Here is a 105,623-nt window from a genome sequence, read left to right as displayed (position 1 = left end):
CCCACCGCCTGAGCGCCGTGCGCCACGCCCACCGCATCATCGCCATGGAGCGCGGCCGCATCGTCGAGGCCGGCACGCACGACGACCTCGTCAAGCGACCCAAGGGGCTGTACGCCTACCTGTGGAGCATGCAGCAAGGCACCGACACCAACCCCACGGACGAGCCAGCATGAGCGCCACGACCTCTCCCTCCACGCCCGCCCCCGCGCCACCACAAGAACCCAGGCGCGAGCTGCTGGGCCGCTACAAGGCCGTGTTCTCCGAAGTCTGGCAACGCCGGCACGAGATGGCAGGCCCCGCGCGCCTGGCCGACGAGACCGCCTTCCTGCCCGCAGCACTGAGCCTGCAGGAAACGCCACCCCATCCCGCTCCGAGGCGCGTCATCTGGGCCGTCATCAGCCTGTTCTGCATCGCCCTGCTATGGGCCTGCTTCGGCCAGGTCGACATCGTGGCGGTGGCCCCGGGCCGCATCGAGGTCAGCGAAGGCACCAAGCTGGTCCAGCCGCTGGAGGCCAGCGTGGTCAAGGCCATCCACGTGAAGGATGGCGACAAGGTCAAGGCCGGCGATGTCCTGATCGAGCTGGACCCGACCATGGCCCAGGCCGACAGCAGCCGCGTGACGCAGGAGCGTGCCGGTGCCTTGTCAGAAACCTGGCGCACACAGGCCTTGCTGGCGGCCTTCACGGCCAAATCATCCACCGCGCCCACCTTGCCCCAGGCGTTCGAGCGCAGCGAAGTCCTGACGGGTGAGCAGCGCATCCAAGCCAAGGCACAGCTCGACGCCGAATGGCAGGACCTGCAGGCCCAGCGCGCCAAGCTGCAGGCCGACATCGTGGCCAAGCGCACCGAGATCGACACCGTGCGCGAGCAGATCACCAAGCTCAACACCACGCTGCCCCTGCTGCAAAAGCGCGAGGACGACTTCAACGAGCTGTCCAAGCAAGGCTTCGTGAGCCAGCACGCCGGCCAGGACCGCACGCGCGCGCGCATCGAGATGCAACAGGACCTGGCCACCTACCGCGCCCGCCATGAGGAGACCAAGGCGGCCTTGCAGCAGGCCGAACAGGCGCGCAGCGCCTGGGTGGCCGACACCATCAACAAGCTCAACGAGCGCCATGCCAAGGCCGACCTGCAGCAGCGCCAACTGGCGCAGGACGCCAGCAAGGCCACGCAGCGCGAGCGCCTGACGCGCTTGACGGCGCCGACCACCGGCACGGTGCAGCAACTGGCGGTGCACACCACGGGCGGCGTGGTCACGCCGGCGCAGGTGCTGATGGTGGTGGTGCCCGAGCAGGCCGAGGTCACCGCCGAGGTGACGCTGGAGAACAAGGACATCGGGTTTGTGAACGCGGGCCAGGCGGTCGAGGTCAAGCTGGAGACGTTCCCGTTCACGCGTTATGGGACGGTGCCGGCCACGGTCAGTTCGATCACGGCCGACGCTGTGGTGAGGGCGGCGGCGCCTCCCAAGAGCGCCACGGACGCGGAGTCCGCCGGTAGCACTACTGCGCCAGCCCCGGGTGGGGCGGTCTTCCCGGCCACGGTCAAGCTGCACGTCAACCACATCGACGTGGATGGCAAGTCCATCAAGCTCAGTCCGGGCATGAACGTGACAGCAGAGATCAAGACCGGGCGGCGCAGGGTCATCGAGTACTTGCTCAGCCCCGTCCAAACCTATGCGAGTGAGAGCTTGCGGGAGCGGTAGGCCGCGCCTCTCATCGACCAGGCATTGATTGGTGCTGGCGGCTTGCCTTCGTTCGGGCAAGGCCACGGCACTGGTCTGCAACAGGGCGCAGTGTTGTCGAACTGCGCAACTTCAATGAAGCAGTACCCATGCACCCTTAACGAAGAGAGATACGAAACCATGGCCAACATTTACATCGGCTCAGACACGCTCAACGACAAAATTGACCGCAGCGCTTTCGGCACCAGCGATGTGCTCCAAGGATTGGGCGGCAACGACACCTTGCTGGGTGGCACCGGCAATGACACGCTTGAGGGCGGCGCCGGCGATGACTCCCTGGTCGGCGGCAACGGCGATGACACCTACGAGGTGACATTTTCGTACGACGATGAGACCGGGGTCCTTCACATGGACAAGGTCATTGAGCTTGACACCCTCAACGCAGGCATCGACACCGTCATCACGGCCAGCACCAATTACGTCTTGGCCAAAAACGTCGAGAACCTCGTCATCCAATCCTCAGGCACGGGTCAGGCCACCAACCATGGCAACGTCCTGAACAACGTGATCACCGGCTCCGACGAAAACAACTACCTCTACGGACGCGCTGGCAACGACACCATCCTCGGCGGCAATGGCAACGATGGCTTGTATGGCGACGAGGGCGATGATTCCTTGGACGGTGGCGAAGGCAACGATGGCCTCTACGGCGGCGTGGGCACGGACACCCTCACCGGCGGAAACGGCAACGACACCTATTACGTGACCAACTACTGGGACGATGACGGCACGCTTCACCGAGATCAGGTGGTTGAATCCGACTCGGCCACTTCAGGCATCGACACGGTCGTCACGGCCGACAACGACTACAGCTTGGCCAAGAACGTGGAGAACTTGACCTTGGAAGCCGGTGTGCTGGCCCATGGCAATGCGCTGAACAACCGCATCACGGGCTCGGCATTCGCCGACTTTCTCGATGGATTGGGGGGCAACGACACCATCATTTCTGGCGCCGGCAACGACATCATCTGGGCCGGGGAAGGTGACGATTCGGTCGAAGGAGGTGACGGCGATGACCGAATTCTGGGAGATGCGCGCTATAGCCCCAATGGCTGGGCTTTGACCGGCAATGACACCTTGCTAGGTGGCGCAGGGAACGACTATATCGACGGAGGGGCTGGCAATGACAGCCTGCAAGGCGAGGCGGGCAACGATACCTTGATAGGGACTGGTATTGATACCTTAGACGGAGGGAATGGTGACGACACCTACTATGTCACTTCAGATGTTTATAGCGACACAGCTAGCAATGCCGAACATGTTACCGTCAGAGACACGGGCATTGGTGGCACCGATACCGTGATTTTGGTCAATGAGGGTCACTATCAAATAGGAGCGATCAACGTTGAAAATTTAATCTTGATGGCAGCAGGTCACGGTGTCGGGAACAGGAGCGCCAATGTGATTACCGGATCTAATGGCGTTGATCATATCGAAGGGAGAGAAGGCAACGACACCATCATCGCTGGGGATGGCGACGATAACGTTTGGTCTGGAGACGGTGATGACTCAATTGATGGCGGCAACGGCAACGACGTCCTCTCTGGGGACACACCCGGCTGGAGTTCAGATGGTACGCAACCCTGGACCGGCAACGATGTCATTCGAGGTGGTGTTGGCAATGACTTGATGGCCGGCAATGATGGCAACGATTCTCTGTTCGGTGACAGCGGCAACGATACATTGAAGGGGGACGAAGGCAACGACTCCATCACGGGAGGCATTGATGACGACACCCTATCCGACACATCAACCACCTCCAACGAGATCTACACCTGGGGCCGCACCCAAGGCGCCGACACCCTCACAGACTCCGGCGGCACCGATCGTCTCGACGTCCTCTCCGGTGTCACCACCAACCAACTCTGGTTCCGCCACATCGGCAACAACCTCGAGCTGTCCGTGATCGGCACCAACGACAAGTTCACCATCAACAACTGGTACGCATCCGCCGCCAACCAGGTCGAGAGCGTGAAACTGTCCGATGGCAAAACGCTGACAGCCAACAAGGTCGACAACCTGGTCAACGCCATGGCGGCCTTCACGCCACCGGCCGCAGGCCAGACCACCCTGCCCGCCAACTACCAGACGGCCCTCAACCCCGTGATCGCGGCCAACTGGGCTTAAGCCCATCGCCAGCACCCATGCGCATCCTCTTCATCCACCAGAATTTCCCTGGCCAGTTCCGCCGCATTGCCCAACGGTGGGCACAGCAACCCGGCTGGGAAGTGCTGGGCCTGGGCCGCAAAACGGCCCCAGGCATGGACGGGGTGCGCTGGGTGCCCTACGACCTGCACCGCGCCCCCGGCAAAGGCCAGCACCCTTACCTGCGCCAAATGGAAGGCGCGGTGCTCCATGGCCAAGCCGTGGCCCGCGTGCTGCTCAAGCTCAAAGCCCAAGGCTTTGTGCCCGACGTCATCCTGGCCCACCCCGGCTGGGGCGAAACGCTCTACGCCAAAGACATCTTCCCCGACGCCAAACTGGTCCATTTCTGCGAGTGGTACTACGGCACGCCGGATGGCGACGCCGGCTTCGACCCCGAGTTCCCCTTGAGCTTCGACGCCAAAGCTCGCATGAGCACGTGGAACGCGCTGCACGCCCTGAACCTCACCCACTGCGACGCGGGCATCAGCCCCACGCAATGGCAGCGCAGCCGCCACCCCGCCATCTTCCAGCCCAAGATCCACCTGGCCCATGAAGGCGTGGACACCCAAGCGCTGGGGCCTGACCCTCAAGCCACCGTCACCCTGCCCAATGGCCACACCCTGAAAGCCGGCGACCCCGTCGTCACCTACGTGGCCCGCAACCTCGAGCCCTACCGTGGCTTCCACCATTTCATGCGCGCCCTGCAGCGTGTTCAGCAATCCCACCGCCACTGCCACACCGTGATCGTGGGCGGCGACGAGGTCAGCTATGGCGGGCGCCCCAAGGACTTCGCCAACTGGCGCCTCAAGATGCTGGACGAGGTGCAACTCGACCCCGCCCGCACGCACTTCCTCGGCAAGCTGCCTTACGATGCCTACCGCAAGGTGCTTCAGGTTTCGGCGGCGCACGTCTACCTCACCTACCCCTTCGTGCTGTCGTGGTCCTGCCTGGAAGCCCTGGCCAGTGGCTGCCTGGTCATCGGATCACGCACTGCCCCCGTTGAAGAAGTGATCGAGCATGGGCGCAATGGCCTGCTGGTCGACTTTTTCGACCTCGCCGCGATGGCGCGCACCATCGTCGATGCGCTTGAAACGCCGCAGGCCATGGCACCGCTGCGCGCCCAGGCGCAGCGAGACATGCAAGCGCGCTACAGCTTCGACGCCGGAGAAAAAGCCTACCGCGCCTTGCTGGGTTGATTCAGCCTGCTTCGGCATCCAAAAAAAAAGCCGGGCAGTGCCCGGCTTTTTGAATCGCACAACGCGGAATCATTCCACCGCCTTGACCATGTCCTCAACCACCTTCTTGGCATCGCCAAACACCATCATGGTCTTGTCGCTGTAGAACAGTTCGTTGTCCAGGCCCGCGTAACCCGCGGCCATCGAGCGCTTGTTCACGATGATGGTCTTGGCCTTGTAGGCTTCCAAAATGGGCATGCCGTAGATCGGGCTGCCCTTGGTGTGCGCGGCGGGGTTCACCACGTCGTTGGCGCCCAGGATGATGGCCACGTCGGCCTGACCGAACTCGCCGTTGATGTCTTCCATCTCGAAGACCTGGTCGTAAGGCACTTCGGCCTCGGCCAGCAGCACGTTCATGTGGCCTGGCATGCGGCCCGCGACCGGGTGGATCGCGTACTTCACGGTGATGCCCTTCTCGGTCAGCTTGGCGGCCAGTTCCTTGACGGCATGCTGCGCACGCGCCACGGCCAGGCCGTAGCCCGGCACGATGATCACGGTCTCGGCATTGCCCAGCACGAAAGCGGCGTCGTCGGCCGAGCCGCTCTTGACGGGACGTGCCGCTTGCGCGCCACCCGCCACAGCCGCGGTGGCGTCACCACCAAAGCCGCCCAGGATCACGTTGAAGAAGGACCGGTTCATGGCCTTGCACATGATGTAGCTCAGGATCGCGCCCGACGAGCCCACCAGCGAACCGGCGATGATCAGCATGGAGTTGTTCAGCGAGAAGCCGATGCCCGCCGCCGCCCAGCCCGAATAGCTGTTCAGCATGGACACCACCACCGGCATGTCGGCGCCGCCGATCGGGATGATGATCAGCACGCCCAGCACGAAGCTGAGCACGATCAGCGCCACGAACAAGTCCATGCGCTGGGTGGCCATGAAGGCACCGATCAGGCCGATCAGGCCCAGGCCCAGCACCAGGTTCAGCAGGTGCTGGCCCTTGAAGCTCACCGGTGCGCCCTGGAACAGGCGGAACTTGTACTTGCCGCTCAGCTTGCCGAAGGCGATGACCGAGCCGCTGAAGGTGATGGCACCGATGGCGGCACCGAGCGACAGCTCAAGCCGGTTGCCCGTGGGAATGGGCGGCACCGTGCCGTCGGCCAGCTTCTGCACGATCTGGAAGGCGTAGGGCTCGGCCACCACGGCCACGGCGATGAACACCGCGGCCAGGCCGATCATGCTGTGCATGAAGGCGACCAGCTCAGGCATCTTGGTCATCTCGACGCGCTTGGCCATGATGGCCCCAGCGCCGCCGCCGATCACCAGCGCGCCCAGCACATAGCCCAGGCCTGCACCGAAATCAATGCCCAGCGACTGCGCCTGGCCATGGATGAGGCCAATGGTGGTCAGCACGGCGATGGTCATGCCGACCATGCCGAAGAAGTTGCCACGGATGGACGTGGTCGGGTGGCTCAAGCCCTTGAGCGCCTGGATGAAACACACCGAGGCGAACAGGTAGAGCAAAGCGATGAGGTTCATGCTCATTTACTTGGCTCCCGCTTTCTTGTCTTTCTTCTTGAACATTTCGAGCATGCGCCGGGTGACCAGGAAGCCACCGAACACATTGACCGCGGCCAGCGCCACGGCGAGCACGCCCATGGTCTTGCCCAGCGGCGTGACGGTCAGCGCGGCGGCCAGCATGGCGCCCACGATGACGATGGCCGACACCGCGTTGGTCACGGCCATGAGGGGGGTGTGCAATGCCGGCGTCACCGTCCACACCACGTGATAGCCCACATAAATGGCCAGCACGAAAATGGACAGGTTGATGACGACATGGTCGACTTGAGCGAGGGCTTCCATCGTGTCTCCAGAGGATTTGAAAAAATCAGTCGAACTTGCGGATCTCTTTGATGGCGTTGCCCTCGTCGAGCAAGACCACCTTGGGCTTGTAGCCGGCCACTTCGGCCTCGGTCATGGGCGCGTAGGTGCAGATGATGAGCAGGTCGCCCACGTGCGCCTTGCGCGCGGCCGCGCCGTTCAGCGAGATCACGCCCGAGCCGCGCGCGGCCTTGATGACGTAGGTCGAAAAGCGCTCGCCGTTGTTGATGTTGTAGAGCTCGATGTACTCGAACTCTTTCATGTCGGCCGCTTCGAGCAGGTTCTCGTCGATCCCGCAGGAACCTTCGTAGTTCAGGTCGGCCTCGGTCACGGTCGCGCGGTGCAGCTTGGCACGCAGCATTTGGCGTTGCATATCAGTCTCCTCGATCTCTCGTCAATCAGGCGCGCAGCAGTTGGCCGTCCCGGCACACCAGGCAAGCCTTGACGATGTCGTCTTCCAGGTCCACGTGGAACTGGGCGTCCTTGTTGAAGACCAGCTTCAGGAAGTCCAGCACATTGCGCGCATACAGGGCCGAGGCATCGGCGGCCACCAGGGCCGGCAGATTGGTCTCGCCCACCAGGGTCACGCCGTGCTTGACCACGGTCTGGTTGGCTTCGGTCAGCGGGCAGTTGCCACCCTGGGCGGCGGCCAGGTCCACGATCACCGAGCCGGGTTTCATGGCCTTGACCATGTCCTCGGTCACCAGCACGGGCGCGGCCCGGCCGGGGATCAGGGCGGTGGTGATGACGATGTCGGCGTTGGCCACGCGCTTGGCCACTTCGATCTTCTGGCGGTCCAGCCACGACTGCGGCATCGGGCGGGCATAGCCCCCCACGCCTTCGGCGGCTTCTTTTTCTTCGGCCGTTTCATACGGCACGTCGATGAACTTGGCGCCCAGCGATTCGACCTGCTCCTTCACCGAAGGACGCACGTCGGAGGCTTCGATCACCGCGCCCAGGCGCTTGGCCGTGGCGATGGCTTGCAGGCCGGCCACCCCCACACCCAGGATCACCACGCGGGCGGCCTTGACGGTGCCAGCGGCGGTCATCAGCATCGGGAAGATGCGCTGGTATTTGTCGGCGGCGATCATGACGGCCTTGTAGCCCGCCAGGTTGGCCTGCGAGGACAGCACGTCCATGCTCTGGGCACGGGTGGTGCGGGGCGCGGCTTCGAGCGCAAAGCCGGTGGCCTTGGCGTCTGTCAAAGCCTGCAAGCCAGCCTTGTCGAAAGGGTTGAGCATGCCCACCACGACGGCACCCTGCTTGAGCAGGGCCAGTTCGTTGGCGAAGGGTGCGCGCACCTTGAGCACCATGTCGGCACCGAAAGCGCCCGCGGCGTCGGTGATCTCGGCGCCCGCGGTGACGTAGGCTTCGTCAGTCACGCTGGCGGCGATGCCGGCACCGGACTGCACGCGCAAGGTGTGCCCTTGCGCTTTCAATTTCTTCACCGTCTCGGGGGTCACGGCCACGCGGCTTTCACCGACAGCGGTCTCCAGGGGTATGCCAATCAGCATACGGTCTCCTAAGCTAAGGGGGGCGGCTGGCGCCATTCGCGCCAAACCTGCCAGCATACACAACAATCCCACATTCTCCGTGTAACCTTGGCCCCAGCCCCTCAAATGTGAGGGCGAGCGTTGTCACATTGTGAAGAATCGCGACAACAACACGGCGACACACCATTGACGGATAATCCTGCGCTCATGAAGACCGCCAATATCCTGGAAGCGGAGGCCAAAGCCGGCTCCCCCCCCGTTCCCGCTCAACGCTGGAAGCCCAACGTCACCGTGGCGGCCGTGGTCGAGCGCGACGGCCGCTTCCTGCTGGTCGAAGAACAGACCAGCGATGGCTTGTTGCTGAACAACCCGGCCGGCCACCTGGACCCGGGCGAATCACCGCTCCAGGGCGTGATCCGTGAAACGCTGGAAGAAACCGCCTGCCAGTTCACGCCGCAGGGCTTCCTGGGCATGTTCATGTCGCGCTTCCGGCGCACCCGCACCGGCGAGGACATCACCTACCTGCGCCTGACGTTCTACGGCACCGTGTCCGAGCCCGACCCCACCCTGGAGCTGGACGAAGGCATCGTGCGCGCCGTGTGGATGACGGCCGACGAGATCCGCGCCTGTCCCGAGCGCCACCGCAGCCCGCTGGTGCTGGAATGCCTGGAGACCTACCTCTCCGGCGTGCGCTATCCGCTGTCCATCCTGACGATGCACGACAGCGTCTTCGCCCCCCCGGCCGCCATCATCCGCAAGGCATGAGCACCGCCCCGCCGCAACGGGTCGTCGTCGGCCTCAGCGGCGGCGTCGATTCCGCCGTCACCGCGCACCTGCTCAAGCAGCAGGGCCACGAGGTGATCGGCATCTTCATGAAAAACTGGGAAGACGACGACGACAGCGAGTACTGCTCGACCCGGCAGGACTTCCTGGACGCGGTCAGCGTGGCCGACGTGCTGGGCATCGAGATCGAGCACGTCAACTTCGCGGCCGATTACAAAGACCGCGTCTTCGCCGATTTCTTGCGCGAATACCAGGCCGGCCGCACGCCCAACCCCGACGTGCTGTGCAACGCCGAGATCAAGTTCAAGGCTTTCCTGGACCACGCCATGCGCCTGGGCGCCGAGAAGATCGCCACCGGCCACTACGCCCGGGTGCGCGAGCGCGGTGGCCGGTTTGAGCTGCTCAAGGGCCTGGACCCGCTGAAGGACCAGAGCTACTTCCTGCACCGCCTGAACCAGGCGCAACTGAGCAAGACGATGTTCCCCGTGGGCGAGCTGCCCAAGACCGAGGTGCGCCGCATCGCAGCCGAGATCGGCCTGCCCAACGCCAAGAAGAAGGACTCGACCGGCATCTGCTTCATCGGCGAACGGCCCTTCCGCGAGTTTTTGAACCAGTACCTGTCGAACCAGCCAGGCCTGATCAAGGACGACCGGGGCCGCACCCTGGGCGAGCACGTGGGCCTGAGCTTCTACACCCTGGGCCAGCGCAAGGGCATCGGCATCGGTGGCGTGAAGGAAAAAGGCGCGCCGCGTGGCGGTGGCGAACACGACGCCTGGTTCGTGGCCCGCAAGGACATGGCCGCCAATGTGCTGTACGTGGTGCAGGGGCACGACCACCCCTGGCTGCAATCGCACACCTTGAGCGCCGATGACCTGAGCTGGGTGGCGGGCGAAGCGCCGCCTTTAGGCGCCTCTGCGGCCAAGACGCGCTACCGCCAGGCCGATGCAGGCTGCGTCATCGAGGCGGCCGACAACGCCCAGCTTCGCGTGAATTTTGCCCAGCCGCAATGGGCCGTGACCCCCGGCCAGTCGGCCGTGCTGTACGACGGTGATGTCTGCCTGGGTGGTGGCGTGATCAGCGGCGCGGCATGAACACGACCACCCTCACGCCCACGGCGGGCGAGGCGCCCATCATCATCCTGGACACCAACGCCCTGCTCGACTGGCGGGTGTTCAAGGACCCGTCCGCCTCGCCGCTGGCCGCGGCCCTGCAAGCCGGCCGCCTGCGTTGGCTGGCCAGCCCCGCCATGCAGACCGAATGGGGTCACGTGTGGCCGCGCAGCGTGTTCGCCCGCTGGCAGCCAGATGAAGCCCTGACCACCACCGTGTTCGAGCACGCCCACATGGTGGACGAACCCCCACGCGGCCCGCTGAAATGCAAGGACCCGGATGACCAGGTCTTCATCGACCTGGCCCTGCACGTGGGGGCACGCTGGTTGCTGAGCAAGGACGCCGCCCTGCTGAAGCTGGCGCGGCGCGCGAAGTTGCAAGGCGTGAGCGTGATGACCTTGCAGCAATGGTCCACCTTGAGCCCCGCCCCATGACCTCATCCAAGCGGAACCGAAGAACCCTGCTCATCGCCAGCGCCCTGGCCATCGGCCTGGCCGGGTGCGCCAGCCTGATGGGCCCGCGCACCGTCGAGATCTCGCGCGAACAATTGCTGGCCAAGCTGTCCAAGCAGTTCCCCATGCGCAAGACGCTGGCCGAGATCTTCGAGATCGAAGCGCAAGCGCCACGCCTGCAGCTCAATCCCGACACCAACCGCGTGGCCGCCGAGTTCGACATCCAGGCCACCGACCGGCTCTTCCACCGCCGCTACCAGGGCACGGTGGGCGTGAGTTTCGGCATGCGCTATGAAGCGCTGGACCGCACGATTCGCCTGAACCAGGTCAGCATCGACAAGGTGGCCATCGCCGGCCTGTCGGAAGACACGCAGCGGCAGTGGACCAAGGTCGGCGCGATGCTGGCGCAAGAGAAGCTGCAGGACTACCCCATCCACCAGTTCAAGCCCGAAGACCTGCGCGAGGTCGACCGCCGCGGCTACCAGGTCGAGGAACTGCGCGTGACCGCCACGGGCCTGTCGGTCCAACTCGTGCCCAAACCCTGATCGATTCCCTTTTCCCTGATCCTATGAGCCTCTTCAACGACACCGACCGCCTGCAGTGGGTCCACGCCTTCATCGCCGGCATCCCTTACGCCCGCGCCTCGAACATGCACGTGACCGAGGCTTCGCAGAACCACGCGATCCTGGCCATGCCGGCCCATGGCAACTGGACCGGCGACTCCGAACGCCAGCTCACGCACCCTGGCGTGCTGACCGTGCTGGCCGACACCGCCTGTGGCGTGGCCGTGGGCACCGCCCTCGACGTGATGGAACCCTTCGCCACCCTGGACCTGCGCATGGACTACCTGCGCCCTGCGGTGGCCGACCGTGAACTGGTCTGCCATGCCGAATGCCACCGCCTGTCGCGCAGCGTGGCCTTCGTGCGCGGCGAGATCCGCCAGCCGGGGCAAGATGAGGTGCTGGCCACGGTCCATGCCACCTTCATGCGCGCCACCGCCAGCGCGCGCCGCGACCCTTCGGCCGCGCCCAACCCCGCCCGGCTCAGCCCCGACGCCCAGCCCCAGCCGGTTGCCCTGCCGCCCACGGTCACGCCGGCGTTGAAGCCCGGCGTGTCGCCTTACGTCGACTATTTGAACGTGCACCAGAGCGCGCGCCAGGATGACGACGCCCCCTTGTTCCGCCTGCCCTTCAAGCCCGAACTGATCGGCAACCCCGTGCTGCCCGCCTTGCATGGCGGCGTGCTGGCCGGCTTCGCCGAAACGGCCATGGTGCTGCACCTGGTGTCGACCATGGGCCTGAGCGATGGCACGCCACCGCGCGGCGTCGACTTCTCGATCGATTACCTGCGCTCGGCGCGCCCCGTGGACACCTTCGCCCAGGCCACCACCATCCGGCAAGGCAGCCGCGTGGCCCTGGTGCAGGTCACCGTGTGGCAGGAAGACCAGGCCAAGCCAGTCGCCACGGCACGCGGCCACTTCCTGCTGCCGCGCGACCAGGCCTGATCACAGGCCACGGGCCTGGATGTCCACCTGGATGGCGCGCAGGATCTGCGGGTAGTCCAGCACCGGGGCCCAGCCCAGTGAACGCGCCTTGTCGGTCGGGAAGCGGTTGTCCCAGGCGATCAGGTTGAGGGCCTCGCGGGTCACGGGCGGACGCCGGCCCGGCATGAATCGCCGGAACAAAGGCTCGGAGGCGCTCGCGCCCAGGTAGGCCAGCCCACGCGGAATCGAACGCGGCGGCTTCGCGCCCATCAAGCCGGCCAGGTCCATGAAATAGCGGTGCCAGGTGATGGGCAGGCCATCGTGGACATTGAAGGCCTGGCCCTGTGCGGCGGGCAGCCTGGACGCCAGCACCAGGAAGTCGGCCACGTTGTCGACGATGGCCAGGGCGGCGTTGCCGTGGCCACCGCCCACCAAGGCCGGCAGGCCCTGGCGCAAGGCCTGGGCCGCGTCCAGCAACCAGGGGCCCGAGCCCGGCCCGATGATGTTGGCCGGCCGCACCACGCACACCTGGCCGCCTTGGTCCCGGAAACGCCAGGCCAGTTTTTCCTGGCCTTGCTTGGCCTGGCCATAAGGGCCTTGCGGCTTGCCCAGGGGCGTGTCTTCCGAGCACAGGCCGCGCTGGATGGCATCGCCATAGGCGCAGACGCTGGTGGTCAGCACCACGGACGCGCCCTGCCCCAAGGCCACGTCGAACACATGGGCCGTGCCGCCCACGGTGACGCGCTCGTGTTGCGCGTGCGTGCCGCCATCGCCCACCAAGGCGGCCAGGTGGAAGATCCGATGGCAGCCTTGTGCCGCACGTTCGACGTCCTCGCGCCGCGTGATGTCGCCGCGCAGCACCGCGACGCGCTCAACGGGCCAATCGCTCGGCACGGCTTCGTGCGGCAAGGCCAGCACCCTGATGTCGTCGCTGGTCTGGCGCAGCAACTGGATCACCAAGGAGCGGCCCAGGAAGCCACAGCCCCCGGTGACCAGCACCGCACCTGGCGCTGCCGCGGCCATCACCGCTGCACCTGCCCGAAGTGCGCCTCGCCGAACAGGTGGCTGGCGACGTCACCGGGGAAGAGCCAGAAGGGCGTGCGCTCGCTCGACGTGGCGCAGTTGGGGTACTCGGGGTGGGCCGAGGGGCCGGCCAGCGTCTTTTCCAGCACCATGGAGATGTACTGGTCGTTGCTGTCTTCCAGCGTGTTGCCGTTCAGGATCACCTCGACGCCCGTGTTCAGCGCATGCCGGCGCACGGCGTTGATGCGCGAATGCCGAGGCTCGTAGGCATCGACGCCCACCCCGTTCTCGCTGGTCACGCGGAGGCCATCGGGCACGCGCGCGGCCATCGAGTGGTTGCCTTCGGTGTGGCCCGGCGTGTGGATGAGTGCCAGGCCTGGCCCCAGGCTCAGGCTGCCACCGAAGGCCAGCACGCGGTCGGCTTCGATGCCCTCGATGCCTTGCGGGCAGTACCAATCGGCCTGGAGGGGCAGCAGGTTCTGGGTGGACTGCCACTCCTGCCGGTGCACCAGCAGCTGCGCCTTGGGGAAATACCCCGGCTTGCTTTTTGACCCCAACCAGCGCCGCACGTCCTGTGTGTGCAGGTGGTCGTAGCTGATGTAGTCGACCCGTTCAGGCGCGATGCCGCATTCGGCCAGCGCACTTTGCACGGTGTGGTACTGAGGTGCGAAGACGCTGTCCAGGCTGCGCGGCACCTTTTGGGCCAGGCGCTTGAAGAAAGGCGTCTCGCGGTTGGCCTCGTGGTCGGTGGGCGAGAGCATGAGCGTGCGCACCACCCCATCATGGTCGCGGTACTGGACCACGAAGAGGCGGTTGAGCAAGTGCACCAAAGGGAACTTGAAGGCCGCCTGCGCGAACACGCCAGAAAAGGCGTAGTAGGTCGGGTAAGGCGCGCGGATCAGGTTGAAGCTGCGGTAGAACAGCACTTCGGGCTCGGCCATCATGCGTTCGCGCAAGGCCAGGGCGCAGCGGCGCACCTCCTTCAGCCGCGCCTGGGGGCTGCTGGATTGCCGGGCCTCGTCGAAGTCGGTGATGGCCTTCATGCCGGCAGGCAGGGGTGTGGTGTGGGTGTTCATGGGCATCGTGGATGAATAGGCGGTGTCAATGGCCGGCCATGCGGGCCGTGACGAAGCGGTTGAGGGCATCGGGCGTGTGCTTGGCCAGTTGGTAGAACAAGTGCGTCTGCCAGCCCACGGGCGAATGCAGGGGCAGGCGCGAGGGCCGGCCTTGCGACAGGCGCCACACGGTGCGGGCCACGTCCTCGGCACTCAGGCGCACGCCCAGGGTCTGCACGGTTTTCATCTTGCTGACGTCGTCGCGCACCATGGCCGTGTTGACGAACAGCGGCAGCACATCGACCACGCGGATGCCATGGCGTTGCCATTCGATGTCCAGCGCCTCGGTGAAGCCGCGCACCGCCGCCTTGGTGGCCGAATAGGTGCTGAGCATGGGCTGCCCGAACAAGGCAGACGCCGAGCACAGGTTGACCACGCGCGCGCCAGGCGTCTGCTTCAGGAAGGGCAAGGCGGTGTGGCAGCCGTTGACCACGCCTTTCAGGTTGATGTCGATGAGGCGGTGGTGGCGCGCCAGCTCGGCGTCTTCGAAATGGCTGGTCACGGCGATGCCGGCGTTGTTGAGCAGCAGGTCCAGCCGCTGGCCGGCCGCTTGCCAGAAGGCTTGCAACTGTGGTGCCCAGTCCTCGGCCCGCGACACATCGAGGCGGCCGGCGTGGCAGCGGTCCGGCCCCAGTTGTTGGCGCAAGGCCTGCACGGCGGCCTCGTCCACGTCGTACAGGCCGACGAACCAGCCTGCTTTGGCGAAACGCTCGGCCACGGCCCGCCCGATGCCAGCGCCCGCGCCGGTGATGAAAATGCTTTGCCCTTGCAAACCGCGCATGGATGAGCCGCCTGTTGAATGAGGTGAGATGAATCCATCGGCAGGATAGCCAGCCAGGGATGACCCGTCTTGACCTCATCGTCCTAAAATTTGACAATTTCGTCCATGCTGAAACTTCCCGCGCGCCTGTACGAGCGCGATGCCGTGCAAGGCATGGTGCCGCTGACCTTGGTGCGCGTGCTGCGCGATTACCTGCTGGCGCAAGGCCTGGCGCCCGCCGAGGTGCTGCCATCCAGGCTGAAACTGGACGACGCCGACCAGCTGGCGCGCTTCCCGGCCGAGGCCTATTGCCAATTGCTCATCAAGGCCGCCGAGCACCTGCACGATCCCCTGCTGGGCCTGCACCTGGGCCAGACCATCCAGCCCGCGCACCTGGGGGCCTTGGGCTATGTGCTGCTGGCCTGCGAGAACCTGGGCGCCAGCCTGATGCGCATCCAGCGTTACCACCGGCTGGTCCACGACATCAACCCCGTGCAGCACCGCTTCGAAGGCGGCAACCTGGAGCTGCAATGGGGCATCGCGCAGGGCAAGCCGGGCGCGCTGTTCGACGAGTCCGGCATCACCGGCATCGTGCAGTTCGGCCGCGATGTGTGCGGCCAGCGGCTGCCGCTGGCCCTGGTCGATTTCGTGAACCCACCGCCTGCCGACACACGCCCCTACCAGGCCTACTTCGGTTGCCCCGTGCGCTTCGGCCAGCCGATCACGCGGCTGGCCATCCCGGTGCAAGGCCTGCTGGCCCCTCTGCGGCAACCCGATCCCACTTTGCTGCGGCTGATGGAAGAACAGGTGGACGCGGCCATGGCGCAATTGCCCGATGCCGGCGATCTGGCCGAGATGACGCGCCGCGTGGTGGCCCACCTGGCCCCGCGCGGCACGCCGGAACTGGAGCAGGTGGCGCAAGAACTGAGGCTGTCGCCCCGCGTGTTTTACCGCCGGCTGGCCGAGCAGGGACTGAACTTCCGGGCATTGCGTGACACGGCATTGCGGCAAGTGGCCGAACTGCATTTGCGAGATCCGCGCCTGACCTTGGCCGAGGTCGGCGCGCTGGTCGGCTATTCGGAGCAGAGCGCGTTCTCGCGCGCTTTCAAACGGTGGTCGGGCGTGCCGCCCTTGCAATGGCGGCAGGCACTCAAGCACGTTTGAAGCCGGGTCAGCGGCTCATCCCACTGTGGTGGAACCCCAGCGTGCGCCCACTGTCGGCCTGCGCCTGCACCCAATCCACGACCGCCTGACGCTGCGCCGGTGTGTAGTGCAAGCCCAGCTTGCTGCGCCGCCACAGGATGTCGTCGGCCGTCTGCGCCCACTCGTGCCGCTTCAAGTAGAACAGCTCGACCTCGTACAGGTCGGGGGCCACCTCCGCGCCCAGGTCGGTCCGCGAGGTGACGCCATCCAGCATGCGCAACACCCGGCTGCCATAAGCGCGCGTCCAGCGCCGCATCAGGGCCAGGTCCAGCCAGGGATGCCGGCGGCGCAGGCGCGACTGGAACTCCGTCATGTCCAGCTCGGGATGCACGGCCTCGTCGATCAGGTCGGTCAACTGGCCGCCAGGCAACACCGCATCCGCCGTCCAGCGGTGGCGCAATTCGCCCAACTGCCGGCCCACCATGTCCGAGGCCTCTTCCGACAGCAAACGGAAGGTGGTGAGCTTGCCGCCCCACACCGTCAACCAGGGCGATGGGTGGGCGTGCGCCTCCAGCCGGTAATCGCGCGTCACGGCCGAGGCCTTGCCCTTGGCGTCGTCCAGCAAAGGCCGCACCCCCGCGAACTGCCAGACCACGTCGCCCGGCTGCACTGGCTGGCGGAAATAGCGGCTGGCGTGCTGGCACAGGTACATCACTTCTTCGGGGTCGATGCTCACGGCGCCAGGCGCCTGCTTGTGCTCGACATCGGTCGTGCCGATCAGGGTGAAGTTGCGCTCGTAGGGGATCGCGAAAATGATGCGCCGGTCTTCGCCCTGGAAGATGTAGGCGTGGTCGTGGTTGAAGATGCGCGGCACCACGATGTGGCTGCCCTTGACCAGGCGCAAGTGCGCCCCCGACGCCGCATCGCGCTGCTTGCCGCCCGCGGCCCTGGGCTGCACGTTCATGGTCTGGCGCAGCAGCTGTTCGGCCCACGGCCCCGCCGCGTTGACCACGGCCTTCGCCCTGACGCGGATGGTGTGGGTCGCCTCGCCCGTCAGGGCATCCTGGCGGACCAGCTCGGCCAGCCAGCCGCCCGGCATGGGCTGCAGCTTGTCGCAGCGCGTGCGCGGCAGGATCATGGCGCCGCGTTCAGCGGCATCCATGGCACACAGCGTCACCAGCCGGGCGTCGTCCACCCAGCCATCCGAATACACGAAGGCCTTGGTCCATTTGGCGTTCAAGGGCGCCCCCAGTGGGTCGCCCTTCAGATTGACCGTGCCGCTGCCCGGCAGGAACTCGCGCACCGCCAGGTTGTCGTACAGCCACAGGCCGATGCGGATCATCCAGGCTGGGCGCATGGAGGCATCGTGCGGCAACACGAAACGCAGCGGCCACATGATGTGGGGCGCGGACCGCAGCAGCAGTTCGCGCTCGGCCAGGGCCTTGCGCACCAGTGAGAACTCGCCATATTCCAGATACCGCAGCCCACCATGGATCAGCTTGGTAGACGCGGACGACGTGTGGCTGGCCAGGTCATCCTGCTCGCACAAGACCACGTTCCAGCCTCGCCCGGCCAGGTCGCGCGCGATGCCGACGCCATTGATGCCGCCGCCCACCACGAGGACATCGCAATGGTGATCCGCCGATGAAGCCTCGGCACTGGTCGTTGACAAACGAGGTCTCCTTTTCCGCTGACCGCAAATCATACTGGGGCAGCATCGACGCCGGAACCGGCCACCGCGGCCAGGCCATGAGGGTGAAGCCAAGCGCGGACGCAACCGTGTCGTCGCCACCACCGAAACGCCCGGCCAGATCATTCCCCACTAGGCAAGCTCGTTTTTTTTCATTATTGTCGCTTTTTTTCGTTTAGCTGACAGCCATGACGAGCACCTTGCCCTCGAAGGACGCCACGGCCACGCCCGTGGGCAGCGACTGGCGTCCCAACCCCCGCCAGATCGCGCTGCTTGAAGAAGTGCGCGCGCGCGGGGCGGTCTCGGTCGAACGCCTGGCCCTGCGCCTGAACGTGACCATGCAGACCGTGCGCCGCGATGTGCAGCGCCTGGCCGACGCGGGCCTGCTGCTGCGCTTCCATGGCGGCGTCAGCCTGCCGCGCACCGCGCCCTCGGTGGGCGCCTGGAAAGAACGCCAAGCCCTGCGCGCCGACGCCAAGGCGCGCATCGCGCGCTCGGTGGTCACCGCCATCCCCGATGGGGCCAGCATCATGCTGGGCAACGGCACCACGGTCGAGGCCATCGCGCGCGAACTGCTGCGCCGCCCCGGCCTGCGCATCATCACCCACAACCTGCACGCCGCCCAGGTCCTCAGCGAACACCCCGATTGCAAGCTGCACATCGCCGGTGGGGTCCTGCGCGGCCGCGACTGCGCGCTCGAAGGCGACAGCACCGTGGCCTTCCTGCAGCAATTCAAGGTCGACATCACCATCCAGTCGGCCATGGGCATCGACCCCGATGGCACCATGCGCGACATCGACCTGCGCGAACTGCCCGTGGCCCAGGCCATGATGAACCAGGCGCGCGAGTGCTGGCTGGCGACCGACGTCAGCAAGTTCAACCAGGCCGCGCTGGCCGAATCGGGCCGCCTGCACCACATCAAACGCGTGTTCACCGAAGCCTTGCCGCCCCCGCCCTTCCCGGCGCTGCTGCAGGAAGCCGGTGTCGCGCTCACCATCGCCCCCTGACATGGCCTTGATCCTCGCCCTGGACCAGGGCACCTCCAGTTCGCGCAGCATCGTGTTCGACGAGCACGGCCAGATCCTGGCGCAGGCCCAGCGCGAGATCCGCCAGATCTACCCGCGCCCCGGCTGGGTCGAGCACGACCCGATCGAGCTGTGGACCAGCCAACGCGACACGGCGCTGGCCGCCTTGCAGCAAGCCCAGGCGCAAGGCCATGCCCTGAGCGAGGTGCGCGCCATCGGCATCACCAACCAGCGCGAGACCACCGTGCTGTGGCGCCGCGACACGGGCGAGCCCGTGGCCCACGCCATCGTCTGGCAGGACCGCCGCACCGAAAGCCTGTGTGCCCAATGGCGCGAACGCGGCCTGGGCGACACCATCCGCGACAAGACCGGCCTGGTGATCGACCCCTACTTCTCGGGCACCAAGCTCAAGTGGCTGCTCGACCACGTCGAAGGCGCGCGCGCCGCCGCCGAACGCGGCGAACTGGCGTTCGGCACGGTGGACAGCTGGCTGCTCTGGCAATTGACCGGTGGCCGGGTGCACGCCACCGACATCACCAATGCCTCGCGCACCTTGCTGTTCAACATCCACACCCAGCAATGGGACGACGAGTTGCTGAGCCTGCTCGACATCCCGCGCAGCTTGTTGCCCAGCGTGCACCCGTCCAGCCACGAGTTCGGGGTGGCCGACGTGGGCACCTGGGGTGGGCAAGCCGAGGCCTTGCCTGGCTTGAAAGGCTTGCCGATCGGCGGCATCGCGGGCGATCAGCAGGCCGCGCTGTTCGGGCAAGCCGGTTTCGAGGCGGGCCTGGCCAAGAACACCTACGGCACCGGCTGCTTCATGCTGATGCACACCGGCGGCCTGGCCCAACCCTCGGCCAACGGCCTGCTGACCACCGCCGCCGCGCAAGTGGGCACCGCGCCCGCCCAGTACGCGCTGGAAGGCAGCGTCTTCATCGGCGGCGCCGTGGTGCAGTGGTTGCGCGACGGCCTGCAAGCCATCCGCGCCGCCAGCGAGGTGCAGTCCCTGGCCGAAAGCGTGCCCGACTCGGGTGGCGTCATCTTCGTGCCCGCCTTCACCGGCCTGGGCGCGCCCTACTGGGACAGCGACGCGCGCGGCGCCATCGTCGGCCTGACGCGCGGCAGCACCGTGGCGCACATCGCGCGCGCCGCGCTCGAATCCATCGCCTTCCAAAGCGCAGCCCTGCTGCTGGCCATGAGCCGAGACGCGGTCGCCGCCGGTGGCCACCCGGTGACCGAACTGAGGGTGGACGGCGGCGCCTGCGTGAACAACCTGCTGATGCAGTTCCAGGCCGACCTGCTGGGCATCCCGGTGGTGCGGCCCAAGGTGGTCGAAACCACCGCCCTGGGCGCGGCCTTCCTGGCCGGCCTGTCCTGCGGGGTCTACCAGGACACCGCGACCCTGGCGCGCCTGTGGCGAACCGAGCGCGTCTTCCACCCCACCCTGCCCCGCGAACGCGCGCAGGCGCTGATGGCGCACTGGGAGCGCGCCGTGAGACAGGCCTGCACCCACTGACAAAGGGAAAGACCCTGGGCCCGAATGTCGCCGGCACTTCCCTGGTGTCGCGATGCCCCCTAGGCACTGACCGGCGAGTCAGTAACATGCAGGCGGATGAACATGCCGCTGCCCACCACCTCTTTTGTCCAGTCACCCGGCGGCCGCCTGGCCGTCAAACGCTGGGGGGCCCCGGGCAAGCCCGTCATGGTGTTGGTGCATGGCTACCCCGACAACAGCAGCAAGTGGGACGCCGTGGCCCAGCACCTTCACCAGGACTTCGACCTGGTGGCCTACGACGTGCGCGGCGCGGGCGACTCCTTCAAGCCCAAGGCCGTGGCCGACTACAAGCTGGCCCGGCTGACCGAGGACTTCACCGCCGTGATCAACGCGGTCAGCCCCGACCAGCCCGTTCACCTGGTGGCCCACGACTGGGGTTCGGTGCAAAGCTGGGAGTTCGTCACCGAGCCAGCCTTGAAGGGCCGCATCGCGTCCTACACCTCGTGCTCAGGCCCGTCCTTGGACCACGTGGGCTTCTGGATGCGCGACCGCATGCGCCACCCCAGTGCTTCGGGCCTGGCCCAGTTGGGCATGCAATCGCTCAAGTCCTGGTACATCTATTTCTTCCAGCTGCCCTGGCTGCCCGAGGCCCTGTGGCGCGGGGTGCTGGGCCGCCATTGGCCCGGCCTGATGCGCTTTCTGGAAGGCACCCACATCGAGCCCAGGGCGTCGCAGGCTGAAGACGGTGCCCACGGCATCAACCTGTACCGCGCCAATGTGTTGGCCTGCATGCTGCATCCGCGCGAACGCTTCGCGCATGCCCCCGTGCAACTGCTGGTGGCCATGAAGGACCGCTTTGTCAGCCCGGCCCTGACCGCCGACCTGGCCCGCTGGGTGCCGCACCTGACACGCCGTGAACTGAACGCGGGACACTGGGTCACGCTGCAGCAACCGCAGGCTTTCGCGCAGGCCGTGCGCGAGTTCGTCGGCAACCTGGGTACACTCAAGCCATGAATGCCGCCGCCCTCCTGCCCCTGACCACCTGCGCCCCCGTCGGCGTGGCGGGGCCACGTGCGGTCGCGGCCTTCCTCAAATCCAAAAAACAGCAGCTCATCTGACCGGAGCCACGCTGTTCCGTCCCAGATGGGCGACGGAACAGCCGCTGAACGCCCAAGCCGGGCGCCATCACGACAACCTTCCCTCGCACTTCTGAACGGCCCCTTCATGCGGTCATGTTCTTCAGGAGTGTTGTCGATGTCTTCCGTCTTTTCAGGAATCTGGGTTCCGCTGGTCACGCCCTTTCACCAAGGGCCGGTCGATCACGCGGCCTTGCGGCGCTTGGTGGGCCATTGCGTGGCGCACGGTGTGCACGGCCTGGCCCCGCTGGGCACCACGGGCGAACCCGCCATGCTCGATGAGGACGAGCAGATCGCCGTGCTCGACACGGTGTTGGACAGCGCGCACGGCCTGCCCGTGGTGGCCGGCCTGGCGGGCGTGCATGGCGGCGACTTGCTGCAGCGGCTGCGGGGGCTGCGGGGGCTGAACCAGCGGCCCCTCGCCGGTGTCATGGTGCCCCCGCCTCCTTACGTGCGGCCATCGCAGCAAGGCATCGTGGACCACTTCACCCGCCTGGCCGACGCCTCGCGGGCCCCCATCGTGCTGTACGACATCCCCTACCGCACCGGCGTCACGCTCGAATTGGACACGCTGCTGACCCTGGCTGGCCACCCGAACATCCGCGCGATCAAGGACTGCGGCGGCTCGCCCGACAAGACCCAGGCCCTGATCGCCGATGGCCGGCTGGCCGTGCTGACCGGCGAGGACGCCGCCGTGTTCAGCCACCTGTGCATGGGCGGGCACGGCACGATCGCGGCCGCGGCGCAAGTCAGGCCCGACCTGTTCGTGGCCATGCACCAGGCCATCCAGGCCCAACGGCTGAACGAGGCACGCGCCATCTTCCACAGGCTGGCGCCCCTGGTGCGCACGCTGTTCGACGAGCCCAATCCCGCTGGCGTCAAGGCTGCGCTGCACCACCAGGGATGGCTGGGCAACGAACTGAGGTCACCCATGACCCCGGTCTCGGCCACCACCCAGGCCCGTGTGGCGAAACAACTGCAAGACCTGGCCGCGGCCATCCCTCCTGACAGCACGTTGTCAGGAGCCCCTCGGCACCATGAGGGCTCACTTCAACCGAACACCCAAGGAGCCCTCTCATGAGCACAGCCACCCCCACCCGCCACGCCATCCACTGGTTCGAACTGCCCGTGCGCAGCATCGACCGCACCCAGCCCTTCTACGAGCAGCTGCTGGGCGTCAAGCTCAAGCGCGAGAACTTCGGCGGCGCCGACATGGCGGTCTTCCCCTCCGACGACGGCGGCATCCACGGCTGCCTGCTGGCCGAACCCAATGTGCCGCTGGACAACCATGGCGCCGCCCTGGTCTACCTGAACGCCAACCCCAGTCTGGACGATGCCCTGCAGCGCGTCGAAGCCGCGGGCGGGCGGATCATCAAGCCACGCCAGGAACTGCCCCCAGGCATGGGCTGCTTCGCGCACGTGACCGACCCGGAAGGCCGGCGCGTGGGTTTGCACGCCCAAAGCTGAGGACAATACCGGCACCATGCGCCGCGCCGACCGACTCTTCCAACTGCTGCAACTGATGCGGGGCCGCCGCCTTTCGACGGCGGAATGGCTGGCGCAGCGCCTGGAGGTGTCGGTCCGGACGGTCTACCGCGACGTGGCGGCCTTGCAGGCGCAAGGCGTGCCCATCGACGGCGAGGCCGGCGTAGGCTACCGGGTGGCGCACGACTACAACCTGCCACCGCTCATGTTCACCGCCGAACAAGCCCAGGCCCTGGTCGCGTCGGTGCGCATTGCGCGCCATCGGCTCGACCCGGCGCTGGCCGCGCAGGCCGACAACGCCTTGAGCAAGATCCTGAGCGTGCTGCCCCTGGACAGCCGCGCCGCCGCGGACAGCCTGCAGCTGCACGCCATCGCGCGGCCGCACGAGGCCCTGCACCTGGACCGCCTCGGCCACCTGCGCCGCGCCATCGAGTCGAAATGCGTGGTCAACATCCAGTACCAGGACGTGAACGGCCAGCCCACGGGCCGCTGGCTGCGCCCGCTGGCCTGCCTCTACTGGGATGCGGTCTGGACGCTGTCGGCCTGGTGCGAGCTGCGCGAGGATTTCCGCCAGTTCCGCATCGACCGCATCCAGCAGATGGACGTCGGCCCGCGCACCTTCACCGACGAGCCCGGCAAGACGCTGGCCGATCTGTTCCGACAGATCAGCCAGCCCATGCCGCGCTAGCGTCCGGCTGAAAGGCTCACTCCACCGTGGTGGTGCAGGTCTTGCCGCCCAGGTCGGCCGTGAGGCCGCTCACTGTGGGGATCGTCTTGCCCTTCAGGCTTGTGAAGGTGAAGGCCGTGCTGCCCTTGGCCGCGATGGTCTGATTGGCCGTGACCGGCGTGGCCTTCACGGTGGTACCCACGACCTTGAGCTTGGCGTTGCTGCTGGCGATGATGAAAGGACTGGCGCTGTAGGTCCAGCCCACGTTCCAGCCCGTCAGCGGCGCATCGCCCAGGTTGGACACCGTCACCTTGACGGCGAAGCCAATGAGGTTGTTGGTGCTGGTGATCTTGTAGCTGGCCGTGCAGGCCACCACGGGCGCAACGTAAGGCGTCATCAGGAAACCGCCGGCTTCGATGATGTTGGGCCCGCCGGACGGGATCTTGACCAGGATCTGCCCGGCATCGTTGATGTCGTAGGCGGCGTCCAGGACCGTGCCGGCCGGCAGCGAACCCGGCACCAGCAAGGTGTTGAGGTCGATCGCCTTGCCGTCAACCCACATGGTGGCGCGCTGGACGCCATTCGCATCCTGGGCAGATCCGACCACCACACCCAACTTGTTGATGGCCCGCGCCGTGCTGTTCTGGCCACCGAGCGTGCCCAGGTCGACGATCGCGTTGCTGTAGGCATCCCACCGCGTGGCATGCCGGGCGGCGTCGCCAGCGGTCTGGGCCTGGCCCACGATCACGCCGTCGTCGTTGATGTCAAAAGCGTTGCTGCTGCTGCCCCCCAGCGTCCCCAGGTCCGAGCCGAACGAGCCGGACCACGCGGCCGCGTGCTGTGCGGACTGTCCGGACAGCTGGTAGGACCCCACCGCCATGCCGCCATTGCCCAGGGCCCTCAAGACATTGCCGCTGCCCAGCGTGTTGAAGTCGAGCAGCCACTCGCCGCTCAGCAGGTAGAGCCCGGTGGTGGTGGCCACCAGCCCATGGTCATTGACCGCCACGGCGTCCTTGATCGACACAACGGACTTGCCCGGCAGGTCCTGCAGGGTCCACGCAGGCGCCGGCTTGGGATAATCGGCACCGCTGTAGTCGTATCGGCCGATCAGCTGGCCCACGTTGTTCAGGCCGACCAGCGAATAGTTGGTGCGGGGCGCGATGGGGCTGGCCGACTTGAGTTCACCGCTCGCCGTCCAGAACAGCGCACCGCTGTACAGGCAGCAGGAAGGCGATGTGACCACCCCCACGATCTCGCCCAGGTTATTGATGGCGACGGGGGTCTGGTGGTTTTGCTGGTTGCCCAGTTCCTTGAGCACATACGCAGTGGACGCCGTGGCCGCATGGCCCACGCCGGCCAGCCAAAGACTGGTGGCCAGCAAGGTGGCCTTGAAGAATCGAGACTTCATGTTTCTCCCTTGTATAGATTTTCAGGACAAAGCGCATGCAGGCCCATCGGCCATTGCACGCTTTGCGTCAGCATAGTGGCCGGTGTCGACACAATCCATCCGCAAAACCACGCGGGTGCCACCCTTCCTATAATCCTGGATTCCCCTTTCCACAGGCTGGAAGCCCGCATGACGCAAGCTGGGCACCAGCCTGATCTTGTCTTTGCGGTGCACCCATGAGCGATTCAGCCGAAAACCAGCCCTACGACCCACGCGCCACCGAGGCGCGCGCCCAGCAGCACTGGAACGAGCGCGACGCCTACCGCGTCACCGAGGACAAGTCCAAGAAGCCCTTCTACGCCTGCTCCATGCTGCCCTACCCCAGCGGCAAGCTGCACATGGGCCACGTGCGCAACTACACGATCAACGACATGCTCACGCGCCACCTGCGCATGAACGGCCACAACGTGCTGATGCCCATGGGCTGGGACGCCTTCGGCCTGCCGGCGGAAAACGCCGCGCTCAAAAACAAGGTGCCGCCCGCGCAATGGACCTACGACAACATCGCCTACATGAAGAAGCAGATGAAGGCGATGGGCCTGGCGATCGACTGGTCGCGCGAGGTCGCCACCTGCCAGCCTTCTTATTACAAGTGGAACCAGTGGCTGTTTTTGAAGATGCTGGAGGCCGGCATCGCCGAGCGCCGCACGCAGACCGTGAACTGGGACCCGGTCGACCAGACCGTGCTGGCCAACGAGCAGGTGATCGACGGCAAGGGCTGGCGCTCGGGCGCGCCCGTTGAAAAGCGCGAGATTCCTGGCTACTACCTGAACATCGTCAAGTACGCGGATGAACTGCTGAGCGCCGTCGCCAACCCCGAGGACAAGAACTACCTGTCGGGCTGGCCCGAGCGCGTGCGCGTGATGCAGGAGAACTGGATCGGCAAAAGCGAAGGCGTGCGCTTCGCGTTCAAGCACGACATCAAGGGCGCCGATGGCGCACTGATCAACCACGGCCAACTGTGGGTCTTCACCACGCGCGCCGACACCATCATGGGTGTGACCTTCTGCGCCGTGGCGCCCGAGCATCCCCTGGCCACGCACGCGGCCGCATCCAACCCCAAGCTGCAGGCCTTCATCGAAGAGTGCCAGAGCGGCGGCACCACCGAAGCCGAGCTGGCCACGCAAGAGAAGAAGGGCCAGCCCACGGGCCTGTTCGTCAAGCACCCATTGACCGGTGACCAGGTCGAGGTCTGGGTCGGCAACTACGTGCTGATGTCCTATGGCGATGGCGCCGTGATGGGCGTGCCCGCGCACGACGAGCGCGACTTCGAGTTCGCCAAGAAGTACGGCATCGCGGTCAAGCAAGTCATCGCCGTGGAAGGCGAGGCCTTCGACACCGCCGCCTGGAAAGACAGCTACGGCGACAAGCAAAAGGGCGTGTGCGTCAACAGCGGCGTGCTCAACGGACTCACCCACAAAGAGGCCGTGAACAAGGTCGCCGAGCTGCTGGCCGCCCAAGGCATCGGCGAGAAGAAAACCACCTGGCGCCTGCGCGACTGGGGCATCAGCCGCCAGCGCTACTGGGGCACCCCCATCCCCATCATCCACTGCGGCGATTGCGGCCCCGTGCCCGTGCCCGAAAAAGACCTGCCCGTGGTCCTGCCCGAAGACGTGGTGCCCGATGGCAGCGGCAACCCGCTCAAGCTGCGCCCCGACTTCCTGAACGTGGGCTGCCCGAAGTGCGGCAAGCCCGCCCAGCGCGAAACCGACACCATGGACACCTTCGTGGATTCGTCCTGGTACTTCCTGCGCTACACCGCGGCGGACAACGCCACCAGCATGGTCGACGAGCGCACCGAGTACTGGATGGGTGCGGCCAACGCCCCTGGCGACCGGGGCATGGACCAGTACATCGGCGGCATCGAGCACGCCATCCTGCACCTGCTGTACGCGCGCTTCTGGACCAAGGTGATGCGCGACCTGGGCCTGACCCAGGTCGACGAACCCTTCAAGAAGCTGCTGACACAGGGCATGGTGCTCAACCACATCTACTCGCGCAAGACCGCGCAAGGCGGCGTCGAGTACTTCTGGCCGCACGAGGTCGAACACGTGATGGACGACAGCGGCAAGGTCGTCGTCGGCGCCAAGCTCAAGTCCGATGGCTCGGTGGTGGACTATGGCGGCATCGGCACCATGTCCAAGTCCAAGAACAACGGCGTGGACCCGCAGGAGCTGATCGAGCAGTACGGCGCCGACACGGCCCGCCTGTTCGTCATGTTCGCCTCGCCCCCCGAGCAGACGCTGGAGTGGAACGACTCCGGTGTGGAAGGCGCGCACCGCTTCATCAAGCGCGTGTGGAACTTCGTGACGCGCAACGCCGAGCTGATCAAGCCCGGCTTCGGCGTGGACCGCACACAGCCCGTGGCTTTTTCAGACGAGGCCAAGACCCTGCGCCGCGAGATCCACACCATCCTGCGCCAGGCCAATTACGACTACGAGCGCATGCAGTACAACACCGTGGTGTCGGCGCTCATGAAGATGCTGAACACGCTGGAAGCCGCCAAGCTGCCCGCCACACCCGAGAACAGCGCCGCCCTGGCCGAATGCACCAGCATCCTGCTGCGCCTGCTGGCCCCCGTGTGCCCGCACATCAGCCACGTGCTGTGGACCGACCTGGGCTACGCCGAATGCTGCGGCGAACTGCTCGACGTGATGTGGCCCGGCGTCGACGAAGCCGCCCTGGTGCAGGACGAGATCGAGCTGATGCTGCAGGTCAACGGCAAGCTGCGCGGCTCGATCAAGGTCAGCGCCACCGCCGACAAAGCCGCCATCGAGGCCACCGCGCTGGCCAGCGAAGATGTCGCCAAGTTCAGCGAAGGCAAGCCGCCCAAGAAGATCATCGTGGTGCCCGGCCGCCTGGTCAACGTGGTGGTGTAAGGTGCAAGGCATGAACCGGCGCACCTTCACCTTGTCCCTGCTGGCCTTGTCGGCCAGTGCCGCGGTCAGTGGCCTGGCCGGTTGCGGCTTCGAGCTGCGCCGCGCACCGCACATGTCCTTCAAGAGCGTGCAGTTGTCGGGCTTCGCCGCCAACTCGCCGCTGGCCGCCGAACTGGCCAAGGCCCTGGAAGACGCGGGCGTGTCCGTGGTCGAGAGCACGGCCGTGGCCGCCGCGCAGCAAAACCTGCCCGCGGCCGTGGCCGCGTCCAACCCGCGCATCCTCACCTCGCACGTGGTGCTCGAAGCCCTGTCCGACACCCGCGAGCAGGCCGTGGCCTCCATCACCGCCTTCAGCCAGGTGCGCGACATTTCGCTGCGCACCCGTTTCCGCTTCCGCCTGACGCGGGCCGATGGCAGCGACATCATCGTCCCGACCGAGCTGCTGCTGACCAGCGACCTGCCCTACAACGAAAAAGACGCGCTGGCCAAGATCGACGAATCGGCCGCCATGCACCGCGCCATGCAGACCGACATCGTCCAGCAGGTGATGCGCCGCCTGGCCGTGGTGCGGCCCGAGCAACTGGCCGCGCCCTGAGCCCTTCATGCAACTGCGCCTGGACCAACTGGCCGCCCACCTGAGCAAGGTCGGCCCCGCCGGACTCAAGCCCATCTACACCGTCCATGGCGACGAGCCCCTGCTGGCGCAGGAAGCATTGGACGCGATCCGCGCCGCGGGCCGCGTGGCGGGCTTCACCGAGCGCCAGGTGCACACCGTCTCGGGCGCTTATTTCGACTGGTCCAGCCTGCTGGGCGCGGGCAATGCCATGTCCCTGTTCGGCGACAAGCAGCTCATCGAGATCCGCATCCCTTCCGGCAAGCCCGGCAAGGACGGCTCGGTCGCCCTGCAAAGCTATTGCGAACACCACGCCCACGACGACAGCGTGCTGACCGTCATCACGCTGCCCCGGCTCGACAAAACCCAGACCACCAGCGCCTGGTTCACCGCGCTCGACAACGCCGGCGTGACCCTGCGCTGCGACCCCATCGAACGCAACGCCTTGCCCCTGTGGATCGCCCAGCGCCTGGCCGCCCAGGGCCAGCAGGTCGAGCCGGGCGAAGAAGGCCAGCGCGCCCTCGCCTTCTTCGCCGACCGCGTCGAAGGCAACCTGCTGGCCGCCCACCAGGAGGTCGCCAAGCTGGGCCTGCTCCACCCGCCCGGGGTCATCACCATCGCCCAGATCGAGGACGCCGTGGTCGACGTGGCCCGCTTCAACGTCTTCAAGCTGAGCGACGCCGTGCTGTCCGGCCAGGTTCAGCGCACCCTGCGCATGATCGATGGCCTGCAGGCCGAAGGCGAGGCCGCCGTGCTGGTGCACTGGGCCCTGTCCGAAGAGATCATGGCCCTGCACCGCAGCCGCGCCGGCCTCGACGCCGGCAAACCACTGCCGATGGTGCTCCGCGAACAGCGCGTCTGGGGCCCGCGCGAGCGCCTGTTCGAGCGCGTTCTGCCGCGCCTGAAAAGCCCGGCCCTGGCCCGCCTGGTCACCTCGGCCAGCACGGTCGATGGCATCGTCAAGGGCCTGCGCCACCCCCAGTGGCCCGAAGACCCCTGGGAGGCCCTGCGCCGGCTGGCGCTGATGCTCTGCCGCCAACTCGCGCCCCAACACTGAGGGTGGTGGTGCGGTGCACCATCGCTTGAATTGGGCCGGCTTGCTGTGGAAACTCCGCACGGGCACCCACCGGCCCACTTGTTATATTGGGGAACGACCGGCATTTGAGAAGAAAGCATCCCTTGAGCGACGCCACCCTGGTGCCCCTGAACCGTTCCGAGCACATGTACTGGGCCGGAGAAGGCTTCTTGGGGCCCATCAACATGCCCTTCATGATGCGCTTCGACCGGCCGGTGGACGAAGCCCTGCTGCGCCAAGCCCTGCGCGAACTGACCACGGCCGTCCCGCGCCTGCGGGGCGTGATCGTGCCCACTGCCCTCACCTACAAGCTGCGCATCCTGCCCGACGACGCCTGGCTGGACCAACTCTTCGACGACGCCTACCGCGTGCAACCCGGCATCGACGCCACCTCGCGGTCCGCGCTGGAGCACTTCCACAGCGCCTTCATCAACGAACCCATCTCGCTGGAACGCGGCCTGCCCTGGCGCGCGCGCTTCATCCCGCACGATCAAACACCCTTGCTGGTGTTCTCCGTGCACCACATCATCGGCGATGGCCGTTCGGTCGTGCAGATGCTGACCGCCTTGCTGGGCCGGCTCAGCGGCCAGCCCATCAAGTCCGTCCCGATCGAATCGTCCAGCATGGTGGCCGCCGTCACGCCGCACAAATGGACGCAATGGCCCGCCAGCATCCAGGGCTGGTGGCGCAACAAGCGGCGCGACGAGCAAAGCAGCCGCGGCCAGAAGATCATCACCCTGGCCAGCCGCCGCAGCGAGCGCTACACCACCACCAGCGTCCGGTACCACGAGCTGCCCTGCACCTCGGACCAGCTCAAGGTGCTTGCCAAGCAGACCGGCACCACGGTCAACAACCTGGTCGTGGCCGTGATGGCCAATGCCTTCCTGACCCTGGCGCCGAACGATCCCCAGGCGGTCTCGGCCATCCGCATTTCGGTCGACCTGAGGCGCTATTTCCCGGAAGGCCAACAACCTGAATTCGGCAACTTCGTGTCCTCGTTCACCGTGCGTTCCGGCCGCCAGGACACCCTGGCCGCGCAGGTGCAATCGGTCGAAAGCCAGGTCAAGGATCACCTGTCACGGTACGAGCGACGTGAGTACGCACTTCCACTCATGTTCTACGAGGCATTGCCCTTGATGGGCCGCACCCTCTACAGCCACTTCATCGTGCAATCCAAGGCCAAGGGCTCGTTGCCCATCCTCAGTTGCCACTTCACCAACCTGGGCAACGTCGAGGCCATCCACCCGAAAGACGCCCAGGCGCGCTTCACCGAGATCTGGCCGGCCACACTCAGCACCGCCCTGCTGCTGGCCCTGGTCAACCTGGGCGGCAAATTGTTTTTCACCGTGGCTTTTCAAAACGACGAAACTGACGAAAGCGCGGTGCTGGATTTCTTCCAGCGGCTGGACCGCCAGTTCCGGGACATCACCTCGACGCCACCGCCAAACCCGGTGGCGTGACGGGCATCACGATCTGAAGGGCCTCCGACCGCCATGAGCATCCGCCAGCCCATCAAGACCTTGCCGCCACTGCCGATATTCCATGGGTCAGACACAGGTCCATGGAACAAAGAGACTCGGCATGAAGCAGCGGTTCGATCAGGTCGATGCAAGCAGATCCCACGCGGGCACCCGTTCGGAAACGGGCGCCACGCCGGCCCTCCCCACCCAACACCCAACCCAGACCGTGGCCACGCCCGCGCCCACCAGTGGCGCCTGGCTGTCCGAAGCCCTGAAGCTCTGGTGCACTGACCCCCACGCCCCCCACTGAACCCATGCTGCCCGCGTTCATGAACCCACGCCGACTCCAGGCCCGCATCGTCGCGGTGTACCTGGGCTTGCTGATCGTGGTGCAGGCCGTGAGCTACTGGTTCATCCAGGACAGCATCGACCGCAACGCGCGCGCGTCCATCCACACCGAACTGCTGACGGGCGAGAAGGTGTTCCTGCGCCTGCTCAGCCAGAACGCCGACAACCTGGCCCAGGCCACGCGGGTGCTGGCCTCCGACTACGGCTTCCGCGCGGCGGTGGCCTCGGGCGACCAGGAAACCATGCAGTCCGCCCTGGGCAACCACGGAGAACGCATCAAGGCCAACGCCGCCGTGTTCACCGACGACCAGTTCCATGTGCGCGCCAGCACCCTCCAGGCGCCCGACCACTTCGTGGCCGCCGTGCAGCGCTATGCGCGCCAGTCGGTGGCGGCCGGCACCGACCAGCACCAGGTCGAGATCATCGACGGCCAGCCCTACCAGATCGTGGCCGTGCCCGTGCGCGCGCCGGCCATCATCGGCTGGGTGGGCATGGGCTTCCCCATTGGCGACAAGCTGCTGTCCGACATGAAGGGCCTGTCGGGCCTGGACGTGTCCTTGCTGTTGCGCAAGGCCGATGGCGACTGGAGCGTCAGCTTGGCCACGCTCGAGAACAAGGACTGGCCAGCCCTGGCCAACGCTTGGGCCCGCCCGTCCGGCGCCAGCACCGGCGGCCTGACCCTGCAGGTGGCCAACGCCGAGTACAGCGGCCACCAGTTGATCCTGCCCGGTTCGCCCGGCCAGCCACCCGTCACCGCGCTGCTGATGCGCTCGGTCGACCAGGCCCTGGCGCCCTACATGGAGCTCAAACTCACGCTGCTGGTGCTCAGCGCCATCGGCGTGGCCGTCTTCGGCTTTGGCAGTTACGTGACCGCGCGCCGCATCACCACGCCCTTGCGCGTGCTCTCCAACTCGGCCCGCAGGCTGGAGCGTGGCGACTACGGTGCGGAAGTGAAGATGGCCTCGCGCGACGAGATCGGCGAACTGGCGCAATCCTTCGAGACCATGCGCCAGGCCATCCAGACCCGCGAAAGCGAGATCCGCCGCCTGGCTTATCAAGACGCCCTGACCGACCTGCCCAACCGCGAGCAGTTCCGCCACGACCTGCGCCAGGCCATCGGCCGCGCCAAGGAAGAACAAACGCCCTGCACTGTGCTGCTGCTGGACATGGACCGCTTCAAGCACGTGAACGACGTGCTGGGCCACCGCTTCGGCGACCGCCTGCTGCGCTCGGTGGCCGAACGCCTGACGCAAGAAGTGCTGGGTGAGCGCGACGTGCTGGCCCGCCTGGGTGGCGATGAGTTCGCCATCCTGCTGCAGGGCACCAATTCGCAGAAGGCCTACCCGGTCTCGCAGCGCATCCTGCGCGCCTTCGAACGCCCCATCACGCTCGACGACCACACGGTCGACCTGAGCGCCGGCATCGGCATCGCCAGCGCGCCCGAACACGGCCTGGAAGCCGACACCCTGCTCAGCCGCGCCGAAGTGGCCATGTACGCCGCCAAGCAGCAGCAGGCCGGCACCGTCACCTACCACCCCGGCCTCGATTCGACCAGCGAAGAATCGTTGACGCTGCTCAGCGAACTGCGCTACGCGGTGGACAACCACCAGCTGCGCCTTTACCTGCAACCCAAGATCAGCCTGCACACCGGCCAGTGCATCGGCGCCGAAGCCCTGATGCGCTGGGAACACCCCACGCGCGGCATCGTGCCGCCCATGCGCTTCATCCCGTTTGCCGAGCAGACCGGCTTCGTGCGCGTGCTGACCGCCTGGATCATCGAGCAGGCCGCCATCGTCAGCAAGCAGCTGAGCGACGCGGGCATGCCCATGAAGATCGCCATCAACCTGTCGACCCGCGACCTGATGGACCAGGACCTGCCCGCCAAGCTCGACAAGCTGCTCACCCAGCACGCGGTCAATCCCGGCATGCTGGTGATGGAGATCACCGAAAGCGCCATCATGGACGACCCGCAGCGCGCGCTGGTCACCCTGAACAAGCTGCACGCCATGGGGCTCAAGTTGTCGATCGACGACTTCGGCACCGGCTATTCATCGCTGGCTTATCTGAAGCGCCTGCCGGTCGACGAGCTCAAGATCGACAAGTCCTTCGTGATGAACATGGAAAGCGATCTGCAAGATGCCAAGATCGTGCGCTCGACGGTCGACCTGGCCCACAACCTGGGCCTGACCGTGGTGGCCGAAGGCGTCGAGAACGCCAAGTCCTGGAAGCTGCTGGCTGGCCTGTCCTGCGACGAAGCGCAAGGCTTCCTGATCTCGCGCCCCATGCCCTGCGAGCTGTTCGAGACCTGGGTGCGCGAGTGGACGCCGCCCGACACCTCGCACGAGTGGCTGGGCACCGAATTCGCCGCGATGATCTGAAGGTCCGAAGGTCTGAAGGCGACGACGATGGGGGCGCTTGACAAGCGCTGCCCCAGCACGTAAACCAGGCGCCTGCGCAGCGCAGTCAGGCTACGCACTTCCAAACGAATACGGAGAGTGCGAATGAATACCCAACGTGTCTTGGCGGCGGCCATTTTGGCCGGCAGTGCGGTCCTGGCCCCCTCCGTGGCCCGGGCGGGTCCGTACACCCTCACCGACTTCAGCGCTCATGGCAGTCATTTGTCCCTGACGGACATCAACAACGCAGGCGATCTGGTCGGCCAAATGCTGATCACGCTGGCCGGGCCACCTGGGGATCCCGACCCCTATGTCGAATACCACGGCTTTGTCCTCAGTCATGGCCAACTCACTGAGCTCGCCCCTTTCGGACTCCCGCAACACCCTGAGGGGGGCGTGGATCCGTCTGATTCGGTGTGGAACTATTTTGCGTACAGCGGTGCGCACGGTCTCGATCAGCAAGGCCAAGTGGTAGGCCAGGCGGACGACTGGGGCACCGTGTACGGGAGGGCCGTCACCGGTCGCCAGGGCTTTGTGTACCAGAACGGCCAGTTCACCAAATTGGGCGATTTCAACCCTGCGGGCATCAATCGGCAAGGCAAGATCGCTGGCACCGTCGGTGTGAACATCTTCCACGGGGGCTTTTACGATACCCGAGTCGCCACCGTTTATTCGAACGGCCAGTTCACCTCACTGGGAAGCTTGGGGATCAGCAGCGTCGCCCACGGCATCAACGACCAAGGCCATGTGACGGGCTCCTCCGTGCTGTCCCATGGCATGGGCCCCGATGAGGTGGAGCATGCCTTCTTGCACGACGGCACCACCCTGACCGATCTTGGCACCCTGGGCGGTTTTTTCAGCGAGGGCCTCGCCATCAACAATGCAGCCCAAGTCACCGGGTCATCCACCACTGGCGATGGCGCTTCGCATCCCTTTCTGTACACGGATGGGCAGTTGATCGACCTGGGCCTGCTGGCCGGCACCTCGGAAGGCAGCGGACTGGACATCAACGCCCTGGGCCAGGTGGTCGGCTACAGCGGTGACCGCGCCTTCTTGTACAGCAATGAGCAGTTGCAGGACCTGAACGACCTGCTCGACCCAGCCACGGCGGGCGAATGGGCATTGAGTTCGGCCGTCGGGATCAATGACCGGGGCATCATCATCGGCTACGGCCTCCACAACGGGATACGCAGTGCCTTCATGCTCACGCCTGTGCCCGAGCCGCAGCTTGTGGCGCTGCTGGGGAGCGGGCTGCTTGTCCTGGCTCTTCTGACGCGGCGCCAGGCCGGAGCTCAGCCCGACGATGACGGTCGAGCCACCTCGCGGGCCAAGGCCTGGTACGCCGCAGCCTGATCGGGCAACAAACCTGACAGCGCCGTCGGCGCCTCGCCCGAGGCCAGGCCGTCCACCCGCACTTGCAACAAGCGCTGCGCATCGCCCAGGCGCGGCAATACCGGCCCCGCGAACAAAACCTGCCCCTGCCACGCCACCAGCAAGGTGGGGAAGGTCTCGACATCGATGTCCCCGATCAAGTCCGACTCGTCCTCGATGTCGATCCAGCGGTAGCGGTGGCCGGGCAGGGCGTTCTTCAAGGCCTTGAACACAGCTTCGTACTCACCACAGGTGCCGCACCAGGCCGCGCACAAACACACCACGTCCAGCGCGGGAACGGCGAGGCTCGACGATGCGGGGGCGGAAGCTGGGCTCATGGTGGCGAATATTAACCATGGCCGGACACGGGCGCCGAAGGCTTGCGCTATAAACGCAGCGTTCACGGGCTTTCAAGGAACCCCCAAGGGAGGCGCCTTCATGGATCCACACATCACCATCCTCACCCTGGGCGTCGATGACCTGGAGCGCGCCGTGGCCTTCTACCGCGACGGCCTGGGTTGGCCGAGCAAGGGCATCATCGGCGCCGACATCGAGAACGGCGCGGTGGCCTTCTTCAAGCTGCAATCCGGCCTCAGGTTGGCTCTTTGGCCTCGGACAAGCATCGCCCACGACACCGGGTTGCCGCCGACCTCGCGGGCCCCCACGGGCATGACCATCGGGCACAACGTGGCGTCGCAAGAAGAAGTCGATGCCGCGATGGCCAGGGCCAAGGCCGCGGGCGCCACCATCACCAAGCCGGCGCAAGCAACGTTCTACGGCGGCTACGCCGGCTACTTCCAGGACCCCGAAGGCCACCTGTGGGAAGTCGCCTTCAACCCGGGCCTGGCCGACCTCGGTTGACGACCCAAGCCTTTCTCTCCGCCATCCCTACCAATGGAGTCCTTCCTGGCGTGGCGAATAGACCGAAGCAGGCCATTGCGCCATGTGCGCCAGCAAGGCCTCCAGCGCCAAGCGCACCTTGGCCGGCTGAGCACCACGCTGCGGGGTCAAGGCATAGATCGGCAAAGGCGGCAAGGACCAACCCGGCAGCACAGGCACCACGCGGCCTTCGTGCAGGATGTCCACCGTGTCGTGCGCAGCCAGCACGGCCAAGCCCATGCCCGCTTCGCACATGTGCTGCACCCACGATTGGCTGTTGCTGCTCAGGCGGCTGCGCCAGGCGGCCTTGACGGGCACCTCCACGCCAGAGGGGTTCAGCAGGTTCAGGTGGTTGGGCAGGCGCCCGGTGTTGAGCTGCACGGCATCGTGCCCGGCCAGGTCGTCTGGATGCACGGGGATGCCGCGCCGAGTCAGGTAACTGGGTGCCGCGCACAGGTGCATGCGCAGGAAACCCAAGGGCTGGGCCACCCAGCTGGAATCGGGCAGGCGGCCGAAACGCAAGGCCAGGTCGATGCGTTCGGCCACCAGATCGGTGTGCGCGTCGTCGGCCAGCAGGTGCAAGGACAACTGAGGGTGGTGGTGCAGCAAGGGCATCAAGGCCTGGCCCAGCACGCGGGCAAAGCCGGCCGGCGCGGTCACCCGCAGTTCGCCCACGGGCGCATCGCGCATCTCGAGCAGGGTCTGGCCCGCCCGCCGCGCCGCGGCCACCATGTCGGCGCAGCCTTCGTGGAAGCGCTGACCCGCGGTGGTCAAGGCCACTTGGCGGGTCGAGCGCACCAGGAGGGTCACGCCCACCTCTTTTTCCAACGCGCGGATGTGTTGGCTGACGGCCGAGGTGGTGGTGCCCAGGGCGCGGGCCGCGCCCACGAAGGAGCCGTGCTCCACGATGGCCGCGAAGGTGGCCATGCGTTTGAGTTGGTCGATCATGTCATGTAGTTTTTCTTAATGATGAAGGCGATTTTCAGGACTTCCCAGCCGATTGTGAAGCTTCTATTGTTGAACCATTGCAACGCACCGGAGAAATCACATGAAGATCGCACTGATTGGCGCCACGGGTTTTGTGGGCTCGGCCCTGTTGACGGAACTGCTCAACCGCGGCCACCAGGTCACGGTGCTGGCCCGCGATCCCGGCAAGCTCACCCCCGCCCCCGGGCTCACCGTGGTTCAGGCCGACGCGCAGAACGCCGAGCAGGTCGCCCACGCGGTCAAGGACCATGAGGCGGTGGTCAGCGCGTACAACCCCGGCTGGTCCGTGCCCGACCTGCACGACCAGTTCCTGAAGGGCGCGCGCGCCATCGTGTCGGGCGTCAAGGCGGCGGGCGTCAAGCGCCTGCTGGTGGTGGGCGGCGCGGGCAGCCTCTTCGTGGCGCCTGGCGTCCAGTTGGTGGACACGCCCGAATTCCCGGCCGAGTGGAAGCAAGGCGCCTTGGCCGCGCGCCAGGCCTTGAACGAACTGCAGACCGAATCCTCGCTGGACTGGACCTTCGTGTCGCCCTCCATCCTGCTGGAACCCGGCGCGCGCACTGGCCAATACCGCCTGGGCACCGATGCCCCCTTGATGGCCGCGGACGGCGGGCCTGGCCGCATCTCCACCGCCGACCTGGCCATGGCCATCGTGGATTCGCTGGAACAAGGCAGCCATGTGAAGCAACGTTTCACGGCAGCGCATTAACGTTCAATCAGGCAAACCCTCAAGTCAGTTACACCGTGGTCGATATGAAAGGACCAAGGTGTCGCTGCAACCGGTGCATTGCTCGACACGCAGGCATCCATCTGAGGGACTTCATGCCAACGCACCTGCCGACCGTCACCGCGAAGAACAGCCTCGATGTCCAGTCCCATTGGGACCGGGCTCAAACCATGGCCCACATCGGCTCGCTGGAGCTGGACTTCGTTCGCCAGACGTCATTCGTCTCGCCCCGACTGTGCGACATGCTGGGCCAGCCCGTGGGCTGGGCACCGCCGGCGCTGGAACTGCTGCGCCTGCATCCCGAGCACGAACAAGACAACATCCAGCAACTGTGGCGCGGCGCCTTCAAGCACCGGCGCACCCACATCCAGTACCAGTGCTCGGTCATCCATGGCGGCCAGACCCGGCACCTGCACTACCAGGGCGAGATCAGCTACTCGGACGACGGCGAGCCCACGACCTTGTTCGCCGTGGTGCAGGACCTGACCCAGCACAAGCAAAGCGAGGCCATGCTGCAAGCCGGCAGCAACCTCAAGGCCCTGGAAGACGCCACGCCCGACACCATCGCGCACTTCGACCTGGACTGCCGCCGCACCTACGTGAACCCGGCCATGCTGCGCCTGAGCGGCGTGCCCGCCGAGGCCTTCCTGGGCCGCAAGCCCACCGACGATTCGAGCAGCGACCAGGCCCGCGAGCTCGAAGCCGAACTGCGCACCTGCATGCAGGAAGGCAAACGCCGCCGCTACCTGTACACCTACTACTACTTCAATGAACGCGGCATGATCCGCGGCATCGCCGACCTGGCCATCGTGCCCACGCACAATGCCGAGGGCGAGGTGGTGGGCGCCTTCACCATCGGCCGCGACATCTCGGCCCTGAAGGAGGCGCAAAGCCAACTGGAAGACGCGCAACGCATGGCGCGCATGGGCCATTGGAGCCTGGACCTGGTGCTCAAGGAAGCGCAGATCAGCAGCGTGGGCCGCGACCTGCTGGGCCTGCCGCAAGACAAGCACCTGAGCTTCAATGACCTGCTGGACCATTTCCCGGCGTCGCAAGTCAGCGGCATCGTCGCGTCCTACCAGCAAGCGCTCGAACAGCAGCGCGAAGAGTTCCGCCACGACGCCAGCCTGACAGGCGCCAATGGTTCGCTCAATGAACTGCACAGCTGGGTGCGCATCGAGTACACGGCCAAGGGCCGCCCCGTGCGCGTGATGGGCGTGACGCAAGACATGACCGCCCTGCGGACCCTGGAACGCCAGACCCACCAGCTGGCCTACTACGATGCCCTGACCCACCTGCCCAACCGCGCCATGCTGCGCAATGCGCTGCAACAGGCCATCTCGGATTCGACCCGCCACCAGCTGACCTTCGGCCTGGTGATCCTGGGCATCGACCATTTCCAGAAGGTCAACGATTCGCTGGGCCAACCCACGGGCGACGCCTTGCTCAAGGCCATCGCCAGCCGCCTGACACAGCACCTGCGCGGCTACGACACCGTGGCCCGCATCGGCGGCGACGAGTTCGCCATCGTGGTGCCCAAGATCCGCCAGGCGCTGGACGTGGGCGTGACCTTGAGCCACTTGAAGAACGCCTTCCGCGCACCCATCCACCTGGCCGACACCGAGATCATGGTCACCGCCAGCGCGGGCATCTCGGTCTTCCCCTTCGACGGCGTGGCGGCCACCGAATTGATCGCGCATGCGGACGCGGCCATGCACCACGCCAAGCGCTGCGGCCGCGACAACTTCCAGTACTACTCGCCCGAACTGACCAGCAGCGCGCTAGAGCGCCTGAAGATCGAGAGCGACCTGCGCAAGGCCGTGGTGCGGTCCGAGCTGGAGCTGTTCTACCAACCCAAGGTCGACCTGACGACCGGCCGCATGGTGGGCGCCGAGGCCCTGATGCGCTGGCGCCATCCCACACGCGGCCTGGTCCCGCCCGACCAGTTCATCGGCATCGCGGAAGACACCGGCCTGATCCTGGGCATGGGCGAATGGGCGCTGCACAGCGCCTTCGCGGCAGCCAAGCGTTGGAACGACCAGGCCGCGGAGCCCTTGAAGATCGCGGTCAACCTGTCGCCCAAACAGTTCTACAACAACGACCTGGTGGCCACGGTGTACGCAGCCATGGAAGCCACTGGCTGCAAGGCCGAATGGATCGAGCTGGAGATCACCGAGAGCCTGCTGCTCAACGACCCGGCCGAGGTGCGCTCGACCTTGCAACGCCTGCACCACATGGGCATCAGCATCGCCATCGACGACTTCGGCACGGGCTACTCGGCGCTGTCCTACCTGGCGCGCTTCCCGGTCAATGTGCTGAAGATCGACCGCTCCTTCATCCGCGAGCTGACGACCAACCCGGACAGCGCGGCATTGGTGCAGGCCATCGTCAGCCTCGCCCGTGGGCTGCGCATGACCTTGGTGGCCGAAGGCGTGGAAACCGGTGCGCAGCGCGACGAACTCAAGCGCTTGGGCTGCGAGCTGGCGCAAGGTTTCCTGTACAGCAAGCCCGTGCCGGTGGACCAGTTCGACGGGCTGATCACCTCCTGGCAGCCGCCGGCCTAAGCCTGCGCACCTGGGCGGAACGGCAGGCTGAGGCTCACCGTCACGCCTTGCCCTGGCGAGGCCGAGATGGCCAAGGCGCCCCCCGCCGCCGCCACGCGCTCGCGCATGCCGATCAGGCCGATGCCGGCGCTGTGGCCGCTTGCCGCGTCGAAGCCTCGGCCGTTGTCCTCGATCACGATGTGCAGGTGTTCGCCATCGGGCGCCTTGCTCAGTCGCACCGAAACCTGGCTGGCCTGCGAATGCTTGACGATGTTGTTCAATGCTTCCTGGGCGACACGGTAGGCCGGCATGGCCAACTCACCCGGCAAGTCCGGCAGACCGGGCTCGGCGTGGTAGCTGAAGCGGGCCTGGGGAAAGACGTGGCCCGCGTTGCGCACCAGCTCTTCCACGGCCCCGGCCAGGCCCAGGGTGTCGATGACCTCGGGACGCAGGCGCTTGACGATGTCGCGCGTGGTCGCGTAGATGGACTCGGCGGTGGTCGCGATGCGGCGGGCATCGCCCTCCATGTCGGGCTCGCCCAGGCTGCGCGCCCGGGCCGCCAGGCCGCTGGCCTCCAGACGCACGGAGATCAGCGCCGCGCCCAGGTGGTCGTGGATGTCCAGGGCGATGCGTCGGCGCTCCTCTTCGACCACGGCGTTGCTGTGCACGATGAGGCGGCGCTTCTCGGCATCGGCCTGGCGGGCCAGCTTGACCGCGTCCTCCAACTCGCGCGTGCGGGTCGCGACCTGCTGTTCCAGCTCATGGCGTGCGCCGTCCAGGGTTTCGGCCATCCGGACGATGGTGGTCTGCAACTCGCCCAGTTCGCCTTCGTGGCGCTCGCCCAGCTGGACATCGAAGCGGCCCTGCCGGATGGCGCGCAAGGCCGCCATCACCGAGCCCAATGTGTCGCGCAAGCGCCGGGCCAGGCGCAAACCCACCAAACAGCTCAGCACCGCCGCGCCCAGCACCAGCGCGAAGGCCACCATCAAGGCGCGGCGCTTGGCCTCCAGAATCGGGGCTGGCGACATCGTCACACGCACTTTGCCAATGACCCTTTCAGGCCCCGAGGTCGGCGGGGCCGGCGAGGGTTCGAACAAGTCGACCTCGGGCAGCGATTCGATCTGGATGGGCACCTCGAAGGTGTCGGACTCGCTGGGCAAGGTGTCCTGGCAGTCGGAGGCCACGGCATGGTTGATGGTGTCCATGATGTCGATGCAGGCGATGCTGGGGTCGGCGTCCAACAGGTGCCGCAGCGTGGTGCGCAGGTAGGCCACATTGCCCGACACCAGGCCGTACTGGCTGCTTTGGGCCATCGAGGTGGCGATGAGTTGACCGCGCGCGGCCACGTCGCGGCGCACGTCGGCCTGGGCCGTGAAGTACAGCGTGGCCGTGACGGCGATGAACATCACGCTCGCCGGCAACACCGCAATGGCCAGCAAGCGCGCCGCGATGCCCCACCCTTGCCAGAAACGCCCGGCCATCAGCCTGCCCTCCCCGTGGGGCGGTTGCCCAGCCGCAGGATGCGGTCGTTCAAGGGCACGCCCAGCGAGCGGGCCACGCTCTCGTTGACGGCCACCCGCCAGTACTGGGGAAAGCGCGGCTCCGGCAGAACCTCGGCGGCGGATGGCGAGCCCAGGCCATCGAGCAGGTCGACCAGGTCGGCCACCACGTCGTCGGTCGAACAGTAGGCCGTGGCCAGCGTGCCCGCGGCCACGGTGGCCGAAGAGAAACCCACCACCGGCATGCCACGCCGGTAGGTCGATTCCAGGATGGCCCGCAAGGTGTCCGGGGTGTACAGCGCGCTGTCGGGCACGGCCAGCAGCACCTGCGCGCCCCTCAGGCGCGTGAGCGACCGCACCACGTCCACCGAAGGGGCCACGCGCTCCACGAGCAGGTCCAGCCCCGTGGCCGCCGCGGCATGGCGAAGGGGACGCTCAAGGTAGGAGGACGCGTCCGACAACAGCACGCCCACATTGGCGCGCCCCTCGAAGATGGCCGAGATCAGCTGCAGCTGTGCAAGCGGAGACGCCTCGGCGTAGATGGCGGTGACGGTGCCTTTCTCGCGGCCCGCTTCCTGCGCCAGCAACTGCCGGTACACCTGGCTGGACGCCAGCACCGACACCAGCGGCCCCCTCGCGCCGGACTCCAGGGCCCGCCGCAGACCGGCCGACCCGATGGCCACCTGCGTGACGCCGCCCTGGTTCCGGCGAGCCTCGGAGGAGGGTGCAGGCAACTCGGCTTCGACCACCAGCCCGGGGTAACGCAGCTTCAAGTCTTGCAGGATCTGCCGGCCGGAGGCCGTCTCCACGCCCATGATGAGGCGCAGTTCGCGGGGCGCGCCCGCCGTCGCAGCAGCCTTTGCCACACCGCACGCTGCCCAGGGCGCCCAACCCAGGCCAGCCAGCATGCGCAGGGAGTGTCGGCGGGTCAGTTCGGGCTTCAAGGCGATGGCCTGCTCAGCGGCTAGAAGGCCACACGGACCTGACCGTGAACGCCGAACTGCGAACTGTAGGTGGAGGTGTAAAAACGGTTGGCGTCCAGGAAAGTGCTGACCGTGGGCGTGTCCAGGTAGCTCAAGGTGAGCGAAACAGACCCAGGCTGCCCTTGCAGGGCGAACAGGTGCAGGACCGTGAGGTCGGTGCGGCCATAGCGGTTCTCATACACGCCATCTCCGCTGGACGCATAGTAGGCCGCCGACACCCGCCAAGCATCGGACACCGCCAGGCTCAGGCCCGCCGCGCCGCTGTGCCGGGAGTACTGCGCCATCTCCTGGGCATGCGTGGCCTCGCGGTTGAGCAGGTAGGCATAGCTGAGCCAGCCCGACCAGCGCCGCGACAGATCCCACCGGGCTTGCAACTCCGTCCCGGTCAGCCGAACGCCGCCCGAGTTGTCGGGCGTGAACTCGCTGATGGACAGGCGCCCCGCGACCAGGCGGCTCAGGTGGTCGTCGAACAAGCGCGCATCCAGCGTCAAACCCATCGGCCGCAGGATCAGCAGATAACCCAGTTCACGCGACCAGTTCTGCTCGCTGGCCAGCTCGGTCTTGGCCTGCGCGGCCAGGAAAAGGCGGCCCGTCCGCTGATCATCGATCGGCACCGTCAGGTCGCGCAGGGTGTAGCTCCAGTTGGCCCGCTCCTCGAACAGGTCCGGGGTGCGCGTGCCTTTGGACACCACGGCACGCACCGTCTGGTTCTCGCTCAACCGTGCATTGAGCGCGACGCGCGGCGAGAAGGTGCTGCCGCTCAAGGAGTTGGACTCGCCGTAGCCACCCACGTTGGCCGTGAGCCAGTCGAGAGGTCGGTACTCCGCGTGCGCGAACATCCATTGCACATGGTTGCTGACGGTGCCGCCGAAGTAGGTTTCGCTGCTCGCCCTTTGCTCGCGCAGGCCCAGGCCTGCCACCACGCGCAAGGCTTGCGAAAAGACATAGGTGTCCTGGAACTCGATCTGGGTGCGCGACTCGGAACCATCCTGGTTCGCCTTGCCGCACGAGGTGTTGAGCACCGCTGCCAACAGGCCCAGCGGGCCCAGGCCCGATGCCCTCGTCTGAATCTGCTGAACCAGCTGGAGGTCCCGCGCCGAGATGCTGGTGGGCGGCTCCGTGCCCAGCACCAAGGCGGAGACCAAGGCCGGGTTCGATTGGTAAAGCTCGCCCACCTCCGGCCAGAACGCAGCCTGCGGCCAGCACGTGGACCACCGCTGCTTGGCCCGGGTGGTGGCGTGCGACACATCCACCTTCACCTCATGCGTGGACGTCAGCGACTTGGTCCACCGCGCACTGAGCTGTCCGGCGTTGATCTGGTGGTCCGGGTAGCTGACCTGGAAAATGTCCGTGGAGTCTTCCTGCTTGCCGCCCACGTAAGCGGCCTGCACATCCAGCGAGGACCCGTCGGCCAGATCGTGCAGGGCCCGCAGGTTTAGGCGGTGCAGGTTGCTGCTGTCGTGCGCGCCCCCCACGAAGGTGCTGGACTCGTACCCCGCATTGCGCTGGGTGCTGGCCGTGGCCCGCAAGCTGGTCGAACCCACGGTGGTGGCCAGGCGCACGGTGGTGTTCAGCGTGTCGTGCGGACCGGACGTCACGGCCACCAAGGCGCGTTCGACGTCCTTGGGGTGCTTGGTCAGGATGTTGATGACCGCGGTCATCGAATTGGGCCCATAGGCGGACGAGTCAGGGCCACGGATCACCTCGATGCGGTCGATGTCTTCGAGGGCCACTGGCAACAAGTTCCACTCCACCTGGGAAAAAGCCGGCAAGTAGGCAGACACGCCATCGACAAGCACGTTCAGTCGCCGTGGCGCCACGGCGGCGGTGCCGTGGAAGTTGATCCGGTAGTCATTGCCGCGGGCCTGCGACACCGCCATGCCCGGCACCATGCGCAAAGCCTCCTCGATGCGCGTGATGCCATGGCGTCGCAAGGTCTCGGCGGTGATGACGGTGACACTGGCGGGCACATCGGACAGGGATTGGCGCAAACGGGTCGGGGTGATCACCAGCGGGTAGGCGGTGTCGCTGACGTCGACGTCGACCCCGTCCGCCTGCACACTGCCGACCATGCCGCAAAGCACGAGGGGCACGGTGCACAAGGGCGTCAGGAGTCGGGAAAGGTACTGCTTGAGGTTCATGAAAAGAAAAGAAAGCTCAGGGCTCGATCAGGCCGCAACGCACCGCCAACAAGGTGATGTCGGCGGGACGATGAATGCCCAGGTGGTCCTTGATCGACTGGCTGGTCATGCTGATGGTTTTGGGGGAAAGGTTCAACTGCGAGGCGATCTCGGCGTTGGTGAGGCCTTGCGCCATGAGCTTGAAGACATCGACTTCGCGCGGCTGCAGCTTGGCCAGCGGTGACTCGTCGCCACGCACGCTCATCAAGGCCAGGCGGTTGGCGATGCTGGGCATGAAGACCGTTTCGCCCTGGTGCACCTTGACGATGGTGTCGGCCAGGTCCGTGGGGTCGGTGTTCTTGGTGACGAAAGCCTTGGCGCCGCGCTTGTAGGCTTCGCGCACCACCTCGTCCTGGTCAAACTGGGTGTAGACGATGACCTTGGCCGACAACTGCCGGGCCTGCAAATCCTGCAGCACGTCGAGGCCGCCGATGCCGCCATCGCCGAAGCGCAAGTCGAGGACCAGCACGTCAGGCTGGAGCGACACCCAGGTGTCCACCACGGCCGAGGCCTCACTGGCCGAGCCCACCACCTTCAGCCCGTGACGGGCCAGGACGCTGGTCAGCCCTTCCACGATCAATGGGTGGTCGTCGGCAATCATCACGCTGATCTGGGTCATGGCGTCTCTGGGAAGGGTGGACCGAAACGGAATCGGGATGGCGCGGCAGCCACGCGGTGTTGCCTGCCATTGAAGTTACATAAGATTACCAGGACATCGCAAAACGTCAGCCCCCGGGTTGGGCCGAATTCTATCGGCCTGGCAGGGAAAGGGGTGGCCCCTTTTGTGGCGTTCACCGGCCCGCCATGGCCCCACCCCCTGAACAGGGGGAGCCACTCCATTGCCCATTGACAGCCCAAGTACTGCCACTTAGCATTCATTCAGTTGCTACTTAATGGTAATTTAAATACAAACGCGTGGCAACTGCTCAGGGAACCCGTGCTGTCTCAACCCCCTTCGTGGTCATGCCGCGTCGGCGACAGCACGGCATGGGGCGGAACGCCTGGCTTTCCAAGACATCAATGAATGTCGAAAGCCGGGGAGGTTCCGCCCATTTTTTCACCGCGCCAGGCGGATCCAGGTGGTCTTGAGGTCGGTGTACTTGTCCAATGCGTGCAAAGACTTGTCGCGCCCATTGCCCGACTGCTTGACGCCCCCGAAAGGCACGGTGATGTCGTCCTCGTCGTACTGGTTGACGTGGACGGTGCCGGCTTTCAACTCGCGCGCCACGCGGTGCGCGCGGTCGAGGTGCTGCGTCCAGACGCTGGCCTGCAGGCCGTAGGCCGAGTCGTTGGCGAGCGCCACGGCTTCTTCCTCGGTCTTGAAGCGGATCACGCTCAGCACGGGGCCGAAGATCTCTTCTTGCGCGATCTTCATGTCGTTGCGCACGCGGTCGAAGATGGTGGGCTCGACGTAGTAACCACCCGACTCCTGGCGGGCGCGTTGCCCGCCAACCACACAATCGGCGCCCTGCTGCCGGCCCGAATCGATGTAGCCCAACACGTTGTTCATCTGCGCCTCGTCCACCAGCGCCCCCATTTGCGTGCGCGGCGACAAGGGGTCGCCCGGCTGGAAGCGCGTGGTCTGGCCCACCACCGCCGCGACCACGGCATCGGCGATGGATTCGTGGACCAGCAGGCGCGTGGGCGCGTTGCACGACTCGCCCTGGTTGTAGAACACCGCCCCCGCCACGGCCTGCGCGGCCCGGTCCAGGTCGTCAAAATCTTCGAACACGATGAAGGCCGACTTGCCGCCCAGCTCGTTGAACACACGCTTGAGGTTGCTTCGGCCCGCGTATTCCAGCATCTTGCGGCCCACGCGGGTGGAGCCGGTGAAGCCCAATGCATCGACGTCCATGTGCAGGGCCAGTGCCTCGCCCGCCTCGTGGCCATGCCCGGGCACCACACTGAAAACGCCCTCGGGCAAGCCGGCCTGCAAGGCCAGCTCGGCCAGTCGCATCGCCGTGAGCGGTGATTTTTCAGAGGGCTTGAGGACCAGGCTGTTGCCCGTGGCCAGGGCCGGCCCGATCTTCCAGGCCGACATCAGCATGGGGTAGTTCCAGGGCACGATGGCCCCCACCACGCCCACGGGTTCGCGCTGGATCAGGGCCAGGGCGTTGGCCGGTGTGGGCGCGATCTCGTCGTAGACCTTGTCGATGGCCTCGGCGTACCAGGCAATGCAGCGCGCCGCGCCAGGCACGTCGGCATCCAGGCTGAACTGGATGGGCTTGCCCATGTCCAGGGTTTCGAGCAAGGCCAGCTCTTCCTTGTTCTGCAGGATGAGTTCGGCAAAGCGCTGCAGCACGCGCTTGCGCACGGCGGGCGGCTGGCGCGCCCAGATGCCGCTGTCGAAGCTGCGCCGGGCGACGGCCACGGCCAGATCGATGTCGGCGGCGCGGCCGCGGCTGACCTGGGCCAGGAGACGCCCATCGATGGGCGAGCGGCATTCGAAGACCTCGCCCGCCTGGGCCTCGACGCGTTGCCCGTCGATCAGGGCGCGCCCGTCCGGCGTGATGTCCAGTGCGAGCCGGTGCCAAGGGGACGTGAGGGGTCGCTCGGTCTCGGATGGTGTCATGCGCAGCCTCCTGAAGCATCAACGTGGCCCCCACTCTAGCCCACATTCAGGCCACAATCAGGGCCATCGCCAACTCCAGAAAAAGGCAGTGCAATGCCAGTGATCGTTGTCGCCAATCCCAAGGGAGGCGTGGGCAAATCCACCCTGTCCAGCAACATCGCGGGCCACCTGGCCCAGCAAGGTCACAGCGTTCTGCTGGGTGACATCGACCGGCAGCAGTCCTCGCGGCTGTGGCTGCAACTGCGGCCGGGCAACGTGCCGAAGATCGAGGCCTGGGAGGTGGACGAGCAGTTCGTGGCCAAGCCGCCCAAGGGCGTGACACACGTGGTGCTGGACACCGCGGCCGGCCTGCATGGCAAGCAGCTGGATGCCGTGATGAAGATCGCCGACAAGGTCATCATCCCGCTGCAGGCCAGCGTGTTCGACATCTACCCGACGCGGGACTTCATCGCCAAGTTGCACAAGGGCCGCCGGTCCGACAAGGTGCAGCTGGCCGTGGTGGGCAACCGCATCAAGGAACACACCAAGGCGACCGAGCACCTGCGCGAGTTCCTGGCCACGCTGGACGTGCCGGTGCTGACCCTGCTGCGCGACACGCAGAACTACGCCCACCTGGCCGCGCACGGCTTGACGCTGTTCGACGTGGCCCCCGCCAAGGTCGAGAAGGACCTCGAGCAGTGGACCCCGATCACGACCTGGCTGAAGGGCTGATTCAGAAGCTGACCAGCACCGAGGTGCCGATCAGCTGGTTGTTCTTCTTGTAGCCGCCGTCTTTGGCATCGAGGAACACCGGGCCGCTGGCGTGGTCGAAGCGGTACTCGAACTTGAAGGTGGTGTTCAGGTTGTAGAGGTAGCTCAGGCCGAAGGTGAGCGCGCTGCGGTTGACGCCACGGTCGGGCGTGTCATAGATGGGATCGCCATTGATGTCCAAGCCCGAGACCGCCGGCCCCAGGCCATTGCGATCATCTGCGGCGGTGTAGCCCAACAAGCCGCCACCGTTCTTGCGGTTGTTGATGAAGTCGGCGCGCACGGTGCCTTCCAGGCGCGGTTCGAACTTGTAGGCGGCCAGGGCCGACACGCCCCACCAGTGCGAGTCGCGCAGATCACCGGTGGCGGCATCGGCCGATACCGCCGCATTGGCTTGGCGCCCATAGCTGACCTGTCCTTGCACGGTCCAGTCACCCCGGATGAAGTAGGCATCGAGTTCGAACAGATCGATGCGCGTGTCCCTGGTCGAGTAGGCCTCTGCCGAGATCGGATTGATCGCGGCATTGCCATCGTCATCGAAGGCGCGGAAGTTGGCGGCCTTGCCATGCACCCCCGCGAAGCCAAACCCCTGGAACTCGCCCTTGGCGTAGTCCACGCGGTAGGCCAGGCCCGGCGAGGTTTCACGCTGACCGCGCTTGCTGGCGTTCACATTGGCCAGCACGACCTTGCTCAGCCACTTGCCGCGCGTGACCTCCAGGCCCGCGCCGGTGTAGGCCGTGGGCAGGGTGAAGTCGAACAGCAGGTTGTGGGTGATCAGCTTGTTCAAGGTGGGCTGCAGGTACTCGTAGCCCGACCAGTCCGGGATCTGGCCCGCGATCAGGCGCGTCTGCAGGTCGGTGAGCGGGATGGACACCGAGGCCTCGTGGATGGGCGAATTGCCATCGAACACCGAGCCCACGCCGCGGTTGGGCGCCAGGGTCAGGCGCCAGCGCGAGCCGCCGTCGGTCTCCTTGGTGAAGTCGATCACCGCCGCGCCGAAGTAGGAGTTGTCGTAGTTGTAGCCATCGCCGCCATTGCCCAAGTCCACCCGGTTCAGGAACTGGAAGCCCGCCCGGTCCTGGCGCTGGTTGTAGATGAAGGTCGGGTCCATGTAGCCGCTGATCTTCAGGTTCTTCAAACCCAGGGCATCGCGCGAGTCTTCCATGGCCTCGGCCTTGACGGCGATGCGGTTGAAGTCCTGTTGCTGCTGCTCCGTCATGCCCTGCGGGGTTTCGGCGATCTTGGCGTCCTGCGCTTCGAGCTTCTTTTCCAGCTCGGCCACACGCGACTTGAGCGCCTTCAGCTCGTTGAGGATGTCTTCGTTGACACCGGCATGGGCCACGGCGGGGAAGGCCAGGCAGACGGCCAGGGCCACGGGCAACAGGGCAAGGCGTGTGGGGCGGATCATGGGCAAACCTCCTTGAAATGGGTGTGTTGATTCGTTGTTGGATGTCGTCAGGATCGGGCGGCTTGCGCGGTCTCACGGGCCTTGCGGCGCTCGGCGCGGGCCAGCGCGTAACTGCCACCGATCACGGCCAACGACACCACGGCGATGACCACCGTGGCCACCGCGTTCACGCTGGGATCGACGCCCAGCTTGGCGCGCGAAAAGATCACCAGGGGCAAGGTGGTGGAGCCGGGCCCGGACAGGAAGGCGGCCAAGACCACGTCGTCCAGCGACAGGGTGAAGGTCAGCAACCAGGCCGACAGCAGGGCCTGCGAAATCATGGGCAAGGTGACGAGGTACAAGACCTGCACGGGCTTGGCGCCGAGGTCGAGGGCGGCTTCTTCGAGCTGCGGGTTCAGCCCTTGCAGGCGCGCCTGGACCACCACCGTGGCATAGGCCATGCCGACCAGCAGGTGGCCCGCCCAGATGGTGCCCATGCCCCGCTCGGGGAAGCCCAGCCAGCGCTGCACCGACACCAGCATCAAGAGCAGCGACAGGCCGACGATGACCTGCGGCATCACCAGCGGTGCGTTGACCATGCCGACCATCAGCGTGCGTCCGAGGAAACGCCTGTACCGCGTCAGGGCCAAGGCGGCCAGGGTGCCCAGCACGGTGGCCGCCGTGGCCGTCATGAAGGCGATGCGGATCGACAGCCACAGGCCCTCGAGGATCTCGCGGTCGTTCGCCAGCTCGTGGAACCACTTCAGGGTGGCACCGCCCCACACGGTGGGCAGGGGCGAATCGTTGAAGGAATAGCCGACCAGGGCCACGATGGGCAGGTACAGGAAGGCCAACACCGCCGCCATCCAGCCGAGCGGCAACCAGGCGCGGCGTTGGGGGTGGCCGGCACTCATGCGCGGGCCTCCTGCTCATCGGCCTTGGCTTGGCTGAACAAGGCCAGCGGCACCAGGATCAAGAGCACCATCACCACCGCCACGCTGGAGGCCATGGGCCAGTCGTTGTTGGCAAAGAACTCATCCCACAGCACGCGGCCGATCATCAAGGTCTGCGGGCCGCCCAACAGCTCGGGCACCACGTACTCGCCCACACAAGGAATGAACACCAGCATCGAACCCGCCAGGATGCCGGGGCGCGACAAGGGCACGGTCACTTTCCAGAAGGCCACCCAGGGCGAGGCACCCAGGTCGTGTGCGGCTTCCAACAGGCGGCCATCCTGCTTGGAGAGGTTGGCGTACAGGGGCAGGATCATGAAGGGCAGGTAGGCGTAGACCATGCCCAGCACCAATGAGAACGCCGAGTTCAGGTACTGCCCCGGCCCGGCGGTCACCCCGAAGGCCACCAGCACCTGGTCGACGTGCAAGGCATTCAGCACCACGGCCACCCAGCCGCCTTCGGCCAGCAGGCCTTTCCACGCGTACACGCGCAGCAGGAAGGAGGTCCAGAAGGGCAGCATCACCATCATCAGCAACGCGGGTTGCGCCGCCTTGCTGGCGCGCCCCATGAAGTAGGCGAAGGGGTAGCCCAGCAGCAGGCACACGGTCGTGGTGATGGCGGCGTACTTCAGGCTGGCCAGGTAGGTCTTCACGTACAGCGCGTCCTGCGCCAGGAAGCTGTAGTTGGACAGCTTGAAGCCGGCCAGCTTGCCGGCCATGTCCATGTCGGACACGCTGATCCGCAGCACGATCAGGAACGGCAGCAAAAAGAACAGCAGCAGCCACACGAGGGGAATGCCGATGATGGTGCGGTCGAGCGCTTTCATGGGCGCGGCCTAGCGGGTCAGCACCACTTGGGCTGAAGGCGACCACCACGCCCAGGCTTCATCGCCTTGGGCCAGGGTGTCATCAGGGTGGCGTTCGCTGTTGCTCTGGCTCACCTTCAAGGTCTGGCCGCTGGGCAGTTGCAGGTGGTAGACCGTGTAGCTGCCGAAGTAGGCGATGTCGCGCACGCGGCCCTGCACCTGGTTGAGGGGCACCAGTGGCTGTGCGGGCGGGAGGTGGCGCCCCAGTCGGATCTTCTCGGGGCGCACGGCCAGCGCGCCTTCCATCACATTGACGTTGCCGATGAATTCGGCGACGAAACGCGTGGCGGGGTTCTCGTAGATGTCGCGCGGCGCGCCCACCTGCAGGATGCGGCCTTCGCTCATCACGGCGATGCGGCCGGCCATGGTCATGGCCTCTTCCTGGTCGTGGGTCACCATCACGCAGGTCACACCCACCGACTTGAGGATGTGCACCAGCTCGATCTGGGTTTCCTCGCGCAGCTTCTTGTCGAGTGCGCCCAGGGGTTCGTCCAGCAGCAACAATGAAGGCTGGCGTGCCAGGCTGCGGGCCAGGGCCACGCGCTGCTGCTGCCCGCCCGACAACTGGTGCGGCTTGCGCTGCGCCAGCTTGCCCAGCTGCACCAGCTTGAGCATGGCCTCGACCCGCTCGCTGACCTGCGCCTTGGGCAGGCCTTCGCGCTTCAGGCCAAAGGCGATGTTGTCCCACACGCTCAGGTGCGGGAACAGGGCGTAGGACTGGAACATCATGTTCAGCGGCCGCTCGTGCGGCGCCAGCTTCACCAGGTCTTGCCCGTTCAACAGGATGCTGCCCGACGTGGGCGTCTCGAAGCCCGCCAGCAGGCGCAGCAGCGTGGACTTGCCGCAGCCGCTGGAGCCGAGCAAGGCGAAGATCTCGCCCTGCGCGATCTCCAGGCTCACGTGATCAACCGCCCTGAAAGGCGCGCCGCCCGCGCTGGCGCCGAAGTCCTTGACGACCTCGCTGATGCTGAGGAAAGCGCTCACAGGCCCGTCTTGAAGGAGGTGTAGATGCGCGTCATCTGGCGGCGCAAATCGTTGTTGATGGCCTCGGGCATGGCCATTTTCTTCATGTCGGACTCGGAGGGGAACACGGCCGGGTCGTTGGCCACCTCGGGCTTGAGCAACTTGCGCGCGGCCAGGTTGGGGTTGGCGTAGAAGACCTTGTTGGTCAGCCCCGCGTGCACCTCGGGCCGCATGATGTAGTTGATGAACTTGTGCGCGTTGTCGGGGTGCGGCGCATCCACCGGGATCACCATGGTGTCCATGAACACCACGCCGCCGGTCTTGGGGATCAGGGTCTGGATGTTCTGCCCGGTCTTGCCTTCGATGGCGCGGGCGCGGGCAATGTTCATGTCACCCGACCAGCCCAGCGCCAGGCAGATCGAGCCGTTGGCCATGTCGTTGATGTAGCCCGACGAGCTGAACAAGGTCACGTAAGGGCGGATGGCCTTGAGCATGGGGCCCACGGCCTGGTAGTCGGCGATGTTCTTGCTGTAGGCGGGCTTGCCCATGTAGTGCAGCGAGGCCGGGATGACTTCGCTGGCGGCATCCAGGATGGACACGCCGCAGCTCTTGAGCTTGCTGATGTACTCGGGCTTGAAGACCAGGTCCCAGGCGTTGTCGGGCATGGGCGTGCTGCCCAGCGCGGCCTTGACCTTGTCGACATTGATGCCCACGGTGGTGAAGCCCCAGAGCCAGTCGGCCATGTACTGGTTGCCAGGATCGAGCCTGGCCAGCTGCGCCTGGAATTGCGGGTCGAGGTTCTTCAGGTTGGGCAGCTTGGACTTGTCGAGCTTTTGCAGCAGGCCCCCATCGGCCTGCATCTTGGCCCAGTACGACGAGGGCATGACCACGTCGTAACCCGTCTTGCCGGCCACCAGCTTGGCGTGCACCACTTCGTTGCTGTCGAAGTTGTCGTAGCGCACCTTGATGCCGAATTCCTTCTCGAAATTGGCGATGGTGTCGGGTGCGATGTAGTTGGACCAGTTGTAGACGTTGAGCACTTTCTCTTCGTCGGCACGGGCGGGCACGGTGGCCAGCAGAGACAGGGCTGAAAAGATTGACAGAACCAGCGTCGTGGGACGGATCATGAAGTCGCTCTCCTGAAATGTGGTCGCTCGGGTCTCGGGCCCAAGGTGGTGAGGCGTATTGTTTCGCAAGATACGGGCCTGCCGGCATCCGTTTGGAGGCGTTGGGGAATTGCCAACAGTCGGGCTACATCCGGTCACCACTTGGGGCCTTCTCGCCGGGCCGTTTTCGCGGTCAAATCCGCGGGCCGCTTCAGGCACCACGATCAGGGAGCCCGCCATGTCATTCAGAGACCTGTTCCGCCTTGCGCCCTCAAAGGCCGCCACCTGGCTTGGCTGCCTGGCCTTGCTGGGCGCCACGGGCGTTCACGCACACGGCGTGCCCCAGCGCCACCTCTACCCCATCGGCGGCGGCTACGACACCGCGCTGCGCGGCTTCGCCACCGAAGTCATCAAGCATGCGCGCGGCCCGGCGGTCAACATCACCGTGCTGCCTGCCGCCTTCGCCGACGACCCGGTGCTGCCAGAAGACCCCGGCATCCTGGCCGAAGACGTTCAGGCCCTCCAGGACGCCTGCGACGCCGTGGTCGACAAAGTCGCCTTCCCTGCCGGGTGCGCCGTGGACTCGCAACCCCTGTACGTGGCGGCCGACGCCAGCAACCCCGCCATCGTCAACGCGTTGAGCCAACCGGTGCTCGACGGTGTGTTCTTCACGGGGGGCGACCAGGGATACGCCATGCGCATCCTGGCCAAGACCCCGGCCGAAGCGGCCTTGTCAGTGGGCGCCCAGCGTGGCTTGGTCGTGGGGGGCACCAGCGCCGGCGCCGCCATCCAGTCGCTGGCCCTGAACGCGGGCTACACCGAGGCGGGCGACTCGACCAACGCCTTGCAGAAGGCCTCGATCGACCTTTGGTTCGGCACCCCCGACACCTCACGCGGGCTGATCTTCGGCTCCCGCCGGCTCCTCATCGACGAGCACGTCTACTCGCGTGGGCGGCTGGGGCGCATGCTCAACGCGTCGGCCCAATCGGTCGATGCCCTCGGCCAGGGTGGCTTGCTCGGCCTGGGCTTCGACTACGACACGGGCGGCGCCGTCACGCACGACCGCTGGCTGGGTGCCGTGTCCGGCGTGTCCTCGGGCGTGGTGGTTGATTTCCAAACCGCTGGGGCACGCCACACCTGGCGCGGGCCAAACTCGGCGCTGTCGGCCCGCCGCATCCTGACCCACCTGCTGCCGCCTGGCCAGGGCATCGGCTTCGACCTGTGGGCTCGCACGCCCTGGCTGGCAGGCCGGCCGCTGCCCTGGCGTGGCGGTCGGCACGACCCAGCCCTGACGCTCCGCGCTCGCCATCCCGCCACCTTGATCCTGGGCGGCGATGTGTCGGAAGACCTGGGAGGTCCCGTCATCAAGACCTTGGTGCGCCTGGCTTCGGCGCGGCACCGCGTGGGCGGCCAGTTCGTGGTGGTCGCGGCAGGACACGCCACACCCGCCGATGCGCAGGCCAGTGCCAGCCTCTACGCCCAGGCCTTGGTCGCCGCAGGCTGGCGGGGCACGACCCGCACGGTGGTCCATGGCCAAGCGCCTCTGAACGCCACATCCCTTCAAAACCTGGCCGGCGTGCTGCTGGTGGGTGGCGACCAGTCCCTGTTGGACAGCGCCCTGGGCGACCTCCAGTTCCGCGCCTTTGTCGACCAGGCGCTGCGCCGCGCAGGCGTGGTGATGCTGGACCACGCCATGACGGCGGCGGCCGGCGAGCACTTCGACGCCATCGGTGAGGACGCCTCGGCCGACGACGCCATCGCCGCCTTCACCACCCGGCACGCGGTGCTCAAGCCCGGCCTGGGCCTGGTGCGGGGCGCCGCCTTCGAGCCGCGCCTTCAGATCGACAAGCGCTGGGGCCGGCTCTACGGCATCGGGGCGCAGCGCCCACAAACGGGCGTTTACGGCATCAGCGAATCAAGCGCCATCGTGCTGACCGGCCACCGTGCGCTCGTCGTCGGCCAGAACCCCGTGGTCTCGCTGGACGCGCGCCGAGCCACCTTCGTGAATGGCGACAACGGCGCGCTGGGCGCCTTCAACGTGCTGCTGGACGTGCACGAGCCCTTTGAAGACCTGAACCGCTGAGGGGCCCTACACCAGGCCGCGCTGTTGAACCTCGGCCCAGGTCAGGTCGAGGCAGCGGCGGATCAGGGTCACCATCTCGTCGATCTGCGCACAGCTCAGCACCAAGGGTGGCGCGATGATCATGCGGTCGCCCACGGCGCGCATGATCAGGCCGTTGCCGAAGCAATGCGCGCGGCACAGCATGCCCACCGAGTGCTCGCCGGCAAAGGCCTCGGCGGGCTGGTCAAGCTGCGCCTTGCGCTTGACCAGGCGGATGGCGCCCATCAGCCCGCAGGTCTCGGCCTCGCCCACCAGTGGGTGCTCGGCCAGCTTGGCGTATTGCCGGGCCAGGTAGGGGCCGGTCTCGTCACGCACCCGTTGCACCAGGCCTTGTTCTTCGATCAGCTGCAGGTTGGCCAGGGCCACGGCACAGGCCACCGGGTGGCCGCTGTAGGTGTAGCCGTGGTTGAAATCGCCGCCCTGCTCGATCAGCACGCGCGCCACGCGCTCACCCACCAGCACACCGCCCAAGGGGATGTAGCCCGAGGTGATGCCCTTGGCGAAGGTGATCAGGTCGGGTTGGTAGCCCAGGCGTTCGCAGCCGAACCACTCGCCCGTGCGGCCGAACCCGCAGATCACCTCGTCGGACACCAGCAGGATGCCGTGCCGATCGCAAATGCGCTGGACCTCGGGCCAGTAGGTGTCGGGCGGGATGATGACGCCACCCGCGCCCTGGATGGGCTCGCCAATGAAGGCCGCCACCTTGTCCGCACCAATGGCCTGGATCTTGGCCTCCAGCCACGACGCCGCGCGCAGGCCGAAGTCGTCACGGCTTTCACCGGCTTTGGCGTGCTCGGCCATGTAGGGTTGGTCGATGTGCACGATGCCCGGGATGGGCAAGCCGCCCTGCGTGTGCATGTCGACCATGCCGCCCAGCGACGCCCCCGCCATGGTCGAGCCATGGTACGCGTTCTGCCGGCTGATGATGACGCTGCGCTCGGGCTGGCCCAGCAGGTCCCAGTAGCGGCGCACCATGCGCACGATGGTGTCGTTGCCCTCCGAGCCCGAGCCCGTGAAGAACACGTGCTCGAAGCCCGGCGGACTGAGCTGCGCCAGCTTCTCGGCCAGCGCGATGGCCGGCGGCGTGGCAGTCTGGAAAAAGGCGTTGTAGAAGGGCAAGGTCTCCAGCTGGCGCGTGGCGGCGTCGATCAGCGCGCGCTGACCGTAACCCACATTCACGCACCACAAGCCACTCATGGCATCGAAGATTTTGTGCCCTTCGCTGTCCCACAGGTGGATGCCCTCGGCCTTGGTGATGATGCGCGAGCCTTTGGCGGCCAGGGCCTTGAAGTCGGTGAAAGGGTGCAGGAAGTGGGCGGCGTCGGCGGCTTGCCACTCTGCGGTGGTGCGGGTATGGGGCATGGTGGTGGTCCGTTCAGACATGCAGGAGCAAGTGTTCACGCTCCCACGGTGAGATCACCTTCATGAACTCGGCGTATTCGACTTCCTTGATCTCGGTGTAGACCGTGATGAAGGATTTGCCCAGCACATCGTGCAGGTCGGATTGCTCGCGCAGCAGGCCCAGCGCTTCTCCCAGGCTGCGGGGCAGCTGGAAGTCGCCCAGGTAGGCATCGCCGCGGCATTCGGGCGAGGGCTCGATCTTGTTCTTGATGCCCAGGTAGCCGCAGGCCAGCGTGGCCGCCAGGGCGACGTAAGGGTTGGCATCGGCACCGATGACGCGGTTCTCGATGCGGCGCGCGGCCGGCGTGGCCAGGGGCGCGCGGAAGCCCACGGTGCGGTTGTCCACGCCCCATTGGGTGTTGATGGGCGCGGCCGTGGCGCGGGCCAGGCGCCGGTAGGAGTTGACGTAGGGCGCGAACAGGCCCATGGCCGCCGGCACATAGCGCTGCAGGCCGCCGATGTACCAGTAGAACTCTTTCGAAGGCGTGCCGTCTTCGTTGCTGAAGATGTTGCGGCCCGTCTCTTTGCTGACCACGCTCTGGTGCACGTGCATGGAGCTGCCGGGCTCGTTGGCCATGGGCTTGGCCATGAAGGTGGCGTACATCTCGTGGCGCAGCGCGGCCTCGCGGATGGTGCGCTTGAAGAAGAACACCTCGTCGGCCAAGCCCAGCGGGTGGTCGTGGAAGAAATTGATCTCCATCTGCCCGGCGCCGACTTCGTGGATCAGCGTGTCCACGTTCAGCTCCATCTTCTTGCAGTAGTCGTAGATGTCTTCGAAGAGCGGGTCGAACTCATTCACCGCGTCGATCGAATAGGCCTGGCGCGAGGTCTCGGCGCGGCCACTGCGGCCACGGGGCGGGCGCAGTGGCTGGTTGGGGTCGATGCTGCGTTCGATCAGGTAGAACTCCAGCTCGGGCGCCACCACGGGCGACCAACCTTCGTCGTCGAACAACTGGCACACCCGCCTGAGCACGGACCGCGGCGCATAGGGGATCAGCGCGCCTTCGCGGTCGAAGCAATCGTGGATGACCTGCGCGGTGGGGTCGGTGGCCCAGGGCACGATGCGCACGGTGCTGGGGTCGGGCTGCAGGTGCATGTCCCGGTCGGTGGGGGTGATGACGTCGTAGTAGGGCCCCTCGGAGGGAAACTCGCCCGTCACGCCAATGGCCACGATGGCCTCGGGCAGGCGCATGCCCCGGTCCTCGGTGAACTTCTCGCGCGGCAGGATCTTGCCGCGCGCCACGCCCGTGAGGTCGGGCACCAGGCATTCGATTTCAGTGACGTGCCGCTGGTTGAGCCATTGCTCCAGCTCGCCGAAACTGCTGGGATCCTTGGATTGCATTGCGTCCCTTCGTTTTCATGATGTTTGCTTGCCAGCATGCCACGCCCGGCACGCCTTGCCAAAAGCTTCGAGGATGCGCATCGACACCGGGTTGTCGGCGGCCTTCCATTCAGGGTGCCATTGCAGGCACAGGCTGAAGGCTTCGGGATGGACCGGGTCGGCGATGCTGACCGCTTCGACCACGCCATCGGGCGCGCGGGCTTCCACCTTGAGCAGGGCCGCCAGGCGGTTCACGCCCTGGCCGTGCAGGCTGTTGATCTGGAATTCGCCTTGCGGGTTGACGATGCTGTCGGGCAGACCTTGCAGGGTCTGTGCCAGGAAGCCCCCGGGCACCAGCTTCGCGGTGTGGGCAAAGCCGTATTCCTCGTCCAAGGGCAGGGTTTCGTCGCTGCGGTGGTCGTTCAGGCCGGGTTGTTCGTGCACGGCCTGGTGCAGCGAGCCCCCCAAGGCCACGTTCACTTCCTGGAAACCACGGCAGATGCCCAGCAGCGGCAGGCCCATGGCCACGGCGCGGCGCACGATGGGCAGGGTCCAGGCGTCGCGCTCGGGATCCAGGGGCAGGGAAGGGTCGTGGACCTCTTCGCCGAAATGGCTGGGGTGCACGTTGGAGGGCGAGCCGGTCAGCAGGATGCCGTCGGCGATGGCCAGCAGCGCATCGAGCTCGGCCGGCGTGGCGCCGGGCACGACCAGGGGCACGCAGCCCGCCAGCCGCACAGCGTCCACGTATTTCTGGCCGACGGTGTAGCAAGTCAGGCTGCCGACCGGTTTTTGGCAGGCGGGGACCAGGACAAGAGGATGAGGAACCATCTGTTCAGTTTGCATGATGCTCAAGAACCCGCAAGTGGCATGCCATGCAGCGGCGCATTGCCACAAGGCCCGAGCTTACAACTGAACACAGGTCTCCCGGAGTAAATGCCGACAATGCCCGCAAACGTCAAACACAGGGAAGAGCATCCATGACACTTCAATATCGCATGGCGGTGGCCATCGGGCTGTCCGCATTCTTTTGCGCCCCAACCTGGGCCGGGACCAACTTCACGAACCTGACCACTTACCAGGAAGGCGGTGCGACCGTCAACGCCAGCACCAACGGCGCAGCCATCACACAGGCCATGAACAATGGCGACAACCTCCAAGGCCTGCGATTCGACTTCACAGCCGGCGGCAGCGCTGCCTTGAGTTTGCCTTTGAGCCAGCCCAAGACCGGTGCTTACCTGGCCTTGTCGGTCCGCGCGCCACTGGACAACAAACTGAGCGTTCAAATCATCGGCACCAACGGGCAAACCGACCAGGTCGTGCCCTGCAACACAGGCAATGCACTGTGCATGATCGACCGCTCTGCCTCATCCCTGGACGACCAGGGCTGGTCCCGCCACAGCTTGGCCTTCACGCTGCCCACCAATGTCACCGTCAAGACGATCAAGCTGATCGCCGATGGCGCCGCTCACAACAAAGGGGTGGCTTATGTTCGCAGCGTTCAAATCCTCCCGTACGCCCCCTCATCCGCCTATCCAGAAGCGCCGTCGCCATCGCTGACGCTGTCATCCGTGGCAGCCGAGGCCAGCGCAGGTGCCGTGGTCAGCTTGTGGCCATCAGGGCCCGCGTACTCGGGTGACGCCATCCAGGTTCTCGAATTCTCTTTCACGGGTCCCGGCCAGATGATCGCCCTCAACATGACGCCAACACTGCCCTCCGCCCGGTCGGAGACCAGTTATGTGCGCTTCAAGATGAACGCCCCCGTCGCCAACAACGCGTATTTGCGGGTGGTGGACAAGGATGGCGAGGTGTTCCCCTTTCTCGTCAACCGCAAGCAAACCCCTGCGGACATCCAGGGCTGGACCACACACCTCGTCAAGCTCTATTCACACAGCGGCGCCTGGGGCGGCGTCCCCGGCGTCACGGACAACAAAATCATCGACCTGCCCCTCAAGGAGATCCGTTTGGTGGTGAACTCCACCGCCAGCGCGTCTTCCGGCCGAGCCTATTTCAAAGACATCGACTTGTTGGACCACGCACCTTCGCCGCTGGAGTCGCTGGGCAATCTGCCTTACTTGGCCACCAATTCCGCCACAGCGGTGTCCGTCTCCAACTGGGCGGCCGCCACCGTGGCCACCAACACCGCTGTCGCCGCGGGACAAGATGGCGTGCGGAGTTTCAAGTTCACACCCAGCGCCGGCAAAACCATCGCGGGCATGTCCATCGGCTTGCCCAGCGGGCGCCCCACGAACGGCCAGACGCTCCACTTCCTGGCCAAGCTGCCGTTGGGCTACAACCTCAACCTGCAATTCAATGACGAGGCCGAACAGGCCTTCGATGCACGGGCCATCCGTCCATTGGCCGTCGTCGATGACGCAGGCTGGGTCGAGCACACGGTGAAGCTGGAACGCACCGGCACCCCGTCCATTTACAACGCCATCAAGCGCTTCATCTTCGTGGTCAGCGCCAATGGCATGGGTGGAATCGTGGCCGCCTCGCCCACCCCAGGCTCCTCGGAGGTCGAAGTGCAGATCAAGTCGCTGTACGTGGACGAACATGTGTACGCGCCCCAAGATGCCAGCACGCCGGAACGTGTGAAAGCCGACCACGCCCTGGACCTGGTCGCTGGCACGCCCGTCAGCGCGGACTGGCGTGCGGTCTACGCCGACCCGCTGCTCAACACCGGCGTGGCATCCCCCGCGAGTGACGCGGCCTTGGCCCGCGACATCGGCTTCAGGAAAGTCCGTTTCGAGTTCTATTGGGCCAGCATCGAGAAGACCGCCGGGGTCTACAACTTCACCAACTACATCACCCCGATGCAGTCCTTGATGGCGCTGCCCAGCCCCACGGTCGACCCCATCGTCATCCTCGACTACAACAACACCTTGTATTCAGGCGCGACCGACAAGTCGGCCATCCATGCAGGCACCACCAACCAGACGGCATTCCTGAACTTCGTCACCCGAGCCGCCACCGAGGTCAAGAACAATTTCCCGAACCAACTGGGCCGCGTCACCTTCGAAATCTGGAATGAGCAGAATGTGGCAGCCAAGAATTGGGTGCCGCTGCCCAGTGATCCGCCCGGTGGCATCAATGCCGAAAGCGACTACGCCGATTTGCTGAGCAAGGCCTCGGTGGCCATCAAGCAGGTCAGCCCTTTGTTCAAGGTGGTGTCCGGCGGTCTCGCGCTGACCACCGACAGCTCGCAATTCGACACCGAGTACCTCAAGAAAGTGGCCGCGGCTGGAGGCTATGCCGCCACCCCCGTTACCAGCAAGGCCGATGCGGTGGGACACCACCCTTATCAGCACGATCTGCCGGAGTTGAAGACGGTGGAGTTGGCGGGGGTCGCCGCGTACATGCGCAAGACCCTGAACTTCCAGACGCCGTTCTGGGTGACCGAAGTGGGCACCGCAGCCTCCAACTTCACCGAGGGCCTGGCGACCAACGTGCCCAACGATGCGAATCGCAAAAAGCAGGCGCGCATCCAGCTCAGGCACGTGCTCAACAGCTGGGCTACCAACCGCCCGCTGCACGTGCTGTATTCGCTGCGTGACCGAGGCGACAATTCGCTCAGCAGCGAGTCCTACTACGGACTGTTGGACAGCCTCGGGCAATACCGCCCCGCCGGCAACGCCATCAAGCAATTGTTCAGCGTGGCCAATGGCCGCAAACTGGAAGGCATGGCGACCGGCCTTCCCTCACGCGTGCAAGCGATGAAGTTTTCGGCGAACGACAAGGACCCTGTCTACGTTGTCTGGTCTGACAACAGCAGCACGGACGAGGTCGATGCCATCACGACACTGAGCACCACGAGTTCTCCCCCCAAGGCTTGGGTGACCGACATGGAGGGCAATGCCGTGGCTTGCCAGCCCGTGGGCGGCGACGGACGCGACCGGTGCCCGCTCTCGGAGGTGGGCGGGCCCATTTTCGTTCGGGTCGCACGCCCCTGATCCGGCATTCAGCAGGGACCCGAGCCCATCTTCGCCATCCCCGCCTTGATGTCCTCGGGCGTCAGATCACGCGTGTGCGTCGCCAGCGACCATTTGTGGCCAAAGGGGTCTTCCACCTGGCCGTAGCGGTCGCCCCAGAACATGTCGGCCACCGGCATGGTGAGCTTGGCGCCTGCGGCCACCGCCTGCGCCACGCCCGCGTCGACATCCTCGACGTACAAGTGCAAGGTGACCGGCGAGCCCTTCAAGGCCTTGGGCCCCAGTGACCCCCATTGCGGGAATTCGTCGACCAGCATGAGCACCGAGTCGCCGATGCGCACGGCGGCGTGCATCAGTTTTCCGTCAGGCCCCGGCAAGCGGGCTGTCTCTACCGCGTTGAATGCTTTCTTGTAGAACTCGATGGCCTCGGCGGCGCCGGCGCACACCAGGTGCGGCGTCAATGAATGCATGCCGTCGGGGATGGCTTTGACATTGGAAGCAGTGCCCATGGTTTTTCTCCTGTGGTGGGTGGTTGCATCAACACGACGAAGCACCTTGCGTGAATTCGACACCTCAGGTCAAGCGGGCTTTCAAAAAATCGCCCAGCACGCGCATCCGTGCGCTCAGGTGCGTGCCCTGTGCCAGGGCCAGCACCAGCGGGTAAGGCGCCGATTCCACCTTGGGCAGCACCTGCACGAGCCGCCCCGCCGCGCGGTCGGCCGCCACGTCCAGCCGCGATTTCAAGGCGATGCCATGGCCATCGATGGCCCACAGGCGCGTCATCAAGCCGTTGTCCGCCACGCGGCGGATGCGGGGACGGATCTCGACCGGGCTGCCGTGGTCCAACAGCTTCCACACCAGGCCTGAACGGCCGGCCAGGCGCAGGGCGATGCCTTCGTGGCTGGCCAGATCGGCCACGCTCAGGGGCGTCCCGGCGCGCCGCAGGTAGTCGGGCGATGCCACCAGGATGGCCGTGTTGTCGGCCAGGTGGCGCACGATCTGGTCGGCCTGGGCAGGCTCTCCATAACGGATGGCCGCGTCCACCGGTTCGCGGCTCAAGTCGGCCACGCGGTCGCCGATCAGCACGTCGAGCTGGATCAGCGGGTGGCGCTGCAGGAACTCGTCGAGCAAGGGGCGGATCACCTGGGTGCCCAGGTCGGTGGGCACCCCCAGGCGCAGCACGCCGCGCACCTGGGTCATGGGCGCGTGCAGTTCGCCCACGCCGTGGTCCAGCAGCAGCAGGGCCTCGCGCACCCGGCCCAGGAATTGTTCGCCTTCGGGCGTGGTGCGAAGCGCGCGGCTGCTGCGGGCAAACAGCTTGACCTTGAGGTGGCCTTCCAGCCGGCGGATGGCGGCGGTCGCGGTGGCGGGCAGCAGGTCCTGTTCGCGCGCGGCCGCCGCCACGCTGCCCAGGTCGGCCACGCGCAATGCCAGCCGCAGTGCGGGCAATTCCAGGCTGCTGAGGGCAAGGTTCGGCATGGTCGATTGACAAATGGTGTTTGCGGCTGGTGCAGTTTCCCACGTCTGGTTTGTGCGTCAAGGGCGGCGCACAGTCGCCCCATCAACCTTTCGGAGATCCGCCATGAAAGCCGTCGGCTACCAGCAGAACCTGCCCCTGTCCCACCCCGAATCCTTGCTTGACCTGACCTTGCCCGAGCCCACGCCCGGCCCACGCGACCTGCTCGTGGACGTGCACGCCGTGTCGGTCAACCCCGTCGACACCAAGGTTCGCCAGAACATGGCCCCAGAGCCAGGCCAGACCCGCGTGCTGGGCTGGGACGCGGCCGGGGTGGTGCGGGCAGTGGGTTCGGACGTCAAGGACTTCAAGGCGGGCGACCGGGTCTGGTATGCGGGCAGCATCGGCCGCGCAGGCAGCAACGCCGAACGCCAGGTGGTGGACCAGCGCATCGTCAGCCGCATGCCCACCAGCCTGGATTTCGCCCAGGCCGCCGCCCTGCCCTTGACGGCCATCACCGCCTGGGAGTTGCTGTTCGACCGCCTGGGCGTGCCACGCCGCGGCGGCCAGGGCCAGCGTCTGCTGGTGGTGGGGGCTTCGGGCGGGGTGGGATCCATCCTGGTTCAGCTCGCGCGGCAGTTCACGCAATTGGAGGTGATCGGCACCGCCTCGCGGCCCCAGACCGTGGACTGGGCCCTGGGGCAAGGCGCCCACCACGTCATCGACCACCATCGCCCCCTGAAAGATGAACTGGCCCGCATTGGCGTCGACGGCGTGCACCTGGTGGCCAGCCTGACCCACACCGACCGTCACTACGAGGCCTTGATCGACGCCTTGCTCCCGCAGGGCAAGCTGGCCCTGATCGACGACCCCGCCACGCCCCTGGACGTGCGCCCCCTCAAGCGCAAGAGCCTGTCCATCCACTGGGAAATGATGTTCGCCCGCTCGGTGTTCGAAACCCCTGACATGGCCCAGCAAGGCGCCTTGCTGGCCGAAGTGGCCCTGGGCGTGGACCAGGGACTGCTGCGCAGCACGGTGACGCGCGACTTCGGCTTGCTCAACGCCGCCAACTTGAAGACAGCGCACGCCTGGGTGGAAAGCGGGCAAGCCGTGGGCAAGGGCGTGCTGCGCTGGCGCTGACGCCCGCAAAGTGGGAGCACACGCCGGATTTGTCGCAAACAGCCCCCAAACTGTCGCCTAGGGGACTGTCGGCGACAGGGACCCCTGCCTACAGTGCAGGCATGCTCGACACCACCCGCCCGGGTCACCCCAACAGCGACATGCCCTTCATCGCCGCCAACGCCTGGATCAAGGCGGCGACGCATTGCCGCTTCAACATCGACCCGCTGTTCAGCGAGGCCGGCGTGGCCCTGGGCGCCGCGCACCAGGTGCCCATGGTCCGCCGACAGGCCCTGGCCCGGCTGATGCAGCAGTGCGTGGCCCGCGCCGCGCCGCACTACCACTTCCCCCTGGTGCTGGGCGAACTGTTCGCCTTCGACCACCTGCCCGCGCTGGAAACTTTCCTGGCCACCAGCCCCACCTTGCGCCAAGCCCTGCCCGCGCTGCAATGGGCCGGCATGACCATGCCCAACATGGCCCTGCGCGTGGAAGAGCAAGGCCCCCAGTCCATCCTCCTGGTGGACATTGAACTGGGGGACCACGACCCCGCCGTGCGCGGCTACTTCGTCGAATCCGTGCTGGCTGCCATCAGCAAGATCGTGCGCCTGGCGCTGGGCCACACCGACCTGATCCACCACATCGAAGTCCGGCACCAGCCCAGCGCGCTGTTCATGGCACAAGCTTCCACCTTGTCGGCGCCCGTCAGGCCCGTCCAGTTGCGCGATGCGGCGGTCTTCTCGACGCGCCTGCTGGACATGCCCTTGCCCGGCGCGGCGCCCGGCCTGCATCGGAGCGCGCAGACCTTGCTGAACCAGCAGCTGCCCGTCGCCAGCGGTGACCTGGTCACCCAGATCGAAGGCCATTTCCGGCAAACGCCGGCGCTGTTGTGCCAGGGCATCGAACGCATGGCCCTGCGCCTGGAACTGCACCCCCGCACGCTGCAACGCCGCCTGCGCGACCAGGGCCAGGCCTACACCGACATCCAGGCCCGCTGCCGACTCGACATGGCCAAGGCCGCTTTGAACGAACCACGCTGCCACATCGAATCGCTCAGCACCGCCTTGGGCTTCGCCGACCGGCACAGCTTCACCCGCGCGTTCAAGCGCTGGACCGGACTGTCGCCCAGCGCCTTCCGCCAATCCCAAGGGCGGCGCGCCTTGCCAGAATCAGGAGACACCGCACCATGAGTGAACAACACGCCACCATCGTCCCGCGCGAACAGCTCGACTTCGGCCTGGACCAAGACATCCCCAAGTACTGGATGGACAACGACCCGTTCAAGACGCGCTTCTTCGATGCCATGTCCACGCTGTTCCCGCAGGGCGAGAAGTTCTTCATCACCAGCGTGCGCGAGTACCGCGACCAGATCACCGACCCCAAGCTGCTGCAAGAGGTGAAAGACTTCACGCGGCAGGAGGCGCAGCACAGCCTGGTGCACCGCCATTACAACGACCGCCTGAAGAAGCAGGGCATCGAGATCGACGCGATCGAAGCCGAGTTGCAACAGCGCTTCTTCGTCGATGCGCCCAAAGTCACCACGGCACGACAACGCGTGGGCATCACCGCCGCGCTGGAACACCTGACGGCGATGATGTGCACCACCTTTTTCGAGCGGCGCGAGTTGCTGGACAGCAGCGATGCCCGCGTGCGCGCGATGTACGCCTGGCACGCGGTCGAGGAGGTCGAGCACAAGGCCGTGGCCTTCGACGTGCTCACCAAAGTGGCCAAGGCCGGCTACTGGAGCCGCGTCATGCCCATGGTCACCGTGAGCTTCGGTTTTCCGCTGACGGTGGCCGGCATCATGAACCACATGTTCAAGGTCGATGGTTTCAGCCGTTGGCAACGGGCCAAGCTGTGGGCACGCGGCTTGTGGTGGTTCTACAAGCCGGGCGGCTTGTTCATCCCCACGCTGGGCTACTACCTGGCCTACTACAAGCCAGGCTTTCACCCCTGGAAACTGCAGGAGATGCCCAGCTATGGCACCTGGCTGGACACCTTCCAACGCACGGGCGATGCCATCGCGGCGGGCAATGCGCTGCACGCGGCGGGGCATTGAGCAAATAGCCCCCGATCCGAGACTTGTTTCTCAGGCTGAGGGATCGATTCTGTCGAATCAAGGAATTGACGAGATCAAGACGAAATACGTGGTGATGCTGGGCATCGGCATGGAGATGCATGCCGTGGCCCTGCTCTACCAGCGCGACCTCGCTCAGGCCAGGACACCCGCGATCGAACCCAGGGTGAAGCTCAGATTGCGCACGCTGCCTTGGCCCTGCTCGACCATCAGGCCATTGTTGTAGCTGGCGTTCAGCGTGGCCGGAGGCATGCCGCCAATGGGGTTGCCCTTGAGCTTGCGCTGGTAGGTGAACTTGCCGGTGTCGGTCACGGTGACGGCCACGGTCACTTGGTCTTCCACCTTTTGGAAGGCGTCTTCAGGACGGGCAGGCATGTCGAAGATGGCGGGCGATCCGGCATCGTGGATGTTGCGCCAGACCTTGAGCTCACCGCTCAGGGTCTTCTTGTCGGCCGAGAGCTTCAGGCGGCCGTTGGTGTAAGTCACCAGGTCGGACGATGCGTTGGCGCTGCCGGGCGGGTGCGAGTTGGCGAAGTGCTCGACAAAGGTCACGTACACGGCGGGGTAGATGGGGAAGTCCTTGCCAGGGTTCAGCGCGCCTTGCTTGGCGTAGTCGAACAGAGACTGGATGGAGGTGTCGTTGGCGGTCGTCATGGTGTGTTCCTAAGTTTGTGATGATGAAAGAAGTCCCGCAGGACATCGGAGCGCTTGGTTGTGTTCCGATGCCATGAAGTTTGCAAGGGCCCCGTTTCAGCAGCGTTTCACCCGGCGAACGCCTGTGTTGCAATTGTTGTGGTGGCCGTGCGCGGGTTCAGCCCACCAAGGCCGCCACCTTGGCCAGCAGATCCCCCTTGGAGAATGGCTTGTCCAGGCTGTCGCTGCGCGAATCGCGCAAGAACTTCTGCGCGTCCATCGACAAGGTATCGCCCGTGACGAACAGCATGCGGCGTGACAGCACCGGGTGCCGTGTCGAGAGTTCGCGCCACAAGGCCGATCCATCCATGTCGGGCATGCGCAGGTCCGAGACGACCGCGTCGAAACGGGCCATGTCCAGCAGCTCCAGCGCCACCGCGCCCGACTCGGCCGTGGCCACCTCATAGCCGGCACCTTCGAGCATGTCACGCATCAGCGAGGTCAGCTCGGGCTCGTCGTCCACCACCAGGATGCGGGCCAGCATGGGTTCCTCGTCCAGCTCGGGCAAGGGCGATGGGAGGGTGTCCTCGGCCGGCTGCGCGTTCATGGGCAGGACCAGTCGGAAGCTGGCGCCGCCCAAGCCACTGGGGCCGCGGCTGGCGCCCAGGGATTCGAGCAGCAGATCGCCACCATGTTCGCGGGCGAGGGCCCGCGAGACGGCCAGGCCCATGCCCGTGCCCATGCCATCGGGCTTGGTGGTGAAGAAGGGCTCGAACACGCGGCCATGCAGCTCGGGCTTCACGCCCTGGCCGCTGTCGCGCACGCGCAGCCACACGCCGGCTTGATTCGACCCCGTCTCGGCACCCGTTTGCACCTGGACATGACGCGGGCCATCGAGGCCGGCCAGGGCTTGCTGGGCATTGACCAGCAGGTTCAGGATCACCTGGCCGATCTGGTCGCCATCGGCCAGCACCTCGGGCAGGCTGGGGTCCAACTCAAGGCTCAACTCGATGCCGTGGCTGCGGTAACCGTAGTGCAGCATGTCGGTGGCCGCCCGCACCATCTCGTTGAGCCCGACGTTGTGGCGCTGCGAAGGCCGGCTGCGCGCCATGTTGAGGAAGGTGCGCACGATGCGGCCGCAACGCTCGGCGGCCTCGCGGATGCGCTGAACATCGGCCTTCAAATCGGCCGACTCGCACTTCTCTTCCAGCAGACTGGCACGGCCCATCACGATGGCCAGGGGGTTGTTCAACTCGTGGGCCACGCCCGCCAGCAGGCTGCCCATGGCGGTGAGCTTTTCGCTTTGCCGCAGGGCCTCGCGTTGCCGCTCGATCTGCTCGGAGGCTGTGTGGCGCTCGGTCAGGTCCACCATCGAGGCCGTGTAGAAGACCGAGTCGTGCACGCTCGTGCGCCACAGCACCATCTCGATCGGGAACTCGCTGCCATCGGCGCGCAGGGCGTGCATCTCCATGCGCTTGCCCAGGATGCGGGCTTCGCCCCCGCCATCCATGCGCTGCATGCCGGCTTCGTGGGCTGCGCGAAAGCGTTCGGGCATCACGACCTCGCTGACGGGCCGGCCCAGCACATTGGCGCGCGACCGGCCGAACATGGCCTCCGCCGAGGGGTTGAACTCGACGATCAGGCCTTTGGCGTCGGTGGAAATCAGCGCGGCCAAGGCGTGGTCCACGATGGCGGACTTGAGGACTTCGCTGGCTTGCAGTTCCTGCAACTTGTCGGCCAGCTCCAGTTCGCGTTGTTTGAGTTCGGTCAGGTCGTGCCTGAACACGGCCACCGATTGCACCTCTCCATTGACTGGCGCGAAAGGCACCAGGGCCTCTTTCAGAAAGCGCCAGCCCTGGCCGGGGCCGCCCAGCCAGCCACTCCAGCGCAGGGTCTCGCCGGCGAACAGACGCTCGCTCAGGCGGGCGTAGCGCTTGACGTACAGCGCGGGCCCCAACACGGTGGACAAATGCTGGCCCACCACCTGCTCCCAGGTGCGGCCCAGGCCATCCAGCATCTCCTGGTTGGCGTATTGGTAGACATGGTCGCGGCCAAAAATGCCGACCTGCGTGGTGCTGTGGTCCAGCAAGGCGCCCAGCAAGGTAGGGTCCAGCGGAAAAGCCGGCGACTTGTCGGTCCGGTCGGGCGTGACCGACCAGGTGAATTCGCCTTCTTGTTCTTCCCTGCTCATGCCTGTCGCGCTCCCGCTTTGGTGGGCCATCGACTGGCCGGTGCGGCATTGTGATGGATGGCGCTTTGGCGGCAGTCGGCGGCCGGCCTCTTTTGTTTCATTCGTTGCAAGCAGCCCGAGGCCAGGGCATTTCAGGCCCTGGGCCCGATATCATCGCGCCCAGACAACAACGCGGGGACCCCAGGCCATGGTGCCAGGCAACAAGACCGATCCGGTGGTGATGGTGGTGGACGACGAGCCCGAGTTGCGCTCGCTCCTGAGCGAGTATTTCGAGCGCCACCAGTTCACCGTGCGCACCGCGCAGGATGCGCTGTCGGCCCGTGCCCTGGTCGCCGAAGCCGTGCCCGACGTGGCCATCCTGGACATCAACATGCCCGGCGAGAACGGCCTGTCGCTGGCCCGCTGGCTGCGCGAAACCCACCCCGGCATCGGGCTGGTGATGCTGACCACGGCGGGCGATTCGGTGGACCGCATCGTGGGCCTGGAACTGGGCGCGGACGACTACCTGCCCAAACCCTTTGAAGTGCGCGAACTGCTGGCCCGCGTGCGCGCCCTGGTGCGCCGGCTGCGGGCCGAGGTCACGCCCCAACCTTCAGTGACACCCATCACCACGACAAGGGTCCGCTTCGGTCAGTGCGCACTCGACCTCGACTCGCGCCAGCTGTTCAGCCACGACGGCGTCGAAGTCCCCGTGACCGCCTCGGAGTTCGAGTTGCTCGCCCTGTTCGCCTCGCACCCCAACCGGCCGCTCAACCGCGACCAGATCATGGAGCAGGCGCACAACCGCGGCTGGGACGTGTTCGACCGCTCCATCGACCTGCGCGTCATGCGCCTGCGCCGCAAGGTCGAGCGCAACCCCGACAAGCCCGAGGTGATCAAGACCGTGCGCAACGTGGGCTACGTCTTCGTCCCGGTCGATGACGACGTCAACCGACCAACACGAAGCGGTATTGGCCTGGATTAACATCGTCTTATTTGTTGGGGTTTGGCATGGATCGATCAGGCAAGCATGTGGCAATCCTCGGATTAGGATACCAAGTACCCGACGCCATCCGGGGCAACGACGACCCGGTGTTCGACCAACTGAGGGCGCACCAGCCCGCCGGCTCCGACATCTTCCATGGCCTCAAGTACCGCCGCATCTTGCGCCACCCCAGTGACCTGATCGGGCTCATGGTCACGGCCGCCAAGACAGCAGCGGAACAGGCCAAGGTGCCCCTGGACCAGGTGGACATGTTGCTCGGCTCTCTTTCTGTGGGCCAGTACTATTCCCCCAACGACCTGGCGGCGGTGCACCGCGACCTGGGGTTGTCCCGCCACTGCCGAGTGATCGGCCTGAACAACGACGACAGCAATTACATCGACGGCCTGCGCCTGGCCAATGACCTGGTGCAATGCGGCACCATCCGCCATGCCCTGGTCGCCTGCGGCAACAACTGGTCGCACCACGTGGATTACACCGAAGCGGTGGCCCATGCCGCATCCGATGGTGGTGGCGCCGCCCTGATCGGCTGGACGGACGATGTGTCCAGATTCAGGCTGGTGGATTGGGACAGCGACACCCAGACCCAGTACTTCGGCGACCTGCGCATGGCGCAACGCCCATCTCCCCACGAAGGCCTGTTCACCACGCCGCTCATGAAGCTGGACGACGAACGCGGCCCCGCCACCGTCAGAGCGTTCGGCTACCACGCGCCGGGCCCGATGGTTAACCGCATGCTGGCCCGCAATGGCCTGACCGGGCAAGACATCACCCTGGTGCCGCACCAGACCTCCAAGGCTGTCTACGACATCTGGAACGAGGCCATCAAACCCGCGCATTACATCGAGACCATCGAAGAACTGGGCGACATGGTGGACTCTTCCGTGCCCGTCAATCTGGCCAAATGCTACGACGAGATCAAGACGGACTATTTGGTGCTACAGGCCATCGGCATGGAGATGAGCACCACCGCCCTACTCTACAAGCGCGGGTAAGCAGCCTTCAGCAGCCTGGGTCCCCTTCAGGAAAGAGGGGGCTGGCAGGCCAAGATGCCGTTGAAGGACTTGTTCCGCGGTGCTCAGTGCCCCCTCCACCCAACCCTGCGCGTGCGAATAAGCCTCGCCGCAGATGTACACCGGCAGGCCTGGCACCGGCTGCATGATGTTCCTGGCCACCTCCTGGCTGTTCACATGGCATGGCCAGAAATTGGCGCCTCCGCCATACAGGTCATCGCCCCAATCCCGGTAAGCGGCCGCATACGGGAACAGGTCCGGGCAAGGTTGCAAACCATGCATGGTCATCAGTTGCCGATGCGCTGCCATGACCAGTCCTGTCGGAGCGGCGTACTCCGGCCACGGTGTCATGGCAGCGACATCGGCCGCAAAGCTGGTGGGGTACGGCCGTTGATCGCTCTTGGCCGCCACATCCAGGACGTCCGACCCCATCCCGTCGTTGTAGATGAGCACAAAGCCTGCGTTTGAACCATCGCCACTGGTCTTGTAATAGCACTGGCGGATGGGCAGATCCGTGACCGACCGTCCTTGCGTGATGCCCAGTTGCTCCCACCAGCGTTGCCGGTAACAGAGCGCCAGCTTGCGCAGCGGGATGGGTTGCACGGACTTGATCATGCGGCTGACATGGACCTGGTCGGCGCCAAGCACCGCGCCCGTGGGCGCCAGCGATTCGAGCGAACGGCGCGGCATGGCCAGGACCAGCTTGCGCGCCAGCACGGACCGGCATTCGCCCCTCACCAGGAACTTGAGTTCGATCGCCTTGGAGCCGTCATCGAGCTGAACCCGGTCGAAGCTGAGCAGTTGATGCTGCAAGTGAAGCTCACCACCTTGCGCCACGAACTGCTTCGCCATGGCCTGCGGCAAGGATTCGTAGCCCTGCACAAGGCTGCGGTATTCCACATGTTGGCCGTAGCCGGACAGCTTCCATGGAAAGCCATCGGCGGCATTCCAGGTCGAATAGATGCAGTCATAGCCGCTGGCATCCTGCGCGAATTGACAGGCTTCCTGGCTGACCGAACGGTCGAAGACCTGCCTCATGGTCAGGTCGAACAATTTGTGGCCGTCGTACTGGACAGAACGCGCCAATTCATCCCAGGCGATCCCGCCAAGATCCCTGATCGGTTTCTTGAGGATCGACTCCAGCAGATGCCGCGCCGCCATGGCAGTGATGCCCTCCTTGATCCCTGCACGCTCCCGCGCGTTCAGACCATAGGGCAGTTTATCGGGATCGATCAGATCGGCCATGCGCAAACGACGGCCACGCAGGTAGGCGATGTTGCACCCATGGTTGACCTCGAAGGGCACCGTCGCCAAACCAAGCTGCTCGACCAAGGCATGCACCAGGCGATGGCTCAAAGGGAAGCGCATGCCCCCCAGCTCGACCCGCGCCCTTGGCATGCCGGGAGGGGCCACCGACAGCAGACGCCCCCCGATCCGGTCGCTGATTTCGTACAAGCCAACCCGATGCCGCCCGTCACCCCGCTCGGCCTGCTGTTGCAAACGCCAAGCGCTGTAAACACCTGCCACACCAGCCCCGACGACCGCCACATCCTGCACTGCCAAACGACTGCTCATCAAAACTCCGCATTCACGTCCATATGCGAGACTCTGCTAAGCTTATGACAATAATGCAAGTCTCCCAGGTGGGACGGTCGGAAATAGCAGTCATGTCCTCGCGCACCCTTTCCTCATCCACCGTTGCCCAGTTGCTGATCGCCCTGTTGAAGGCCGAAGGGGTCACCAAAATTTTCGGGATCCCCGGGGGGACCGTCGTCTGGCTCATGGCCGAGTTGAAGAGGCAGGCCCCCGAGATCGAGTTCGTGATTTGTCGCCATGAAGCCGGGGCCGCCTACATGGCCGACGGCTATGCCCGCGCCAATGGCAAGCTCGGTGTGGTCATGACCACCTCCGGGCCGGGTGCGATCAATGCCCTCTCGGGCGCCATCAATTCACAAGCCGGACACACGTCGGTGCTGGTGATCACTGGCGAAGTGCCTGAAAAATATTTCGGCCAAGGCTATTTGCAAGAAGGCTCGGACACGCAGCTCAACGTCAGCGGTGTCTTCAGGCACGCGGTTGAATCCAGCGTGCTGATCACCAACACCAGCCACTTCCAGACCTTGTTCAAGCAAGCCCTGCGCAGTGCCTTGTCACTGCCCAGGCGCACGGCCCACGTCAGCCTGACCAACGAACTGGCGAGCCGGAACATCGCCTACGACGCCGCCAGCCTCGACCCCCAAAGCTACCGGGCCCGCGCGGCCTGCACGGACATCAAGGCTGTTCAAAGCGCCCTTGGGCAATTGCTGGAAGCTCGCCGCCCCTTGATCTTCCTGGGCAATGGCTGCCGCGAAGCCCTGGCCTGCCCTGAACGACTGGCGGCCTTTGTGGAGCTGGTCGAACGCCTGGCCATCCCGGTGATGACCACGCCGAACGCCAAAGGCATTTTCCCGGAGTCACACCCGCTTTCGCTCAAGAACTACGGCATTTGCGGCAGCGCCTGGCCCCGGGCCTACATGAAGCCCGAGTCCGACCCGGACCATTTCGACGCATTGCTGGTGCTGGGCTCGAGCCTGGGCCAGCTCACCACGTCGGTGATCGCACGCGAGCCCTACTCGACTGGCTTGATCCCACGTGGCCCGTTCATTCAATTCGACCTCAACCCCGGCATGATCGGGCGCAGCTTCCCGGTCACCCAGGGCGTCATCGCCGAGCTGGGCGCCACGCTGGACGTCTTGTGTGAACTGGCGCCCCGGCAAGCCCCCGATGCTCAAGCGGCCGATGAGCGCCGGGCCCTGATCGCGGGCATCAAGCGCGAACAGCCCTCGTGTGTTGACAGCGCAGGCTACGCCTCCGAGCAGGCGCCCGTCCATCCGGCGGCCATGATGCGGGTGATCAATGAAGTGATCACGGATGGGCACATCTTCATCGACGCCGGCAATTGCGTCGGCTGGTCGCTGAACTACATGGCGGTCGACCCGCCCGTGCGTTATCAAAGTGCCTTGGCCATGGGCCCGATGGGCTTCGCGGTGGCGGCCGTGGTGGGCGCCAAGATGGCCGCCCCGGATGTGCCTTGCCTGGCCATCGTGGGCGATGGTGCACTGATGATGCACGGCGCTGAAATCTCCACGGCAGCCCAGAACAAGGTCGGAGCCATCTGGATCGTGCTGGACGACAATGACCTGAGCATGGTCAGCCAGGGCATGGAGCAGTTGGTGCCCGACCAGAACACCTGGCTTGAGTACTACAAACTCGGCCGGCCGGACCTGGTCAGTTTCTCGCGTGGATTGGGCGCCGAAACCTTCGCCATCCAAGCAGACCAAGGCCCAGGTGCCTTGAAGACCGCCCTAACGCAAGCCGTGGCCTCCGCGCAAAGCACCGGTCGCCCGCAGGTCATCGTGGTCTACATCGACACCAAGCCCTCACCACCCTATGGGTGGCCGGAACTGGTGCAAGGCTGAACGGCGCCTGGTTTCACGCCTGCAGGAAGCTGGCCAGCGGAACGGTTTGCGCCCACATTCCGAAGTAGCGATCGATTTCCTGCTGGCTGCCAGCCACGTCGCGGCAAAGCCGCTGAACGTTGTCCGTGACCGGCAACAATGCCGCCACTTCCTGGGAAAACAGATGGAAGGGCACCGACACGTGATCGCGTTGGTCCTTGAATCCAAGCATGGCCTCGTCCAGCTCCTGCCCACCCGACAAGCCCTGGTGCAGGGCGTTGGCCAGGCTTTCCGCGTCTCGCAGTGCATTGGTGATGCCAGCCATGGTGATGGGATCCATGGTCAGGCCAGCATCCCCGACCAGGCTCCATCCGGCGCCTGAAGGTTCACGGCAGAAGGTGTTGATCGAAGTGCTGATCCAGTCTCCTTCACGCCGGCCGGCGCGAACACGGGCGGCCAGCAAGGGGCTTGTCAACTCAAGCTCTTCGAAGAACCGGGCTTCGACCTCGGCGCGGGGCATGCGTGCCTCCCGGCCAGGCATGACCATCCCCACCAGCACCTGGTCGTCATTCGTCTGCCAGGCATAGCCCAGGCGCCGGGGACGCGACACGAACTCGGCCCCCTTGAGCGACATGCCCGAGAAATAAGCGAAGGTGTTGAGCGACCCTTGCTCTTTGGGAAACGCATGGTATGGCTGGCTGCCCACCGCAGAAGCCACGGCCGAATGCCGGCCATCGGCGCCCACCACCCAACGCGCCGTTTCCTCCGAAACACTGCCGTCGGGATTTTTCACACGGACGCCCACAACGCGCGGGCCGTCCCACAGCACGCCATCGAACAGCAGGCCTTCACGCAACTCGGCGCCAGCGGCCACCGCGGCCTCCAGCAGAATTTGATCGAGCACCACCCGTTTGGGCGCGAACGCGGCGCCCACATTGGCCTGCGCAGGCCGACCTTTGAGCACCACCGGCCCAAGGTCCAGTGAAAATGCCGTCAATGGCGGGCACAGAGAAGCCCGCACGGCGTCCAGCACGTTCCATTTTTGAAGCAGGTCGACGCCAGCATGCCAAATCAGGTGAGTGGACAAGCGCATGTCGCTCGGAAACCTGTCCTGGTCGATCACCAGGACCCGGTGCCCCTGCCTTGCCAACAACAAAGCAGTCGCGGCACCTGCGCACCGTGCGCCCACCACAATCACATCCAACATGCAAAGACTCCAGATACAGCCAAGACGTCTACTGTTTGCGGGATGCTAGCGCATTTGCCACCGCCCGGTTGGATGACCTGGGCGGGGCCGTTCTGGTCAGGACTCGTCGTACTTGGCGTAGCACAAGCGGCTGGGCCTTATCCGCAGCCTCACCAATGAAACCAGGAAGCTGAACCCGGCCTGATTTGGGTCGATCACCGGAACATAGGTTTGAAGCGCTTCTTCCAGCATGGTGGACAAACGCGCCGCCACCCCCACAAAACCCGTGCATCCCAGCAAGATGGATTGGGCACCGTCTTCCTTGATGGCCTTGAGCGCCAGTTCGAAGGCCTTGACCACCACCACATCCACATTGGACAACTGGTCCACCGGGCAATCGATGGCCCGGATGGATGCGAAGGAATCCTCCAATCCATAGGTGAGGATGTGGCCACGCTGCATGGCCAAGGTGCTGTCCAGAATCGTGAGGATCGAGAACCGTTGGCTCAAGGCCAGGGCCGTGAAGGCCGAGGTCGGAAAGCCCCCGATGATGGGAATGTCTACCACTTCGCGCGCGGCCTCCACGCCGCACATGTCGAAGTCGCTCAGCCAGATGCCCTGGAAGCCTTCTTGCTCCAGCTGCTTGGCCAGCTCGACCACCGGGTAGCCGTTGTGCAGCCAATCGGTGCGGCTTTCAATGCAGTCATGTCCTTCGGTCAGGTTGCGCACCTCGACTTCGAAGTCCGGCGGAATGACGGGGGTCACCGCTTCCAGCAGGAGCTGGTTGAACTTGTCGGTGTTCACCGGTGCCAGGATGCAGACGCGTGTTTTGTTGCTCATGATTGATTTCCCTGCGTTTTGATGTGAGCCAGGACTTCCACCGGGACATAAGGCCCGTGGTACCCCATGGTGCCCAGGAGGTCCATGAAGCTGGTCAGAATCAGTCCATCCGGGATGCGCAAGGCCGCATTGGCCGACAAGCCGAGCAGGGTCACTTGCCGGCCTTTCACCGCCGGGTTCAGTGAACCGTCACTGAGCACGAGGTCCCCGTTGGAGAACACCGACTGTCCGGCGCCTTCCACGAAGTAAGCGATGCCATCAGGCGCCAGGCAGATGGGATGCGGCTTGGCACTGTCCCACGCCAGCAGAGACTCGTTCTGGTAGAGCACCGTGGCGCTGCCATGGGCGCTGTCGATGCGCACCGTGCCCAGGTCAAAGCCACCCGTGGTGTCGACCTTCGCGGACTCGATGGTGCCCGGCCCGAAGATGACCTGGGCCTTCACGCCTGATTCTTTGTGCAGGAACTCGATCACGGCCTTGGGCGTGCTCAGGTGCCCTGCCTGGATCGCCTGGCCGAACTTCAAGGCCCGCGACAGGGTGCCCCTGATGGGCAGGGCCTTGGCCAGGGTTGCCGGGTCCATGACCCACATGGCCAGTCCGCCAAACTCATCGAACTCCGGATCGGCCACGATGGGCCGCATCATTTGTTCGACAATCTCCGACACATCCTGCTGATGCTGATCACCGCCATGGCTGCCCTGGCTGGGCGTGACGTTCAACTCCACCGCCAGCCCACCTTGGCTGACCAGGAAGGCCGGCCGTGGATCGACGTGTTGCGCCGCAAAGGTCAGCATCGGAAGCGAAGGCACGGCACGGCCAGCGCCATCCGCATCAACCACCGACAAGCCCAATCGCGCCGCAACCAGACACGCCACGGTGAAGCCCAGCGCACCACTTTCTGGAGGCACCACATAAGCCAGTTTCTTGCCGCTGGCCGCCAGACGCGCCTGCACCTGCTGAACGGCGCCCACGGGGCCCTCCGGGTATTTGGCGCCATCGATCGCCTCCGGGGCGCCCATGTAGGCCACCATGACGGATTCGCCATGGGTGGCCTCTTCAACCGTCACCACCTTGACGGTGTCCTTGGGGTAGTAACTTCCGGCCTGGAAGTTCGACACCAGGCTTTTGGCGGACACCACCGTGCCCCCGCCTCCGCTGCCAAAAAAGCAGCCTCCCAACAGCAAGGCCTCCAAATCCGCCCTGACAAGTTCGTATGCCATCGTGACCTCCTTCTCCCCTGGGGGAATTAGTGAACGAACAGCTATCTTCGAAGCTTGCCGAGGAAGGTTATTGCACGAATAAGGCCTGGGAAAGCCGCGTCTTTTTCTTCTACCTGGATGGATTTGGTCAGAACTTCGATCGCCTGCGCGCGGCGGCCGGTCTGGTCAAGCAAGTGCGCCAAGTGGGTGGCCGCCCCGAGCCGGGCGGGAACCGCCCCCAGGATCAGGGCGGTGGACAGTGCGCCTCGCAAGCCCTCTTCCGCGCCACCGAGATCCTTCATGGCCATTTTTGCCCGCGCCTGCACATAAAGCAACTCGCTCAAATAGGCGCGATCCTGGTGCTGGATGGAGACCTCCAGGGCCCGCGCAACCATGCGCTCTGCCTCCGGCGCACGCCCGGCCTCCAGCAGCAGCTCGCCATATTTCCAGGCCTGGAATGAATAGAACAACTTGCCGCCATTGCGCAAGACGTGGGTGTCATAGCCGTCCCTGATCGCTTCTTCGGCTTCTTCGAACCGCCCTTGCGACGCCAGGTGGCATCCACGGAAGATCTGGCCTATGCCCCGGTAGAACACGAAGCCATGGGCAATGGACAAGGACTCCAGGTCGGCGGCCAGGGTGGCCAGTTGCTCCATGTCCTCGAACAGGCAGGCCAGCCAGGCGGCCCCCTGCAAGGCGATGGCCCGATTGAAAGGGTGGTCCTCGTCCGTTTCGTAGGAACGCTTGGCCAACCGGGCACCAACCAACTGGGCATGCTTGAAATGGCCCACCTGGAACGATGCCAGGCCCTCGAACGTCATCGCCAGCCCGATCAGATCGAAGCCCTGCGTGCCGGTGCAATCAGGCCTTTGCACAGGCATCAGCCCGCCACGCGTGAGGCAGGCCAGGGTCTCGATGCTGTCCCCCACCCAGAACAGCGTGTTGGTCATGGCGACGTGGGCTTCCACGATCAAGTCCTCGTTGCCGCTGGCCTGGGCATGCTGCAGCATTTCCTGGGCTGTCGCACGGGCCTTGCCCAGTTCCATCGTCATCAGTTGCGTGGACCAGATGCCAAACAGCAGGGAGTTGAGCTCCACGTCCTCGACCATGCCCTTGCCCGCCTTGAAGGCTGCTTCGTAGGCCTGCTTGGCGCTGTCACTCAACCAGCCATCCACGCTGCGCAAACACACCCCCAGCAAACGGTAAAGATCGAAGATGGTGCGCTTGACCTCGGGTTCGACCGAGCTCATGTCCACCAGATCAAGGCCCTGTCTGATGAGCGGAATGGCTTCTCGAAAATCCGACCGATCGACCAACAACCGCGCATTTTCAAGGGACTGTGCCGCCGTCATGAGCTTGTCGTCACGCGATTGCAAGCGCCGCTCGACCGCCTTGCGGCTGACACCCAAGGCCCGGGCGGCAGCGGTCTTGTTGTTGCCGGCAAGTCGCATGGCGCGGTTCACCAGCAGTTGCTCCACCGCGACCAGTTTGTCCGGCCCTTCGAGCGCCATGAGCGCATCGGCCAGCGCGTCATCGGACACCCCACCCCCCAAAGCCGGCGCGAGGAACGGCTGCAAGATTTCCGCAGTGATGTGATCACCGTCGGACAACACGCCCAACCGCTCCACCAGACTGCGCAACTGGCGAACATGGCCGGGCCATTCCTGGGCCTGCAGACATGCCAACGCCTCGGCGCTGAAGCTCAGCTTGCGCGGCTGCAACGCCGCGAAGTGGGCCACCAGGGCCGGGATGTCGTCACGCCGCTGGTCCAGCCCTGGCACGTTCAGGACAAAGACGGCCAGCCGGTAATAAAGGTCTTCCCGGAACTTGCCCTGGTGCGCCATCTGGGGAAGGTTGCGGTGCGTGGCCGCCAAGAGCCGTCCTTGAAAGCGCCGGGCTTCTGCCGACCCCAAAGGTCGAAAGGTGCCCGTCTCCAGAACGCGCAGCAGTTTGGGCTGCAAGGCCTTGGGCAACTCCCCGATCTCATCGAGGAAGAGGGTGCCGCCGCTGGCCCGCTCAAAATACCCCGCCTGCTCTCCCACGGCACCGGTCACGGCCCCTTTGGCATAGCCGAAGAATTCCGCCTCTGCCAGGTGCTCGGGAATGGCGCCACAGTTGACATCGACCAAGGGGCCGTTGTGCCCGCCTCTGGCCTGTTGATGGATCAGTTGCGCGATCAGCTCCTTGCCAGAGCCGGTCGGCCCCAGGATCAAGACCGGTCGGTCCGTGGGCGCCACCCTTTCAAGTTGCCGCAGCACTTGCAAAAACTCGGGCGCTTGCCCAATGACGTGGGGAATCGATGACATTCTCAAGCTCGCCAAGGCAAGGACAACATTGCTCTCACCACGAACCCGCGCATAAGACCCCCAATGACGACGTTGAACAGGCTGTGCACAATGCACTGCCAGCACGTTTCAATGTAACAGGCAGGTCAGCGGTCCACGCGCGCCAAGGCCCATGAACAGACAGTGGCGGGCGCCATCTGGGCACCCTCTTGAGACAGTCGATTGACGACCGCAGGCGACAGCATTGCATTTACCATGCCATGAGCCTGCTCCAGGGCCTGCGCCAACTGGGCGTCCCCCACCTGATGCTGCGCCCGCTCTGCATATCCCAGTACACGCGCCGCGGTTTCATGGCGCCCTTCCAGTGCGGCCAGCAAGGCGAACAAAGCAGAGTACAAGTCGAACCATTCCCAGCCACGGCTTCTGGACGCCTCGGCAAAAACCACCAAGGCGCCCCGCGCCTGTTCGACCTCTTTCTGCATGAACAACGCCGCGGCCATGACCGCCATGGCCTGCAACACGATGTTGTCTCGCCTGTGGCGCCCATGGGCCAACAGCTCTCGGCAATGCTTGACAGCGGCCCGGGATTCACCGACGGCCAGGCTCAGGCCAGCCAGGTCTGCCAGCGCCGTCGAGGCCACGACATCAAGGCCATGCGCTTGCGATTGGGTCAACAAGACCTCGCAAACGCGCTTGGCCTGGCCCAGTTGTCCTGCTGACCGCATCACGCTGACCGTGGCCAACTGCCTCTGCATGCGCAAACGCAAGGGCCAGTCTGGCCGCTCCAGCCGGATCATTTCTTCCAGAAAATCATGGACATGGGCAATTGGCACAACCCCGCTGCCAGCCACACAACCCAAGGCCATGTAGCGTCCCTGGCTGTCTTCCAGCGCCAGGCTCTGGGATGCGGCGCGGCAGGCAAATTCGTGCATCAAGGTGCTGGATACGCCCCAGTGCAGGCGGCTGCGCTCCACCCAATACCGGGATACGGCACGGCTGGCCGGCATGGCCACCACCTGAGCCTCCACGGCCACGCAACGCTTGCGGAACTCGGCTGCCAAGCCCAACAACAGGAAAAGGAAGCTGGAAGCTGGAAGCGCCGATCATGTCCACGGCCAACGCAGGCTCGTGGGCCATCATCCAATCCAGTGCTGCGCGGACATTGTCGATTTCCGGGCTGTAGGTTGCCAGCCAGGCCGCATCCGGCATGGTCCAGTAACCGAGATAAGCCTGCTCCATCAAGGCCGCCATGGCCGACACATGGCGGCGCTTCATGAGCCAGTATTCGCCCGACAGGTCCAGTTGCATGCACGCGTATTCGCGCGCGCTTTCCAGCAGGCGGTAGCGGGGCACGTCGGCGCCATCGGCTGCGACCAGCGAATAGTCCACCAGGGAACCCAGCAGTTCGATCACCGCCCATTCATCCAGCAGCTCGTCGAGCGCCACAGCGCCCGCCAGTTGCAGAGTGAAACCCCCAGCGAACACGGCCAGCCGTCGGAACACCCTCTGCGCGGCCGGCGATAGCAAAGCGTGGCTCCATTCCAGGGTGCCCAGCAGCGTCTGCTTGCGCGGCAGCGTTTCACTGCTGTGCCCACGCAAAAGCTTGAAGCGCTCATCCAGGCGGTCCAGGATGCCTTGCAAACCCAGCAAAGGGAGTTGGGCGGCCGCCAGCTTGATCGCCAGGGCCATGCCATCCAGACGCCGGCACAGGGCAATCACGGCATCCACGTTCAGATCGCTGACCACAAAGCCTCTGTCCACGGCTTGGGCCTGGTCAATGAACAAGGCAATGGCGCCGTGATCGACCGCATTCATCGCTGGCGTGCCCGCGCCTGGGACCGACAATGGGCCCAATCGGAACACGCGCTCGTTGTCGAGCTTCAAGGCGGCCTGGCTGGTCACGAGCAGCCGCACATCCGGGGCTGCCACGGTGATGGCCTGGGTAAGGCGAACCACCGCCTCCTGCAAATGTTCAGCGTTGTCGATCACCAGCAAAAGCTGCAAAGGCCTGAGCGCCGTCACCAGCGCAGCCATGGGATCCGCCCCGCCGGAGGACACCCCCACTGCCTGAGAAACGGCACTGACCACCAGCAAGGGATCGGTGATGCCCGCCAACTCGACCCAGACGGCGCCTTGGCGGTGATCTCGGCACCATTCGTGCGCCGCCGCCAGCGCAAAGGCGGTCTTGCCGATCCCACCGGCCCCGACAATGGTGATCAAGGGGTGGTGGCGCTCCTGGGCCAGCGCAGCCAGGTCACGCTCTCGACCCAGAAGACGCCCAGGCAGACTCGGCAGGGCAGACAAGCCGCTGGCAGAAGGCACTGAAACGATGGGCTCATCCCGCAGTCGCGATGGCCGCGACTCCTCGCCCCCGTCATTGCGGGTCAGCGGCAAAGCAAAGCGGTAGCCCCGCCCCGGGATGGTAGCGATAGATTGCTGTCCCAGCAGCTTCCTCAAGGTGGAGATCTGCACCTGCAAGTTGTTTTCTGTCACCACCCTGCCTGGCCAGACCAGATCGATCAGTTCGTTCTTGGACACCATGCGTCCGGACCGACCCAGCAGTGCCAGCAGGAGGTCAATGGCGCGCGCACCCAGCGTGACAGGCTCGCCTTCGGCATACAACACGCGCTCTCCGGCGCGCAGCTCGAAGCGATCAAAGCGATAGCAGTGCGACAACTCTACCTCTGTGGTTTAAGGCTGGCGGGGCTCCGCCCAACAACACACGCCCTGCAACACTTCTTCAAAAGTTTTCAGAAGATTTTCAGGCTTTTTAAGGACATTCCAGACGGCAGGTCAGACAATGGAGTCATTCTAAAGAAAAGCCGCATTTCTGCACCCTCCACCGGAGTCATTTCACGTCAAGTAGCGTTATTTTTTAAGCCTAGGCATTCCATGGAGGTGGAATTCACCAAAGTTGCGAAAATAGCTCGTCCGATTAACCGGGTCTTGATTTGAGGTGTGTTCGATGAGGTGCCGAGCAATGCAAATAACGCTGTCAGCCGTGTTCAGAAACAAACCATCAAGGACCACAGGGAGGTCGGATACAGGGTCGCCCTGAATTCGACAGAGATCAGGGAGCTCTATTCGATCCACAGGTTCCCATTGTCTGGCCAAAGAGCCAGGGGTGGGAATTTATTAGAAAGCCCGCCTCCGTGCGGGCTTTCATGTTTCTATCACCAGGCTCTGGCTTGGTCACCACAGGGTGTCGTCCATGCCGCTTGGCTCCCACGCGCACATGCGCCGCTGGCCCTGCCACGCTTTCCAGGGTTGCCTGTTCAGCAAGCCGGTGCCGCACGACGCTTTCGAGGAGTTGCCCGGCTTGCGCTCGGCCGCGACCACCGCCTAGGATCGCGGACATGAACAGCCAACCCATCGACATCTTCCAGCCGCTCACCCTGCTGGTGTTCTGGACCCTGCTGGTGCTACTGCAGATCCCCATCCGGCGTTTCCGCGCGGCCTTCAAGGGCGAGGTCAGCCCGGGCGACTTCCGCTATGGCGAATCGGCCCGCGTGCCGCCGCACGTCTCGCTGGCCAACCGCAACTACATGAACCTGCTGGAGTTGCCCGTGCTGTTCTACGCGGGCTGCGTGGTGGCCTACGTGACCCAGCATGTGGACCACGTGCTGGTGCTGCTGGCCTGGGTGTACGTGGCCCTGCGCATCGGACACAGCCTGGTGCACCTGAGCTACAACAACGTCGTCCACCGGCTGGGGCTGTTCGCGCTCAGCAATTTTGTGCTGGTGGCCTTCTGGGGGCGCCTCGCCTGGACACTCTGGCTGGGATAAGCTGGGCGGCATGAAGCTGCTCCTCCGCTGGTTACTGCTGTCCTCCGCCCTCATGCTCCTGGCCCAATGGGACCACGGGGTTCAGGTCAACAGTTTCGGGGCGGCCATGATCGCGGCCCTGGTGCTTGGCCTGCTGAACGCCTTCGTGCGCCCATTGCTGATCCTGCTGACCTTGCCGGTCACCGTGCTGACGCTGGGCTTGTTCCTCTTCATCATCAACGCCTTCACTTTTCAGATGGCCTCGGGCCTGCTGGACGGCTTCCATGTGCGCAGCTTTTGGGATGCGCTGCTGGGTTCGGTGGTCTACAGCCTGTGGGGCCTCGTGATTGATGCCGCGCTGGAGTACATCTTCGGCGGGCGCCGGACGCGCGCGAACGACTGACGGGCGCCCGCCGCTCAGCTCAGCAGACCTTGCAAGGCCCGCAGCACCGTGGCCTGGCGCACCGCCGCACGGTCCCCAGGAAACAGGCAACGCTCCGCCCGCGTGGCCTGCCCCTGAACCGCCCAGGCCAGCCACACGGTGCCCACCGGCTTGTCGGGCGAGCCCCCGGTGGGGCCCGCCACGCCCGTCACCGCCACCGCCACCTGGGCGCGAGACCGGGCCAGCGCACCTTCGGCCATGGCGCGGGCCACCGGTTCGCTGACCGCGCCATGGGCCGCGATGAGGGCGGCATCCACCCCCAACAGATCGGTCTTGGCCTCGTTGCTGTAGGTGATGAAACCGCGCTCGAACCAGGCGCTGGAGCCCGACAGCTCGGTGCAGGCGGCTGCGATCAGGCCACCCGTGCAGGATTCGGCGGTGGCCAGTTGCCAGCCACGCGCCGTCAAGCGTTCGGCGAGGGACCGCACCAGCGTCGGCAAGGGGTCTTTTTCTTCGAAGGCGGGCATTGGCATCTCCTCCTGGGTCGTCATGGCATCACGGCGCCAGCCAGGCTGGCCGAACCCGGGCCACCAGGGCCAGGACCAGCAAGGTGCACAAGGCCGCCACGAGGTCGTCGAACAGGATCCCGAAGCCCTGGGCCCAGCCAATGCCCTGCCCGGGCTTGCGCTTGAACAGGCGGTCGGCCCAACCCACAGGACCGGGCTTGGCGGCATCGAAATAGCGGAAGAGCGCGAAGGCCAGCAATTGGCCCACAAAGCCCGTGGGAGACAGTATCCACAGCACGAGCCAGAAGGCCAGCACCTCGTCCCACACGATGGCGCCTGGGTCGGCCAGGCGCAGGCTGCGCGCGGTGTGAGTGCACGCCCACCAGCCCAGCGGCAGGCCCAGGCCGATCAGCCAGGCCCATTTCAGGCTGGCCTCTGCCCCCGTGCCCCAGAACTGTTGCAAGGCCCAAAAACTGACCCAGGCCCACAGCGTGCCCACGGTGCCGGGCGCTTTGGGGCTGAGGCCACTGCCGGCACCCAGGGCGATGAAGTGGGCTGGGTGACTCAGCAGCAGGGTGACGTCGGGCCGGCGAGGCAGCAAGGGGGCCTCTGGGGTGTCGATGGGCTCGGGGTCGGGCTGGCTGGGCAGGGTCATCAATCAGGCCTTGAAATGGTCGAAAGCGGTCCAGCGGTTGGGCACCTCGCGGGGCGGGGCGTCGTCGTCGGGCCAGGCGTCCAGCTCGCCCTGCAGCAGCTGCAGGCCCGGCTCGGCCTGGATCGCGCCAATGCGGGTCAGCGGCAGGCCCAGGGCGTCGCTCAAGGCCAGGATCCGCGTGCGGTGCGCGGCGGGCGCCGTGAACACCAGTTCATAGTCGTCGCCCCCGGCCAGCAGGCAATCGTGCTGCTGCGGCAAGGGCCGGGTGGCCAGCACCGGGTGCACCGGCAAGGCATCGAGCACCAGGCGCGCGCCCACCCGGCTGCGGCGCAGCAGGTGGGCCAAGTCGCCCAGCAGGCCGTCGGACACGTCGATCACGGCGCTGGCCAGGCCTCGCAAGGCCAGGCCCAGTCCGACCCGGGGCGTGGGGCATTCCATGGCCAGGCGTGCGAGGTCGAATTCATCGCCAGACAGCGATGGCGCCAGGCTGCCCCGAAACGCCTCCAGCGACAGCCGCGCCAAGCCTGGCCAGCCGCTGACCCACAGGTCATCGCCCGCGCGGGCGCCACTGCGCAGCAAGGCTTGGCCCGCCGGCACCTCGCCCATCACCGTGATGCCAATGCTCAGGGGCCCGGCCGTGGTGTCACCGCCGATCAGCTCGCAGCCATGGGCATCGGCCAAGGCCAGCAGGCCTTGCGAGAAGCCGGCCAACCAGGGCTCGTCCACGCGGGGCAAGGTCAGGGCCAGGGTGAAGGCCAGGGGCTGGGCACCGCAGGCCGCCAGGTCGGACAGGTTCACGGCCAGGGCCTTGTGGCCCAGCCGGCGAGGATCGACGGTGGACAGGAAATGCCGCCCTTCCACCAAGGTGTCGGTCGACACGGCCAGTTGCATGCCCGCGGCTGGCGCCAAGATGGCGCAATCGTCGCCATTGCCCACCACGGCGCGGCGCGGACCCTGACCAGCGGGTCGCCAGAAAAATCGTTCAATGAGGTCGAATTCGCCCAGGCTCATGGGGTGATTGTCGCGCGGACCGTGCGCGATTCACGGCAAGGCCACCACCTGGTGCAAAACCGCCTCAACCTGCGCGCCCCCGCACCCGAAATCAACGGCGAAGACCGTCCACCGGCACCACCACCCCACTTCATGGAAAACATGGCCCCCTCCCTGGCGCTGCACCTGGCGCCACAGCACCCCACCCAGGGCGAGTCGTTTCTCGCCCGGGCGGTGCTCGGCCCCGCAGGCCCTGTGCGCCAAGGGGTCAAGCGCCTGCTGTGGATGTTGCCAGCCTACGCCTTCGCCATGGCGCTGATGGTCTGCGCGGTGGCGTTCCAACGCGTCCAGCCGTGGCAAGCCTGGGTCCTGGGCAGCCACGTCCTGGTCGGACTGGCCGGCTTCTATGGCGTGCTGCGCACCGGCCTCATGGCCCACCGCCGCGAGCCCACCCTGGCCTTTCCGCAAGTGCTGTTCAGCCTGAGCACGGTCTGCCTGTCCTACGCCATCATCGAGTCGTCGCGAGGCATGGCGCTGGAATGGATGTGCCTGGTCCTGGTGTTCGACATGCGCCGCCTGAACGGCCGCCAGGCGCAAGTGGCCACGTTTGGGGGCCTGGGACTGCTGGTGGCCATGCTGCTGCTCACCTGGTGGCTGGCGCCGGCGGCCACGCACTTGAAATCCGCCATGGCCGCCATCGCCACGGCCGGCTTGACCATGCCCACCCTGCTGATCGTCACCAAGGTGGGCCGACGCTTGCACCAACGTCGCCTTGACCAGCGGGCCGCCATGGCCGCGGCCTTCGAGCAGCTCAACGCCCTGTCCATCCGCGATGGCCTGACGCAGCTGTTCAACCGCCGCCACATGCTGAGCCTGCTGGAGGACGAAGTGCGCCGCCAGCAGCGCAGCCACCGCGTGTTTTGCGTGGCCCTCCTGGACATCGACCTCTTCAAGCAGGTGAACGACCAACACGGGCATGCCGTGGGCGATGCCGTGCTGCGCGATTTCGCCACCCTGGCCCAAAGCGCCTTCTCGGGCAGCGATGCGGTCGCACGCTGGGGCGGCGAGGAATTCCTGGTCCTGCTGTCCGAAGCCGGCCAAACCCATGCCCTTGAGATGATGGAAAGCCTGCGTCAGGCCGTTCTCCAGCACGATTGGACCAGGCATGCACCCGCGCTGGCCGTGACCTTCTCCGCCGGGGTGTGCGAGCACGCCCCTGGAGACGCCCTGACCCGGTCCCTCGAACGGGCCGACGCCGCCCTTTACCTCGCCAAGGCGCAGGGCCGCGACCGGACCCTCGGCTCGGGCGATTTGTCCCACGCCACGACATGAACAAGTGGCAGCCACTGGTCGAGCTGATCCTGACCACCGATCCCCGGCGACGCACGACCCTGGGCATGTGCCTGCTCGGCACCGGTGTCTACCTCGGCTTCCTCGCCCTCATCTGGTGGTACATCGCCCCGAATTTGCTGTCTGACGAGGAAAGGACCTGGACTTGGGTCTTCACCACCCATGAACTCATCGCCATCGGCCTGTTCTACCCCTTGATCCGGAGCGGGTACACCCTCCGATACGACGACCCTGGCCTGGTCGCCGTCCAGATCATCTGGGCCAGCGCCGCCGTCGTGCTGGGCTATGCCGTGGCGCCCGTCATGCGGACCGGCAATCTGCAGATCCTGTGCCTCATTCAGGTCTTTGGCTTCATCAGCCTGCGCCCCCGCTCGGCCGTGCTGGCGGGCGGCGCCACGATCACCATGCTGCTGACCATGTGGGTGACCATGACCGTCCTCCATTCGCCCGGCTTCAACCCCGCCGACGAGGCCTTCCAAGTGTTCCCGACCTGCTTCATCCTGGGCCTGCTGACTTGGCAATCGCGCAACTTCGGCCTGTCGCGCCAACGCATGGCCGACGAAAAGGCCCACTTGGCCGCCGCCACCGAACGGGTCCGGCAGATCGCCCTGCGTGACCCACTCACGGGTTTGTTCAACCGCCAGCACCTGCAAACCCGCATCGACGCCGAATGCGACCGGGCCACCCGCAGCGGCAGCAGCTTTTGCATTGCCCTGGTCGACCTGGACCATTTCAAGCGCGTGAACGACACGCATGGCCACCACGTGGGTGATGACGTGCTGCTGGCCTTTGCCCAGCAGGCGCGGGCCTGCCTGCGCGAAACGGACCTGATCGGACGCTGGGGCGGCGAGGAGTTCGTGGTGGTGATGCCCGAGACCGAGCCCGGCCACGCCGGCAGCCATGGTCTCGCCAGGCTCAAGGAGGTGCTGCTGGGCACCGAACTTTCTGCGCAGGCACCCGAGTTGCGGATCACTTTTTCGGCAGGGCTGGCCGCCTGGCGCGCTGGCGAATCCACCGAGCAGCTCCTGCAACGGGCCGACCAGGCCCTGTACCTGGCCAAGGCGCAAGGGCGCAACCGCTCGGTGATCGCGGGTTAAATCGCGACCCTGCGGCCACCCACATCGCGGGCCGCGTTTCAAGTTCCTACAATGGAGGGTCGGGTGCCACCAACATCGGCAGCGCCCCTGAAAGGCTCCCTGCATGACCACCCCCGAAGAAAAACGCGCCGAACTGAAAAAAGCCGCGCTGGAATACCACGAGTTCCCCACCCCCGGCAAAGTCGCCATCAGTGCCACCAAGCAGCTGACCAACCAGCGCGATCTGGCCCTGGCCTACTCGCCCGGCGTGGCGGCCCCGTGCGAGGAAATCGTCGACAACCCGGCCAACGTCTTCAAGTACACCAGCCGGGGCAACCTGGTGGCCGTCATCACCAATGGCACCGCCGTGCTGGGCCTGGGCAACATCGGCCCCCTGGCGGCCAAGCCCGTGATGGAGGGCAAGGGCGTCCTCTTCAAGAAATTCGCCGACATCGACGTGTTCGACATCGAGATCAACGAGAACGACCCTGAAAAGCTCGTCCAGATCATCGCCTCGCTCGAACCCACCTTCGGCGGCATCAACCTGGAAGACATCAAGGCGCCGGATTGCTTCTACGTCGAACGCAAGCTGCGCGAGCGCATGAAGATCCCGGTTTTCCACGACGACCAGCACGGCACCGCCATCGTCGTGGGCGCCGCCCTGCTCAACGGCCTGAAGGTCGTCCACAAGGACATCAAGCAGGTCAAGCTGGTGGTGTCGGGGGCCGGCGCCGCCGCCCTGGCCTGCCTGGGCCTGCTGGTCAAGCTGGGACTGCCCCGCGAAAACATCTGGGTCACCGACCTGGCGGGCGTGGTCTACGAGGGCCGCCTCGAGTTGATGGACCCGGACAAGGCCTTCTTCGCGCAGGAAACCAACCTGCGCACCCTGAGCCAGGTCATCGAAGGCGCCGACATCTTCCTGGGCCTGTCCGCCGGCGGCGTGCTCAAGGCCGACATGGTCGCCAAGATGGCCGCCAAGCCCATCATCTTCGCCCTGGCCAACCCCAACCCGGAAATCCTGCCGGAAGAGGTCAAGGCCGTCCGCGACGACGCCATCATGGCCACCGGCCGGTCGGACTACCCCAACCAGGTCAACAACGTCCTGTGCTTCCCCTACATCTTCCGGGGCGCGCTGGATTCTGGCGCGACCACCATCACCGATGAGATGGAGATCGCTGCGGTCCACGCCATCGCCGAACTGGCCCAGGCCGAGCAGAGCGACGTGGTGGCCCAGGCCTACGCCGGCGTCAATTTGAGCTTTGGCCCCGAGTACCTGATCCCCAAGCCCTTCGACCCGCGCCTGATGATCAAGATCGCGCCGGCGGTGGCCATGGCGGCGGCCGCGTCCGGCGTGGCCCAGCGCCCGGTCAAGGACTTCGTCGCGTATGGCGAAAAGCTGCAAAGCTTCGTCTACGCCTCGGGCCAGACCATGAAGCCCATCTTCAGCGTGGCCAAGCGCGCCAAGAACAAGCGCATCGCCTTCGCCGAGGGTGAAAACGAGCGCGTGATGCGCGCCGCCCAGATCCTGGTGGATGAAGGCCTGGCCTGCCCCACCCTGATCGGCCGCCCACAGGTGATCGAGCAGCGCATCGAGCGCTTCGGGCTGCGCCTGAAGGCCGGCGTCGACTACCAGGTGGTCAGCGTCGAGAGCGACCACCGCTACCGCGACTACTGGCAGACCTACCACCGCCTGGCCGACCGCAAGGGCGTGACCGAGCAACTGGCCAAGATCGAGATGCGCCGCCGCCTGACCCTGATCGGCGCCATGCTGCTGCACAAGGGTGAGGTCGACGGCCTGATCTGCGGCACCTGGGGCAACACGCCCCTGCACCTGCACTACATCGACCAGGTCATCGGCAAGCGCGCGGGTGTGAAAACCTACGCCGCCATGACGGGCCTGCTGCTGCCGGGCCGCCAGGTCAACATCCTGGACACCCACATCAACTACGACCCCACGGCCGAGCAACTGGCCGAAATCACCATCATGGCGGCCGAAGAGATGATGCGGATCGGCCAGCGGCCCAAGGCGGCGTTGCTGTCGCACTCCAATTTCGGCTCCAGCAACCACCCCTCGGCCCTGAAGATGCGCGAGGCCCTGGGCCTGATCCAGGAACGTGCCCCCTGGCTGGAAATCGACGGCGAAATGCATGGTGACGCTGCCCTGAACGCCACCTACCGCGCTGAGCTGATGCCCCGCAGCACCCTGGCCGGCGAGGCCAACCTGCTGGTCTGCCCGAACATCGACGCCGCCAACATCGCCTACAACCTGCTCAAGGAGGCGGCCGGCCAGGGCATCGCGCTGGGCCCCGTGCTGCTGGGCGCGGCCAAGCCGGTGACCATCCTGACGCCCTCGGCCACCGTGCGGCGCATCGTCAACATGACGGCCATGACCGTGGCAGAGGCCAACGCGGTCCGCTGAGTCCTTCAAACGGACGTTTGTCAAAAAAACGTCATATACCACAAACTGTCAACCCCCCACGCAAAGGCCCCTGCGCACCGGATTTCCGGGGCTGGGGCCTTGAGCTTTTGGCCCGATTTCAGTAGCATCACGGCTTTTGGAGACCTGAGCTGTTCAGGCTGAATTCAAGGCTGGAAACACAGCAATGTCGGTGTCTTGCGCGAACGTGAAGCAGTTTTCAACCGATTCACGGAGCCCCTCAAGGAAGGCCCAAAGCATTGCCAGCGGCATGGCCAAAACGGCCTCCTGGTTGATGTGGGCAAGCTTGTTGAGCTGCGCGGCACTGTCAGACGTTGGCGTTTCTTCAGCCTGGGCTCGGTCCAGGCCAGCGGCATCGGCGCCCAGCCTCGTTGACTCCGCGTCAGCGATTGGTTTGTCGCAGTTGCCGCCCCAGGCCCAGGACGTCCACCGGCGCATTCTGGCGGGTGGTCCTTTCAGATACGCCAAGGACGGCATCGTCTTTGGCAACAGGGAGCGTGCCTTGCCTCGAAAACCGCGTGGGTTCTACCACGAGTACACGGTGCCTACACCAGGATCGCGTACCCGAGGTGCCCGGCGCATCGTTTGCGGAGGTGAAGTAGTGCAAATCCCTGAAACTTGTTTTTATACCGAGGATCACTACAGCAGCTTCAAACCCATTGATCCCCGGCACTGAGTCCTCACCGGCTCTCGGCTGCTTCGTTCTTTTGTCCTTTTCTTCGACCTTCAAAATCTGGCCCACGAGGGCAATGCGCATGTCAATGCACTCTCGGCCCCAAGCGATCATGTTGTTGCAATCCGTTCGACCCAACATCGTTCAATCCATCCGCGCCTTTCGCCCGGAAGACTTGCAACAGGCGGCCCTGGATGCCGGGCAGCACTTCCTGTACACCAACCTGAGCGAAGCCCAGTCCAAGCAGGACGTCCTGGACATCATCGCCCGCGACTTCCTGTTCCCCGACCACTTCGGCAAGAACATGGACGCGCTCTACGACTGCATGACCGACCTGGTCCACAAGTCGGGTCCGCAGCCAGGCTTCGTGGTGGTGCTGGAACTGATCCCGGACGGCGTCAAGTTCGACCGCGAAACCCGCGAGTTGCTGCTCGACTCCTTCCGCGATGCCGCCGACTTCTGGAGCGAGCGCAAGATCGCCTTCCGCGTGTTCTATTCCATCGCCGTCTCGGGCAAAGAGTCCGCCGGCAATTGGGACCGCGCTGAAGTCGCTCAAAACGATGCCGCGCCCGCCGTCGTCGTCAAGCCGACCAAGGTGTCGAAAAACGCGCCTCAGCCCATGACCATGAACCTGCCGCCCATGAGCAGCGCGTTCGACACGGCCATGCTGCTGGTGGCCTGAACCGGGGCTCAACGGCCGGCGCGGGAGCGCCAGTCGTCGAGTTGTTCGCCCCCTGCGTGCCCTCCACGCAGGTAGATGGGCGCAATGCTCGTCACTGGCGTGGGTGCCACGCCCAGGGCCGGCAAACCAGGCCAACGCCCGGTGGCCACATTGGGCACCTGCATCGAATCCAGGTTGTCCTTCGACATCAAGGGCTCGCCAGGCAGGACCGACATGGCGAAGGCCTGCGCCCGCCCCACCCAGCCGGGCACGGGCACCACCCGCCGGGGGTGGCCACTGAAGCGACCCGCCATCTCCACCAATTCCTTCAAGGTGTAGACCTGCGGCCCGACGCATTCATACGTCTGGCCTGCAGTCGTGGGGTCGGCCAGGCAACGCGCGATCGCCCGGGCCACATCGCCCACCCACACGGGCTGGAACCTGGCGTCGCTGCCCGCCAGCGGCACGACCGGGAAGGCAGCCTGCAGGCGGGCGAACAGGTTCAGGAAACGATCGTGCGCCCCGAAGATCACACTGGGGCGCAGCACGGTCAGGTCCAGGCCGGCGGCGCGCAAGGCCAGCTCGCCCGCCGCCTTGGTGCGCAGGTAATTGGACGGCGCCGAGGCCGGGTCGTCGGGCACGCCCAGGGCGCTGACATGCACCACGCGCCGGACCCCAGCGCGCACGCAGGCCGCCGCCAGACGCTGGGGCAGGCCAACGTGGGCGTGTTCGAACTCGTCCTTGCTGCCATGCAGGATGGCGACGAGGTTGACCACGGCGTCGACGCCGGCCAGCAAGCGCATCAAGGCTTTTTCGTCGTGCACGGAGGCCTCGACCACGTCGACCGTGGGCAAGGGCAGGAGGTGCTGGGCATGGGCCCGGCGTCGGGTGGGCACGGTGATGCGGACGCCGCCCCCGCCGTGCTGGTCCACCAGTTGTTCGCACAAGGCCCGGCCCACGAAACCGGAGCCGCCCAACACCAACCATCGTTTCATCTGTGGCCTCAGGGCAAGTCTTGCTGGGGAGGCGGCTCGTTCCTGGGCCGAGGCCCGATGGTGCCACCCAGCCTCGTTTTAATCGACAACGGACGTCCTTGCAAGACATGGCCGTACAGCACGGCGTTGGCGAGCACCTTCTTCACGTAATCGCGCGTCTCGTTGAAAGGGATGTTCTCGGCCCAGGCGGCGGTTTCCAGGCGCGGGCCTTCACGCCAGCGGCGGGGCCGCCCGGGGCCGGCGTTGTAGGCGGCGGCGGCCATGGCCTGGGAGCCGTCGAAGTCGTCCTGGATCAGCTTGAGGTAGCCCGCGCCCAGCTTGATGTTGGTCAGGCGGTCGGTGATGAGGTCGGGCGTGTAGGCGATGCCCAGTTTCTTGGCGGTCCAGGCAGCCGTGGCGGGCATGACCTGCATCAAGCCCGCGGCGCCCACATTGGAGCGGGCGGCAACGATGAAGCGCGACTCCTGGCGGATCAGGCCATACATGTAGGCAGGGTCCAGGCCGACTTCCTGGGCGGCGGCCTGCACATCGCGCCGGTAGGGCGTGGGAAAGCGCTGGTACAGGTCCACCTCCACGCGGGTGCGCTCGCTGGTGTTGATGCAGCGGTCCCAGATTTCTTGCTCGCAGGCCACGTCGGCCACGGCCAGCAGTTCGCGGTCGCTCAGCCCCCCCACCTTGCTGTAGCCCACGGTGTAGTTCCATTCACGGACCGCCTCGCCGCGCCAACCCAGCGCGAAGAGGCGCATGGCGCGGTCGATGCCGGGCAAAGCGCGGGCTTCGGCCTTTTCGGCGTCGTTCAGGGCGGCGGGCCTGGCGGGGGCCTTCGCTGGCGCGCCTTGGAGATCCTCGGCGGCCAACAGGCCATAGAAACTGGTCGTGCCGCTGATGCGCGCCATCAGTTCACGCCCTTGCTGGCGGGCGTCGGCGGGTTGCGCAGCGCCTGGCACGGGCACAGCCGGGTTGGCCGGACGGGCCATCAGGGCCCGCGCTTTCCAGTAGACCCAGGCCGGGTCCTGCTGCTGGTCGATCGGCATGGCGTCCACGGCACGCTCCACCAGCGACCAATGCTGCGGCTGCCCCGCTGTGGCCGCCCGCAGCGCCGCGCGCCCCATCCACGAGAGGGTGTCGTTCGACCAGGTCCGGGCCACATCGGAAGGCGACAAGCCGCCACCCACCGCCATCGCCCGTTCGTACAAGGCGGGGGCTTCGGGCTGCAAGCGCCAGGCGCTCTGGCGGGCCACCTGGGCCCAGGCCCAAGCCGCTTCCTCGGCGGTCAGTTGCCAGCGGGTGCGGGCATCGGGATCGTCCAGGGCGGCGGCCACCGCCGGCGCGTCCATGGCGGCCCAGCGGATCAGCGCCAAAAGGTTCAGCGGCCCCTGGATCTCCTTGGGCAGCCCCGCCACGGCGGGCGCCAGCTGCGGCAAGTCGCTGGGCCGCACGATTTTGTGGCGCCCCGACTTTGGCCGGCCCTTCGCACTGGACTCCAGGTGGGCACCGGCTCCACGTTGGCCGCCGGCCCTGCCCGCCGAGGCCGTCACTGGCCTGGGGAAGAGGTACTCCCGGGGCTGCCCCACCAGGCGGGCCACCGCCTGGGCCACGGTGGCGCCCAACAATTGCGCGGTCTGCTGAACGACCTTGGGCTTGTCGGTTTCCAGGGACAGACGCAGCTTGCGCCACACATCGGTGGTCGTGAGGACGCCGGCGGGAAAGAGGGCCTGGGCCATGGTGATGCAGCCGGTGTCCGGGTCTTTCTGGGCCCACCAAGCTTGCCGGGCCTGTTCGCGCAAGTCGCCAGGCCCTTCGGGCACGGCATGGGTCTGCTGGCGGGCGAGCACCCCGTAACAGACCACTTCCTTGTCGTCATTCATGCGGAAACCGGGCTGGATGCGCAGGAAAGTCGCCCAATCACGACGTTGGCCCAGCACCAGCAACCAGTCGTTGCGCAAACGGTCGGCCACGTAGGTCTGGGGCCAGCGCGCCAGGAACTCATCCACCTCGGAGGGCGAGGCCTGCACCAGGCGGCTCTGCATCGCCCAGAAATCGGCCCAGGGGGCCAAGGGGTGGCCTGAGGCGATCAGCGCGTCGCGGGCGGCAAAAAGGCGGGGGTTGTCACGCACCCGAAGGGCTTCCCGCGCCTCGACCACGCCCAGGTCATCGACGGCCGCATGGGCCGGCGGCGCACCGCCCCACCACACGGCCCCGGCCAGGATCAGGCCCCTGGCCCACAGTCTCCCTGCCGCAACAGCTGCATACTCGTTAACTTGTATCAATTGTTTTGACCTTTTGTCCTTGCCATGACTGTTTCGCCTTCCACCGCGCCACCGGCCCCCGACGCTCGCGGGGCACTGCGCCGGCACCTGCTGGCCACCCGAAACACCTGGGCTCAGGATGCCAGCGCGCTCGCCCAGGCCCAGGCCGCCTTGCAGAAAAACCTGCTGGAGGTGCTGCGCCAACTGGAGCCGGAATGCCTGGGCCTGTTCTGGCCGATTCAGGTTGAATTTAACCCAAGGCCCGCGGCCCTCCAGGCGCAAGGCGAATGGGCTTGCCAACTGGCGCTGCCCTGGGCCGCCAAGGCGAGTCGGCAGATGCACTACAGGTCCTGGCAAGGTGAGGAATTGCGCACCATGGACGAGTGCGGCATCCCCAGCCCCGATGGCCGGCCTTGCGAGCCCGACGTGGTCCTGGTGCCCTGCCTGGGGTTTACCCCCGAAGGGTTCCGGCTGGGTTACGGCGGGGGGTATTTCGACCGATTCCTGGCGGCTCACCCCGACGTCACCGCCGTGGGCGTGGGCTGGTCACATGCCCGGATCGACACGGCCGCGCTCGCCCCTCAGCCCCACGACATTCCCCTGATCGGCGTTGTTACAGAGTTGCAAATCTGGGGCGCCTGACCCCCCAGAGTGGGGGGAGGGTCGCGACAACCCTATACGTTATGCGCTGTGCATGCATCAAGATGAGCCATCGTCAAGTCAAACCCAGGGCGTCCACTGCGAGAGCCCTTCAACGATCACTAAGACTAAGGAATCGACAAATGAAGTCTTCTCTCAAGCTCGGCGCAATGGCTCTGGCAATCGCCTTCTCCGGTCTGGCCTCCGCCGCCACCCAGCCTTTCACGGCCGTCACCGGCTCGGTCACCCTCGACCTGGTCGCCGTCACCGCTGCTTTGAATGGCTACACCATCAATGCCGCTGGCGCTTCGACCTACAACAGCACGACCGGCGTGCTGACCGACCCGGTTCAAGGCGTGTCCACTTCGGCCAACCACGGCGCACTGCTGATCGACTTCAGCGACAGCTCGGGCATGAAGTTCACGAAGGCCTTCGCCACGTCAATCACCATGTCGAACTTCAGCTTCGACCTGGCCACCAACACGCTGTTCGGCGATCTGCTGGTTGGCTCGGCTGCCTTCCCCCTGCTGAACCTGACCAACCAGTCCCTGCTGACCGCCAACACCGTGTCGAGCAGCTTCGGCAATGAAGTCGGCACCAGCGTGACCGACTCGGCCACGCCTCGCGCCCTGGGTCTGCTGGCCTCCAACTTCACCCTGTCCTCCGCCTTCCAGTCGTACCTGACCGCGCGTGAACTGAACCCCGCGGACTTTGGCTACGTTGCCAGCATGATCAAGGAAATCAAGGTTGGCACCGTGGCTTCCGTGCCCGAGCCATCCACCTATGCTCTGATGGGCATCGGCCTGGTCGGCATGGGCCTGATGGCTCGCCGCCGCAAGGCTGCCAACAGCTGATCGACGGCTTCGGCCAGTCGACAAAAAGGCTCCCCAAGGGGAGCCTTTTTTCATGGGGCATCGGCCGATCTGGAGGCCGCCCCCGGCTGGTGGCCGCTTACCAGCCCAGTTGCCGGCACAAGGCCAGCACCGAGGTCGATTGATTCATCGTGTAGAAATGAAGGCCGGGCACGCCAGCGCTGCGCAGCTTGGCGCACAACTCGGCCACCACGTCCAGGCCAAACGCCTGGATGGAAGCCTTGTCGTCGCCGTAGCCTTCCAGGCGCGTGCGGACCCAGCGTGGGATCTCGGCACCACAGGCATCCGAAAAGCGCATCAGCTGCGTCGAGTTGGTGATGGGCATGATCCCCGGGATGATGGGGATGCCCACGCCACGCTTGGACGCCTCGTCCACGAAGCGGAAATAAGCGTCGGCATTGAAGAAGTACTGGGTCAGCGCCACATTGGCACCGGCCTTGACCTTGGTCACGAAGGCATCCAGGTCGGCCTGCGGGTTGCGGGCCTGGGGGTGCATTTCCGGGTAGGCCGCCACCTCGATGTGGAAGTGATCGCCCGTTTCCTCGCGGATGTACTCGACCAGTTCGCTGGCGTAGCGGAACTCGCCGAAGCCACCGTAGCCGCTGGGCAGGTCACCCCGCAAAGCCACCAGGCGGCGAATGCCCTGGGCGGCGAACTGTGACAGCTGCTCTTTCACGCCGGCCCGGCTGGCGCCGATGCACGAAAAATGCGGCGCGGCGTCGAAACCTTCGGACAGGATCGCCCGCACGGTCTGGATCGTGCCGTCTTGGGTGGAGCCGCCCGCGCCATAGGTGACGGAACAGTACTGCGGCTTGAGCGGGTACAGCTGCTGGCGAACCGCCGCCAGCTTGTCGACCCCTTCCGGCGTCTTGGGCGGGAAGAATTCAAGGCTCAGCGGCAGGGATGAAGGGGCAAGCGTGCTCATGCTTCAAACTTTCAAAGGAAATTCAAGGAGCAGACGGCGCGGTTGATGAAGACGATGCCCAGATGAAGAACTCCTGGTTGCCATCGCCCCCCGCGATCGGGCTGTTGAAGCCCTTGTGCACGGTCCAGCCGAGGTCGGTGCAGGCGCGGCGCACCATGTCGCGGGCCTTGGCGTGCAAGGCCGGGTCTTTGACGACGCCGCCCTTGCCGACGTTGCCCTTGCCCACCTCGAACTGCGGCTTGATCAGCATCAGCACATGGCCACCCGGCTTGAGCCAGGTCTTGAGGTGCGGCACCACGGTCGACAGCGAGATGAAGGACAGGTCGGCCACGATCAGGTCGAAGCCATCGGCCGGGGCGTGCTCGCGCAAGGTGCTCTTGCCGAGCTCCCGCGCGTGCACTTCTTCGAGCGACACGACACGGCCGTCTTCCTTCAGGCGCTGGTGCAGCTGGCCATGACCCACGTCGATGCCCACGACCTGGCGTGCGCCGTTGGCCAGCAGCACGTCGGTGAAACCACCGGTGCTCTGGCCAATGTCCAGGCACACCCAGTCGGACACATTGAGGTTGATGACGGCCAGCGCGCCTTCGAGCTTGAGCCCGGCGCGCGACACCCAGCGGAGTTCATCGTCGTTGGTGACGCGGAACTCCGTGCCCTCGGGCAGGTCTTCGCCCGCCTTGCGCAAGACGGTCCAGCCTTTGGGGCCGAGCCATTGCGCCGCGCTGGCGTCAATCAGTCGATGGGCGGCCGAGCGGGTGGGCGCGTGCCCTTGTTGAACGAGGAGTTGATCTGCGCGAGGCATGGCTTCTTTGGTTGATCCAGCAACCACTGCGGAGCCGGCTTGGCCGGTCCGCTGGTGGTGCCCCCTTGAAGGGGGCGGCCGTCAGGCCGTAGGGGGTGGTTAATACCTGTAAGTGTCGGGCTTGTAAGGACCGTTCTTGGGCACGCCGATGTAGGCGGCTTGTTCGTCCGTCAGCTCGGTCAGCTCGGCGTTCAGCGTGGTCAGCTGCAGGCGGGCCACCTTTTCGTCGAGGTGCTTGGGCAGCACATAGACCTTGCCGGCTTCATAAGCATCCTGGCGCGTGAACAGCTCGATCTGGGCGATCGTCTGGTTGGCGAAGCTCGACGACATCACGTAGCTGGGGTGGCCCGTGCCGCAGCCCAGGTTCACCAGGCGGCCCTTGGCCAGCAGGATGATGCGCTTGCCGTCCTTGAAGATCACGTGGTCGACTTGCGGCTTGATCTCTTCCCAGGTGCAGTTCGTTTCCAGCTCGGCAACGTCGATTTCGTTGTCGAAGTGGCCGATGTTGCAGACGATGGCGTTGTTCTTCATCGCCTGCATGTGCTTGTAGGTGATGACGCTCTTGTTGCCGGTCGTCGTCACGAAGATGTCGGCCTTGTCGGCGGCCCAGTCCATCGTGACCACGCGGTAGCCTTCCATGGCGGCCTGCAGGGCGTTGATGGGGTCGATCTCGGTGACCCACACCTGAGCGCTCAGGGCGCGCAAAGCTTGGGCCGAGCCCTTGCCCACGTCACCGTAACCGGCGACCACGGCGACCTTGCCCGCCACCATCACGTCGGTGGCGCGCTTGATGCCGTCGACCAGCGATTCGCGGCAGCCGTACAGGTTGTCGAACTTGGACTTGGTGACCGAGTCGTTCACGTTGATGGCGCGGAACAGCAGGCTGCCCTTGGCCGACATCTCGTTCAGGCGGTGCACGCCGGTCGTGGTTTCTTCGGTCACGCCGATGATCTGGGCGCCCTTGCGGCTATACCAGGTGCTGTCCACGGCCAGCTTGGCCTTGATGGCGGCGAACAAAATGCGCTCTTCTTCGCTGCCGGGGTTGGCCAGCACGCTTTGGTCGGTCTCGGCCTTCTTGCCCAGGTGCATCAGCAGCGTGGCATCGCCGCCGTCGTCCAGGATCATGTTGGGGCCTTCGCCTTCAGAACCCTTGGGGCCGAAGTCGAAAATGCGGTGGGTGTAGTCCCAGTAGTCTTCCAGCGACTCGCCCTTGTAGGCGTAGACGGGCGTGCCGGCGGCCACCAGGGCGGCGGCGGCGTGGTCTTGCGTCGAGAAGATGTTGCACGAAGCCCAGCGCACTTGGGCGCCCAGGGCCTGCAGCGTTTCAACCAGCACCGCCGTTTGAATGGTCATGTGCAGCGAACCGGTGATGCGCGCGCCCTTCAGGGCCTGCGTGGCGGCGTATTCCTTGCGGATGGCCATCAGCGCCGGCATTTCGCTTTCGGCGATCAGGATTTCCTTGCGGCCCCACTCGGCTTGAGACATGTCGGCGACGACGCAATCGACGCCTTTGTGATCGGTGACCAGGGATTTTTGTGCAGCGCTCATGGCGGCTCCTTCAAGCAACATTGATTTCGATGCCGCAGGGACGCCGGGGAGACGAGGAAAAATACAACTCACCCAGCGGGACACTTGCGGGTGAGCGCGGTTGCAGTGGGAACACTTCCGAGCCTGGGGCCTGTGCTTTTCATGAAAGACGGCCTTGCAACGCTCCTCGAAAGGACTGCCAGTATAAAACCCCCCATGCGGATTAGACAAGTGAATATGCGGGATGGGACAATGCCAGCTTTGGCGATCGCATCGCCTTCCCGAGCCCGCTGGAGCCTTGTTCCGTGTCTTCCCTGCTTTCCGAAACCCGCCGCCGCCGCACCTTCGCCATCATTTCCCACCCCGACGCCGGCAAGACCACGTTGACGGAAAAGCTGCTGCTGTTCTCGGGCGCGATCCACATCGCTGGCGCCGTCAAGGGCCGCAAGGCCTCGCGCCATGCCACCTCCGACTGGATGGAAATCGAAAAGCAGCGCGGCATCTCGGTGGCCTCCAGCGTGATGCAGATGCTCTACCGCGACCACGTGGTCAACCTGCTCGACACCCCTGGCCACAAGGACTTCTCGGAAGACACCTACCGCGTGCTGACCGCCGTCGATTCGGCCCTGATGGTGATCGACGCCGCCAACGGTGTGGAAGCGCAAACCCGCCGCCTGATCGAGGTCTGCCGCCAGCGCGACACGCCCATCATCACCTTCGTCAACAAGATGGACCGCGAAGGCCGCGACCCCGTCACGCTGCTGGACGAAGTCGAGGCCGAGCTGGGCATGCCCTGCGTGCCCATGACCTGGCCGGTGGGTCAAGGCAAGGCTTTTGGCGGCATCGTCAACCTGCGCACGCAGAGCATGCGCCTGTTTGACGCTGGCGCCGACAAGCGCGGCGGCGAGGACGAAACCGTGCCGTTAGCTGAGCGCGACAAGCTGCACGAACGCTTTGGCCACGATTGGGAGCTGGCCGAGCAGAACATGGAACTGATGGCCGGCGCCGCCCCCGCCTTCGACCTCGATTTGTTTTTGGCGGCCAAGCAGACGCCCGTGTTCTTTGGCTCGGCCGTGAACAACTTTGGTGTGCAAGAGATCCTGGACGCGCTGGTCGATTTGGCGCCTTCGCCCCGCCTGCGCCTGTCCACCGACAAGTCCGGTGCCTCGACCGAGATCCAGCCCGAGGCGCCCAACTTCTCCGGCGTGGTGTTCAAGGTGCAGGCCAACATGGACCCGTCCCACCGTGACCGCATCGCCTTCGTGCGCGTGTGTTCCGGCAAGTACGAGCCCGGCATGAAGCTCAAGGTGCAGCGTTCCGCCAAGGAACTGCGCCCCACCAGCGTGGTGACCTTCCTGTCGCAACGCCGCGAGGCGGTCGATGAAGCCTACGCGGGCGACATCATCGGCTTCACCACCCACGGCGGCGTGCAGCTGGGCGACACGATCACCGATGGCGTGACCTTGCAGTACACCGGCCTGCCCTTTTTCGCGCCTGAGCTGTTCCAGACGGTCGAACTCGCCAATCCCATGAAAAGCAAGCAATTGCAAGCAGGATTGATGCAGTTGGGCGAAGAAGGCGCCATTCAGGTCTTCAAACCCGACAGCGGTGGCTCGATGCTGCTGGGCGCCGTGGGGCAACTGCAGTTCGAAGTCGTGCAGCACCGCCTGAAGGCCGAGTACGGCGTGGACATCCGCTTGATGCCCTGCCGCTTCACCGGCGCGCGCTGGATCACGTCTGATTCGGCGGCGGACCTGAAGAAATTCACCGACGAGAACGCTTCGAAGCTGGCCCATGACGCGGCCGACACCCTGGCCTACATGATGACCTCGGCCTACGACCTGCGCCTGACGCAGGAGCGGCACCCGAACATCCACTTCCACCCGCTGCGGGAGCACGCGGGGTTGAGTCTCTCGCAGCAGTGAGATGGGCCACCCCTGGTTTGGTGGGCTCGTAATCCCGGATATCCGGTCGAACGGAGCGTGGTGAAAATTAGTTCTACCACGTAACAATATGACCGCCGAGGAATCCCATGCGCCAAGCACTGTCCGCCATCCTGTCTGCCACCTCCATCACGCTCGCCGTGGCGGCAGGCTTGCTGCCACTGTCATCCGCCCAGGCAGCCACGGCCGCCTCCACGACGGCCCAGACCAAGTACCCCATCGTGCTGGTGCATGGCTTCATGGGCTTCAAGGACATCCTGGGCGTCGATTACTTCTACCAAGTGCCCAGCGACCTTCGCAAGAACGGCGCCACGGTGTACGTGGCGGCGGTGTCCCAAGTCAACAGCAGCGAGTTGCGGGGCGAGCAATTGCTGCAGCAGATGCGCGCCTGGGCGGCACGCGACGGGGTCAAGAAGTTCAACCTCATCGGCCACAGCCAGGGCGGCCCCACCGCCCGCTACGTGGCCGGCGTGGCGCCTGAGTTGGTGGCCAGCATCACCACGGTAGCCAGCCCCTCGCGCATGACGGTGGAAGACGGCAACAACCCGGTCAACGACCTCATCACCAACTACAGCAAGCTCACCACCTTCTTCGGCTCCTTCGTGGCCTGGGTGTCGGGCAACAGCCAACTGCCACAGGATGTGGAGGCGGCCAAGGACTTCGCCAAGGAGGTCAACGCCTTCGCCACCCGCTTCCCTGCAGGCGTACCGTCCACCTATTGCGGCCTGGACGGCAAGGAATTCGAGGCTGGCATGTACCTGTATTCGGTCACCGGCAATCAACCCAAGACCAATGCCTGGGACCTCTCGGATCTGGCCATGGTGGCGTCGAGCGTGCCCAGCGACGGCACCCTGCCGGTGTGCTCCACGCACTTCGGCAAGGTGCTGCGCGACGACTATCCCTGGAACCACATCGACGAGATGAACCACATCTTCGGCCTGTTGGGCAAAGGGGCGCCGGACCCCGTCGCCTTCTACCGCACGCAGGCCAACCGGCTCAAGCTCAAAGGCCTGTGATCCCACCAGAGAAGAAGGCCCGCCGCTCGTTCAGCGGTGGGCCATCCACAAGTCATCGAGCCCGGTGAAGCCCCAGGCGGCCGGCGATTCGCGCGAGGCGATCTGGTCCGACGCCCCGGGGTGGCCCAGGTCGAGCAGCTCGGGGGGAATGCGCTGGTTGGACTTGGTCGAAAAGAACACCTTCACCACCGGCGCCAACAGCGACTGCGGGCCCTGCTCCACCACCACGCCCAGCCGCCCGGACTTGAGCTTGACCAGCGAACCAGTGGGGTAGATGCCGATGCTGCGGATGAAGGATTGCAGCACCGCCTCGTCGAAGTGCCCGTCCTTGCCCCACTGCGCCATGAGGCGGATGGACTCGGCCGGGTCCCAGCCCGCCTTGTAGGGCCGGTTGGAGGTGATGGCGTCGTACACGTCGCAGACCGCCCCCATCTTCGCGAACAGGCTGATGTCATCGCCCTTCAGGCCGTGCGGGTAGCCCTGGCCATTGACCTTTTCGTGGTGGTGCAGGCAGACGTCCATCGCGATCGGGCCCACGCCATGGCCCTCCTGCAGCAGGCGGTGGCCGGCGCCCGGGTGGCCTTTCATGATGGTGAATTCGGCGTCGGTGAGCTTGCCGGGCTTGTTCAGCACCTCGGTCGGCATGGCGCTCTTGCCCAGGTCGTGCAAGAGGCCGGCCAGACCGGCTTCGCGCGTGTCTTCGGCCGACAGCTTGAGCTGGCGGGACAGCGCCACCATCAAGGCGCACACCGCCACCGAGTGCATGTAGGTGTAGTCGTCGCTGGTCTTGAGGCGCGCCAGGCTGACGATGGCGCCGGGGTTGCGCTGCACCGACTGGGTGATGTCGTCGACCAGCGGCAGGCAATGCTCGGTGTCGATGGCCTTGCCCATGCGCACGTCCTGGAACATGGTCTTCATGGCGCCCCGGGCCTTGGCGCAGATGCGGCCGGCGCGGGCGACCTCATCCTGCAGGGACACGGTGGGCGGCGCGGCCGAATCTGCTTGAGGCAGCTCGGGCTCTTCGGCGACTGCGGAAGCCGTGAATTCGACACCATCGACCACGTCGACCTGGCGGGGCAAGGCGTCCTCGATCACCTCATCGTCCACGTCGCGGCCCTTGCCCACGTCGATCCAGACCTCCTTGATGGGGCTGCTGCGGATCTGCGCGAGTTCCTTCGGGTCGGTCAGCAAAAC

General features: G+C 65.6%; 89 protein-coding genes, 1 pseudogene and 1 riboswitch (1 of these 91 cut by a window edge). Of the genes and pseudogenes, 46 read left to right on the top strand and 44 right to left on the bottom strand.

Going from position 1 to position 105,623, the window contains the following annotated elements; translation table 11 throughout:
* The first annotated feature begins 169 nt into the window (after nucleotides 1–169).
* The 3 genes from ACREB4_RS05680 to ACREB4_RS05670 all read left to right on the top strand — a co-directional run bounded on the left by ACREB4_RS05680 (nucleotide 170) and on the right by ACREB4_RS05670 (nucleotide 5,082).
* Nucleotides 170–1,702 carry an HlyD family type I secretion periplasmic adaptor subunit gene (locus ACREB4_RS05680; RefSeq protein WP_431587229.1) on the top strand — a complete coding sequence of 511 codons (1,533 nt, stop codon included), beginning with the start codon at nucleotides 170–172 and terminating at the stop codon, nucleotides 1,700–1,702.
* 159 nt (nucleotides 1,703–1,861) lie between these two features.
* Entirely contained in the window at nucleotides 1,862–3,868 is a 2,007-nt protein-coding gene (locus ACREB4_RS05675; RefSeq protein ID WP_431587228.1) for a calcium-binding protein, read from the top strand.
* Between the two features lie 17 nt (nucleotides 3,869–3,885).
* Nucleotides 3,886–5,082: a glycosyltransferase family 4 protein gene (locus tag ACREB4_RS05670; protein WP_431587227.1), complete on the top strand. Its 1,197-nt coding sequence runs from the start codon at nucleotides 3,886–3,888 to the stop codon at nucleotides 5,080–5,082.
* Nucleotides 5,083–5,151: 69 nt separating this feature from the next.
* On the opposite strand, the gene ACREB4_RS05665 is transcribed toward ACREB4_RS05670, so the two are convergent.
* The 4 genes from ACREB4_RS05665 to ACREB4_RS05650 are packed head-to-tail and all read right to left on the bottom strand — an operon-like array spanning nucleotide 5,152 to nucleotide 8,456.
* Nucleotides 5,152–6,606, bottom strand: a complete 1,455-nt coding sequence (locus ACREB4_RS05665; RefSeq protein WP_431587226.1) for an NAD(P)(+) transhydrogenase (Re/Si-specific) subunit beta — start codon at nucleotides 6,604–6,606, stop codon at nucleotides 5,152–5,154.
* Nucleotides 6,607–6,924: an NAD(P) transhydrogenase subunit alpha gene (locus ACREB4_RS05660; RefSeq protein ID WP_431587225.1), complete on the bottom strand. Its 318-nt coding sequence runs from the start codon at nucleotides 6,922–6,924 to the stop codon at nucleotides 6,607–6,609. It abuts the gene before it with no gap.
* Between the two features lie 25 nt (nucleotides 6,925–6,949).
* Nucleotides 6,950–7,315: an aspartate 1-decarboxylase gene (panD, locus tag ACREB4_RS05655; RefSeq protein WP_230180002.1), complete on the bottom strand. Its 366-nt coding sequence runs from the start codon at nucleotides 7,313–7,315 to the stop codon at nucleotides 6,950–6,952.
* Between the two features lie 25 nt (nucleotides 7,316–7,340).
* Nucleotides 7,341–8,456: a Re/Si-specific NAD(P)(+) transhydrogenase subunit alpha gene (locus ACREB4_RS05650; protein WP_431587224.1), complete on the bottom strand. Its 1,116-nt coding sequence runs from the start codon at nucleotides 8,454–8,456 to the stop codon at nucleotides 7,341–7,343.
* Between the two features lie 186 nt (nucleotides 8,457–8,642).
* Here ACREB4_RS05650 and ACREB4_RS05645 point away from each other — a divergent pair, with 186 nt between their 5' ends.
* From ACREB4_RS05645 to ACREB4_RS05625, 5 genes are read left to right on the top strand one after another with little or no spacing between them, the layout of a single operon-like run.
* Nucleotides 8,643–9,200, top strand: a complete 558-nt coding sequence (locus tag ACREB4_RS05645) for an NUDIX hydrolase (protein WP_431587223.1) — start codon at nucleotides 8,643–8,645, stop codon at nucleotides 9,198–9,200.
* Complete coding sequence (mnmA, locus tag ACREB4_RS05640) at nucleotides 9,197–10,309, top strand: tRNA 2-thiouridine(34) synthase MnmA (RefSeq protein ID WP_431587222.1); 1,113 nt, start codon at nucleotides 9,197–9,199, stop codon at nucleotides 10,307–10,309. The genes ACREB4_RS05645 and mnmA overlap by 4 nt, the downstream gene beginning before the upstream one ends.
* Nucleotides 10,306–10,761 (top strand): PIN domain-containing protein, encoded by a 456-nt coding sequence (locus ACREB4_RS05635; protein WP_431587221.1) that lies wholly within the window; start codon nucleotides 10,306–10,308, stop codon nucleotides 10,759–10,761. The genes mnmA and ACREB4_RS05635 overlap by 4 nt, the downstream gene beginning before the upstream one ends.
* The gene (locus ACREB4_RS05630) at nucleotides 10,758–11,324 is read left to right on the top strand and encodes a hypothetical protein (RefSeq protein WP_431587220.1); all 567 of its coding nucleotides are present in this window, start codon (nucleotides 10,758–10,760) and stop codon (nucleotides 11,322–11,324) included. Before ACREB4_RS05635 ends, ACREB4_RS05630 begins: the two co-directional genes overlap by 4 nt.
* Before the next feature lie 23 nt (nucleotides 11,325–11,347).
* Nucleotides 11,348–12,283, top strand: coding sequence for a PaaI family thioesterase (locus ACREB4_RS05625; protein WP_431587219.1), 936 nt, complete (start codon nucleotides 11,348–11,350; stop codon nucleotides 12,281–12,283).
* Here the strand turns inward: ACREB4_RS05625 and ACREB4_RS05620 are convergent, their stop codons facing one another.
* The 3 genes from ACREB4_RS05620 to ACREB4_RS05610 are packed head-to-tail and all read right to left on the bottom strand — an operon-like array spanning nucleotide 12,284 to nucleotide 15,181.
* Nucleotides 12,284–13,285, bottom strand: coding sequence for an NAD-dependent epimerase/dehydratase family protein (locus ACREB4_RS05620; protein ID WP_431587218.1), 1,002 nt, complete (start codon nucleotides 13,283–13,285; stop codon nucleotides 12,284–12,286).
* Nucleotides 13,285–14,361 (bottom strand): hypothetical protein, encoded by a 1,077-nt coding sequence (locus ACREB4_RS05615; protein ID WP_431587217.1) that lies wholly within the window; start codon nucleotides 14,359–14,361, stop codon nucleotides 13,285–13,287. The genes ACREB4_RS05620 and ACREB4_RS05615 overlap by 1 nt, the downstream gene beginning before the upstream one ends.
* A gap of 25 nt (nucleotides 14,362–14,386) precedes the next feature.
* On the bottom strand, nucleotides 14,387–15,181 hold the full coding sequence (locus ACREB4_RS05610) for an SDR family oxidoreductase (RefSeq protein WP_431587216.1): 795 nt from the start codon (nucleotides 15,179–15,181) through the stop codon (nucleotides 14,387–14,389).
* 105 nt (nucleotides 15,182–15,286) lie between these two features.
* Here ACREB4_RS05610 and ACREB4_RS05605 point away from each other — a divergent pair, with 105 nt between their 5' ends.
* A complete protein-coding gene (locus ACREB4_RS05605; protein ID WP_431587215.1) occupies nucleotides 15,287–16,324 on the top strand; it encodes an AraC family transcriptional regulator in 1,038 nt (345 codons plus the stop codon).
* A 7-nt stretch (nucleotides 16,325–16,331) separates the two neighbouring features.
* On the opposite strand, the gene glpD is transcribed toward ACREB4_RS05605, so the two are convergent.
* The gene (gene glpD, locus ACREB4_RS05600) at nucleotides 16,332–18,008 is read right to left on the bottom strand and encodes a glycerol-3-phosphate dehydrogenase (RefSeq protein ID WP_431587214.1); all 1,677 of its coding nucleotides are present in this window, start codon (nucleotides 18,006–18,008) and stop codon (nucleotides 16,332–16,334) included.
* A gap of 173 nt (nucleotides 18,009–18,181) precedes the next feature.
* Between glpD and ACREB4_RS05595 the strand changes: the two genes are divergently transcribed.
* The 6 genes from ACREB4_RS05595 (at nucleotide 18,182) to ACREB4_RS05570 (ending at nucleotide 23,822) form a co-directional block, all read left to right on the top strand.
* Nucleotides 18,182–19,000 carry a DeoR/GlpR family DNA-binding transcription regulator gene (locus ACREB4_RS05595; protein WP_431587213.1) on the top strand — a complete coding sequence of 273 codons (819 nt, stop codon included), beginning with the start codon at nucleotides 18,182–18,184 and terminating at the stop codon, nucleotides 18,998–19,000.
* A gap of 1 nt (nucleotide 19,001) precedes the next feature.
* Nucleotides 19,002–20,534, top strand: a complete 1,533-nt coding sequence (gene glpK / locus ACREB4_RS05590) for a glycerol kinase GlpK (RefSeq protein ID WP_431587212.1) — start codon at nucleotides 19,002–19,004, stop codon at nucleotides 20,532–20,534.
* Nucleotides 20,535–20,636: 102 nt separating this feature from the next.
* The gene (locus ACREB4_RS05585; RefSeq protein ID WP_431587211.1) at nucleotides 20,637–21,527 is read left to right on the top strand and encodes an alpha/beta fold hydrolase; all 891 of its coding nucleotides are present in this window, start codon (nucleotides 20,637–20,639) and stop codon (nucleotides 21,525–21,527) included.
* Between the two features lie 240 nt (nucleotides 21,528–21,767).
* Complete coding sequence (gene dapA / locus ACREB4_RS05580) at nucleotides 21,768–22,730, top strand: 4-hydroxy-tetrahydrodipicolinate synthase (protein WP_431587210.1); 963 nt, start codon at nucleotides 21,768–21,770, stop codon at nucleotides 22,728–22,730.
* Nucleotides 22,727–23,116 (top strand): VOC family protein, encoded by a 390-nt coding sequence (locus ACREB4_RS05575; RefSeq protein ID WP_431587209.1) that lies wholly within the window; start codon nucleotides 22,727–22,729, stop codon nucleotides 23,114–23,116. The genes dapA and ACREB4_RS05575 overlap by 4 nt, the downstream gene beginning before the upstream one ends.
* 16 nt (nucleotides 23,117–23,132) lie before the next feature.
* Nucleotides 23,133–23,822: a helix-turn-helix transcriptional regulator gene (locus tag ACREB4_RS05570; protein ID WP_431587208.1), complete on the top strand. Its 690-nt coding sequence runs from the start codon at nucleotides 23,133–23,135 to the stop codon at nucleotides 23,820–23,822.
* Between the two features lie 16 nt (nucleotides 23,823–23,838).
* On the opposite strand, the gene ACREB4_RS05565 is transcribed toward ACREB4_RS05570, so the two are convergent.
* Nucleotides 23,839–25,209, bottom strand: coding sequence for a cellulose binding domain-containing protein (locus ACREB4_RS05565; protein WP_431587207.1), 1,371 nt, complete (start codon nucleotides 25,207–25,209; stop codon nucleotides 23,839–23,841).
* Between the two features lie 215 nt (nucleotides 25,210–25,424).
* Here ACREB4_RS05565 and leuS point away from each other — a divergent pair, with 215 nt between their 5' ends.
* The 7 genes from leuS to ACREB4_RS05530 all read left to right on the top strand — a co-directional run bounded on the left by leuS (nucleotide 25,425) and on the right by ACREB4_RS05530 (nucleotide 35,372).
* Entirely contained in the window at nucleotides 25,425–28,127 is a 2,703-nt protein-coding gene (gene leuS, locus ACREB4_RS05560) for a leucine--tRNA ligase (protein WP_431587206.1), read from the top strand.
* Nucleotides 28,128–28,137: 10 nt separating this feature from the next.
* Nucleotides 28,138–28,722, top strand: a complete 585-nt coding sequence (gene lptE, locus ACREB4_RS05555; protein ID WP_431587205.1) for an LPS assembly lipoprotein LptE — start codon at nucleotides 28,138–28,140, stop codon at nucleotides 28,720–28,722.
* Between the two features lie 7 nt (nucleotides 28,723–28,729).
* A complete protein-coding gene (gene holA / locus ACREB4_RS05550) occupies nucleotides 28,730–29,797 on the top strand; it encodes a DNA polymerase III subunit delta (protein WP_431587204.1) in 1,068 nt (355 codons plus the stop codon).
* A gap of 122 nt (nucleotides 29,798–29,919) precedes the next feature.
* Nucleotides 29,920–31,275, top strand: a complete 1,356-nt coding sequence (locus tag ACREB4_RS05545) for a condensation domain-containing protein (protein WP_431587203.1) — start codon at nucleotides 29,920–29,922, stop codon at nucleotides 31,273–31,275.
* Between the two features lie 121 nt (nucleotides 31,276–31,396).
* Nucleotides 31,397–31,585, top strand: coding sequence for a hypothetical protein (locus ACREB4_RS05540; protein WP_431587202.1), 189 nt, complete (start codon nucleotides 31,397–31,399; stop codon nucleotides 31,583–31,585).
* Nucleotides 31,586–31,604: 19 nt separating this feature from the next.
* Nucleotides 31,605–34,001 carry a putative bifunctional diguanylate cyclase/phosphodiesterase gene (locus ACREB4_RS05535; RefSeq protein ID WP_431587201.1) on the top strand — a complete coding sequence of 799 codons (2,397 nt, stop codon included), beginning with the start codon at nucleotides 31,605–31,607 and terminating at the stop codon, nucleotides 33,999–34,001.
* Between the two features lie 123 nt (nucleotides 34,002–34,124).
* A complete protein-coding gene (locus tag ACREB4_RS05530; protein ID WP_431587200.1) occupies nucleotides 34,125–35,372 on the top strand; it encodes a hypothetical protein in 1,248 nt (415 codons plus the stop codon).
* Here ACREB4_RS05530 and ACREB4_RS05525 read toward each other — a convergent pair.
* Nucleotides 35,312–35,728 (bottom strand): thioredoxin family protein, encoded by a 417-nt coding sequence (locus ACREB4_RS05525; protein WP_431587199.1) that lies wholly within the window; start codon nucleotides 35,726–35,728, stop codon nucleotides 35,312–35,314. The two genes, ACREB4_RS05530 and ACREB4_RS05525, sit on opposite strands and share 61 nt — an antisense overlap.
* Before the next feature lie 100 nt (nucleotides 35,729–35,828).
* Between ACREB4_RS05525 and ACREB4_RS05520 the strand changes: the two genes are divergently transcribed.
* On the top strand, nucleotides 35,829–36,251 hold the full coding sequence (locus ACREB4_RS05520) for a VOC family protein (protein ID WP_431587198.1): 423 nt from the start codon (nucleotides 35,829–35,831) through the stop codon (nucleotides 36,249–36,251).
* 27 nt (nucleotides 36,252–36,278) lie between these two features.
* Here ACREB4_RS05520 and ACREB4_RS05515 read toward each other — a convergent pair whose 3' ends face one another.
* Nucleotides 36,279–37,217 carry a LysR substrate-binding domain-containing protein gene (locus ACREB4_RS05515; RefSeq protein ID WP_431587197.1) on the bottom strand — a complete coding sequence of 313 codons (939 nt, stop codon included), beginning with the start codon at nucleotides 37,215–37,217 and terminating at the stop codon, nucleotides 36,279–36,281.
* Between the two features lie 100 nt (nucleotides 37,218–37,317).
* Between ACREB4_RS05515 and ACREB4_RS05510 the strand changes: the two genes are divergently transcribed.
* Nucleotides 37,318–37,962, top strand: coding sequence for an NAD(P)-dependent oxidoreductase (locus tag ACREB4_RS05510; protein ID WP_431587196.1), 645 nt, complete (start codon nucleotides 37,318–37,320; stop codon nucleotides 37,960–37,962).
* Nucleotides 37,963–38,075: 113 nt separating this feature from the next.
* On the top strand, nucleotides 38,076–40,544 hold the full coding sequence (locus tag ACREB4_RS05505) for a sensor domain-containing protein (RefSeq protein WP_431587195.1): 2,469 nt from the start codon (nucleotides 38,076–38,078) through the stop codon (nucleotides 40,542–40,544).
* Here the strand turns inward: ACREB4_RS05505 and ACREB4_RS05500 are convergent.
* The 5 genes from ACREB4_RS05500 to ACREB4_RS05480 form a co-directional block, all read right to left on the bottom strand.
* Entirely contained in the window at nucleotides 40,541–42,004 is a 1,464-nt protein-coding gene (locus tag ACREB4_RS05500) for a HAMP domain-containing sensor histidine kinase (RefSeq protein ID WP_431587194.1), read from the bottom strand. The genes ACREB4_RS05505 and ACREB4_RS05500 overlap by 4 nt on opposite strands.
* Nucleotides 42,004–42,966 (bottom strand): hypothetical protein, encoded by a 963-nt coding sequence (locus ACREB4_RS05495; protein WP_431587193.1) that lies wholly within the window; start codon nucleotides 42,964–42,966, stop codon nucleotides 42,004–42,006. The genes ACREB4_RS05500 and ACREB4_RS05495 overlap by 1 nt, the downstream gene beginning before the upstream one ends.
* Before the next feature lie 20 nt (nucleotides 42,967–42,986).
* Nucleotides 42,987–45,146, bottom strand: coding sequence for a TonB-dependent receptor plug domain-containing protein (locus ACREB4_RS05490; RefSeq protein WP_431587192.1), 2,160 nt, complete (start codon nucleotides 45,144–45,146; stop codon nucleotides 42,987–42,989).
* A 16-nt stretch (nucleotides 45,147–45,162) separates the two neighbouring features.
* Nucleotides 45,163–45,804, bottom strand: a complete 642-nt coding sequence (locus tag ACREB4_RS05485) for a response regulator (protein ID WP_431587191.1) — start codon at nucleotides 45,802–45,804, stop codon at nucleotides 45,163–45,165.
* 438 nt (nucleotides 45,805–46,242) lie between these two features.
* Nucleotides 46,243–47,757: an aldehyde dehydrogenase gene (locus ACREB4_RS05480; RefSeq protein WP_431587190.1), complete on the bottom strand. Its 1,515-nt coding sequence runs from the start codon at nucleotides 47,755–47,757 to the stop codon at nucleotides 46,243–46,245.
* Nucleotides 47,758–47,850: 93 nt separating this feature from the next.
* Between ACREB4_RS05480 and ACREB4_RS05475 the strand changes: the two genes are divergently transcribed.
* Complete coding sequence (locus ACREB4_RS05475) at nucleotides 47,851–48,468, top strand: AAA family ATPase (RefSeq protein WP_431587189.1); 618 nt, start codon at nucleotides 47,851–47,853, stop codon at nucleotides 48,466–48,468.
* Between the two features lies 1 nt (nucleotide 48,469).
* On the opposite strand, the gene ACREB4_RS05470 is transcribed toward ACREB4_RS05475, so the two are convergent.
* From ACREB4_RS05470 to ACREB4_RS05450, 5 genes are read right to left on the bottom strand one after another with little or no spacing between them, the layout of a single operon-like run.
* Entirely contained in the window at nucleotides 48,470–49,912 is a 1,443-nt protein-coding gene (locus tag ACREB4_RS05470) for a DUF3138 family protein (RefSeq protein WP_431587188.1), read from the bottom strand.
* Nucleotides 49,913–49,959: 47 nt separating this feature from the next.
* On the bottom strand, nucleotides 49,960–50,805 hold the full coding sequence (locus ACREB4_RS05465; RefSeq protein WP_431587187.1) for an ABC transporter permease: 846 nt from the start codon (nucleotides 50,803–50,805) through the stop codon (nucleotides 49,960–49,962).
* On the bottom strand, nucleotides 50,802–51,671 hold the full coding sequence (locus ACREB4_RS05460; protein ID WP_431587186.1) for an ABC transporter permease: 870 nt from the start codon (nucleotides 51,669–51,671) through the stop codon (nucleotides 50,802–50,804). The genes ACREB4_RS05465 and ACREB4_RS05460 overlap by 4 nt, the downstream gene beginning before the upstream one ends.
* Nucleotides 51,672–51,680: 9 nt before the next feature.
* Complete coding sequence (locus tag ACREB4_RS05455) at nucleotides 51,681–52,694, bottom strand: ABC transporter ATP-binding protein (RefSeq protein ID WP_431587185.1); 1,014 nt, start codon at nucleotides 52,692–52,694, stop codon at nucleotides 51,681–51,683.
* A complete protein-coding gene (locus ACREB4_RS05450) occupies nucleotides 52,691–53,800 on the bottom strand; it encodes a polyamine ABC transporter substrate-binding protein (RefSeq protein WP_431587184.1) in 1,110 nt (369 codons plus the stop codon). The genes ACREB4_RS05455 and ACREB4_RS05450 overlap by 4 nt, the downstream gene beginning before the upstream one ends.
* A gap of 217 nt (nucleotides 53,801–54,017) precedes the next feature.
* Between ACREB4_RS05450 and ACREB4_RS05445 the strand changes: the two genes are divergently transcribed.
* Nucleotides 54,018–55,862: a hypothetical protein gene (locus ACREB4_RS05445; protein WP_431587183.1), complete on the top strand. Its 1,845-nt coding sequence runs from the start codon at nucleotides 54,018–54,020 to the stop codon at nucleotides 55,860–55,862.
* A 6-nt stretch (nucleotides 55,863–55,868) separates the two neighbouring features.
* Here the strand turns inward: ACREB4_RS05445 and ACREB4_RS05440 are convergent, their stop codons facing one another.
* Genes ACREB4_RS05440 through ACREB4_RS05430 form a run of 3 tightly spaced genes read right to left on the bottom strand, consistent with a single transcriptional unit; the run spans nucleotide 55,869 to nucleotide 59,466 of the window.
* Nucleotides 55,869–57,263: an aspartate aminotransferase family protein gene (locus ACREB4_RS05440; protein WP_431587182.1), complete on the bottom strand. Its 1,395-nt coding sequence runs from the start codon at nucleotides 57,261–57,263 to the stop codon at nucleotides 55,869–55,871.
* A 13-nt stretch (nucleotides 57,264–57,276) separates the two neighbouring features.
* Nucleotides 57,277–58,644, bottom strand: a complete 1,368-nt coding sequence (locus tag ACREB4_RS05435; RefSeq protein WP_431587181.1) for a glutamine synthetase family protein — start codon at nucleotides 58,642–58,644, stop codon at nucleotides 57,277–57,279.
* 15 nt (nucleotides 58,645–58,659) lie between these two features.
* Nucleotides 58,660–59,466: a gamma-glutamyl-gamma-aminobutyrate hydrolase family protein gene (locus tag ACREB4_RS05430; protein WP_431587180.1), complete on the bottom strand. Its 807-nt coding sequence runs from the start codon at nucleotides 59,464–59,466 to the stop codon at nucleotides 58,660–58,662.
* A 134-nt stretch (nucleotides 59,467–59,600) separates the two neighbouring features.
* Here ACREB4_RS05430 and ACREB4_RS05425 point away from each other — a divergent pair, with 134 nt between their 5' ends.
* Nucleotides 59,601–62,573: a hypothetical protein gene (locus ACREB4_RS05425; protein ID WP_431587179.1), complete on the top strand. Its 2,973-nt coding sequence runs from the start codon at nucleotides 59,601–59,603 to the stop codon at nucleotides 62,571–62,573.
* A gap of 8 nt (nucleotides 62,574–62,581) precedes the next feature.
* Here the strand turns inward: ACREB4_RS05425 and ACREB4_RS05420 are convergent, their stop codons facing one another.
* Together ACREB4_RS05420 and ACREB4_RS05415 are read right to left on the bottom strand one after the other, a co-directional pair.
* Complete coding sequence (locus ACREB4_RS05420) at nucleotides 62,582–63,061, bottom strand: VOC family protein (protein ID WP_431587178.1); 480 nt, start codon at nucleotides 63,059–63,061, stop codon at nucleotides 62,582–62,584.
* Between the two features lie 64 nt (nucleotides 63,062–63,125).
* Entirely contained in the window at nucleotides 63,126–64,031 is a 906-nt protein-coding gene (locus ACREB4_RS05415; protein WP_431587177.1) for a LysR substrate-binding domain-containing protein, read from the bottom strand.
* Between the two features lie 103 nt (nucleotides 64,032–64,134).
* Here ACREB4_RS05415 and ACREB4_RS05410 point away from each other — a divergent pair, with 103 nt between their 5' ends.
* The 3 genes from ACREB4_RS05410 (at nucleotide 64,135) to ACREB4_RS05400 (ending at nucleotide 67,183) form a co-directional block, all read left to right on the top strand.
* The gene (locus tag ACREB4_RS05410) at nucleotides 64,135–65,148 is read left to right on the top strand and encodes a zinc-binding alcohol dehydrogenase family protein (protein ID WP_431587176.1); all 1,014 of its coding nucleotides are present in this window, start codon (nucleotides 64,135–64,137) and stop codon (nucleotides 65,146–65,148) included.
* 101 nt (nucleotides 65,149–65,249) lie between these two features.
* Complete coding sequence (locus ACREB4_RS05405; RefSeq protein WP_431587175.1) at nucleotides 65,250–66,314, top strand: helix-turn-helix domain-containing protein; 1,065 nt, start codon at nucleotides 65,250–65,252, stop codon at nucleotides 66,312–66,314.
* The gene (locus ACREB4_RS05400; RefSeq protein WP_431587174.1) at nucleotides 66,311–67,183 is read left to right on the top strand and encodes a metal-dependent hydrolase; all 873 of its coding nucleotides are present in this window, start codon (nucleotides 66,311–66,313) and stop codon (nucleotides 67,181–67,183) included. Before ACREB4_RS05405 ends, ACREB4_RS05400 begins: the two co-directional genes overlap by 4 nt.
* A gap of 153 nt (nucleotides 67,184–67,336) precedes the next feature.
* Here the strand turns inward: ACREB4_RS05400 and ACREB4_RS05395 are convergent, their stop codons facing one another.
* Nucleotides 67,337–67,855, bottom strand: a complete 519-nt coding sequence (locus ACREB4_RS05395; protein WP_431587173.1) for a hypothetical protein — start codon at nucleotides 67,853–67,855, stop codon at nucleotides 67,337–67,339.
* 157 nt (nucleotides 67,856–68,012) lie between these two features.
* Nucleotides 68,013–70,025 carry a PAS domain S-box protein gene (locus ACREB4_RS05390; RefSeq protein ID WP_431587172.1) on the bottom strand — a complete coding sequence of 671 codons (2,013 nt, stop codon included), beginning with the start codon at nucleotides 70,023–70,025 and terminating at the stop codon, nucleotides 68,013–68,015.
* Nucleotides 70,026–70,212: 187 nt separating this feature from the next.
* Here ACREB4_RS05390 and ACREB4_RS05385 point away from each other — a divergent pair, with 187 nt between their 5' ends.
* Nucleotides 70,213–70,989 carry a response regulator gene (locus ACREB4_RS05385; RefSeq protein ID WP_431587171.1) on the top strand — a complete coding sequence of 259 codons (777 nt, stop codon included), beginning with the start codon at nucleotides 70,213–70,215 and terminating at the stop codon, nucleotides 70,987–70,989.
* A gap of 26 nt (nucleotides 70,990–71,015) precedes the next feature.
* Nucleotides 71,016–72,002, top strand: coding sequence for a hypothetical protein (locus tag ACREB4_RS05380; RefSeq protein ID WP_431587170.1), 987 nt, complete (start codon nucleotides 71,016–71,018; stop codon nucleotides 72,000–72,002).
* Here ACREB4_RS05380 and ACREB4_RS05375 read toward each other — a convergent pair.
* The gene (locus ACREB4_RS05375) at nucleotides 71,982–73,595 is read right to left on the bottom strand and encodes a flavin monoamine oxidase family protein (RefSeq protein ID WP_431587169.1); all 1,614 of its coding nucleotides are present in this window, start codon (nucleotides 73,593–73,595) and stop codon (nucleotides 71,982–71,984) included. The genes ACREB4_RS05380 and ACREB4_RS05375 overlap by 21 nt on opposite strands.
* Before the next feature lie 92 nt (nucleotides 73,596–73,687).
* Between ACREB4_RS05375 and ACREB4_RS05370 the strand changes: the two genes are divergently transcribed.
* A complete protein-coding gene (locus ACREB4_RS05370; protein WP_431587168.1) occupies nucleotides 73,688–75,478 on the top strand; it encodes a thiamine pyrophosphate-binding protein in 1,791 nt (596 codons plus the stop codon).
* 13 nt (nucleotides 75,479–75,491) lie between these two features.
* On the opposite strand, the gene ACREB4_RS05365 is transcribed toward ACREB4_RS05370, so the two are convergent.
* The 6 genes from ACREB4_RS05365 to ACREB4_RS05340 form a co-directional block, all read right to left on the bottom strand.
* A complete protein-coding gene (locus tag ACREB4_RS05365) occupies nucleotides 75,492–76,664 on the bottom strand; it encodes an NAD(P)/FAD-dependent oxidoreductase (protein WP_431587167.1) in 1,173 nt (390 codons plus the stop codon).
* Between the two features lie 96 nt (nucleotides 76,665–76,760).
* Nucleotides 76,761–77,483 carry an aspartate/glutamate racemase family protein gene (locus tag ACREB4_RS05360; protein WP_431587166.1) on the bottom strand — a complete coding sequence of 241 codons (723 nt, stop codon included), beginning with the start codon at nucleotides 77,481–77,483 and terminating at the stop codon, nucleotides 76,761–76,763.
* Nucleotides 77,480–78,703, bottom strand: coding sequence for a DUF917 domain-containing protein (locus ACREB4_RS05355; RefSeq protein ID WP_431587165.1), 1,224 nt, complete (start codon nucleotides 78,701–78,703; stop codon nucleotides 77,480–77,482). Before ACREB4_RS05355 ends, ACREB4_RS05360 begins: the two co-directional genes overlap by 4 nt.
* Nucleotides 78,704–78,744: 41 nt before the next feature.
* On the bottom strand, nucleotides 78,745–80,988 hold the full coding sequence (locus ACREB4_RS05350; protein ID WP_431587164.1) for a sigma 54-interacting transcriptional regulator: 2,244 nt from the start codon (nucleotides 80,986–80,988) through the stop codon (nucleotides 78,745–78,747).
* A gap of 125 nt (nucleotides 80,989–81,113) precedes the next feature.
* Nucleotides 81,114–81,722 (bottom strand): hypothetical protein, encoded by a 609-nt coding sequence (locus ACREB4_RS05345; protein ID WP_431587163.1) that lies wholly within the window; start codon nucleotides 81,720–81,722, stop codon nucleotides 81,114–81,116.
* Nucleotides 81,723–81,777: 55 nt separating this feature from the next.
* On the bottom strand, nucleotides 81,778–83,643 hold the full coding sequence (locus ACREB4_RS05340; protein ID WP_431587162.1) for an ATP-binding protein: 1,866 nt from the start codon (nucleotides 83,641–83,643) through the stop codon (nucleotides 81,778–81,780).
* A 535-nt stretch (nucleotides 83,644–84,178) separates the two neighbouring features.
* On the opposite strand from ACREB4_RS05340, the gene ACREB4_RS05335 reads away from it, so the two are divergent.
* The 3 genes from ACREB4_RS05335 to ACREB4_RS05325 are packed head-to-tail and all read left to right on the top strand — an operon-like array spanning nucleotide 84,179 to nucleotide 85,134.
* Nucleotides 84,179–84,313, top strand: a complete 135-nt coding sequence (locus ACREB4_RS05335; protein ID WP_431587161.1) for a hypothetical protein — start codon at nucleotides 84,179–84,181, stop codon at nucleotides 84,311–84,313.
* A gap of 10 nt (nucleotides 84,314–84,323) precedes the next feature.
* Nucleotides 84,324–84,752, top strand: coding sequence for an MAPEG family protein (locus tag ACREB4_RS05330; protein ID WP_431587160.1), 429 nt, complete (start codon nucleotides 84,324–84,326; stop codon nucleotides 84,750–84,752).
* 10 nt (nucleotides 84,753–84,762) lie between these two features.
* Complete coding sequence (locus ACREB4_RS05325; RefSeq protein WP_431587159.1) at nucleotides 84,763–85,134, top strand: phage holin family protein; 372 nt, start codon at nucleotides 84,763–84,765, stop codon at nucleotides 85,132–85,134.
* Between the two features lie 14 nt (nucleotides 85,135–85,148).
* On the opposite strand, the gene ACREB4_RS05320 is transcribed toward ACREB4_RS05325, so the two are convergent.
* The 3 genes from ACREB4_RS05320 to thiL are packed head-to-tail and all read right to left on the bottom strand — an operon-like array spanning nucleotide 85,149 to nucleotide 87,285.
* Nucleotides 85,149–85,640, bottom strand: a complete 492-nt coding sequence (locus tag ACREB4_RS05320; RefSeq protein WP_431587158.1) for a CinA family protein — start codon at nucleotides 85,638–85,640, stop codon at nucleotides 85,149–85,151.
* A 28-nt stretch (nucleotides 85,641–85,668) separates the two neighbouring features.
* Entirely contained in the window at nucleotides 85,669–86,274 is a 606-nt protein-coding gene (locus tag ACREB4_RS05315; RefSeq protein ID WP_431587157.1) for a phosphatidylglycerophosphatase A family protein, read from the bottom strand.
* A gap of 3 nt (nucleotides 86,275–86,277) precedes the next feature.
* Nucleotides 86,278–87,285, bottom strand: a complete 1,008-nt coding sequence (gene thiL / locus ACREB4_RS05310; RefSeq protein WP_431587156.1) for a thiamine-phosphate kinase — start codon at nucleotides 87,283–87,285, stop codon at nucleotides 86,278–86,280.
* A 3-nt stretch (nucleotides 87,286–87,288) separates the two neighbouring features.
* On the opposite strand from thiL, the gene ACREB4_RS05305 reads away from it, so the two are divergent.
* From ACREB4_RS05305 to ACREB4_RS05285, 5 genes and pseudogenes are all read left to right on the top strand, one after another.
* A complete protein-coding gene (locus ACREB4_RS05305) occupies nucleotides 87,289–88,596 on the top strand; it encodes a diguanylate cyclase (RefSeq protein WP_431587155.1) in 1,308 nt (435 codons plus the stop codon).
* Nucleotides 88,593–89,711, top strand: a complete 1,119-nt coding sequence (locus ACREB4_RS05300; RefSeq protein WP_431587154.1) for a GGDEF domain-containing protein — start codon at nucleotides 88,593–88,595, stop codon at nucleotides 89,709–89,711. The genes ACREB4_RS05305 and ACREB4_RS05300 overlap by 4 nt, the downstream gene beginning before the upstream one ends.
* A gap of 103 nt (nucleotides 89,712–89,814) precedes the next feature.
* Nucleotides 89,815–92,109 carry an NADP-dependent malic enzyme gene (locus ACREB4_RS05295; RefSeq protein WP_431587153.1) on the top strand — a complete coding sequence of 765 codons (2,295 nt, stop codon included), beginning with the start codon at nucleotides 89,815–89,817 and terminating at the stop codon, nucleotides 92,107–92,109.
* A 268-nt stretch (nucleotides 92,110–92,377) separates the two neighbouring features.
* Complete coding sequence (locus ACREB4_RS05290; protein WP_431587152.1) at nucleotides 92,378–92,803, top strand: ribonuclease domain-containing protein; 426 nt, start codon at nucleotides 92,378–92,380, stop codon at nucleotides 92,801–92,803.
* A gap of 109 nt (nucleotides 92,804–92,912) precedes the next feature.
* A pseudogene (locus ACREB4_RS05285) lies at nucleotides 92,913–93,299 on the top strand (barstar family protein); the annotation flags it as partial.
* A 191-nt stretch (nucleotides 93,300–93,490) separates the two neighbouring features.
* Here the strand turns inward: ACREB4_RS05285 and ACREB4_RS05280 are convergent.
* Both ACREB4_RS05280 and ACREB4_RS05275 read right to left on the bottom strand, forming a co-directional pair.
* A complete protein-coding gene (locus ACREB4_RS05280; protein ID WP_431587151.1) occupies nucleotides 93,491–94,456 on the bottom strand; it encodes a complex I NDUFA9 subunit family protein in 966 nt (321 codons plus the stop codon).
* Nucleotides 94,457–94,464: 8 nt separating this feature from the next.
* Nucleotides 94,465–96,651, bottom strand: a complete 2,187-nt coding sequence (locus ACREB4_RS05275) for a transglycosylase SLT domain-containing protein (protein ID WP_431587150.1) — start codon at nucleotides 96,649–96,651, stop codon at nucleotides 94,465–94,467.
* A 99-nt stretch (nucleotides 96,652–96,750) separates the two neighbouring features.
* Here ACREB4_RS05275 and ACREB4_RS05270 point away from each other — a divergent pair, with 99 nt between their 5' ends.
* Nucleotides 96,751–97,347, top strand: coding sequence for a 5-formyltetrahydrofolate cyclo-ligase (locus tag ACREB4_RS05270; RefSeq protein ID WP_431587149.1), 597 nt, complete (start codon nucleotides 96,751–96,753; stop codon nucleotides 97,345–97,347).
* Nucleotides 97,348–97,487: 140 nt separating this feature from the next.
* Nucleotides 97,488–98,198, top strand: coding sequence for a PEP-CTERM sorting domain-containing protein (locus ACREB4_RS05265; protein WP_431587148.1), 711 nt, complete (start codon nucleotides 97,488–97,490; stop codon nucleotides 98,196–98,198).
* Nucleotides 98,199–98,295: 97 nt separating this feature from the next.
* Here the strand turns inward: ACREB4_RS05265 and metF are convergent, their stop codons facing one another.
* The 3 genes from metF to ahcY form a co-directional block, all read right to left on the bottom strand.
* Entirely contained in the window at nucleotides 98,296–99,141 is an 846-nt protein-coding gene (gene metF, locus ACREB4_RS05260; RefSeq protein WP_431587147.1) for a methylenetetrahydrofolate reductase [NAD(P)H], read from the bottom strand.
* Nucleotides 99,142–99,163: 22 nt separating this feature from the next.
* Nucleotides 99,164–99,943 carry a TlyA family RNA methyltransferase gene (locus ACREB4_RS05255; RefSeq protein WP_431587146.1) on the bottom strand — a complete coding sequence of 260 codons (780 nt, stop codon included), beginning with the start codon at nucleotides 99,941–99,943 and terminating at the stop codon, nucleotides 99,164–99,166.
* A gap of 99 nt (nucleotides 99,944–100,042) precedes the next feature.
* A complete protein-coding gene (ahcY, locus tag ACREB4_RS05250; protein ID WP_431587145.1) occupies nucleotides 100,043–101,491 on the bottom strand; it encodes an adenosylhomocysteinase in 1,449 nt (482 codons plus the stop codon).
* Between the two features lie 85 nt (nucleotides 101,492–101,576).
* Nucleotides 101,577–101,665: riboswitch (S-adenosyl-L-homocysteine riboswitch) on the bottom strand.
* Nucleotides 101,666–101,775: 110 nt separating this feature from the next.
* Here ahcY and ACREB4_RS05245 point away from each other — a divergent pair.
* Nucleotides 101,776–103,395 (top strand): peptide chain release factor 3, encoded by a 1,620-nt coding sequence (locus tag ACREB4_RS05245; RefSeq protein WP_431587144.1) that lies wholly within the window; start codon nucleotides 101,776–101,778, stop codon nucleotides 103,393–103,395.
* A 107-nt stretch (nucleotides 103,396–103,502) separates the two neighbouring features.
* Complete coding sequence (locus ACREB4_RS05240) at nucleotides 103,503–104,429, top strand: lipase family alpha/beta hydrolase (RefSeq protein ID WP_431587143.1); 927 nt, start codon at nucleotides 103,503–103,505, stop codon at nucleotides 104,427–104,429.
* A 30-nt stretch (nucleotides 104,430–104,459) separates the two neighbouring features.
* Here ACREB4_RS05240 and ACREB4_RS05235 read toward each other — a convergent pair whose 3' ends face one another.
* Nucleotides 104,460–105,623 carry the 3' portion of an HD-GYP domain-containing protein gene (locus ACREB4_RS05235; protein WP_431587142.1) on the bottom strand. 96 nt of this gene lie beyond the right edge of the window, so the window shows 1,164 of its 1,260 coding nt (coding positions 97–1,260); its start codon lies beyond the right edge, outside the window — the gene reads right to left on this strand; it ends in the stop codon at nucleotides 104,460–104,462.

Source organism: Aquabacterium sp. (assembly GCF_050725395.1).
GTDB lineage: Bacteria > Pseudomonadota > Gammaproteobacteria > Burkholderiales > Burkholderiaceae_C > Aquabacterium.
This window is presented reverse-complemented; position numbering and strand designations above follow the sequence as displayed.

Excerpts from the sequence above, each read along its gene's own strand:
- ACREB4_RS05680 (WP_431587229.1), top strand. The coding sequence starts at position 170 with ATGAGCGCCACGACCTCTCCCTCCACGCCCGCCCCCGCGCCACCACAA.
- ACREB4_RS05675 (WP_431587228.1), top strand. The coding sequence starts at position 1,862 with ATGGCCAACATTTACATCGGCTCAGACACGCTCAACGACAAAATTGAC.
- ACREB4_RS05670 (WP_431587227.1), top strand. The coding sequence starts at position 3,886 with ATGCGCATCCTCTTCATCCACCAGAATTTCCCTGGCCAGTTCCGCCGC.
- ACREB4_RS05665 (WP_431587226.1), bottom strand. The coding sequence starts at position 6,606 with ATGAGCATGAACCTCATCGCTTTGCTCTACCTGTTCGCCTCGGTGTGT.
- ACREB4_RS05660 (WP_431587225.1), bottom strand. The coding sequence starts at position 6,924 with ATGGAAGCCCTCGCTCAAGTCGACCATGTCGTCATCAACCTGTCCATT.
- panD (WP_230180002.1), bottom strand. The coding sequence starts at position 7,315 with ATGCAACGCCAAATGCTGCGTGCCAAGCTGCACCGCGCGACCGTGACC.
- ACREB4_RS05650 (WP_431587224.1), bottom strand. The coding sequence starts at position 8,456 with ATGCTGATTGGCATACCCCTGGAGACCGCTGTCGGTGAAAGCCGCGTG.
- ACREB4_RS05645 (WP_431587223.1), top strand. The coding sequence starts at position 8,643 with ATGAAGACCGCCAATATCCTGGAAGCGGAGGCCAAAGCCGGCTCCCCC.
- mnmA (WP_431587222.1), top strand. The coding sequence starts at position 9,197 with ATGAGCACCGCCCCGCCGCAACGGGTCGTCGTCGGCCTCAGCGGCGGC.
- ACREB4_RS05635 (WP_431587221.1), top strand. The coding sequence starts at position 10,306 with ATGAACACGACCACCCTCACGCCCACGGCGGGCGAGGCGCCCATCATC.
- ACREB4_RS05630 (WP_431587220.1), top strand. The coding sequence starts at position 10,758 with ATGACCTCATCCAAGCGGAACCGAAGAACCCTGCTCATCGCCAGCGCC.
- ACREB4_RS05625 (WP_431587219.1), top strand. The coding sequence starts at position 11,348 with ATGAGCCTCTTCAACGACACCGACCGCCTGCAGTGGGTCCACGCCTTC.
- ACREB4_RS05620 (WP_431587218.1), bottom strand. The coding sequence starts at position 13,285 with ATGGCCGCGGCAGCGCCAGGTGCGGTGCTGGTCACCGGGGGCTGTGGC.
- ACREB4_RS05615 (WP_431587217.1), bottom strand. The coding sequence starts at position 14,361 with ATGAACACCCACACCACACCCCTGCCTGCCGGCATGAAGGCCATCACC.
- ACREB4_RS05610 (WP_431587216.1), bottom strand. The coding sequence starts at position 15,181 with ATGCGCGGTTTGCAAGGGCAAAGCATTTTCATCACCGGCGCGGGCGCT.
- ACREB4_RS05605 (WP_431587215.1), top strand. The coding sequence starts at position 15,287 with ATGCTGAAACTTCCCGCGCGCCTGTACGAGCGCGATGCCGTGCAAGGC.
- glpD (WP_431587214.1), bottom strand. The coding sequence starts at position 18,008 with ATGATTTGCGGTCAGCGGAAAAGGAGACCTCGTTTGTCAACGACCAGT.
- ACREB4_RS05595 (WP_431587213.1), top strand. The coding sequence starts at position 18,182 with ATGACGAGCACCTTGCCCTCGAAGGACGCCACGGCCACGCCCGTGGGC.
- glpK (WP_431587212.1), top strand. The coding sequence starts at position 19,002 with ATGGCCTTGATCCTCGCCCTGGACCAGGGCACCTCCAGTTCGCGCAGC.
- ACREB4_RS05585 (WP_431587211.1), top strand. The coding sequence starts at position 20,637 with ATGCCGCTGCCCACCACCTCTTTTGTCCAGTCACCCGGCGGCCGCCTG.
- dapA (WP_431587210.1), top strand. The coding sequence starts at position 21,768 with ATGTCTTCCGTCTTTTCAGGAATCTGGGTTCCGCTGGTCACGCCCTTT.
- ACREB4_RS05575 (WP_431587209.1), top strand. The coding sequence starts at position 22,727 with ATGAGCACAGCCACCCCCACCCGCCACGCCATCCACTGGTTCGAACTG.
- ACREB4_RS05570 (WP_431587208.1), top strand. The coding sequence starts at position 23,133 with ATGCGCCGCGCCGACCGACTCTTCCAACTGCTGCAACTGATGCGGGGC.
- ACREB4_RS05565 (WP_431587207.1), bottom strand. The coding sequence starts at position 25,209 with ATGAAGTCTCGATTCTTCAAGGCCACCTTGCTGGCCACCAGTCTTTGG.
- leuS (WP_431587206.1), top strand. The coding sequence starts at position 25,425 with ATGAGCGATTCAGCCGAAAACCAGCCCTACGACCCACGCGCCACCGAG.
- lptE (WP_431587205.1), top strand. The coding sequence starts at position 28,138 with ATGAACCGGCGCACCTTCACCTTGTCCCTGCTGGCCTTGTCGGCCAGT.
- holA (WP_431587204.1), top strand. The coding sequence starts at position 28,730 with ATGCAACTGCGCCTGGACCAACTGGCCGCCCACCTGAGCAAGGTCGGC.
- ACREB4_RS05540 (WP_431587202.1), top strand. The coding sequence starts at position 31,397 with ATGAAGCAGCGGTTCGATCAGGTCGATGCAAGCAGATCCCACGCGGGC.
- ACREB4_RS05535 (WP_431587201.1), top strand. The coding sequence starts at position 31,605 with ATGAACCCACGCCGACTCCAGGCCCGCATCGTCGCGGTGTACCTGGGC.
- ACREB4_RS05530 (WP_431587200.1), top strand. The coding sequence starts at position 34,125 with ATGAATACCCAACGTGTCTTGGCGGCGGCCATTTTGGCCGGCAGTGCG.
- ACREB4_RS05525 (WP_431587199.1), bottom strand. The coding sequence starts at position 35,728 with ATGAGCCCAGCTTCCGCCCCCGCATCGTCGAGCCTCGCCGTTCCCGCG.
- ACREB4_RS05520 (WP_431587198.1), top strand. The coding sequence starts at position 35,829 with ATGGATCCACACATCACCATCCTCACCCTGGGCGTCGATGACCTGGAG.
- ACREB4_RS05515 (WP_431587197.1), bottom strand. The coding sequence starts at position 37,217 with ATGATCGACCAACTCAAACGCATGGCCACCTTCGCGGCCATCGTGGAG.
- ACREB4_RS05510 (WP_431587196.1), top strand. The coding sequence starts at position 37,318 with ATGAAGATCGCACTGATTGGCGCCACGGGTTTTGTGGGCTCGGCCCTG.
- ACREB4_RS05505 (WP_431587195.1), top strand. The coding sequence starts at position 38,076 with ATGCCAACGCACCTGCCGACCGTCACCGCGAAGAACAGCCTCGATGTC.
- ACREB4_RS05500 (WP_431587194.1), bottom strand. The coding sequence starts at position 42,004 with ATGGCCGGGCGTTTCTGGCAAGGGTGGGGCATCGCGGCGCGCTTGCTG.
- ACREB4_RS05490 (WP_431587192.1), bottom strand. The coding sequence starts at position 45,146 with ATGAACCTCAAGCAGTACCTTTCCCGACTCCTGACGCCCTTGTGCACC.
- ACREB4_RS05485 (WP_431587191.1), bottom strand. The coding sequence starts at position 45,804 with ATGACCCAGATCAGCGTGATGATTGCCGACGACCACCCATTGATCGTG.
- ACREB4_RS05480 (WP_431587190.1), bottom strand. The coding sequence starts at position 47,757 with ATGACACCATCCGAGACCGAGCGACCCCTCACGTCCCCTTGGCACCGG.
- ACREB4_RS05475 (WP_431587189.1), top strand. The coding sequence starts at position 47,851 with ATGCCAGTGATCGTTGTCGCCAATCCCAAGGGAGGCGTGGGCAAATCC.
- ACREB4_RS05470 (WP_431587188.1), bottom strand. The coding sequence starts at position 49,912 with ATGATCCGCCCCACACGCCTTGCCCTGTTGCCCGTGGCCCTGGCCGTC.
- ACREB4_RS05465 (WP_431587187.1), bottom strand. The coding sequence starts at position 50,805 with ATGAGTGCCGGCCACCCCCAACGCCGCGCCTGGTTGCCGCTCGGCTGG.
- ACREB4_RS05460 (WP_431587186.1), bottom strand. The coding sequence starts at position 51,671 with ATGAAAGCGCTCGACCGCACCATCATCGGCATTCCCCTCGTGTGGCTG.
- ACREB4_RS05450 (WP_431587184.1), bottom strand. The coding sequence starts at position 53,800 with ATGATCCGTCCCACGACGCTGGTTCTGTCAATCTTTTCAGCCCTGTCT.
- ACREB4_RS05445 (WP_431587183.1), top strand. The coding sequence starts at position 54,018 with ATGTCATTCAGAGACCTGTTCCGCCTTGCGCCCTCAAAGGCCGCCACC.
- ACREB4_RS05440 (WP_431587182.1), bottom strand. The coding sequence starts at position 57,263 with ATGCCCCATACCCGCACCACCGCAGAGTGGCAAGCCGCCGACGCCGCC.
- ACREB4_RS05435 (WP_431587181.1), bottom strand. The coding sequence starts at position 58,644 with ATGCAATCCAAGGATCCCAGCAGTTTCGGCGAGCTGGAGCAATGGCTC.
- ACREB4_RS05430 (WP_431587180.1), bottom strand. The coding sequence starts at position 59,466 with ATGCAAACTGAACAGATGGTTCCTCATCCTCTTGTCCTGGTCCCCGCC.
- ACREB4_RS05425 (WP_431587179.1), top strand. The coding sequence starts at position 59,601 with ATGACACTTCAATATCGCATGGCGGTGGCCATCGGGCTGTCCGCATTC.
- ACREB4_RS05420 (WP_431587178.1), bottom strand. The coding sequence starts at position 63,061 with ATGGGCACTGCTTCCAATGTCAAAGCCATCCCCGACGGCATGCATTCA.
- ACREB4_RS05415 (WP_431587177.1), bottom strand. The coding sequence starts at position 64,031 with ATGCCGAACCTTGCCCTCAGCAGCCTGGAATTGCCCGCACTGCGGCTG.
- ACREB4_RS05410 (WP_431587176.1), top strand. The coding sequence starts at position 64,135 with ATGAAAGCCGTCGGCTACCAGCAGAACCTGCCCCTGTCCCACCCCGAA.
- ACREB4_RS05405 (WP_431587175.1), top strand. The coding sequence starts at position 65,250 with ATGCTCGACACCACCCGCCCGGGTCACCCCAACAGCGACATGCCCTTC.
- ACREB4_RS05400 (WP_431587174.1), top strand. The coding sequence starts at position 66,311 with ATGAGTGAACAACACGCCACCATCGTCCCGCGCGAACAGCTCGACTTC.
- ACREB4_RS05395 (WP_431587173.1), bottom strand. The coding sequence starts at position 67,855 with ATGACGACCGCCAACGACACCTCCATCCAGTCTCTGTTCGACTACGCC.
- ACREB4_RS05390 (WP_431587172.1), bottom strand. The coding sequence starts at position 70,025 with ATGAGCAGGGAAGAACAAGAAGGCGAATTCACCTGGTCGGTCACGCCC.
- ACREB4_RS05385 (WP_431587171.1), top strand. The coding sequence starts at position 70,213 with ATGGTGCCAGGCAACAAGACCGATCCGGTGGTGATGGTGGTGGACGAC.
- ACREB4_RS05380 (WP_431587170.1), top strand. The coding sequence starts at position 71,016 with ATGGATCGATCAGGCAAGCATGTGGCAATCCTCGGATTAGGATACCAA.
- ACREB4_RS05375 (WP_431587169.1), bottom strand. The coding sequence starts at position 73,595 with ATGAGCAGTCGTTTGGCAGTGCAGGATGTGGCGGTCGTCGGGGCTGGT.
- ACREB4_RS05370 (WP_431587168.1), top strand. The coding sequence starts at position 73,688 with ATGTCCTCGCGCACCCTTTCCTCATCCACCGTTGCCCAGTTGCTGATC.
- ACREB4_RS05365 (WP_431587167.1), bottom strand. The coding sequence starts at position 76,664 with ATGTTGGATGTGATTGTGGTGGGCGCACGGTGCGCAGGTGCCGCGACT.
- ACREB4_RS05360 (WP_431587166.1), bottom strand. The coding sequence starts at position 77,483 with ATGAGCAACAAAACACGCGTCTGCATCCTGGCACCGGTGAACACCGAC.
- ACREB4_RS05355 (WP_431587165.1), bottom strand. The coding sequence starts at position 78,703 with ATGGCATACGAACTTGTCAGGGCGGATTTGGAGGCCTTGCTGTTGGGA.
- ACREB4_RS05350 (WP_431587164.1), bottom strand. The coding sequence starts at position 80,988 with ATGTCATCGATTCCCCACGTCATTGGGCAAGCGCCCGAGTTTTTGCAA.
- ACREB4_RS05345 (WP_431587163.1), bottom strand. The coding sequence starts at position 81,722 with ATGCAGAGGCAGTTGGCCACGGTCAGCGTGATGCGGTCAGCAGGACAA.
- ACREB4_RS05335 (WP_431587161.1), top strand. The coding sequence starts at position 84,179 with ATGCCGCTTGGCTCCCACGCGCACATGCGCCGCTGGCCCTGCCACGCT.
- ACREB4_RS05330 (WP_431587160.1), top strand. The coding sequence starts at position 84,324 with ATGAACAGCCAACCCATCGACATCTTCCAGCCGCTCACCCTGCTGGTG.
- ACREB4_RS05325 (WP_431587159.1), top strand. The coding sequence starts at position 84,763 with ATGAAGCTGCTCCTCCGCTGGTTACTGCTGTCCTCCGCCCTCATGCTC.
- ACREB4_RS05320 (WP_431587158.1), bottom strand. The coding sequence starts at position 85,640 with ATGCCCGCCTTCGAAGAAAAAGACCCCTTGCCGACGCTGGTGCGGTCC.
- ACREB4_RS05315 (WP_431587157.1), bottom strand. The coding sequence starts at position 86,274 with ATGACCCTGCCCAGCCAGCCCGACCCCGAGCCCATCGACACCCCAGAG.
- thiL (WP_431587156.1), bottom strand. The coding sequence starts at position 87,285 with ATGAGCCTGGGCGAATTCGACCTCATTGAACGATTTTTCTGGCGACCC.
- ACREB4_RS05300 (WP_431587154.1), top strand. The coding sequence starts at position 88,593 with ATGAACAAGTGGCAGCCACTGGTCGAGCTGATCCTGACCACCGATCCC.
- ACREB4_RS05295 (WP_431587153.1), top strand. The coding sequence starts at position 89,815 with ATGACCACCCCCGAAGAAAAACGCGCCGAACTGAAAAAAGCCGCGCTG.
- ACREB4_RS05290 (WP_431587152.1), top strand. The coding sequence starts at position 92,378 with ATGGCCAAAACGGCCTCCTGGTTGATGTGGGCAAGCTTGTTGAGCTGC.
- ACREB4_RS05280 (WP_431587151.1), bottom strand. The coding sequence starts at position 94,456 with ATGAAACGATGGTTGGTGTTGGGCGGCTCCGGTTTCGTGGGCCGGGCC.
- ACREB4_RS05270 (WP_431587149.1), top strand. The coding sequence starts at position 96,751 with ATGACTGTTTCGCCTTCCACCGCGCCACCGGCCCCCGACGCTCGCGGG.
- ACREB4_RS05265 (WP_431587148.1), top strand. The coding sequence starts at position 97,488 with ATGAAGTCTTCTCTCAAGCTCGGCGCAATGGCTCTGGCAATCGCCTTC.
- metF (WP_431587147.1), bottom strand. The coding sequence starts at position 99,141 with ATGAGCACGCTTGCCCCTTCATCCCTGCCGCTGAGCCTTGAATTCTTC.
- ACREB4_RS05255 (WP_431587146.1), bottom strand. The coding sequence starts at position 99,943 with ATGCCTCGCGCAGATCAACTCCTCGTTCAACAAGGGCACGCGCCCACC.
- ahcY (WP_431587145.1), bottom strand. The coding sequence starts at position 101,491 with ATGAGCGCTGCACAAAAATCCCTGGTCACCGATCACAAAGGCGTCGAT.
- ACREB4_RS05240 (WP_431587143.1), top strand. The coding sequence starts at position 103,503 with ATGCGCCAAGCACTGTCCGCCATCCTGTCTGCCACCTCCATCACGCTC.